Here is a 114,844-nt window from a genome sequence, read left to right on the forward strand (position 1 = left end):
CCGAAACGTTCAGTCACTTCTTTTTAGACGAGGTGACCGTAAAGGGCAAGTCGCAGGCAGTGAAGGTTTATAAAATCGAAAATCCTCCGGAATAGAATCTGCAACAAAATACCACGAGGAAACCTGAAAATCCGTTTCATCATTAAAAATGAAAGAATTCGATTTCGGATAAAAGAACCGTTCGTTTTTAGGTTTTCGAAAACGAAGGAAATATAATAGAATCGGAATATTCTATTTTCATCATTCCCACTCGATCGTTCCCGGCGGTTTGTTTGTAAGATCGAAAAATACGTATCGGATTCCCGGAATTTCGGAAACCTTCGTTTTGATTTCTTGCAAAAGGGAACGTTCCATCGGAAAAAAATTCGCGGTCATCGCTTCTTGGGATTCCACGGGGCGAAGAACGACGCTCTTTTCATTCTCCTTTTCACCGATCGGCAAAAGAACAACGGGCATCTGCCAGATCTTGTCGTAAAGACCCGCTTTACGAATCACTGATTCGACCGCGTGATCCGCTTCGCGAAGAAGATCCGAACAATTCTTATCCAATTGCATTCCCGTAAATCGGAAGTTCAATTTTTTAACGTTCGACTCGAAAGGCAAAAGAACCACACGATTGATAAAGGAGAATTGATTGGAAAGATGAGTCGCGACCCGATCCAAAGTTTTCCAATCCGTATCGATGTCGTTTAACACCGCGCAGTTGGCGTAAGACCTTCTGTCCCCTTTGACGCCGACACTCGCAACGGGAAGAATTTTTCCTTCCAATCCGTTCTGAGTAGAAAGATAGGAATCGATCGCCTTTTGATCCTCTTCCGTTCCTTTTTTTTCAACGGCGAGCATACGAACCACAAGACCGGGACCGGGAAACGGATGACGTCCCACCCACTCCGGTTCCAAACCGAGAAGAACTCCGAGATCCCTCACCTCGTCCTTATACAAGTCTCGGATCGGTTCGATCACCTTTCCCTCTTCGATGAGTTTTTGAATCGCCTCGACTCGGTTGTGATGCGTTTTGATCGTGTGAGAATGTTTGGTTCCGCCGGATTCGATCGTATCCGGATAAATCGTTCCTTGACCGAGAAGCCAATCCCCGTGTTCGAGATCCAAATCTTTTACGGCGCGGTCCCGCGCTTCCAGAAATAAATTTCCGACGATCTTTCTTTTTTCTTCGGGATCGGATTTTCCCTTTAGACTTTCGTAAAATAAAGCGGACTCGTCTCTCACCGTTAGGTGAATGTTTTGTGACGTTAGTTTCTCTTGAAGGGGAAGAACTTCTCCCTTTCTCATAAAACCGGTGTCGATCAAAAATCCGAGAACCCGTTCCGCGCCCAGAGCCTTACACAAAAGAAGATACGAAACCGTGGAATCCACGCCGCCGGAAACGAGCATAAAAATTTTCTGACCCGGCTTGACCGTTTCCTGAATCTCTTTGATTTTCTCTTTCAGAAACTGATCGATTCCCCAGGTTCTCGAAGCGCCGCAGATCCCGATGAAATTATCCAAAAGGACGGAACCCTTTTCGCTGTGAGAAACTTCCGCGTGAAACTGAATCCCGAAAATCTTTTTGAAAGAATTCTCCACAACCGCATAACCGCAGTCTTTCGAGGAAGCGATTCTCGTAAAACCATCGGGAAGTTTTACGACCTCGTCGGCGTGATTCATCCAAACCTGTTCGCCGCCTACGAAATTTTTCAAAAGAGAATTTCCATTGGAAACGTGAAGTTCCAAGGACGCAGGTCCGTATTCTCCGGTGCCGGAACGTTCGACCACTCCGCCGAGCAATTTCATAATAAGCTGGTGCCCGTAGCAGATTCCAAGAACGGGAATTCCGAGTTCGAAGATTTGGCTCGTGATCGTGGGAGAATCCGGTTCGTAAACGCTTTCGGGTCCGCCGGATAGGATGATGCCTGAATATTTTTTATAATTGGAAAGAGGTTCTTCGTTGGAGAGAATTTCCGTATAAGCTCCGAGTCTTCGGATTCTGGACGCAATCAAATGAGCGTATTGCCCACCGAAATCTACTACGGCAATTTTCTTCTGGATTTCCATTCCACCCCTCTTTGGGTCTTTGATAAGGATTCGGAACGGGAAAAAGAATTTTCGCTGTGGAGAGATCGAAAAGTCTGGTCATCAAGGAACCATCCATGGAAACGAATCATCCAGAGACTTACGACGGAAGACAGGATCATATCCCTTCTTTGAAAACTCCCGAAATCGAATCTTTCACCAATGTTTACGAGGGAAAGGATTATACAATCGATTTTACGGTTCCAGAGTTTACGGCGGTTTGTCCGAAGACCGGGCTTCCCGATTTCGGGGTTATTTACGTTTCCTACATTCCTACCAAACGTTGTATCGAACTCAAGTCTTTCAAAGAATACATTCTCAGTTATCGTAACGTGGGAATCTTTCACGAATTTCTGGTCAATAAGATCCTGGACGATTTGATTGCTTCGGTCGATCCGAAATATCTCAAAGTCATCGGCGATTACAACGCAAGAGGCGGAATCAAAACCGTCGTCACTCGGGAATACAAAAAGGCGTAAACGGATTTTAAACCGACATGGACTCCATTACGTTTTTAGGTTATATCGCTTCGCTTCTGACTACGGTTTCTTTTTTACCTCAGCTCATCCGAATCGTTATGGGAGGAAGCACGAAGGATATTTCAAGAAACATGTACGTAGTGTTCGTGACCGGCGTGATTCTTTGGTTTATCTACGGATGTCTGAAACAGGATTTTCCGATTATTCTTGCGAACGTATTCACGTTTATATTCACTTCGATCATTCTTTATTTTAAATTGAGAAACGACGCGAAGGGAGAATGAGACGAGGAGCGACTCATTTGAGTTTTCAAACGGTAGGAGTTCCTACAAGTTTGCGGCTATATTTAGAATTTTTGAAAATAGATTTTTAAAGAACGAGAAATCCAGTATGAATTTCACATTCACACTGGATTCAAAGATAAGATTATTTTACGATAGAAGCCCACTCGGACTCAGCAAAGACCTCTTTTGCTTTTGCTAAGAAGTTTTGTTTTCCTGCGTCATTCAACTCAGCCTTATCCAGCCAAGAAGCATATAATAACGCTCTTGAAAAATCACCACCGTTACTGGAGATCAATTTCTGATCACGATTCGCCTTATCCACTTTTCCCCAAGCTACATCTTCTTGGCTTGAATTTAAAACGAACTTTCCGCCATAAACCAATTCATTCTTATTCACGGTGATCTTGATCTTTTCAATCGTCTCGGTGTTTAAATAATGGACGACAGGCGTATCGTTTTGATTCTGTTTTTCAGCACCGGCCAAAATCACAGTGTAAGTTCCCGGTTCTGCGTTGATCAAATAAACGTAACCGTTCGCCGCGAAGTTGCTCGGAATTACTTTTGCGACGGATTTTTTATCCTTTGGATTTGCGAGCTTTACAAACAGAACATCGGATGCGTCTTTTGTAAAGAATGCGATAGGTGCTTGTAGAGAGATAGAAACCGCGAGAATAGAAAGATCGGACGATGCCTTCTTTTTAAGCGATTCAGGCAAAGATACACAGCCGAGCGTACCGATTAAAGCTAAAATGGAAATGATTTGTTTCATAGTTTCCTTTAGAATATTTTAAAATTTAAATACAGATTTAGAGCAGTATTCTTTTTTTCAAATAGAATTCACGGTTTGATGCACAAAACGAGTAGGATTTTAGACAATTTGAGAATATATTCATTCCTCTTAGGAAGAAAGCAGATAACGTAGATTTTCAAAGCAGCCACCCGTCGAAACTCCTACAAATTCTTCCGTAAAACTTTCTCCGCCCCTCCCTGTTTTGGGTGGGGGGTGAGGTGGTGGGAATTTCCGAACGAATTTCCTATATCAGAAATTCATACTATTCGCAAGCAACTTTTTCGTTGCGCGTGTTGTCGGAACTCCGACAAAGTCTGAACCCTTCTTTCCTAAAACAAAAAAGCCCCGACTTCGTTTAACAAAACGAAACCGGGGCTTTCGAAAGAAAATTTAACTTCAGTACGATTACTGAGGTTTCACCTGATCTTTGAGAGATTTTCTGGAATTTTCAAGAGCTTCCTTATCCTTATCGATACCGGCCTTGATGTTTTTCTTTTCTTCGTCCGCAGCGTTTTTGATGGCTTCTTTTTCGGCCTTGCCGGATTCTTTCACCTCGTCGATCATTTTACGATTTTCTTCCTTCGTAGAATTGATCAATTCTTGGTTTCTTTGTTTTTGTTCTTCCAGACCTTGAAGAATTCTTTCCTTGTTCTCTTTGAAGTCCTTCAGAATTTCTTCGATTCTTTGTCTTTGTTCTTCCGTTACGGATTGAACGGTAGCAGCGTCTTCTTGAAGTTCTTTCAGCTCCTCTTCGGAGAGTTTTTCCTCTTTCTGATTTTTACCGTCGGAAACGACTTTTTCACCCGCGTCGGCGGTGTTGGTTTGATCCGGATTGTCGTTGTCGGTAACTTCTACGCTTCCGTCGGAAACCAAGGTTTCGGTTTTGTTACCTTCCACTTCCACCTGGAAATCCGTTCCGCGAACCGCCGCCGTGGAAGTAGGAGTACTGACTCTAAACCCGGAAGACTTGTTCAGCTTCGTTCCGACCTTGGAAAAAATCTTTCCTTTGTTTAAGCTGATATCCGAATAGATCTCCGCGTTTTTAGAATCCACATAAATCTTGTTCAGAGTCAGGCTCGTATTTTCCTTAACACGGATTACGACACCGTCCATCAATTGGATGTCCGCATAAGAATCCTTAGCCGTTTCGATCTTATCCTCGGGAAGAATAAACTCCGAAAGACCTACTTTCTTTTCTTTTCCGGTTTTATCCGAAAGTTTAACGGTTCCTTTGATAAAGGTAAAAACCCCTCCCTGGAGGTCTTCTTTTTTGGATTTTCCACAGTCGATTGCGAATAAGACGATCAATGCAAGGCACAAACCTTTTTGAATCATTCTGGTTCTCCCGTTCATAAATTCTTTCCGGGCAAGGTAGCATGAAATTTATTTCAAGTCCACAGTTTTCCCTAATTCGAATTCGGTAAGTTGTAGCGATTCTTCGCAAAACCGGAAAGAAAAGAAATCGCGACCTTCCCCAGGCGAGGCGGAACCTAAGAAAAGGACTTGCCGTCTAAGAAGTGATTAGAAAATTGATCTTGGAACCTGTTTTTTAAGCGACCGGGAGAACCAACCCAGGAGAATCGAGGCCTATGGCGACTAAAATTGCGTATGTAGATAAGGATAACTGCACTTCCTGCAATCAGTGTGCGGACAATCTTCCGAAATACTTTCAAATGGATGACAATGATACTTCGGAAACTCATATCGGAGGAGAATTGGTAAACCAAGCTCCGATTCCGGAAGAAGACTGGAAAATCGTTCAGAAAGAAATGGACGAATGCCCGGGCGAATGTATCCAGTGGAAAAAATAATTTCCTTCAGATAAACGATCTTCGGCGTTTCCGTCGAAGACGACGTTTTTACGAAGCGGCCTAGAGCCGCTTTTTTTATATCTAAATTCTTCCTAAAACCGCGATCACGATCCTTGCGGTCATCACGAGCGCTTTCCCTCAGGGAAGAATTTTTACTTCGATCAATATTCCTGTTCGGAACGTGTGGAACCCAAGAGTTCGTCCGGAATGTCTTCGACTCGATCCCCGATTTGAATCGCGAGTCTGCTTCCCACTCTTCCCGGTAGACATTTGAACTTCTTTCTTTCTCCGACCTTCACGATCATCTCGGATCTTGTGGAAGTGTTTTCGAGTTTTACGACGTCTCCCACGGAAAGATTCATAAAGTCGTTGATGGACACATCCACCGAACCGACTTCCGCGATCAAAGGAATCGCAACCTGATCGAGTCGTTCTTGAATCACGGCGCGGTTTTCGTCGAGTTCCCCTTTTCGAATGGAAGAATACCAATACTGAGCGGATAACTTGTTGATGATCGGTTCGATCGTGATGTAAGGAATACAAAGGTTCGTCATCCCTTCCACTTCCCCGATCTTGGTTTCGAGTGTGATCAAAACCACCATGTCGTTGGGAGGAACGACCTGAGCGAACTGAGGATTCGTTTCGATGTTCCCAAGTCTCGGTCTTAAGTCGATCACCGTGGACCAGGATTCGCGCATGTTCCCGAGAATTCTTACGATGATCCCTTCCATAACGCTCATCTCGATCTCCGAAAGTTCTCTGGAGATCTTTGCCTGTTCTCCTTTACCACCAAACAGACGATCGATGATCGTAAACGATATCGAAGGATCGATTTCTAAAATTGCGGAACCGCGCAATGGGTCCATGTTGATGACCGCAAGCGTCGTCGGGTTCGGAATCGAACGGATAAATTCTTCGTAAGTCAACTGATCCACGGAAGCCACGTGAACCGAAACGAGCGCTCGAAGCTGAGCGGATAAACCCGTCGTCGCCAAACGCGCGAAGGTTTCGTGCATCATCTGCAAGGTACGAATCTGGTCTTTGGAAAATTTATCCGGACGTTTAAAGTCGTAGATCTTTACTTTCTTCTGTTCGGAAACGGAAGCGTAATCCGATTCGTTTACTTCTCCCGAACTGATGGCGCTGAGTAGCGCGTCAATTTCATCCTGCGATAAAATCTCTGTCATTTCTTCACCTTCGCTACTAAGTTAGACACTTTCCAAAAGCCTCCCTGTTCGTCGGGAACCCTTCGAAGAGTATAAGTATATTCGTATTTAGAACGCAAACGATTCAATCTTCTTTCGACAAGAACGGTTACTTTTGCAAGTCCGGCGGAAACGTTTTCCGTATTCAGGATTCTATAAGAATGAAGGAGCCCCGCTCTGGACTCGGTAAGATATCGTTTGAAATTCTCGATTAAAAAATCCCGTTCCGATTCTTCGGCGCGGTTGTATTCTTCCGAATACTGATCGTAGGCTTGTACATATTCCGGAAAATAAATCCATTTAAAATGATTGGTCCAATTCTTTTTCTTTTCGGAACCCAAGAAGAGATGAATCACTTCCTCGGGTTCGAGTCCGTCCACGGTCGGGTCCTTTTCGGGAATGGAGGAAAGAACCGGTTCGCTGTGTTTTTCTTCGTAAAAGAAATATGGCTGATTGCGGGAGCGAATGAACAAGGCCGGCATTTCGTGAACGTTCGGGTGAAAATACGCGGTTACGAAATATTTCCTTCCGGGATTCAGATCGAAACGGGAATTCAAATCGATCTCTTTGGAAAAAACCTCGTCCTTGTGAAGAATGATTTCCTTCACTTCTTTTCCTTCCAGGGATTCGATGGTGTTTCTTCGTTTTAATACGGAATCGATTCTTCTTTCTTCATCCCGCTCCGGAATCTGATTTCCGTCCTCGTCCCGAACCACGATTCGATACGATTCGAGATCCCGGCCCGAAGGAAAGATACGAACGACTTCGTTTCCGGTGTTCGTGATCGACATCTTTACCGGAATCCGATCGTTTTCACGGAAATGAATCTTTTTCAGATCGAGCGTAATGATTCCTTGTTGTTTGAGATAATTCTCGGAAACGGAACCGCGAGCGTCCCGTTTCGGAAACGCAAGAAGAAGCGTAGGCGTCAGTAAGATTGCGAAGAGAACCCGGATCATTCTGGTTTATTTTCGGCAAATTCTCCTAAAACCCGCGAAAAAATACGGATTTTTAGATCAGCCCGGAGCCTTTGCGTCCTCGATGATCATCTCGGAAATTCGGATCAATCGTTTGAGAATGGGTTCCACCTTTTCATAATCTCCGTAACAGGAGATCAGTTTTTCCATCGGAGGTTGAATCAAAGAAATCGCCTTTGAGGAAAGAATCAGAGCGGCTAAATTGTCTTCGTTTAACAAATTCAAGGATTCAAGTTCGGTTAAGAATCGGTTGATTTCCTTGATGAGCGCCTCGTCTCCGATGTCGTTTTTTTCGAAAAAGGATTCAATTTTTAGAATATAGTCCGTAAGAACCTGTTTGATTCTCGCCTCGTCGTCGGTCGGTCTTCTTTTTGCGGTCAAAGAATTGATCGTTCCGTATCTCGACATCGCTACTTCGTAGAACGAATGTACTTCCTGACGTTTGGAATGAATGATCCGAAAGAGTTTGATGATTCCTACGAGGCGATCGGGAAGATTCTTCCCTTCGCTCGTTTCCAAAATCGCGGTTCTGGATTCCTGATCGTGCGCGGGAAGTACGGACAAGCGGTCGAGAATACGGCTCGTGCTGGAACCGGAAGAATAACTTGCCAGTTCCTTTACGACCGCGAGATAAATTCCCGCCTGAGCCTTGTCCGGTAAGGCGGTCATTGTGCCGTTGTAGCCGCCGCTCTTTTGTCCACGATGAGGACTTTTTTGATGATCGTTTTGGAATTGCCGGACTTTACGATCCGATCCACGACGTCGGCGCCCGATACGAGTTGTCCGAATACGGTGTGAAGTCCGTCCAAATGCGGAGTGTCCACTTGGTTGATGAAGAATTGAGAACCGTTCGTGTTCGGTCCCGCGTTCGCCATCGCGAGGGACCCTTTGATCGCTCTGTGAGAATTTAGAGTTTCGTTATATTTGTATCCGGTTCTAAAAAGAATTTCCAGAACGGATAATTTCTTCGCGTCCTCGAACGCTTTTTCGATCAGTTCGCGTTTGGATTCCGCTTCTTCTCTGTTTTTGATTTGAAGTTCGTTGGCGACCGCTCTTTGTAGTTGATACTGATAATACGGAGCTTGTCCGGCTTGGATCTTATCCAATCCGAGAGCCTTGCCGTTGATCTCGTCGTCGAAACGATAACCCGGTCCGCCGGTTCCGTCTCCGTTCGGACAACCGCCTTGGATCATAAAGTTTTCGATGACCCTATGAAACGTAAGTCCGTCGTAAAAAGGTTTTTTTACCTTTTGTCCGTTTCGAGTTAAGAATTCTTTTTCACCTTGCGCGAGATCGACAAAGTTCTGAACGGTTTTCGGAGCGTCCTTATCGAAAAGTTCGACTGCCATGTTTCCTTGTGTGGTTAAAAAGATCGCATAAACCGCAGGTTTGTCCGGCAAGGGAATGACGGCGGTATCCGGGCGAGGAACTACGACCGAAGAAGGCGTATAAACTTCCGGTTGGTATTTGCTCTGTGCAAACGGATTTCGATTGCAGGCGAAAAAAGAAATAACGATGAAAAGTCCAGAAATGATTCTCATAAAAACAATGTTTCAGCTTCCTTCAAAGATTCCAGCGCAATTTTTAACTGCTCTTCCTGTCTTTGTTTGGAAGTTCCTCCGTAAGAAATTTTTTTATCCGCGGAAAGAGAAAGAGAAACCGCGTTCTCGTATTCCTTTCCGGCAAAGTGTTCCGAAATCGAAATTCGATCCGATTCCGCCAAATCAAACAAGGTCTTTTTTTGTTCCACACAAACCCCGACAAGAGTTCCGACGAGTTCGTGCGCGGTTCGAAACGGAATTTTCTTTTCGTTTACGAGAAAGTCCGCGAGATCCGTGGCCGTTGCAAATCCGTTTTTCAGGGAAGATTCCGCTCTTTCCGGAACCCAAACCCAACCTTCAATCATTTCCCGAATTCCTTCCAAACTGATCTGAACGGTTTCGATCGAATCAAAGAGAGCTAACTTATCCTCTTGCAGATCCCGGTTGTATGTCGAAGGCAAACCCTTGAGCATCACGAGAAGATGATTCAAATTTCCGATCACCCTTCCCGCCTTGCCTCGAATGAGTTCCGCGATGTCCGGATTTTTTTTCTGAGGCATAATGGAAGAACCCGTGGTCAACGAATCCGGCAAACGAAGAATTCCGAATTCCTGGGAAGAATAAAGAATGATATCCTCGCAGATCCGAGACGCGTGGATCATCAACTGAGAAGAAGCGAATAAGAATTGTAGAATATGATCGCGGCTTGAAACTCCGTCCATCGAGTTCGGAGATACTTTAGAAAGTCCTAATTCTTTTTTGAGGAACTCACGATCGGTCGGATAGTTCACCCCGGCCATAGCACCCGAACCGAGGGCCAATTCTTCCGAAGCCTTGAGCGCAAACCGAAAGAATTCCTGATCTCTTTCCAAGGCCCAAAACCAGGAAAGAAGATATTGAGAAGCGCGGATCGGTTGTGCGACCTGCAAGTGCGTATAACCCGGAATGATCACGTCCATGCTTTGTTTGCTTTTTTCATACAAGGAACGTCTGAGTGAAACGATCGATCTTAGAATTTCCTTTCCTTGATTGAGAATATAAAGACGCACATCTTGAGTGACCTGATCGTTTCTGGATCTTGCGGTATGTAATTTTTTTCCGGTTTCTCCGATGAGCTCGGTCAATCTGGATTCGATATGCATGTGAATGTCTTCGAGTTCAGATTTGAATTCGAGTTTTCCCTCTTCGAGTTCGGTTTTGATTTGAGAGAGAGAGGTTTCGATCTTGGACAATTCTTCCGCGTTTAAGATGCCGATTTGTTTCAACATTCTCGCGTGAGCGACGCTTCCCTGAATGTCTTCCTTGTAGAGTTTATGATCGAAGGAAACGGATTCTCCGATCCGTTCCATAATGGAAGAAGCCTTTTCCTGAAATCTTCCGCCCCAGAGTTTTTTTTCTTTGCCTGTCATGACGATCTTTGCCAGATTATTTTCGATTATTCTTTCTGATACTCTTCTTCCAAATCGTGAATCCAGTTTTTTAAAACTTCCAATTCATCCTTGGTGATCTTTGCGGAAGGATGTAAAAGAACGTAATCGCTCGGAGGCATTTCTCCTTCTTCCAGAGTTTCTAAAATCGAATCGCCCTTGTGGGATTTTTCCTTTTTGGTCAATTCTCCCCAGTCGGAAAAATTGAGTTCCGCCTTTCCCTCGTCGACGTGATGAAATAGATACGCGTTCACCGGAAAAATTTTGGAATACCAGGGCCAGACGGTGAGATCGGAATGACAATCGTAACAGGATTTTCTCAATATTTTTTTGACTTCTTCGGAGGTTTGGATTTCGTTTTGATTTTTTCCTTCGGGAGGTTTGAGAGGAAGGAATTGAAGAAGCAATAGCGCCGCGGCGAACGAGATGAGAATTTTCTTTTTCATGTCTTACTTGGATAGTTCAAACGGTTTCCCTTTTTTTTAAAATAGAAAAAACGGATTGAACTCTGAAAAAAATTTACGAATCTGTTCCACTCGGGAGAATGCGTCTTTCATGCCTGATTTTCTTTCCAATCTACCGGTGACGATCTGGATCGGCGGCGGTGTCTTTCTCATTCTCGCGGAATTTTTTATCCCGGGAACCTTCGTCGCTTTCTTGGGAACCTCCGGAATTATCACCGGGATTGTCGTTTATTTTTTCGACATTTCTCTCGGCTGGCAACTCGGTCTTTGGGCCTCTCTTTCCACGGTTTTGATCTATGTGGGAAGCGCAACGATTCGAAAAATCTTTCCCGCTCAGACGGAACACGCGGTTCCCGAAAACGATCAGATCGGAAGATTGGTTCCGGTGGTCAAAGACGTTCTTGTGGAACGAAAAGGCGGAAGGGTTCTCTTTCAAGGCGTGGAATGGGACGCGGTTTCCAAAAAAACCAGAATTCCCAAAGGAAACAAAGCGAGAATCTTAAGCCGCGACAATCTTACCTTTCTCGTCGAACCTCTGGAACTTCCGGAAGAATGATTCTGATTTTAAAATAAAAAGGAGATACTATGTCTGCAGGTTTTTTATTCACGTTATTCTTCATAGCGTTGATCTATCTGATTCGCAAGACGTTCATCATCGTTCCGCAACAGTATTGTTACGTCGTGGAACGCGTGGGAGTTTTTAAAGGCGCTTTGGAAGCCGGGTTTCATTTTCTCTGGCCCGTCATCGAAGTCGTAAAATACAGACAAACCCTCAAAGAAATCGCCATAGACATTCCTCCTCAGATGTGTATCACGAAGGACAACGTCTCGATCGCGGTCGACGGAATTCTTTACTTGAGAGTGGTCGACGCGTATAAGGCGTCGTATGCGATTCAGAATTATATGCTCGCGACGCAACAGCTCGCACAAACCACTCTTCGTTCCGAAATCGGTAAGTTGATTCTGGATCAGACCTTCGCGGAAAGGGACGATATCAATTCCCACGTTGTGCGCGCTTTGGACGAAGCGACCGATCCCTGGGGAATCAAGGTAACCCGATACGAAATCAAAAACATTTCTCCTCCGAAAGAAATTCTTCACGAGATGGAAGAACAGGTAAAAGCCGAACGGGTTAAAAGAGCGGAGATCACAATCTCCGAAGGGGAAAAACTTTCGAGAATCAATCGTTCCGTCGGCGAGAAGGAAGAAGCGATCAACGTTTCCGAAGGGGAAAAGATGAAAAAGATCAACGAAGCCGAAGGTAAGGCTTTGGAGATCGAGCTGATCGCCGCCGCGAAAGCGAAAGGGATTCAGATGATCGCCGAATCGATTTCTCGGGAAGGCGGCGGAGAAGCGGTCAATCTGCAGATCACGGAAGATTATCTCACGGGTCTCGGAGAAATTTTAAGCGTGTCCAAAACCACCATTCTCCCCGCGGAGCTCGCCAATATCGCCGGTGTGTTCGAAGGTCTTTCCAAAGTAACCGGAAAGTTACCCGAAATCAAATCTCCGAAAGAGAAGGAAGGTCAATAAGATGGAAACGTTTCAAAGCACATTCGTAATGATATTCTGGACCTTGTTCGGAATTTATTTCGCGTATAAACTCTATCGTTCCATTCGTATCGTTTCCGCTCAGGATTGTATCGTCGTGGAAAAATTCGGCAAATACAGCAGAACCTTACACGCGGGTCTTCATCTTCTTTGGCCCTTTATCGAAAAAGACGCCTACTATCATACGCTCAAGGAACAAGCGACGGACGTTCCTCCTCAGACTTGTATTACTAAGGACAACGTAAAGGTGGAGATGGACGGAATTCTTTACTTGAAAGTGCTCGATCCGCATAAGGCGAGTTACGGAATCAACGACTATCAATTCGCCTCCTCTCAGCTCGCGCAAACTACGATGAGAGCGATCATCGGTACGATGGACTTGGATGTTACGTTCGAAACCAGAGACGCGATCAATAGTAAAATTCTCGAAGTATTGGATCAGGCGACCGAACCTTGGGGAATTAAAGTGAATCGTTACGAGATCGTAAACATCACTCCTCCCAAATCCATTTTGGAAGCGATGGAAAAAGAAAAGAAGGCACAAATCTCGAAGAAGGCTCAGATCTCTCTTTCCGAAGGAGATCGCGACGCGAGAATCAACCGTTCTCTCGGTTTCAAAGAAGAAGCGATCAACAAATCCCAAGGGGAAAAACAAAAAAGAATCAACGAAGCCGAAGGGGTCGCGAAAGAAGTGGAAGCGATCGCAATCGCCACCGCCAAAGGAATCGAACTTCTCGCGCAATCCATCAATTCCAAGGGTGGAAAGGACGCGGTAAAATTGAGAATCGGCCAGAAGTTCATCAAAGAATTCGAGAAGATCTCCGGTAAAAAAACGGAAATCGTTCTTCCTTTGAATCTTGCGAACTTCCGTTCGATTTTGAAATCCGTTTTAGGAACTACGGATTCGAAAAGTTAAAATTCGTTTTAGGGAGAAGTGCGGAGGTTTTGTTTCAAGACAAACCTCCGTGTGGGAACTCATACGCGGTCCAGATCTGCAGAAGTCGCCTAGGTTTTCAGGAATTTGTGGGAACTCTTACAAGGAACGTGAACTCGAAAATTTTCCCGACAAAGATTGTGGGAACTCATACAAAATCAAAGACGACGACTCAAAGTCTTCTGCTTTGTTCCACGATCTCCGTGATCTGAATTCCGTAAAAATCGTCCATAGCCACGAGTTTACCTCTTCCGACCAAACGACCGTTGGCAAGAATATCTAAATCTTCACCGACATTCTTATCCAATTCTACGACGACGCCCTCGTTCAGACCGTTTACGTCCTTGATATACATGTTCGTTCTTCCCAACTCCACCGTAAGAGCCAGGTTTACGTCCATCAGCAAATTTAAGTTTGTGGATTGTGTCGGAGAAGATTGTCTAGAAGACGGTCTTGGTGCGGACGGAGCGGGAGTAGAAGATGGTCCAAGCGCCGCGGAAATATCCGCAAACGAAGGAGCGTCGCCACCGGCTCCTCCGCCACCACCGGCCGGAGCATCGCCCCCGCCGCCCAGCAAAGAATCCAATTCTCCACTGAGATTAAAATCGGATCCGCTTCCGGCTCCCGGTGCGGCGTCACCTCCGCCTCCCGTCAACAGAGCGTCTATGTCTTCTTGTGAGAGCGAACCTTCACCCATTTTTCATTCTCCTTCGCAAATCCGATAGTAAAGAAATCGACAGAATCTCAGATTCCTACAAGAGTATTTTCAGATTCAAACGAGGTATTGTACGCATTGAATTCCCCCTCCCAACCCGAATCCGTTTCCGGAGAATCCGTTCCTTCCGAAGTGGATTTTACAAAAACCAAGAGTTTTCTTCATGGAGAATTGAGCGCGCTCGGATTTCCGACCACTGATCTTCCCGCAGTGACCTCGGAAAAAAAAGACCTCAAGATAGAATTTCAAGTCGCCTCCGTTTCCAAAACCGCCCTTTTCGATTGTCTCCAGATTCTCAAAAACCATATCGAGAATTTGAGAATTCACACGTTTGAACCCGGTTATTATTGTATCCAAGCCCTAAACGAAAACCTCTTCGAAACCAAAAATCTTTTGGAGACAATCCGCTTTCGATTCTATTCCGGAAGAACCAAAAATCGAGTCGAAATCACCAAAAAGGGAGATTTCACAAGAGAAGAATTGTTCGCGACCCTCGCCCTTTTTAAATTCTTAAAATCCGAAAAAGGCGCCGAAACCGCAAGACCCGAGGAACTTTTGGCTTCTCTGGGAGTGGAAGTGTTCAATCCCTTGGACGAGGAGAAGAATGGAAAGTCGGTCACCTTTGACCAAGTCGCCGGATACGAAGGTGTCAAACAACAGATTCTTGAATCCATCATTCTTCCGTTAAAAAACCCGGATATGCTCTCCGAACTTTCCAAACTCACCCGAAAGTTTCCGAGCGATACGAGACCCAGAGCCGTTTTGTTTGAAGGAGATCCAGGCGTCGGAAAAACGACCATGGCCCGCGTGGTTTCCTGTATGACGGGTCTTCCCTTAATTTATGTCCCCGTAGAATCCATCATGAGTAAGTATTACGGAGAAAGCGCACAAAACATGGCCTACGTGTTCGACGCGGCCGCGCTTTTCCCCGCTTGTTTGATCTTTTTGGATGAAATCGATTCTCTTGCGGGAAGCAGAGAAGAAGGAATGTTCGAGGCGACTCGGAAAATCCTGTCGGTTCTTTTACGCAAAATAGACGGGTTCAGTAGCCAGAGAAACTCGGTCACGATCGGAGCCACAAACCGAAAACAGGATCTGGATCACGCCCTTCTCTCCCGATTTGATCGGACCATCTACTTTCCGTTACCCGATCTCGCCGAAAGAGCGAAGGTCCTCGAGGCATATGCGATTCATCTTTCGGAATCCGAAAGAATCAACATATCCCAAGGATTAAACGGACATTCCGGAAGAACGATCCGCGATTTCTGCGATCTGGTGGAACGAAAATGGGCCTCCTATCTCATTGAAAAAGGATTGAAACCGGTCCCGCCACCGTATGAACTGTATCTGGAAAATAGCTCCGTTCGCTCGAAATAATCTCGGTTTTTTTGATAAAAAGTGGTGCATTCATTCAATCCGGAGTCTATTATTCCGATAATACAACATAGGGATCTATAGCCAGACTAAGGTCTTGTTATCGGATTCAAATATCCGCTTCACTAAGGACAAGGGGAAATGAAACTTCAAAAGCTATTTTTAGTGGTTCTAGTCGCAATTTCTACTGCGGTATTTTCTCAGCAAAATTCCAACGCAGACCAGAAATCACAATCAGACGCTCAGTTAGGCCAGTCCATCCTGGAAACAGAGAGAAAACTCGACGAAAAAGTATTCGAATTGAACCAAAGACTCACACGTCATACGGTTCTTATGAAAATGAAAGTTCGAGTTCTTCCTTTCAGAACGGTTCTGTTTAAAGGAAAGGCGAATAACGACGAATGTGTTCCCGCGATCAATCAAGAAGATCCTGCGAACAACTGCATCCGCGTCGAAGTTTACGACTTTATCCGCGATGAAGAAAGAGGATTGAACAAAAACGTTCAAGGTTCCCTCGCAAAGTATATGGAGATATACTACGAAGGTCAGAACAGCAACGATCCTGAACCGAGAACGGAAGCTCCGAGAAACATCAACAAACTGAAATCTAAAATCTATAGAAACAACATGATTTTGGAAGACAAAATCATCTCCGAAGTAATGGACAGAGGACCGAACACTCAACCGTCTCACAACGATAAGGTGGAAGTTTTCTTTCAAAAAGACAATTACCCAGAGTATGGCCGTCCGGAAACCCCCGCTGAAAAAGGTGTTGGAAAATACATCCTCGCAGGCGTTGAAAACACCAAAACTCACCCGATCCGCAACTCTTTCAAAAAAGAATTCTATATCAAACACCTGGATCAGTTTGATAGACTCTTTACCAAAATTTTCGATTACAACGATCAGTTAGGAAACGAAAATTACAAAGAGAACGTTGACGCTCTGAAGGAATCTCTCCGCTACTAATAAGTGCGTTACATTCTCCCTTGTCCCCGATGCCAGACGGAACTCAGAATTCCCATTGATTTGGGAAAACTGACCGTCCGGTGTCCGCGGTGCTACGAATCCTTTTTATTCGACCCTGAGAACGCCGGTAAACACGGTGTGGGTTATTTCGAAAAAGGTTCTCAAGAAGAGAATCCCTATCGCAAAAGTTTTTTAGACGCCCTTTGGGAAAGTCTCAGACGCAACTTCTACGACTTTAGATCCCGATTTCAAAACATACGACCGTTTGCACAAACCCCGGGTAAAAGACTCGCTCGGAATTTTCTTTTGATACTTTTGACGATCGGAATCGTTCGTACCTGTTTCTTTTCTCCGTTTCAGGATCTACGCAATCCGGATCCGTTTTCCAATTCCAATTCTCCGCAGGAAGTTCAACCTCAGGAAATCGTTCCGGAAGAACCGAATATTCCCTCCACTCCTCCTTCCGAAGAAGAACAACAAGTCAAACCCGAGTTTCAAATCTAAGGGTTTTGTTTCCGCGTTTTGAATCTGCTCGTTTGCAAAGAAGAATGGAGAATTTCGAACTCGAATCGATTCTACATCGACGATCGGCAAAGAATCGAACATATATGCAAAATTTTGAATAAATCGGAAGGCTCCCGTTTGAAAGCCGGTTTGATCGATCATTCCTTGGGAAGATGGATCATCGATACGATTTCGCCGGATCGAATCGAAGGAACTTATAAACCGATCTTAAAACCGAAACCCCGTTTTCCGGAAGTTCATATTTTACTGGCGATCAATCGTCCTCCTACGGTTCGAAAAATTCTTCAGTTGGCCGGAACCTGGGGCGTCGCATCGATTCAATTTTTTATCAGCAAAAACTCCCGCAAAGAATATCTCACCTCCCCGGTTTGGAAGAAAGATGAAATCGAATCCGAGCTGATCGAAGGGATGGAACAAGGAAAGAATATATTTCTTCCGAAGATCAGTTTCGATTTTGTAAACCGTCCGGAAACGATCCTTTCCGAAAAATTGAAACAAACGGAGTTTCAGTTTCGACTGATCTTGGACCGAAAAGGTCAAACCCTCCCCCGCATCGTCGAGGACCGAAAAACACATTCAAATTTTGGAATATTCTCGATTGAAAATCCGATTCGAATCTTAGTCGCCATCGGACCGGAAAGCGGTTTTGTCCGAACCGAAATCGACTTTTGGAAACGAAACGGTTTTACCGACTTGAATCTTTCCACGAACGTATTACGCACCGAAACCGCGGTCGCGTTTTTACTCGCAAGACTCGAAGAAAGAAGTCTTTTTTTAAAAAGTTAGATTGCTCGAAAACAATACTTTCTGTTCGTCTTGAGCCTGGTATTGGCCCGATGCGGTATCATATACCCATTTACGAACGTTTTGAAGACGAACCGCGGCAAATCCCAAGTTGATCGCCAATTCCAAGGCGCCTTGAGAACGATCGTCGAGTTTAAACGCTTCCTTGTTTTCGTCGAATCCCTTCTTCATATAATATCCGTTTAACAGAACCAAGGTGCCCAGCGGAACGTAAACCCCCACGAATATCCTGGAATTGTTCGGTCCCGAATAATTCTCATAGTTGGATTCGATCGCGATTCTATAAAAGTTGAAGAGGACGGTTGTAAAATATCCTTTGATCTTTGCGGCGTCCGGATCGGCCAACTTTGCGGCTTCGAGTTTTGTCTGCGGAATATTACTCTGAAGATTGCTTTGATATCGTTCCAATTCGTAGAAACTGTCGAAATACATTGGTATATACGTCGCGCTCATATTTCTGTATTCCGGTTTGACTTGAAGATAAATATCCTTTCCGCCTAAACGAAGAATCGCTCCGTAGTGAGTTCCTTTCGCGTTGTCGATCTGTTTGATCTTGTTCACGTCGTAATAAGGGGTCAGTTCTATGTATTTCGAACTGAGAAGTTTATATTCGAAATCGAAACCGGTGATCGTCAATTTTTCCGTGGAACGCACAAGAGGATTGTTGTTATCGTCCACCTTCAATCTTCCCGTCGTATCGAACTTGAGTTCAAGAGGAGCCTTGTTGTCAAAGGCGGTCGTATAACCGATCGCGAAACGATTGCTGAAGTTATCCTGATTGAAAAGTTCTTTGAGGTTCTGCGGCTTTTCGGGTTTTTTCTCCGCGGGAATCATCTCTTCCTTCTTTTCTTTCGTTTTTTGATCCTCGATCAAAGCGCGATAGGATTCTTTTTCTTCCGCGCCGACTTCTTCGTAGACCTTTCTTCTTCCCGCCTCGTCCGCTACGTTTCCTTGACCTACGGTAAGCATGGAAAGAAGTCGGGAACGTCCCGAAATGATATCAAACAATTTGAATCCGATCGCGATCGGTCGTATATAAACGCGGGCCGAACTCACTTCTCTCGAATAGATCGAGTTGGTAAAAACCTGAACTCCTCCGAAATCGGAATTCATATCCGCCTGAAGACCCACGTTATACACATCCAAACGTTGGTTGTTCACGTATCGGTTTACGATCGTTCCGTGACCGATATAACCGTCGAACATCTTTCCCAAATACGCGGAATACGTAATTTCTCCGGGTGTGTATTTCCCGAACTGACCGAACCAGATATTGTTGATCACACGAAGATAATCGCTTTTTTCGTTGTAATCGAAGGATCTTAGTTTTCCGATCTTAGAATTTTCCTGCTTCGGATCCACGTCATACATCAGAAAGTTCAACGGAACCGTAAGAGAGGCTCCGAAATCTCCGCCGAAATTTAAATTCACGGTTGGAGCGACATAGAGATAGTAGTCGTTTTGGTATTTATTGATCCCGAGATCGTATGTAAACGGATCGGCCGGGTGCATATACTGTCTTCCAGGAGGCATCCAAAGCTGTGCTTGAATTCCTGTCTGAATCGCGAAGAAGAGAAATAGAAATGTAATTAGATATTTCGAACGTTTGGTCATGTCGGATCTGGTTATTACACCGAAAGGTCTTTTGAAACTCCCCTAAATCTCTTCCTATAAAGTTATACTCAATTATCGGAATCGAAATGCCAAATACTCTCTGAATCCAACAGTTTTCGAACCGAAAATATGCGATTTACGGGCATTAGGGGGAGAATAGAATCAGAAAACTCAGAAATTGCAATGGAAATTTTTTTACAGCCCATTCGCGTAAACAGATTTTTATTTCAATATAGCAGAATTTTGTTTGACTTTTCAAACTTAATTCTCAAGATACGAAAAAAGGAGAACTAGACCGAATGCCTAGAAACTATAAACCCGAGACAATCGCACTTCACGGAGGCCAATCTCCGGACCCGACGACCACTTCCAGAGCGGTCCCGATTTATCAAACTACGTCCTACGTTTTTAAGGATACCGACCACGCCGCTAGACTTTTCGGTCTTCAAGAGTTCGGAAATATCTATACAAGACTGATGAACCCGACCACCGACGTTCTCGAACAAAGAGTCGCTGCGTTGGAAGGCGGGGTTGCGGCCCTTGCAACCGCTTCCGGTCAAGCGGCGGAAACACTCGCTCTTTTGAACATCGTGGAATCCGGTCAAGAAATCGTCGCCTCTGCTTCTTTATACGGCGGGACCTATAACCTACTTCACTATACGTTTCCGAAATTGGGAATCAAGGTTCACTTCGTAGACCCTTCCGATCCGGAGAATTTCCGCAAAGCGGTGAACGATAAAACCAGAGCCTTCTACGCGGAAACATTAGGAAATCCTAAATTAGATACTTTGGATCTCGAAGCCATCGCCAAAGTCGCTCACGAATCGGGAGTTCCTTTTATCGTGGACAACACACTTCCTTCTCCGTATCTGATCAACCCGATCGAACACGGAGCGGATATCGTGGTCCATTCTTTGACGAAATTCTTAGGAGGACACGGAACTTCCATCGGGGGAATCATCATCGATTCCGGTAAGTTCAACTGGGGCAACGGAAAGTTTAAGAATTTCACCGAGCCGGATCCGAGTTATCACGGTTTGAAATTCTGGGACGTATTCGGCAAGTTCGAGCCTTTCGGCGGAGTCAACATCGCTTATATCATCAAAGCGAGAGTGCAAGGTCTGAGAGATACGGGCGCCGCGCTTTCTCCTTTCAACGCTTGGCAAATCCTGCAAGGGGTGGAAACTCTTCCTCTCCGAATCCGCAAACATTCGGAAAACGCCCTTGCGGTCGCGGAATATCTGAGCAAACATCCGAAAGTATCCTGGGTAAACTACCCCGGCTTAAAAACGGATAAGAATTATGCCCTCGCGAAGAAATACCATAAGAGAGATCTCTACGGTGCGATCTTAGGTTTCGGAATCAAAGGCGGAGTCGCGGAAGCAAAGAAGTTCATCGACGGACTCGAGTTATTCTCCCTTTTGGCAAACGTAGGAGACGCAAAATCCTTGGCGATTCATCCCGCGTCGACAACACACCAACAGCTGACGCCCGAAGAACAAGCTTCCGCAGGTGTGACTCCGGACTTCGTTCGTCTTTCTGTGGGTCTGGAAAATATCGAAGATATTCTCTTCGATCTGGAAGAAGCGCTGAAGAAAGTTTGATCCGTCAGTCGATCTGACTTTTTTGGTAATTTAAAGAGCCACTTTTCTTTTCATTTCCCGTCCAAGAAAGTAACTGAAAAGTTACGCGGTGAAAAGGAAAGTGGCAACCAAAACTTATGAATGAATCTGGATCGATCGGAATCATCGAAACCAAATTTGCCGAGTTCAAAGAACTTCCTTTGGACAACGGATCCGTCTTATCTCCGGTCGTAATCGCCTACGAAACCTACGGAACTCTTTCGCCTTCTAAGAACAACGCCATTCTGATCTGCCACGCACTTTCAGGTGACGCGCACGCCGCAGGTTATAACTCGGAGTCGGATAAAAAACCGGGTTGGTGGGACGACTACATCGGTCCCGGAAAATCCTTCGACACGAATCAATACTTTATCATCTGTTCCAACGTAATCGGCGGTTGCAAAGGTTCTTCGGGACCTCTTTCCATTCACCCGGAAACGGGAACTCCGTACGGTTCCCGCTTTCCTTTCGTTTCCATCCAAGATATGGTACGAGCTCAAAAACTTTTGGTCGAATCCTTAGGGATCGAAAAACTTCTCTGCGTTGCGGGCGGTTCCATGGGCGGAATGCAAGCCTTGGAATGGAGCATCGCGTATCCCGATTCTCTTTCGAATTGTATCATCATGGCTTCCACCGCGGAACATTCCGCGATGCAGATTGCGTTCAACGAAGTCGGCAGACAGGCGATTCTTTCCGATCCGAATTGGAACAACGGTCTTTACGACGAAAATTCTCCGCGAAAAGGTTTGGCCTTGGCGAGAATGGTCGGTCATATCACGTATCTTTCCGACGATAAGATGAGAGAAAAGTTCGGCAGGAACCCTCCTCGCGGAAACATTCTAACCACCGACTTCGCCGTCGGAAGTTATCTGATCTATCAAGGTGAAAGTTTTGTGGATCGGTTTGACGCGAATTCTTATATCTACGTAACCAAGGCCCTCGATCACTACAGCCTCGGCAAGGGCAAAGAATTGACCGCGGCTCTTTCTCCTGCGACTTGCAGATTTTTAGTCGTGTCGTACAGCTCCGATTGGTTGTACCCGCCCGCACAATCGAGGGAAATCGTAAAGTCTCTCGAAGCCGCGGACAAACGAGTGTTTTATTTGGAACTTCAATCCGGTGAAGGACACGATTCCTTTTTGCTGAAGAATCCGAAGCAGATCGAAATCCTCAAAGGGTTTTTGGAAAACCCGAACTAAAGATAAAAAGAACCGAGAATTCAACGAACGATATGACCCCCCTTGAAAAAAAGACATCCATCGATCTCGCTCTAAAAGAAAGACCGGACTTCGCTTATATTCTCAATTTGATTCCTTCCGGTTCGAGGGTTTTGGATTTGGGATGTGGAAACGGAACGTTGCTCTATCTTTTAAAAGAAAAAGGAATCCGCGGCCAAGGAATTGAAAAAGACGAGGATTGTATCGTGGAATGTATCCAACGAGGAGTTTACGTTCATCACGGTGACATCGACGAAGGTTTGGAACACCATCAAGACAAACGTTTTGATTACGTCATTCTCAACCAAACGATTCAGGAAACTAGAAATCCCGGCGAAATCTTAAAAGAATCCTTACGAATCGGTAAGAAGGTCATCGTTGCGTTTCCGAACTTCGGCCACTGGAACGTTCGTTGGACGATCTTAACGACCGGAAAAACACCCGTTACGGATCTGCTTCCGTATCGCTGGTTCAACACTCCGAATCTTCACTTTCTTTCGGTGCTGGACTTTGTCGAATTCTGCGAGATTCAAAAGTTTAAGATCGAAGACAAGGCGTACTTCAGAGATAAATCGCGGGTAAGAATTTTTCCAAACTTCTTCTCCAAACTTGCGCTTTTCGTAATATCTTAAACATATATTATTTTTTGAATATAATGTTATTTTGTTATTATAATATTCGAATATTATAATAACAAAATATTAAAACAAAAAATTCCGCGAAAGTCCGTTCACAAGGCGCGCTTCAATCAAGAGAACTTTTCAACCCGATCTCGATCAGATCCGCAAAAACCTCTTCCATCGAAATCCCGGCCGCCTTCGCCTGTTGCGGAATCAAACTGGTTTCCGTCATTCCGGGCAGGGTATTCGTTTCTAAGATATGAGGTTCGCCGTTTACGAGGATAAAATCGGTCCTGGAATAACCTCTGCAACCGAGAGATTCGTGCGCGGAAATCGCAAGCTCTTGAACCTTTTTCATTTCTATCTCGGAAATTCTCGCGGGCGTGATTTCGTTTGAGCCACCTTGTTTGTATTTGGATTCGAAGTCGAAAAATTCTCCACCGGGAACGATCTCGGTTGCGGGTAACGCGATTCTCGAGAATTTTCCGTTTCGATACCGCTCCAAAACTCCGCAAGAAACCTCGGTTCCCGCCAGAAAGGATTGGCTCATGATCTTGGAATCGGTTTCAAACATAAGAGAGAGTTGTTCCGCAAGTTGTTCCCGATTTGTAATCTTATGCGTAGAAACGCTGGAACCGCCTTCGACCGGTTTTAAAAACTGAGGAAATCCCAAGCCGATCAACTTGTTGACCGCAGCTTCGGGAGAGTTCGTATACTCCAACTTGCCGATCTCGAAGAACGGAGCTACCTTTTGTCCGGATTGTAAAAAAATCTGATTGGCCCTGGTTTTGTCCATGGCAATCGCCGAGGCGGTAACACCCGAACCCGTATATGGAATTCCGAGAACTCCTAAAAAACCTTGGACCGTTCCGTCTTCTCCCTTGCCTCCATGAAGACCGAGAAAAACGATGTCCGCGTCCAGATATGTGACGGAATCCGTTTTGGAAACACCGTTCATTTTTTGAAATTCTTCCTGAAACAATTCCGGAGAATTCACTGACTCAAACGGAACGAGCATCCGATATTCTAAAGGAACCACCCAGCCTCCCTCCTTGGTCAAGAGAATGGGTTTGACCGAATGCCCCATCGCATGCAAAGTCTTACAAATAAAACAACCGGTTCGAATCGAGATACTGTGTTCCGTAGAACTGCCACCAAAAAAGACTGCGATCTTAGCCAAAAGAAATTCTCCAAAAAGAATGGGTTCGGTTTAAACTTCGGTTCGAAGTTTAGAATCTTTTGCATCGTAATTCTTCTCTTCTCCTCTGAAAACATCTTTTCGGAATACCCTTCCAAACCCGTGGGAGAATTCAAATCGGAGTATGATCAATTCTGGTTTCTTTATCAAAAGGAAATCCGAGCGGGCGAATCCGAGGTCATCTTCCGTCCCTTCTACTCGAGTTATAGGGAAGAAAAATCCGCGTATCGATTTCAGACCGTTTTGTATCCGATCTACTACAGCGAAGAAACGAAATACTGGAAGGTTTGGACCTTTTTATTCTTCTTTACCGGAACCTCCACGCTTCACGAAGACGTGGGAGAAGATACGGACGTATTGACTCCTTTGTTGTTCTGGGGTTGGGGTGACACGGCCCGTGAAAAATACTTCGGATTTTTTCCGTTTGCGGGAAAACTCAGAAACAAGATCGGTTATTCGGAACTGAGCTTTGCCCTTTTTCCTCTTTATACGAACTGGAAATACAAGGACTACGAAGCGACCGCGGTCTTATGGCCGATCTTCCTGACCGCTTCCTCCGAAACCAGGGAAGAATTCAGGTTGTTTCCCTTGTATTCGAAAAAAGTTCATCGAGGGAAATACGAACGTTATTCGCTCTTGTGGCCCTTCTTTCAGTGGGGCACCGTCTTTCAGGATAAACGAGAACCGGTTCGTTACAAAATATTCTTCCCGTTTTTCGGATTCAAGGATTCCGAAGCGGGCAACATGAAGGCCAGAGGATTTTTCATCATTCCGCTTTTGGGTTCCTTTATCGGCTACGGCTATGACAAACGGACGGGCGAGAAGGACTTCAACGCGTTGTTCTTTTTGTTTCAGTACGGGGTCAATCAGGACGAGGATTACGGAAAGTTGATCTTCTTTCCTTTTTACGGCCATTACAGATTCGCTTCCAAACAAACCACGTTCGTAACTCCGTTCTACTTTCATTTGCAGACGGATACGTTTCATATCAAGTCGGACGATACGTTTCTGATTCCGTTCTACTTTAACTCGAAACGAAAATACGTTCAGTGGGATCGAGAAGAAAGTTATCTGAAACTCTGGCCCCTCTTCAAATATCAAAAGGACCGGGAAGGAAATCTGGTCTGGAACGTTTTGTCCTTGTTTCCGATCAAGTCCGAGGTCGTGGATCGGATCTGGGATCCTCTTTGGTCCATCGTGGAATATCAAAAACTTTCCAACGGAGAAAGAAGGGTTTCCGTTTTGATGCGAGCTTACACGCAGAGATGGACGGAAACCGAATTTCACGCGAGCATTCCGTTCGTATTGGAACTTTCCCTGACTCCCGAAAAAACTTCCTGGAAATTCCTTTACGGTCTCATCGGCTATGAAAGAATCGAATCGAACCGGAATCTCCAACTTCTCTGGTTTATCAAAATATGACCGAACCTATCAAAGAAAGACTCACCGAATTTTTTTACGCAAGCGGTTTTACGATCCTTTTGGTATATGAGAGTATTCTAAACCTTCCTTATAGTTTTTTTAAAAGAAAGGAAATTCTGGACCAGATGTACATCACCGGAGTCGGAAGTATCTCCGTGGTTTCCATCGTCGCGGTTTTTACCGGAATGATCATGTCCCTGAACACCGGACTCGGTTTAAAGGATTTCGGCGCGGAAGGACAAATCGGTCTTTTGATGACGATCACTCTCACGAGAGAAATGTCTCCGTTTATGACCGCGCTCATTCTCGCGGCGTCGATCGGTTCGGCGATGGCGGCGGAAATAGGAACGATGAAGGTTTCGGAAGAAGTCGACGCGCTCGAAGTGATGTCCATCGATCCGGTGCGTTATTTGATCTTTCCGCGTATCTTGGGTTTTTCGATCATGGTTCCCGTGTTATGCGTTTATTCCACGATTCTCGGAATCTTGGGAGGAGCGATCGTGGGTTATTTCCAACTCGGGATCGATTACTTCACATACTTTCGGGACGTGTTCGATCGAATCGCTTCGATTCCGGGTCTGAAGGATTTATACGTTGGAATTCTAAAAGGATTTATTTTCGGTGTGATCGTATCCGCGATCTCCTGTTCTCACGGTCTTAGAACCTCGGGCGGAGCGATCGGAGTCGGACGCGCCACAAGAGAATCCGTAGTCACCTCGTTTTTGATGGTGATCTTTACGGGTTATATGATCACCGCCCTACTTTATAGAGATTGAATATGGAACCGTTTGCAATCGAACTCAAAAACGTTCACAAGTCTTTCGGCAAAAGAAAGATTCTCGCGGGAATGGATCTGCACGTAAAAAAGGGAGAAACCCTCGTGATACTCGGACCTTCCGGAACCGGAAAATCCGTAACGCTCAAGCATATCACCGGACTTTTGGAACCCGACGCGGGAGATTGTTATATCTTCGGAGAAAGTATTTCCCGAGTCAGTCCCAAAGTAAAAACGAAACTCAGGGCGAGAATGGGGGTCCTCTTTCAATCCGGAGCCTTAATCAACTGGCTGACGGTATTCGACAACGTTGCCTTGCCGCTCCGAGAACACAAACTCGCATCCCAAGAAAAGATCAAAGAAATCGTGATGGAAAAATTGAAACTCGTGGATATGGTGATCGCAAAGGATAACTTTCCGAACGATATATCCGGAGGTATGAAAAAACGCGCGGGAATCGCAAGAGCGATTACGACAAACCCGGAGATCATTCTGTATGACGAACCCACGTCGGGTTTGGATCCCGTGATGTCGAACGTAATCAACGAACTCGTGTTAAAGATCCAAAAGGAAACCGGAGCCGCGCAGGTCGTGGTGACGCACGATATGTCGAGCGCGTATATGATCGCGGATCGGATCAGCTTCGTCTACAAGGGAAAGATCGTGTTTACCGGAACTCCCCAAGAGATTCAGAATTCGGACAACGAACTCATCCAACAGTTCATTCACGGAAAAACGACCGGACCTATGATCCTGGAAACCAAATAAAGGCCCCCAACCCATATAAGGAGAATTGAATATGAGTTCCTTGCGTTATCTTCTCGTCGGAGTCATTTTTACCGCAGCTATCGCAGTCGTCGGATATTTTACGATCATCACCGAAGGCGGTCCCGTAAAAAAACGAGGAGAATTTATGAAGGTCACCTTCCGAAACGCGGAAGGAATCAAAGTGGGAAACAAGGTCACCGTTCAAGGGGTTCCCTTCGGTTATGTTTCCGCGATTCGACTGATTCAAATCGACGAAAACGGAGTCGAGATTCAGGAAGGTGAAACCGGAATCGGAACCAGAGTGGAAATCACGATGCTTCTCCGTGAAAAAATAAGACTCTACGACAACTACGATATCATCATCAAAAACGAAAGTCTTTTGACCGGACGGGTGATCTCCATCGATCCGGGAACGACCGACCCGGAATCCGAAAGAACAAGAGCGAGAGCCACTCCCGTAACGATGATCGACTACAAAGCCGCGGGCGCCCTCAAAGGAAGGGTTCTTCAAGATCCTTTGGTAAGTTTATCCGAACTCATTTCGGAAAACCGGGGCGATATCCGTAAAACGTTTTCGAACATCGCCGATATCACCACAAAGATCAACACCGGAGACGGAAGTTTGGGACGTCTCATCAACAACGACGACGTTCATAAAAACGTAAACACGGTTTTGACGGACGCGCAGATCGTCCTCCGAGAACTCAGAGAAGGTCTCGAAGACACGAGAGAACAAACACCGGTCACCAGCTTTATCCGGGCCGCATTGAGCGCGTTTTAATATCATAAGTTTTTTTCAAAATTTTGGGCTTTATTTTTTCGACAGGTTCAATAAAATCTTAAAGACCGCCGTAATTTAATTTATTTTTATATTATAATGAAAGAATATACAATCTCCATCATCGGAACCGGAATCATGGGCCGCGGCATCGCGGAAAATCTCGGCAAGGCCGGACATAAACTCAGACTCTACGCGCGCGATCTTTCCAAAATCGCGGATCTAAAAAACGAAAAAACTTCGCTCTTCCGTTCTCCCGCGGAAGCGGCCAAAGAAAGCGATCTGGTCGTTCTTTGTCTTACAGAAGACGCAGTGGTCGAAACGGAAACGATTTCTTCCGGACTTTTAGATGCAAAACCTCCGATCATTTTGGATTGCGGGACGACTTCCCTGCCTCTTACCTTACGACTCGCAAAGGAATGTGCGGATCGAAAGATTCGTTTTTACGATTCTCCGATGACGGGTTCCAAAAACGCGGCAAGAGACGGACAAATTCTTTTTATGGTGGGAGCGAACGAAGAAGAAGTTTCGGACATTCGATTTTTCTTCGAGATTTGCGGAAAGAACACGGAATACTGCGGTTCTCTCGGCGGCGGACAAAAAGCAAAACTCGCCCTCAACATGATCCAAGCGGGAATCTTTCAGGTTTATATGGAAGGTTTTGAACTCGCAAAAAATTCCGGAATCGAACCGGAAATCTTAAAGAACATTCTTCTTCAATCGGCCGCAAAATCCGGAATCGCCGAGTTCAAGTTTCCGTTCGTGTTCAACGGAAACTACGAAACTCATTTTTCCTTAAAGAATATGAGAAAGGACGTCTACCACGCGATGGAACTCGCAAAGGAAAACAAGACGGACCTTTCTCTTTGTAAAAATCTTCCTGCGATCTACGACTCCGGTATGAAAGCCGGTTTCGGCGAAAAAGATTTTTGCAGTCTAAACGAAGTCACAGCGAAGATCCGTCCGCCCAAATCAAAGAATCCGTAAGGGCCTTTCCGTCTTCGTCCACTTTCAATCGGATATGAACGCTTTCGTCTCGAAGTCGTTTTTCATAATCCAATGCCTTGGTTTCGTTTACGTAAAAACGTTCGTTCCCGATTTTGAATCGTCCGTATTGACAGGTTCCGCGCAGATACAACTTGCAAACTTTACGATCTTGTAATGTTTCTGCGTTGCAGTTTTCGACGAAGGTTCCATCCCCTTCTTCGATTTTACCCGGATGAGAATAACATACGCAGTGCGCTGCATTCTTATCAAATTTATAAGATTCGTCCTGATTGTCGGTCGATGAGGTGCAAACCGAATACGTCTGATATTCGATATTGTATCGAAGATAATGACCGGACAACAAATCGCGCGGATCGTATCCGCTTACGGGAAGAATCAATTCTTTCCCGGACTTCTTTATAAATTCCAAATATACGATTTCGGACGCAAAAAACGCGACCGGGATCAAAAGCGCGATCGGTAAAAGAATCTTAAGGATTTTCATTCTTGTTCTCCCAAAAAGGTTCTCACCCTTCCTTTAAATTTCAGATAACCGACCGTCAACGCGATGATTAGAATTCCGGATAGGATCAAACCGAAGCCCGTATACGAAAGGGAACCGAATAAATCGAAGTAGAAATACAAAAAGCGAATTCCGATGACCGCGATGGAAAGATCGAAAATTCTTTTGTGGGAACGAAACGCGGAGGCGATTCCCAACCAAAACACGACGAACAACAAAGCGGGAATCATCGAAACGATTCGATTCCATACGCTTGCCAAGAACGTTTCCTGCATCGTATGAAGAAAGAAGATCGGAAAGTATAAAAGAAACAACGCAACCAAACTGATCGTAAAGGATTTCTTTTGCATCTTCGAAAACGAATCCGTTTTGAACAAAAGAAAAACTCCCGGAACGAGTCCGATCAAACGAATCCAAACGTTGCTCCAAGGATAATCCTTCAACGCTTGCAGCCAGGATTCCTTGCTTCCATCCAAGGAAGAATACCAAAGATCATACGAAGGTCTAAATCCCCAAAAGGCGCTTCCCGCGACTAAGAACAATAGGGTCCATAAAAAGAGAGAACCTTTGCGGGATTCCCAGGAAAACTTTTCGGACGCGAGCCAGATCGTATAAAATCCGATCGTACAAAAGAAGAAATAATTCTCCCAATACGTTTTGTCGAAACCGGAATTCTGATCCAAAATCCAACCGGTCAAAAAGATCTGAAATCCGATCAACCAAAGATGGAGTAACGTCTTGGAATCCGTCGCAAGAAGAAATAAAAAATTGAGAATACACCAAAGAGCGGCCGCTTCGTAGTATTCTCCCCCTCTGTGATAGACTTGGGAAACGAGTCCGATCATTCCGAGGATCAACATGGAATTGAACACGGTAAATACGGTGAGTAAATTCGGATTCTCCCGTTTCCAAAAGGCGAGACCCGATACGATCACAAGCAAAGAAAGACCGGCGCCTAACTTTAAGAAATCGTGAAGTTCTTCCCAGTTGGCGGCGATGATCGCGATCACTCCGATCCCGATCACAAAGACGCCCAATACGATAAAAGAATAATATAGATAGGGAGTTTTACGGGTTTCTTCGAATTTTAAAATCGCGTCCGATTGTTCGGATCGAATTAAACCTTCTTCCACCCATTTTTTGAGTTTTTGTTCCAAACGCATAGATGCAGGATTTTAGGAACGACCGACTTTAAGACAAGGAAATTTTTTTCGTTACCGGGTCCCTCCGTTACTCGTTTCACGGAGGAAAAAACCCGGTCTTTGCGGGGACTTCGTTTTAATATACGCTTTGTTAGCGGTCACTCTGATTCGCCGAAGGCTCTTCTCATCGCGGCTTGATACCGTTCCGTATACAGATTTTCGGGAGTGGCTTTCGGATTTCCGATCGTCTGAAGTCTTTTTTTATTTTCGGAGATTCTGTCCTCGTTCAAAGGGTGTGTGGATAAGAATTTAATCACACGTTTATCGGGGCTCGATCCGCCTTCTTCCTTTTCCTTTTTTTCGATCAAAACGAAAAACGATTCGAGTGCGCCGGGATAGTATTTCGTGGATTTTAAATATTCAAAACTCATTGAATCCGCTTCGGCTTCCGCGGAACGGCTGTTTGCCAACGTAAGAATTTCTCCCCCGACCCGCGAACCGAGATTGATCAGATTGGCCGCGTCCGATCCTAAAAAGATCGTAAGCCCGATATAAATCGTAAAATAAATTCCCAAAGAACTGATGATCTGTTTTACGGAATGTCTTTTTTCCGCGTGCGCGATTTCGTGCGCGAGAATGGCGGCTAACGTGGCCTCGTCTTGGATGAGTTTCAAAAGTCCCGTATAAACGAAGATATAACCTCCCGGAGTACAAACCGCGTTGATCGTATCGTCGTCGTCCAAGATGGAAATCTTATACGGAAAATCCTTTTTGTATTTGATCTGATCCGATTTGAGAATTCGATCCGCAACGGACTTAACGTATTTTTCCAAAGCCGGATCTTTGAGGATATGCATCCCTTCCTTTCCTTCTTTTGCGTTTTCCAAAAAGGATTTACCGATCTGAAGATCCAATTCGATGGGAACGACAGAATCGATGATCGCGCCGCAACCCCAAAGATACAAAACGGTAAAAAGAAGAAACAACTTCGGAAGAATCTTTTTCATAGAAAACATTCTTCTCAAATCTTGGATAAGAATCAACGCGGAATTTTTTAAACGAAGGGAAGAATTCCCCGCCAAAAAACGATTCGAAGGAGAGCGAACCGATCGCGTCAAATTTATTCCGCGCTGAGAACGGTTTCGTAACCGCCATACGCACGGATATTGATGACACCCGATGAAAAAAGAAGATATTGTCCTTTGATTCCCGTGAGAACGTCTTCGATCACCGGATTTTTTTCGGGAGCTAAGGATTGAATTTTTTGCGGATAACTCTGCACGGGATAACGAAGAATGGTGGGAGTTTCCTGATCCGAAACCTTGTAGTCGAGATCCAAATCCAATTCTTCGATTCGTTTTATGAATTCTTTTTTTCGTTCGGAAAGATCGATCGGTTCCGGATCACCCGCGACCATCTTTTGCCAAGTGGTTCGATCCGATAACACTTTCGAAAGTTCTTTTTCGATGATTCCAGCGTCCCTTCTCGATGTGACTTCGACGAGAGGAATTCCCTGAACCGCACCCTGATCCACCCAACGATTGGAAACCGGATTCTCCTTCGTGATTCCGACTTTGATCGCGGAACTGTTTGCGAGATACACTGTGTGAGGAATAAAACAATGAGATTCTCCCCAGTCGGGTTCGCGGCAGGTTCCCAGATGAAAATGGCAAGTATCGGGTCTTAAAATACAAAGATCGTTTTCAGCGAGAGTTTGAAAACATGTAAAACAATTTCCTTGGTTGAAACTTTTTTTCGTGATTCTTCCGCAGGAAACACAACGGATCTTTCCGGTGAACTCGAGTTTCACCTTCTTACCCAAGTAGTTTAGAATAGTAGAATTTTCTTGAATACGAGCCTCTTGTTTTTCGGAGGAATCGGAATCGTAGGTCGCGGTCACCCAGATATAGGATACCGGATCGATTCCTTGATGATCCATCATTCTTAAAAAACCCGAGGCGATCGGTTTCATGGAAATAAAATTTCCCTTCCCGATAAGGGTCTCAGTATAGGATCGACTTTTACTTCCAAGATTGCGTTGAGTTTCGAACCGGACCAATCAAAGATCAGAATTCGATCCTGAAATTCGTAATGACTGAGTTGTCCGTTGTTTAAGTAAAACGCGCGTAAAGATTCTCCCGGATTTTCCTCGGAACCGATCTGAGCGACATTTTTTCCGGAAATCGTAGTACCTGAGTATAGTTGAATATTCTTATATTCTTTGAGAGGGCCCGGATTCGGATTCAAACCTCGGTTCGGCGACGGAGAATTTGCGGACGCGGTCGTCGCGTTCGCTGGAGACAAACTCGAAGTCGTCGAAGCGGCGTCCGAGGAAGAGACGGAAGCATGCGTAGACGGACTCTGTTGTTTCAACAATCCGCAGAAAAAAGGACCGGGAAGTTCGGGAATGGAAATCGAACAGGGAGAATTTTCCCAAACCTGTTCCTGACTCGCGGGATATTCCCTTCTCAAACTCTGGGCGACTTTCGCGTAGGTATAATACTTGAGTCTACCTATGAGTTCTCGGAGAGAATATTCCTTCCAAGACGGTTCTTCCGCGGAAACGGAAACATTCAAAAAAAGGAATAGAATCAAAAACGAAAACGTTCTGAACAACGTAAAAATTCCTTTTTCCATCTTAGTAGAGATAATATTTCTTAATCTTCTCATTGTATTCTTTCTCGGCAGAATTTAAAAATTCGGAATACTGATCGTAACTTTTTCCGCTGTCGATCGCTTTTCGAAAGGATTCCGTTCCCCACAGAAAATCAATGTTATGCGTTCCGTCCGGATACGATCTCCATTTGAACTCTTTGTATTGATTTTTCAAACCCGCGATCAACTTAAAAGCCATTTTCAACGGATCGTATTTTCGATTTACGACCGTTAGGCGAAGTCCTCTGCAGATTTCGTTTTTATACGGACCGAAGACCGGTTTAAAAAACACGGTTTGATAGTAATAATCTCCGCCGGAGTTCTGATTCAATTCTTCCGCCAACTTCTCGGGTTCGTTCATCCAAGGTGCTCCGAAGTAAACAAAAGGAGCGGTAGTTCCTCGTCCGACGGAAACATTCACGCCTTCCAGTAAAACAAGACCCAAGTAATTGATCGCGGAATCCACGGTCGGCAAGTTCGGAGACGGCGTGGTCCAAGGAATTCCTTCCTTATCCCAATCGAAGGAACGTTTTGCGTTCTTCGGAGATATGATTTCCAACTGAACTTTTTTATCCAAGTATTCCGAGTTGTAGAACACGGCGGATTCTCCCAAGGTCAAACCTCCGAAAAAGAGGGATGGAAATTCTCCCGCAAAGTTTAAGAATCGTTTGTCGATCATTTCCCCTCTTCCCTTTAAATACAGAGCCGGGTTTACGTGATCGAGTACGATGAGTTTCGTGCTCGCCGGATCGGGGATTCCGTCCATGATTCTTTTTAAAACCGTGAGGTAAGTATAACATCTCATCCCCATATCCTGCACGTCGAAAAGGATCGCATCCGCTCCTTTTAAGATCGCCGGAAGTTCCGCGTTCTTTACGCGATAGATATGATAGATGGGAAGATTGAAAAATTCGTCCACGGTTACGGGAGATTTGCTGAAGTCTTCCTCCAAACCGAGAAAGCCGTGTTCGAGTCCGATCAGATGTTTGATTTTAACGTCGTGTTTTTTAAATTCTCGAACGATTCTTTCGGGGCTTCTGCCGATTCCGGATGGATTCGTAATGAGAATTACATTCTTACCCGCAAGTCCGGGAAGAATGTTCGAATAAAATTCGATTTCAGAAGGGATTAGTTTAGAATCCGCAATATGTTTGCGAAAGCTTCTTTCCGCGCAGGCAACGGAAGGAAAGAAGAGAAAAAAAATGACTAAAAGGAAGAATTTTTTCTTTATTTTTGTGTAGAGCATCCGAGAATTCCTATTTTGTTTAAGAAAATCCCTCAAACCTATTCTTCAAGGAGAAAAACGACAAAATGAATCGTTTCCCTACCACCAGGCTCATCGCGGCCCTAGCAGTTATTTCCTTCGCAATCAGTTGCGGTTCTTCCGGTTCCACTCGTGGTAAGAAGAAAGAAATGTATGAGAAAGAAGGTAACAAGGTTACCGTGATCGGCGAAGCGCCAATTTATAACGGCGACAAACAGATCGCAAAACAAAGAGCTTTGAAGGACGCTAAGATCAACGCGGTTCGTAAAGTGATCGGCGAAGAAATCAGCAACAAAAGCAAGGCTTCCGACGGAGAAAGTTTAGGTTCCAGTCTTCTTTCCAAAACAGACGCGTTCGTAAAGAGCTACGATATCATCGACGAAGCCGAGGGAAAAATCGACACTCAGCCTATGTTGAAACTTACCGTTCGTTGCGAAGTGGAAGAATCCAAAATCTCCACCGCGGTCGACAACCTTCTCGCGGACGTGGGCAATCCTAGAGTTGCCGTTTTAGTTCTCGGTAAAGTGGCCGGCGCTCCCGTTCCTCCAGCAAGCCCGAACAATTTCGGAGAAGCGGAAATCATCAAAGCTCTGAAAAAGAACGGAAACAAGATCATCGATCCCGCTCTTACCGCTAAAAAAGTAACGAAGAATCAAGTGAATCCGGATCAAGTGGAAGGTTCTCCTTTGATTAAGATTCTTGCGGAAGCTCTGCAAGCCGAAGTTCTGGTTTTGGGAACCGTGGAAACCGAAGACCAACAACCTCTTGACTCCGTAAACGGAAAGGCTTTGGAAAGAACGATCTATAACACTGCCGCAACCGGAACTTACAAAGTGGTTCTTCTTTGGGGAGATGGAAAGATCGTAGATAGCGGAACTGCGGACGGACGCGGCGCCGACATCACTCAAAAAGTTTCCAGAGAAAAAGCGATCAGCGAATGGGCGGCTTCCGTTTCTAAAAAAGTAAACGCGCAACTCAAAGACGAATGGTTTAACCTCACTGAAAACAATCCGATCGTTCTGAAGTTTACCGGACTCAACGCGGACGAAGCGACTAAGTTCAAAGACGATCTTACCGAGTTTACCGCGGCGAAAGAAGTCAACGTAAGAACTTCCGATACGAACGGTTCCGAGTGGGAAGTGATTTATCCGGGCAAGGACGCGCTTTTCCAAGAAGAATTGGTTTATAAAAAAGACAGAGGATTCTCTTTCTTGGCGACTAAGTCTTTGGAAGTAAAGTCCGCGACTCGCGGTGTGGTTACTCTGGAATTCAAACCTTTGAAATAATCTTTCTTTCGTTTAGAATTTTAGAATGTAGTAAAATACCCGTGGTTGCAAAAACCTCGGGTATTTTTTTGTCTTCAGAGCGCAGTGCGTAAAATGAGAACGTCGCGAAAAAACGGAAAACTGTAGGAGTTCCCACATTTTGCAGTAAAACAAGGGGTCGCCCCACCCGGCATTGGGTGGAGGTGGTGGGCTCGTGGGAAAATTTCCGGACAAATCCCCTTTATCAGAAAATTAGAATTCTTGCAAGTAGAATAGGAACGCTTTTCCTTTGTGGGAACTCTTACAAAAACCGGACGAAATCGACCGTTCCCGCGGATAAATCTTCATTTCCCGGAATTGTTTTGATAAACGACTTATAAATCGAAGCAAAAAATCCGATCCGCGATCAATAACAAAGAACATTCAATAACTAGAATATTCAATTTTTAGATCGCTTCTTCATTTTCAACTAAAGCTCTGCCTACGATCCAGATTCTCGAATTCGAATCACGTAACGAGGTTCGAGCGCCTGGATCGATTCAGATTTCATTTCGGAGATTGTTATGAAAAAAATTCTTTCGACGGTTTTCTCTGTCGGTGCAATTCTCGCCTTGTCGGCAAATTGTTCCAAGAGCGACCATTCCACCTCGGCCCGCATCGAACGCGGAAAAAAAATCGTCCTTGCGAGCGGACGCGGCGATTGCCACACACCAAAAAACATGACGGCACAAGACCCGGTTCCCGATAATTCAAAATTCTTAGAAGGATATTTGGAAACAAATCGATTACCCGATTACAAAAGTTTTCAAAATTCTCCCTGGGTTTTGTTTACCGGAGATCTTACGGCGGTGGTCGGTCCTTGGGGGATCAGCTTTGCAAAGAATCTAACGCCCGATCCTGAAACCGGGATCGGCAGTTGGACGGAAGATATGTTCGTTCAAACGATTCGCACTCAAAAAAAAATGGGAGTAAGAAGACCATCCTTCCTCCAATGGGACCGATCTTTGCGGGCAACTTAAGCACGTGAAACGACGAAGAATGAAAGGATATCTTCGCGTATCTGAAATCTTTAAAGCCGATTCGAAATAAGGTTCCCGAACCGATTCTCGAATAGTGATCGATCGAACGGATTGTAACCGTAGTTTTACGGTCCGTTCGTCTTCTCCTCTTTTTATTCTCTCTGAAAAGGACCGCGATCTTTTAAACGTACGGAAAGTGTTCGACGTAAGTCGCCGTTTCCATCCACCGTTCTTAAAAAACATAAAAATAGAACTTAGAACTTAGAGACATACAATGAAACGAATTCTCAAAAAAATGAAGGCGGAGGCAATCTCACCGCCCCGCCCCGCGTATAGACAAATTCTGTGGTCTTGGATGGGAGGAATTCTCGGGATTTCCCTCATCGCCCTTTTATCCGAAACGTTCGATTCTCCTTTGATCATGGCCCCTTTCGGTGCGTCCTGTGTGCTTTTGTTCGGAGTTCCCGAAAGCCCGCTTTCTCAACCGAGAAACTTAGTCGGAGGTCATTTGATCGCGTCGACGATCGGACTTCTTTTTCTGAATCTTCTTGGAAACGAGTGGTATGTCTTAGGACTTGCCGTAGCGACTTCGATTGCGATCATGCAGGTTACGAAAACGACTCATCCGCCCGCGGGTGCGGATCCGATCGTGATTCTGATGGGAAACGAAAGTTGGAGTTTTCTTTTGACTCCGGCGCTCAGCGGATCTTTGATCCTTTTGATTCTTGCGCTCGTGTTCAACAACCTGAATAAGAATCGTCAGTATCCGAAATTTTGGAGATGAATAATCGATGCTTCGATTTTAAGGATTCTTTGAGAATTGACAATTGAATCGCTTCAGCCGATTTCTAAGTTGAATTCGGTCGGAGTTACGACAAGATTTTTGATGCAATATTCTACTTGCAAAAAGTAGAATATTCTGATATTGAAAACTTTCGCAATTCTTCCCACGAACCCGCCTCCTCCACCCGAATCGGGGTGGGGCCGCCGTTCTACAAAACATCGTCGGAATTACGACATGCTCGAAATAACTACATCTGAATCGATTCTAAAATAAAAAAATCCGCCGGAAGAGATGCCTTCCGACGGAACCTTTTTTTCTACCTTCCCTCCTGGAAGGCTTCCTCAGATCTGCTGCAGAAGCTTGAGAACTGAATTCGGTTTCATGTTTGCCTGCGCCAACATTGCCGTACCACTCTGCACAAGTATTTGTTTTGTGGTCAGCGAGACAACTTCCTCCGCCATATCGGCGTCTCGAATTCTGGACTCCGACGCTTGCATATTTTCATACGCACCCATCAGACCCTTTGCGGTATATTCAAGCCTATTGTAATAAGCTCCCATATCCGCTCTCTGCTTCATGATCTTCGTAAGAGCCGCATCCGCCAGACCGATGACATCGTTGGCTTCTCCCGGAGAAGAAATCGCGATCGGTCTCCCGTCCGCTTTTACAAGCTTCAGGGCTTTCGAAGTCATCGTGCCGATAAAGAATCTTTCCCGCTGGTTTTGGTTCGGACCCATGTGAAACCACATGGAAGCGACCCTCGAGCCTCTTGCGAATTGCCCCTCGAACAGTTTGAATTTATTAAATTCAGCCTGAGAAGCGATTCGATCGACTTCGTCCACCAGCGCAGATACTTCCACCTGCACAAGCTGCCTATCTTCGTTGCTGTAGATCCCATTCGAGGTCTGGATGGCGAGCACCCGGATTCTCTGAATGATGTTCGACGTCTGTTCGAGGAAACCCTCGGCAGTTTGAATGAAGCTCATCCCGTCTTCGGTGTTTCTTTCGGCCTGACGCAAACCGTTGATCTGCGTTCTCAGCTTTTCGGAAACAGCGAGTCCGGAAGCGTCGTCCGCCGCGGAGTTGATCCGCATACCGGAAGACAAAGCCTTCATCGTCTTGTCCACAGCAGCCTCGTTGAACTTAAGAGAACGGTGAGAATTCACCGCGCTCAGGTTGTGATTGATAATCATTCTACACTCCTTTGTAGAGATGAACCGGCAAATCTCCCTATCTGCCGGCCGGACATGATCTGTCCGGTGCTCCGGGATGGACAGTGTTCAGACCACCTGACAGACCAGGCGTCCTTCTATCACGGAGTAATAATGGATTATCAATCGTTACTGTTAGTTCAACGAACCTCTTTGATCCCAAAAGGACCACGGAAAGCGAATATTCTAATATTTTAAATTTAGAATGTTCTTTAGCCGAACTTTCCGTCGTACTTCGGGGATTCTCAAACACGAACAGCCGCGATAAGCGGCTTTCTTAAAAAAGGTCGGATCAAAACGGACCGGATGGAATTTAGGAATCAATTCCGGAAGGAAACGCATCTTAGAAAGATGCGCTCCTCTTCCGGTCAGTTATTCACCGCTCTTTTCAGCCGCCGAAACTCGGCGACTGCAAGACCTTAACCGTTCAGGTTAAAATCTTATCTAAGAAGCTGGAGAACCGACTGAGGTCTTACGTTAGCCTGAGCAAGCATTGCAGTTCCGGATTGAACCAGGATCTGGTTCTTCGTAAATGCAACGGTTTCCTCCGCCATATCTGTGTCCCTGATTCTCGACTCTGAAGCCTGGATATTCTCGTAAGCAACCATCAGACCTTTGGAAGCGTGTTCCAGTCTGTTGAAGTATGCTCCGAGGTTCGCTCTTTGTTTGTTGATTTTCATCAGAGCGTCGTCCAGAACCCCGATAGAGTCATTGGCAAATTCAGCCGTAGACAACGTCAGGAGTGAACCGTCAGCCTTAATGAGGTTGAGGGATTTCGCGGTCATAGTCGCGATATACACTCTTTCTCTTTGGTGCTGGTTCGGCCCAATGTGGAACCACATGGAAGAAGTTCTAGAACCTCTTGCAAAGTCCCCCTGAAGGAGAGCCATCTTGTTGAATTCTGCCTGAGAAGCAATGCGATCGATCTCGTCAACGAGCTGAGAAACCTCAACCTGAATCATCTGGCGGTCTTCCGCGCTGTAAATTCCGTTGGAAGATTGGATAGCCAGAACCCGAACTCTTTGAATGATATCGTTCGTTTCCTGCAGATATCCTTCAGTGGTCTGGATTAGAGACATACCGTCTTCGGTGTTTCTCTCAGCTTGTCTGAGACCTTTTACCTGCGTTCTCATTTTTTCAGAAACGGCGAGTCCGGAAGCGTCGTCACCGGCGCGGTTGATACGCATACCGGAAGACAAAGATTCCATATTCTTCGCTACTTCGTTATTCTGAAACTTCAGAACGCGATGGGAGTTGATCGCGGCTAAGTTGTGATTAATGATCATGGGTTTCCTCCTTGAAACTGATCATGACTCCGGCATCCGTGCCCGAGCCCCTTGTGAGTTTGGTTTTGGCCTAATTGATTTATATATAAGGAAGAATCAAACCGACGGATTTTGGTCCAAAGAGTCTTTTTCTTCCTACTCTATCTTCGGTGAATGGGGGTTGCGGATTAAATTTGGAAAGAATGGACGATTTCTTTTAAAATGATCGATTTACGTCATTTTTTAAAAGAATTCAAGGTTTTTCGAGAATCAGGATTTTCAACTTTTTTTAGAAAAAATTCCCTATGGAAAGTTTCGAACCAAAGCCGAAAAACCCTAATACACTTTTTTTGGTTTCGGAACCTTCTCCTCCCCTTTTTTTATTCGAATCCAGTTTTGAATTGCCACAAGAATTTCTTTTCGAATCATTCTTCATTTCGTAACGGCTTTTAGACTTCTTACGTTCGTCTAAATCTCTGCTTCGACTTTGATTGGAGGTTCTCTTTGATCCATTCTCCCAAAACCAAAAAAGATACTCAGGATCTTTTCGAACTCTATAAACAGATGCTTCTCATCCGAAGATTCGAGGAAGGCGCGGCCAAATCGTACAGCACCGGAAAGATCGGAGGATTCTGTCATCTTTATATCGGTCAAGAAGCGGTCGGCGTCGGATCGATCGCGGCTCTTAAGGAACAAGACTACATCGTTTCGACTTACAGAGATCACGGTCACGCGCTCGCCCGCGGATTGGAACCGAAGGCTTTGATGGCGGAACTCTTCGGTAAAAAAACGGGAATCTCCAAAGGTTACGGAGGTTCGATGCACTTCTTTGATAAGAACAAACGTTTTATGGGCGGTCACGGAATCGTGGGAGGTCATATTTCTCTCGCGGCCGGAATCGCATACGCTTCCAAATTCAAAAACGAAAACTCGGTCACGATTTGTTTTTTCGGAGAAGGCGCGGCCAACATCGGCTCCTTTCACGAAGGAATGAATCTCGCCGCGATTTGGAAACTTCCTCTCGTGATGATCTGCGAGAACAATCACTACGCGATGGGAACTCCGGAATACCGCGCGTTGTCCGTAAAGGACGTTTCGGTTCGCGCGGGAGCGTATGATATCGCAAGAGATCATATCGAAGGAGACGAGGTTCGAAAGGTTCGGGATCACGTAAGCGTCGCCGTAGAACGGGCGCGCAGAGGAGAAGGCCCTACTCTTATGGAAATTTCCACGTATCGTTTCCGAGGACATTCCATGTCCGATCCCGCGAAATACAGAACCAAGGAAGAATTGGATCGATACAAACAAAGCGATCCTCTGATTAAGGCGAAGATGGATCTTCTTCATTCCGAATGGTCCGAACAAGAATTAGAAAAACTAGATATAGATTTGCTCGCTCAGGTGGAAGAAGCGATCGCGTTCGCCGACGCGAGCGAAGAACCCCCGTTGGGTTGGTTGTATAAGAACGTTTATGCGGAGGATGTCTGATGGCGATTCTCACGTATAGAGAGGCTTTGAACCGCGCCATGTGCGAGGAAATGGACAAGGATCCGAACATCTTTCTTATGGGAGAAGAAGTCGGTCACTACGACGGAGCTTATAAGGTTTCCCAAGGAATGCTCGCGAAATACGGAGAAAGAAGGGTCATCGATACTCCGATCTCCGAAAACGGTTTTGCGGGCGTGGGAATCGGAGCCGCAATGGTGGGACTCCGACCGATCATCGAATTTATGACCTGGAACTTTTCCCTCGTCGCAATCGATCAGATCATCAACTCTGCGGCTAAAATGAATTATATGAGCGCCGGTCAGTTTCCGATACCGATCGTATTCCGAGGCGCGGGCGGCGCGGGCGGAAGATTGGCGGCTCAACATTCTCAGTCGTTTGAAAGTTGGTACGCGCATATTCCGGGTTTGAAAGTGATCGCTCCTTATACCCCGGCCGACGCTTGCGGTCTTTTGAAAACGGCGATCCGAGACAACAACCCCACGATCTTTATCGAAAGCGAGGTTTTGTACGGGAGCAGAGGAGAAGTTCCCGATCAGGAATATTCGATTCCGTTCGGAAAGGCGGATCTCAAACGGGAAGGTTCGGATATAACGATTGTTAGTTGGTCCAGAGCCTTGATGTATGTATTGCCCGCCGCGGAAAGATTGGCAAAGGAAGGAATTTCGGTGGAGGTTTTGGATCTTCGTTCGATCCGCCCCTTGGACGAGGAGGCGATCTACGCTTCGATTCGAAAAACCAACCGAGCTTTGATCGTAGAAGAAGGTTGGGAAGTCGCGGGTTTCGGTTCTCAAATCGCGTATTTGATTCAAAAAAATTCCTTCGACGATTTAGACGCGCCCGTGGAAAGAATCACGCAAGAAGACGTTCCGATGCCTTATGCGGCGAACTTGGAAAAAGCTTCTCTTCCGAGCGAAGAAAAGATCATCGCCAAGGTTCGAGAGATGCTCGAATAACACGAACGAGGAATATTCAAAATGGCTAAAATAGCAGAAATGACTCAGCTCAGTCCCACGATGTCGGAAGGAAAGATCGTTCGTTGGCTCAAACAAAAGGGAGATTCCGTTTCTCCCGGAGAAATCATCGCTGAAGTCGAAACCGATAAGGCCGTAATGGAAATGGAAGCCTTTGAAACCGGCGTTCTTTTGGAAGTGTTGGCTCCCGAAGGAACTCTTCTTCCCGTGGGCGCGCCCGTCGCGATCATCGGAAAATCGGGAGAAGACGTTTCCGCGTTAGTCGAAACCGCAAAGAAATCCATTCCCGCTAAAAAAGAAGGTTCCGGCTCCACACAAGCCGCGACTTCGTCACAAACCGGCGCTTCGAACGTTTCTCCCAACTCTGCGACAAGCGCTTCTTCTTCCTCCAAGTCGGAACCGGCTTCGACACCGTCACAAACGTCCGCTTCCTCGACCTCATCCGCGTCGAATACCGCCCAAGAATCGAACAACGCTTCTTTACGAAATCCTTCGGAATTCAAAAACGGAACGCGTGAAAAAGGAGAATTCTCCAGAGAACGCGCAAACGCAGGCGCTCCGATTAAAGCTTCTCCTTTGGCAAAAAATCTTGCTCTTCAAAAAGGAATGGACTTAGGCGAAGTGATCGGCACCGGTCCCGGTGGAAGAATCGTCAAACGCGATATTCTTTCGTATCAGGAATCGGGCGGAGGCAAAAAATGTTCTTTTGTTAAGCGACAAGATCGCAAACTCGAACTGACCGGAATGAGAAAGACGATCGCTTCCAGACTCGCACATTCCACTTCTACCATTCCTCATTTTTATCTTACGATGGAATTGGACGCGGCTCCGATCAACGATCTGAGAAATTCCATCAACAAGGATCTCGGCTTGGAAGGTCACGAAAAAATCAGCGTGAACGATCTCATTCTCAAGGCTTGTGCGAACTCTTTGTTCCTCGTGCCCGAAGTGAATTCTTCCTGGAGAGAGGATCATATTCTCGAACACGGAAGAATCGACGTTGGAGTCGCCGTTTCCATCGAAGGCGGGCTCATCACTCCGTATGTTCGAAACGCGGATCAGAAATCCGTTCTCGAGATCAGCCGTGAAATAAAAGAACTTGCTTCCCGGGCAAGAGACAGAAAACTCAAACCGGGGGAATACACGGACGGAACCTTTACCGTCTCCAACCTCGGGATGTATGGAATCTCTTCCTTTACGGCCGTAATCAACGAACCGGAAGCCGCGATTCTTGCAGTGGGCGCTCTTGTGGAAAAACCCGTTCTGAAGGACGGAAACATCGTCGCCGGAAAAATTTTGAACGTCACTCTTTCTTGCGATCACAGAGTCGTGGACGGAGCGACCGGAGCAAGATTTCTTTCCGTATTCCGAGACTTTATGGAACATCCCCTTCGCCTACTTACAGGTTAAGGATTTTATTTTTGTGGAAAAAGAATCAGCGTCCGCCGCTCGAAAAGAAAAAATCAGAAAGTCCGCCCTTCTTCTTCTCTCCCTAAACAAGGAAGACGCCGCCAAGGTTTTATCCAAACTCGACGATTCTATGATCGAGGAGATCATTTTGGAAATGGCGCAGATCAAAACGATTTCCAAAAAGGAAAAAGAGGACGTTCTTCTCGAGTTTAAGAATTCGGTTCTTCCCGGAGAAGGAGAAATCAAAGGCGGAATCGACGCGGCCCGCGAAATTCTTCAGCATTCTTTGGGAAGGGAAAAAGCGGACAACATTCTCGGCAAACTTTCCCGTAAAGACATAGAAGACGATTTTTCTTTTTTGAGCGAAGCGGAACCCGGAGTTCTTGCGAGTTTACTCCAACACGAATCTCCGCAAACCGTCGCCGTCACTCTCGCGTTTATGACTCCGAAAAAGGCCGCGGACATTTTGAAATTCTTTCCCGGAGAATTGCAGGCCAGTGTCGCCTATCGTTTGGCGAATACCACCAAAACGCATCCGGACGCGATCAAAGAAATCGCAAGGGTTTTGAAAAAGAAATACGAACAAAGAGATCGTTCCGAATACAGCGAAGCGGGCGGCGCGGAAGCGCTTGCGAATATTCTCAACCATATGGACAAATCGCAGGAAGAGAATATTCTGAAAGAATTGGAAGCGAATTCTCCGGAACTCGCGAAACAAGTCAAAGAGAAGTTATACACCTTTGAAGACGTTTTAGGTTTGGATCAGAAGGAGATGAGAATTCTCATCAATCGCTTGAGCGACGACGAATGTTTGAGCATGGCTCTTCGCGGCGCCGGAGACGAACTCAGAAATCATTTCTTAAACGCCATGTCCAGAAACCGCGCGGCCGAAATTTTGGATATGATGGAAATCCGAGGAAAACTTACATTACGCGAAATCAACGACGCGAGAAACGTGATTCTCAATTTGATCCGAGAATTGGAAGAGGAAGGAACCGTCTTTGTGAAAAAGGACGGGGAAGAATATATTTAAAAAAAGAATTTGGATCCTTCCGTTTCGATATCACGTTTGGAATCTTTCGAAAAAGAATCCCCCTTTCGTTTTCGGTTTTATTTATTTCTTCTGACGCTCTTACAATTTTTCTACGTTTTTTTGGCCTCTGCGATCCTCTTTTCCCTATTCTTGTTGGGAATTAGTTTTCACGAATGGTGTTGTCAAGGTTCCACCTTTCTCAATGAACTGGCGAGCGAATTGTTCTTTTATGTTTTCAACCTACCGGCCGTTTTTGCGATCTGCTCCGTCCTCTACGCTCTTTGGATTTTTTTAAGTTCGCTTTGGATTCGACCGGACATTAAAGGTTCTCAGGTTTTGAAACGAATTGGAACGAAAGAATTGGATTCACTCAAGTTGGAAAGATTTCATTCTCTCTTGCAAAGAATCAGAATTGAAATCGGCGGACCTAAAGTCCACACGATCCAATGGAACGACGATCACGACGTTTCGCTAGTTCGTTCTTTTCGATTCGGAATCTTCGGACCTTCGAGAATTCATCTTTCGTTGGGAGCTCCTCTTCTACATTTTCTTACGCCGGAAGAATTCGAAACGATTCTCCTGTTCGAATCCGCGCGCGGAATCGAAACCTATAAAAGTAGATTCGTGATTTGGTTGCAAAGATGCCGTGCAATTTTTGAAAAGGACGATCTGGATCCGCCGGAAAGTCCATTTCGAACGTATCATACGGCTTTGAAAAACGGCCAGGCACGAAGAGCGAAACAAGTTGCGGCAAAACGGATCGGTTCCGAAAAAATCGAAAAGACGTTAGCCGCTCTCGCACTTTTGAAAGAAAAAATTTCTATATCCGGTGAGGAATCGAACTTGGATCCCCATTTTGCGGAGAATGCTTTGGATTGGTATTTCTATCCGGTGAGCGATTCTGTGTTAGTCGGAGATGGTTTAAAAAGAGGATGAATTCCGGAGCTGACGGGACTCGAACCCGCGACATCCTGCGTGACAGGCAGGCACTCTAACCAGCTGAGCTACAGCTCCTTATTCCTTAGATACTTTTTCAAAGGAACTTCTCCGGTCAATCGATTTTGATTCAATTGAACCGAAAAATTCTATTCCGAAAATCAATTCTTTCATTTACTGGAATACAGAATTCTCCGCATAAAAATATTGGAACACGTATCAGGATGATCGTTCAGGAAAAAAAACCTCAGGAACTTTTAGAAGACAGGATCTTTACCGTTTCTAATTTTCTCTCCGTCAGTAGAGTCTTTCTCCTGCCTTTTTTCATCGCTTTCACAAAAACGTATATATCCTCTCCCGAAAAGACGGAGTTCCTACTTTACGCGATGCTCACTTGTCTTTTAGCCGTGCTCACCGATTATCTCGACGGTTTTTTGGCGAGGCTTCTCCATCAGGAATCCGTTCTCGGAAGATATTTGGATCCGGTCTGCGATAAGATCGTGACCGTCGGTGGACTTTCCGTCATCGTTCATTACTTTCGTTTTCCACTTTGGATTCTGATCGCTTATATCGTCCGCGAAATTTTAGGAGTTTGGCTGGGAAGTTTTCTCTATCTCAAACGGGGAATTCAAGGAAAACCGAATTGGTGGGGAAAGTTCGGCGTCGGTCTTGTGGCGATCGCAGTTCTTTGGTATATGTGTATTCCTTTGATCGAATTTAGAATTCCGGGCGAGAGCATTCTCAAACATCCGGAAATTTCCGGGTATGTTTTGGTTTTGATTCTTTTGGCGGGAATTTTCGCTTACTCGAAACGCTATTGGAATATTGTATTTCATCCGGAAAGCATTCAGATCGATCCGGAAGATAAAAAGACTCGGAAGAAATACGAATTGGTTTGAACTAAGTTCCTTGACTCCCAAGGCGACTCTCACATCCTGTCCATTGCAACCCGCTCGGGTGGTGGAATTGGTAGACACGCAAGCTTGAGGTGCTTGTGCCGTTTAGGTGTAGGGGTTCGAGTCCCCTCTCGAGCAAAAATCTTTCCTCTTCAATAATCAATTATCTATACAAAAAAATCGGACTCGAAGCGAGCTTTGGTAAGCGTGTTGAGCGATCGATCGATCGAGCGACCCATAGGGAGCAATATCTGAGTTCAGAGAGCGAGAAACGCGTCCGAGCCACAGGATGTGGCGAGGCCAAAGCGAGACGCCGTGATAGATTCTGACCCGTAGGGAAGAATCTGCTGAGTTTCTGTTGCAGGAAGCGAGACTGCGTAACGGCGAGTCCCCTCTCGAGCAAAAATCTTTCCTCTTTAACAATCATACAATCAACGATGATGAAACGTGGACTCGAAGCTCTGTCGTAGCTCCGACACCGACGTCTTAAATTCTCCTTGAAGAAAAGGCATTTCCCTGATAAGGACAATTCTCCGGACTCAGGCTCCACCACCCACCCCTCCACCCAAACCCGGGTGGGGCGCAAAAATTTCACAACGAAGTTGTCGGAACAATGGCATCTCTTCCCATCCCCATCACTACTCCGACCTTTCCGAAAAATTCTATCTTCGCAAAAGGCCCCTAAAAAAAATGAGAAAAGCAATCTCCCAAAGGCAAAACACAATTCGATGCTCTACGAAATCACAATCCTTCAGTTTACAAAAATGCTTCAAAATCTCAAACTTCTTTTGGACAAAGGGGCGTCCTACGCCGAGTCGAAAAAGTTCGACTTGGAAGTTCTCCTCAATTCCAGATTGGCGCCCGACCAGTTTCACTTCATCAAACAGGTTCAAGTCGCTTGCGATACGGCCAAGTTGTGCGCGTCTCGACTCACAACCAAGGAAGCGCCTAAAAACGAAGACCACGAAAAAACCCTGGCCGAGTTGCGGACCAGAATCGATTCCACGTTAACCTATCTTTCTTCGTTTAACAAAAAGGATTTCGAAGGCGCGAACGAAAGAAAAATCTTCCATCCTCGTTGGGAAGGAAAATATCTCACGGGAGAAGAATTCGCCATACAACACGCGATTCCCAACTTCTACTTCCATATTACGACCGCGTATTCGATTCTCCGTCACAACGGAGTAGAAATCGGAAAGAAAAACTACTTAGGAGATATGCCGCTCAAAAGCGAATCTTGATCCGCATGAAAACGTTTCTAAACTTAAAACCAAAACGTCCTTCTCGAACTTTGATCCTCTTCGCGATCGCCGTTGTATTCTTTCTTATTTTAGAAAACTGTAATTCTTCCTCGGGAGAAAAACAAACCTCCGTCAATACAAAACCGAATCCGAACGGAATCCCCGTTTTGATCTATCACGAGATCGTAACCGATTCGGAAAAAGAATACGGAGAAACCGTCATTTCTCTGGAACGATTCGAAGAACAGATGAAATATCTTTTTTCCAAAGGATATCATCCGATTACGATGAAAGAACTTCTTCTTTATATCCGAAAGGGAAAGGTTTTACCGGATAAGGCGGTCGTATTAAATTTCGACGACGGTTGGAAAAACGTTTTGAACGCGGTTCCGATTCTCAATCGATATTCTTTCCCGGCCTCTTTTTGGATCATCGCCGGTCCGAAAGGAATCGGAAACGGAGAATATATGGAATGGTCCGATATTCGGGAACTTTCCAAAAATCCGAACTTCGAAATCGGTTCCCATACCTTCAGTCATCCTTGGAATCCCAAGGACAATCTGGTGACTTGGGTGGACAATAAGAACCAAGGAAAGGGCCGAAAAGACGCGCTTTTCGAGTTAAAAGAATCCAAACGAATTCTGGAATCCAAGTTAGGCATTCCGATCGACTATTTGGCTTGGCCTTGCGGTTGGTACAACGAGAAACTCGTACAGTTGGCAAAAGAATCCGGTTATAAAGCGTTATTGACCACCGAAGACGGGCCCAATCTCCCCGGAGAAGATCCGTATAGAATCAAAAGGGTCTTTATAGACGGCAAATGCGACCTTGCATCCTTTATTGAACAATTGGAGAATCCAAGATACATCGTATGTCAGAAGTCTCAAAAACCTACGTTGGGCAACTCCCCCTATAACCATTAAGGTTCTCTAAATTTAGGACCCAAAATAAATTTTTCCTCCCCGGAGAATTATTATGATTCCACCGGGAATGCCTACTTTTCTTATAGTAAGTTTAAGTAAATTTGAACGAGGGCCAATCAGTGTCCGCAACGGAATCTAAGCATTTGAAGAGTGACCGGTACTGCCGGGAAGAGATCTGGGTCACAAGAATCTTTCTTCTCTTAACAAGCGTCGCCTTTCTTTTCGGAAGCCTCGAAATGCTTGCCACTTTTTGGGAACAAATCCTCGATCACAGACCGTTCGCGGCCATAGGCCAGATCGCGTTCTTCGTTATCATCGCCTTATTGACTTACGGCAACTTCGTTTATCAATTCACGCGCCTCGGTTATTTCAAAAGACTTCTCAAACATTCTCCCCCGAGCCGGGAAGAACTGGAGTCGATCTATACGAGAGAATCCGCGCCTCTCGCCATTCTTGTTCCTTCCTACAAGGAAGAATTGGACATCGTCCGGGAAACTCTTCTTTCCGCGGCTCTGCAAGACTATCCGAATCGAAGAGTGGTTTTGCTCATCGACGACCCTCCTCAACCGAAAAGTTATATCGACTTCGAAGCCCTTCAAAAGATGAGAGAACTTCCGAATTCTCTTCAGAAACAATTCAACGAAGCGGCGGAGCCTTTGCTCCAAGCCAAAAAAGAATATCTGGAACGGAAGAATTCTCACAAATCCAAAACCGCAAAAGAAACCGAAAAGCTGATCCAACTCTATAAGAAAGTTTCCGAGTGGTTCTCGAATCGCGTGAACAGTTACGACGATACTTCGATTCGAAGAGAACTTCCCGATCATACCCGAGTGTTTATGAGGGATTCTTTTTTCCGAGAATGGAACGAACTTCATCTGCAAAGAATTTACGAACTCGAGGATTTATTATCCGAAGGCGGAGCAAGTCCCGAAAGAATCGAAAAAGAATACGAACGTCTCGCTTGTCTTTTTTCGGTTCAGTTTTCTACCTTTGAAAGAAAGAAATATCTAAACCTTTCTCATCTTCCCAACAAAGCGATGAACCTAAACAGTTACATCTATCTTTTGGGAAAAAGATGGGAGGAAAAGGAAGAATCTCACGGAATTCTTTTGCAAGAAGCGAAAGGAATCCGTTCTTCCTTTGAAATTCCGGCCGCGGATTTTTTGATCACGTTGGATGCGGACAGCGTTCTTCTTCCCGATTACATTCTAAAGTTAGCGCACGTCATGTCTTCTCCGGATCACGAAAAAGTCGCGGTCGCACAAACACCTTACAGTTCGTTTCCGGGAGCGCCTAACGTGCTGGAAAGAATGGCGGGCGCGACCACGGACATTCAATATCAGATCCACCAAGGATTTACGCACTTCGGAGCAACGTTTTGGGTCGGTGCGAACGCGATGCTTCGTCACAAAGCCCTTTTGGATATCTGCACCGTGTATCAGGAACGCGGTTATAAAATTCATAAATACATCCAAGACAATACGGTGATCGAAGACACGGAATCGAGCATCGATCTTTTGGACGTACATTGGAATCTTTACAATTATCCGGAAAGACTGGCCTACAGCGCGACCCCTCCCGACTTCGGATCGCTTTTGATTCAAAGAAGAAGATGGGCCAACGGAGGTCTGATCATTCTTCCGAAACTTTTGCGTCACGTATTCCAATGGCCTTGGAGAATCTCAAAGTTCGCCGAAGCTTTCTTTCGAGTTCATTATCTCGGATCGATCGCGGCCGTAAACATCGGTCTTGTGATTCTCATGGGAAGTCCTCTCGGAGAAGGAATGGAAACGTATTGGATCGCAGTTTCTTCTCTTCCGTATTTCATCTTATACGGAATGGATTTGATGAGGATGGGATACAAATGGTTCGATCTGCTCCAAGTGTATTCCCTCAACCTACTTTTGATCCCGGTCAACTTAGCCGGAGTTTTCATGTCGATCAACCAAGCGATCACCGGAAAACAAATTCCTTTTAGCAGAACGCCGAAGGTGATCGGAAGAACCGCGATGCCCGCCCTTTATGTGATCGCTGAATATTCCCTTTTGGCGCAGTTGGTCTTCGGATTTATCACGAATTATCTGCATAGAAACTGGGTGTATTCGATCTACAATTTAGGAAACGCGATCCTTCTCGGCTACGCGATCTTTAAGTTCATCGGACTCAAATCTTGTTGGGAAGATATTCTGTTGTCCTTGAACAAACCTCCGGTTGAAATCGTGGAAACAGTCGCACATCTGGTCGAACCGAGAGTTACGATCGATTTGGAAGGAGCAATGATTTACACAAGCGAAACTGCGGAAGAAGATCAGATCGCTTCCTAATTTCCTCTTGTAATTTGGTTCCTGGGAAAAACTCTCGTTCTATATGTCTGCAAATCCAGGACCGGTATCCGTACAGGAAGTTTTGTACAAAGCGCGGTTATTCTTTTCCGGATTTTTTCTCAGCCTTATCTTAATCTTAGGACTGATCTTTTTAAGCCCTCTTTTTTTGATCCAGGATCGCCCGTTTCCCAAAAGCGACGCTCTGGTCCTGGAAGCGAAGGAAACGATTCCCAAGGACATTCTTAAAAACGCGGCTGACGGTTTTAAAAAAGGTTATGCGGGAATTTTGATCGTCCTTTATTCTCCCGCAACTGCAAACTCGAACTTAGGAATTCCTTTGGATCAAACCGCGGAGATACAAAGTTCGCTCGTTGCCTTGGGCGTGGAAGAATCCAAAATTCTAATCTATAAACTAGAACCGTATCCGACGGGCGCTAAGAATTTTTCAAAGTCTCTTTTAAAGATCTGCTTGGACAGACAACTGAAGAATGTTCTTGTTCTTTCCAAAAGATTCGAATCCGCTCTCAATCAAAAACTCTACGAATCCGTATTGGGTCCGGCGGGTTTAAAAGTGCACGTGGTTCCTTTGTCGGATAAGATCGGAATCGGAAACTGGTTCTTAACCGAAGAAGGTTTCGAAATCGTATTCTTAAATTTGGCCAAAACGTTTTATCAAATACTCCCAGGAAAATAAAATCGGAATGTTAGACGCAAAAGAATCAAACGAGCTGATCCAGCAAAGAATTCAAAAAATCGAAGAATTAAAAAAACAGGGAATCAATCCCTACCCGGTTCGTTTTTTCCCGGATTCCAAAGCGAAGGACATCGTCGAAAAGTTCGAAAAAAATCCGACGGGACCGGAAACCAAATTCAAGTTAGGCGGAAGGCTCCATTCCAAAAGAGTCATGGGAAAGGCGAGTTTTGCGCATCTCAAGGACAGCACCGGAATCATTCAGTTGTATGCGACCCGAGACGATTTGGGAGAATCCTCGTATTCCATCTTTAAATCCTTGGACTTGGGCGATATCATCGGCTTGGAAGGTTATCTTTTTACGACTCAAAAGGGAGAAATCACGTTGCACGTCACCTCGGTGGAACTTCTTGCAAAGTGTATTCGTCCTCTTCCCGTCGTTAAGGAAAAGGACGGAGTCGTCTACGACGCGTTCGCCGACGTGGAACAAAGATATAGAATGCGTTACGTGGATTTAGTCGTAAACGATCACGTGCGCGAAACGTTCATCACAAGAAGTAGAATCGTTTCCGAAATCAGAAGTTTTCTCACGAACGAAGGTTTTCTCGAAGTGGAAACTCCGATGATGCAACCGATCGCAGGCGGCGCCGCGGCCCGACCTTTCGTCACGCATCACAACACATTGGACATGCAGTTATTCTTAAGAATCGCTCCCGAACTGTATCTCAAACGATTGATCGTGGGCGGTATGGATCGTGTGTTCGAATTGAACCGCAACTTCAGAAACGAAGGGATTTCGACAAAACACAATCCCGAGTTTACGATGATGGAGGCCTATATGGCCTTCGGAGATATGAGCACGATGTTAGATCTCACCGAAAGACTCATCACTCATTTGGCTCAAAAGATTTGCGGAACCTTAAAGATCCAATACGGAAAGGATCTGATCGATCTTTCTCCTCCATGGAGAAGGGTTACCTACGTGGACATCATCAAAGAATACAGCGGAATCGACTTTAGTCAGATCACCACTTTGGAAGAAGCGAAGAAGAAGGCTTCCGAACTGAAAGTGGACGTTTCTAAATGCCAGACGATCTGGAAAGTCGCGGACGAGGTTTTTTCGGACAAGGCCGAACCGAATCTGATTCAACCCGTTTTCATCACGGATTATCCGAAGGAACTTTCTCCTCTTGCAAAATCGAATCCGAATCGACCGGGTTATGTGGAACGATTCGAACCCTACGTTGCGGGAAGAGAAATCGGAAACGCGTTTACGGAGTTAAACGATCCTTTCGATCAAAAGGAAAGGTTCGAAGATCAGGTTAAACAAAGAGAAGCCGGCGACGACGAAGCGTTTATGATGGATGAGGATTATATCCGTGCGCTCGAGTATGGAATGCCTCCGACGGGCGGACTTGGAATCGGAATCGATCGTCTTGTGATGCTTTTGACCAATTCTCACTCGATCCGGGATACGATTCTCTTTCCATTGATGAGACCGGAATAAATTCCGGTCGTGACTTTTCTCTAAACGTTTCGATTCAGTTTTGTTTCGTTCGCAGTCTGATGAACTTCAAAGCGAACCTAAACCGACCAACGGTCGTGACGATCAATGTCAGAGAAGACAAGTCCGTAGCGCAGAGAAAAACGCGTTCAAAAAAACGAACTCAATTCTTTTTTAGAGTCATAAAAGAAATTTTAATTTACGATTCTAACGACAAAGAATCTCGAAAGAGAATTTTCCCGGCTCATAGAAATCGTTCCATCTGCACAACGATAAGAAAGTTGCGAGAACGTCCCCAAAAAAAACTGGATGAAAACTCCGGAGAAATCCGAACGATTTTTACTTCGGTTTCTTTTGAAAAAGAGATTTAAAGAATACGACCGTAAAGAATTGGAACATTCTAAAAAAGCGGAAGATTCTCCAAGGTTTACTCAAAATTCTCCACAACCAAATGAGCCCTCTGAGTTTGAAAAAATTCGGAGCCTTTCTCACCTTACCGGAAAGAATGTCCAAGGAACCGCTGACGCCGATGATTACGGAATGACCGAAGAACGCCGTGTTGTTTTCGATCCAGATTTCCTGTTCCGGAAAATCCATTGCAAGAAATATAATATTCGGACTGGTCTTACGAATCGATTCTTTTACCATCAATTCGCGTTGAGGATTCATATAACCCGCGTGACGGCCTACGATTCTTACTCCCGGAAAATGTCTGGAAAGGGTAAAATAGACTTTCTCGATGACGTCTTCTTTTCCGCCGAGCATAAAGATGGAATAATTTCTAAGTTCGCAGAGACGGACCAAGTCCATCATCAAGGCGATGGGAGAAATTCTCTCTTTGAGAACTTTTCCGAGGCGGGCCGCAGCCCATTGTAGCCCCGCTCCTTCCGCGAGAATCATAGTAGCTTTTTCGGTGATTCTATGGAGCTTTTTCCCTTTGCGGACCGACATGATTTTGATCGGATCCAAAAAGAGAATGTGATGAAACTTTTCCTTCTCCTCTAAGAGCCTGTAGATCTTAGCGACGGATTCGTCCTGAGTAACATTGTCGAACGGAACCCCGAGAATATCGGTTTTTCCTAATGTTTCCGTTTGAATGACCTGATAGTCTAAGAGATAATCTCGGTCGTCTTTTGCGGAAAGATGTATGATTTCACCGGGCTTTTTCATCCTAAAGACATCCTATACGACATAAGTTCAGAGTCAATTGAAACTTACCGATTTTGTTCCCGTATTTTTGAGGCTGAAGCTCTAAATTCTTTTTCCAAACAAGCCATGGAAATACCGGAAAGCAGAAACGGTCCTTCTTTCAAAATCAGATCCAAATTCGAAACCTGAATTCCGCCGATCAAAGTAACGGGCAAAGGAGATTCCTCTTTGAGCCGCCTCAAGGTTTCGGTTCCGATCTCGGACTTCGCGTCGTCCTTATTCTCCGTCGGAAAAATCGGTCCCAACCCCGTGTAATTCCAAAGGGAAGAATCCAAATTCTTCACCTCATCCAACGAATGAGACGAGGTTCCGAGAAAGAGTTCCGAGTCGGATAAAAGTTTTTTTTCCTCTTCGGTCAAAGTTTCAAAATCCTCTTTCCCGACATGAGCCCCGTAACAATTCCAAGTCTTTGCCTGTTTCCAAAAATCATTGAGAATCCAAAGAACGTTAGGATAACGATCTTGGAGAGATTTTACGAGAAATTCCAGTTCGGAAAGGGAAATGTTTTTGGCTCGGATCTGAACAAACGGAACCAAATCCGGATATTCCAACCAAAGTTTCGGAAGTTCGAATAGATCCAGATTCCTCTTTTTACAAAAATCGAAATCTAAAATCGGATAAATTCCCGGCTCGGGCCAGGCGGTCGACTCAACCCCCACCGACAAACCTAAGAATTTCCACCCGATCCTCTTCTTCCAATTCGATTTGGTTCCAGACTTCCCGTTTCAAAATGTTTCCGTTCCGCTGAATGGCAACCATTTCCGGTCTAAGTTTCAAATATTCTAATAAGGATTGAATTTTCGTAGATTCCAGTTCGGAAAGACGAAGCGGTTTTCCGTTAACTTTCATAGAGTGGTCCTAGAAAGTTTGGACTTGGAATCTTATAGTGTCCAATCTTTTTTGATTTACGCGAAATTCCGAGATGAGGGATCATACATTTATGAGGAAATTATCTTCAATCATTCTATTCTTTCTTTTGCTTTCCACCGTAGTTTTAGGTTGTCACGCAAGACACGACGAAACCAGCGATCGGGCTTTTTTCAATTACATTCTTGCCTGCGGTCCCGGTGGAACGATCGATTCCTGCAACGCGAATTGCGCCGCTACTTACGGTTCGACCGTAACCGCCGCGAACATGCAATATCTCAACACTTGCACAAGCGCCTGTTCTACGAACTGCAATATCTTGACTCTTTACTTACAATACAGCGCTCTCAACAAGTAAAGTAACGAAACATCGAGGCCGCGAAAATTCCTGCGGTCTCGATTTTTAAGATAGAATCCCCTGCCTTCACACCGAGAACTTTTTTTTCCTTCAATAGATTCGTCTCTTTTTCCCGAAAGCCTCCTTCGGGCCCTATGATCCAAATCGCGTTTCGAAAAAATTCTGGTTGGAGATTCGATTCTCCTTTGGGATCGAATTGATATACGGAAGGGCTCATTTCTTTTGATTGCCGCTCCGAGTTTTCTTTTTCCCGAGAATGGAAGAATTCCTTCAGCGCAACCGGCGCGTAAACTTCGGGCAGAAAAATTCTTTTGGACTGAATCGCCGCTTCTTCCATGATCTTTTGAACTCTTGCGATGTTGAAATCCTTTCGATCGGATTGTTCGAAGTTCAAAAAATAAAAATGCGTAAGCCCGAGTTCGGTCCCCTTTTGTAAAAGCCACTCGAGTCGATTTCCCTTCGGAATCGCGGTCGCGATCCCCGAAACGACGTTCGGTTGCGGATGACGTTTCGTTTCCTTTAACGTTCCCTGTAAGGCTCCGGCTTTTACTTCGTAAACCCATTCCGATCCGATTCCGTCGAAAACGCGCAGAATCTTGTCTTCGGAAAAAATCCGAAGCGCTTTGAGATGCGACGTTTCTTCTTGATTGAGGGAGAATGGGGATTCGGAATTCCATTCTCGTCTGAAAAGAATCGATTCTTCCAAAACGTAGATCCTTTTTATCGGTTGAGATTCGCGAGATCGAACAGGGAAGGATCGGGTTTAACTTCCTTGTCTATTTCAGTATATTCTAATACACTAATAGAGCCCGTGTTCAGATCGAGCATTTCGAGACGGTTTGCGTGTTCTTCTTTTGTGATCTTCTGATTTTGTTTCACCTTTACGGGTCCGTATTTGATGTTCATAGTTTTGAACAAAACCCCGTCCCGGTCGTGAAAATCCAATCGGGTCGGTTTTAAGGAATCCAGATCCAAAAGAAGAATCAATTTGGAATAAAAATACGGGATGATGGGTTTCAGAGAAACCCGTTTGAAGGAATGATCCGCGGTTTTCAGATCGCTCTGTACGATCGGGTTGTAGTTCGCCTGATACGAAACCCCGGATAAATCGATAAAGCTGAAACCGGTCGCAAGATGGGATTCGTATTTTTCCTCGTCCACTTTTCGAAAAATCTTTTTGGAAAGGACGTTGAACGCATAAATCTGTTCTCCCTCGTCCTTGATCAAAATCTTATATTCGAGTCCGCGGCCCCTGCTTTCGAAAAGATAGAGCGTGTCTTCTTCCTTTCGAAAAATGCTCACGTCCCAACTCCAGGTTTCCCCGGTTCTTCGGATGAGAATCAGATTTCCTTTGATCAATCCTTGGTTGGATTTTACGAGTGCCTGGTCGAGTCTCGCGACCAATTCTTGGGCGACCCGAATCGCGGATCCTTGCGGGTTTGTTTCTCGGCTCAAAATGATGAGAGCCAAAAAACCAACCGTAATCGCAAGAACCCGAATCAAATTTACTCTGCCCTCATCGTTGGAGCGCTGAAAGAATAAAGTCCGTGAACGGAACCCTGTGCCTGTGCCGATTCGGATCTTCTTTCAAAACGGAGACTTCCGTCTCTAAGCGCTTTATGAATTTCAGGTATCGATTTATAACCCATATCTTGGAAAGACAATCTGAGACCCTGCGATAAGTAAGGAATGAAGTTCAGGATCGACCCTCTGTCAACAACCGATCCGCTCACTCCTTGAGCCACTTTTACTTTTTGGCCCTCGTTGAAGTATCGTTTGTCCCCGCCCGCTTTCATCGCTTCGATCGACGCCATTCCCCTGTATTTCTTGAGACGAATTCCATTCTCATAAAAATACTCGCCCGGAGCTTCGGTTGTTCCCGCGAACATAAATCCCATCATACAAGTGGAGGCGCCGATCGCCAGGGCGTTTGCGATATCTCCGATATTGGAAATACCCCCGTCGGCGATCACAGGAACGTCGTATTTCGCGGCGTGTTTCGCGGTTTGGAAGATCGCAGTCGCCTGGGCTCTTCCCACCGCCATCGTATCCTGAGTGATACAGATAGAACCGGGGCCCATTCCGATCCGAAGTCCGTCGGCTCCGGCGCGGATGAGATTCTCGGCTTGTGCGCGAGTCACTACGTTTCCGCCGACTACTTCCAAGTTCTTAAATTCTTTTTTGATGAATTGAATCATCTCGATTTGATAATTCGAGTTTCCTTGCGCGGAATCGATAATGATTACGTCGACACCGGCTTCGTAAAGAGCCGCAACTCTGTCTCTCGATTCCAGAAGAGTGGAAACCGCCGCTCCACAACGAAGTCTTTTACTTTCGTCCTTTGAGGCATCCGGAAATTCTTTATTCTTCTTTAAGTCGGAACGACTTACAAGTGACACCAACTTTCCATTGGAATCCACAATCGGCAACTTTCCGATCTTTGATTTTTTGATGATGTCGTTCGCTTCTTGCAAAGTGATTCCGGACTTGCCCGTGATCACGTTCGTTGTCATCACTTTGTCCAAGGTGATCTCGCGATTCTTCTCAAAGTCGATGTCTCGGTTCGTTACGATCCCAACAAGTTTAGAATTTCTGGTTCCGTCTTCGGTTACGGGAATTCCGGTAAATCCTTTGTGGTCCTTGATCCAATCCAAATCGCGGATTACGTTCTTCGGCCCGAGAATCACGGGATCGGTGATGAATCCGTTTTCAAAACGTTTCACCTTTTCGACGAGAGCCACCTGCTCTTCGATCGTATTGTTATAATGAATGATTCCGATTCCTCCCATGAGCGCTTGCGCGATCGCCATCTGCGATTCCGTCACGGTATCCATCGGTGAACTTATAAAAGGTCTCTTTAGTTTTATATTTCGAGTCAGTCTGGTTTCAAGCTCAACTTCGGAGGGATGGAAGTCGATAAATCCAGGGAGGACGAGAAAATCTCTGTAGGTTAGACCAATCTGAAGACTGAAAAGATCATCTCCGGATAGTCCGTCTAAATATTCGGAGTCGCGGTAAGTTTGGTTTGACATTCTTATTCCTTACCTAGTACATAAAAGGTAAACAGAGAGCTGAGATCAAGAGAATTTCCCCTCCTTCGCTTTGAAAAACTATGGAAACGATTCAGAGAAAAAAAAGAGATAAGGAAACCATTTCGGATCCCGCAAAAAAGTTTCATATAATTTCGAAATTTCTCGTGAAAACCGATATCGTCGCGCAAGCGCAGGGCTCCGTAAAACAAATCGTTAAGATTTTACAGGTGTCCAAAGACGCGACTAAGATTCTCATCCAAACGCAAACTCCGAACGCATTCCCGTTAAACGCGCAAGTAACTCTCACCAAAATTCTCGCCAAGTATGTGGAACTGGATTGCGAGGTTCTGGACGAAAAACCGAACAATCAACTGATCCTTTCCGTTTCGGATATTTCCATCGCGAGCAAGGAAAGAAGTCTCAACCGGATCGCCCCACCCGAAGGAGCCGTTTGGATCACGAATATCCGTACGAGTAAGACAACGATCGATGCGAATCTTTTTAATATTCCGACTTCCGTGAAGGTAAATTTTGCGGATTACGAAACGAAATTAAAGTCTAAGTACGATATACTCAAAATCGACGTGTTCCGAACGATCGGAGACAAGTTCGATCTCGTTAGAAAAACGCGTAAGATTCTTTTTATCGCGAACACACAAAAGGAAGAAAGTTATACAGCCTTTGATCAGGAAGGTTTTATCGACTACGCTTCCGAACTCGGAGATTCCGAAGACGTTCGCAAACGGATCATAGAATACGCGAATCAAAAAATCAAATCCGAACTGATCGTTCCCGTGATTTATCTGAACCACGAAGAACAGGCGATTCCGATCGGTTACGTCCACGCTCAAAACCGCGCGCGCGAAATCGACATTCTGGAAGTGATGGAGATAAAAACCCTCACCTTCGAGATGGTGGATCGTATCCGAGAATCCAATACGGTTCTCGTTAAGGAAAGATTTCCGATCGTGAATATTTCAACGGGCGGTTTGAAGGTTAAAATCAATCACCCCGATCTCAATCACGATCTTACGAAACGAGCCGGTTTTACATTCGATATATTCTTTAAGATGCAAGCCCCGCTCACCGCGTTCGGCGTGATCCGTTCCGTGACGAAGGATTCCGACGGTAACTTATACGTGGGTCTTTCGATTGAGGGAAATTCTTCCCGACCGGGAGAAAGAAAAAAGTATATAGACAACGTCAATCGACTTCTCGCCGAAGCCAATCAAGCCCAGGTTTAATTCTAAATTTCTAATATTCAGGAACTTGCACGTCTATGAACAGGACGTTTCCGTCGGGCAGACGTTTGCTGTAAGTCACCAAAAGGATTTCGTAACTGATATCGTAGTACGGATTGCTGATGATCCATTCGGAACGGACGTCCTTCATGGATTTGTAGAATTGTTCGAGGAAATACGGTCTCCAACTCCAGTTCCTTCCTATAAATGAAGAATCCACGTCCATAGAAACCTCTCCGATTCTCATGTAGTTCGGAGAAAGTTGACTTCCCGTGAGATTCGTCACGTAGATTCGAAACACGAAATCGCTGAGAACGCTCGGATTCTGGATTTGAATCGAACAAAGATCTTCTTCCGTATTCACAAGAATTCCGGAAAGATCGAGCTTCTCCTCCAATTCTTTTTCGCGTTTGATCTGACGCATTAGTTGAAAACGTTTGTGATGAAAAAAGAGTTCGTGTAATTCGGAGAATCTGAGTTTCAATTCTTCTTGACCGATCATATCGGGAAGCGCTTCGGAGAAATAAAATCCCTGTAAAAAACGCGCGCTGTATGTGAGAGATTGAAAGAGTTCGGTTTCGTTTTCGATTCCTTCGAACAAAAGAGAACAACCCAAGGATTCGGAAAGTCTCGAAATCGTAAAAAGAATCTCCTGAAAATTTCTGGAAGTGACCGAATGCCGGAGCATCTGCAAATCCACTTTTAAAATATCGGGATGAAAGATTCCGATCCGATCCAAGTTCGAGGAACGAGAACCGAGATCGTCGATCGCGACAAGAAATCCTTCCTGTTTGTAACGGGAAATCAGAGGTCTTAGACTTTCAATACTTCCGTCGAAATGTTCTTCCACGATTTCGATCACGATCTTGGAAGGATTCAAACCCAATTCTTTGACGAGCCGAATCGTATACGGATCAGTTTCCTCCTCTTCGATATGATCTCTCATATAAGCGGGAGAAATGTTTAAGAATAATTTCGCGTCCGGAAAACGATCCTGATTTTTTAAAAGATGGAGAATCGCTTTTTTGCGCAAATCGCGATCCACTTCTCTTTTGAGATTGTAGATTTCTTTTCTTTCGTGCGGATCGATCACTCCCGCTTCCGCGTCCAAAAAGAAAGGACCGAGAGAATGAATATTTCCGGATTGATCCCTGAACCTTCCCAGAGTTTCATAACCGAAAATAGAATCTCTTTCCACGGAAAGGATCGGTTGAAAAAAAGGAATGATCTCTCCAGCCTGGAACCATACATCCCATTCTAATTTCGTTCTCGGAAACGTGCCGGAAGGCTTAATCATTCAGTTACACGTTTTTGGACAGTCTCAATCCTACAAGGAAATTCCGCTTACCGTAAAAAAACAATGCGTCTCGGTCACATTACTTACGAGAAAGGGAATGCAAATTTGAAACGCATTTTGTATTTCACTTTTAGCATTCTGCTGATTTTATTCGGCGTTATTTCCGCTTATCAAATGCGTTGGATTTCGGATGACGCGTTCGTTAGTCTGCGTTATGCGAAGAATTTCGCGGACGGAAAAGGTTTGGTTTTTAACGAAGGAGAATTCGTGGAAGGTTATACGAATTTTCTTTGGACCGTTCTTATGATTCCGTTTCACAGTTGGAACGCGATCGATCCGGTGAACGCGACTTACTTTTTCGGAATTCTTTCCTTTGCGGGAATCTGCGTTTATCTTTTTCTATTTTCGAAAAAAATTCTTGGGGAAGAAGTTTCGTTTCCGTTCGCACTTTCCTGTTTCGTATTGCTTCATCACAACCGAGTTTTTGCAACGGGAGGTCTGGAAACTTCCTTACACGGTCTTTTATTCTTAGCCGCTTCTTATCATTTATTACAAACAAAGGAAATAACTTATTATAAATTATTACCCGGCGTGTTTCTTTCGGGCTTGAGTTGTTTGAACCGTCCTGACGGCGCCCTATTTCACGCATTGGTCGGGGTTTATATTGCGGCTTCGATACTTCCGGCGATTCGAGTTCGGTCGTTTCGTTCCGTTTTTTCAAAACCTTCTTTGGGAATTCTTCTCGGAGTATATTTTTTACCGGCGCTTTTCTATATTTGGAAATTAGAATATTATGGAAATCTACTACCGAATACGTTCTACGCGAAGTCAGGAGGAAGTTCTTATCTTTCCCAAGGCTTACTGTATTTGACCTCTTTCTTAAAAATGTATTATGCGTTGATTCCTTTGGGGGGATTCGTTCTCTGGACTTTTTACAAAACGATCCGAAAACAGTTTTTTCAAACTAAAAATGCAACCAAAAATGTGGATTGGATTCTACTGGTTCTTTTCCCCGTTTTATACGCGGGTTATTATACTTGGATCGGCGGAGACTTTATGTTTTCCCGTTTTTATCTTCCCATTCTTCCTTTGGTATTCGTATGGAGCGAACGAGAGATTTACGCTCTTCAAAAGACACAACCTCGATGGAAAAAAATCGGGAACTTCTTTCTGTATGGAATCCCGCTTTTAATCCTATTGCGTTGGGATATTTATAAGGGCTCTCCCTTGCCGGTCGTTCACGAGATCGCGGATGAAAACCAAATTTATAAAAGAGAAAGTACGGAAAGAGTCAAGAATCGGATTCTCCCTTGGAAAAAACATTTTGAATCTTCGAAGGTGCGAGTCGCCTTTGCAGGCTCGGAATGTATTTTGATCTATTATCTAAATCCGATTTTGGCGATCGAAACCGAAGCGGGTCTTACCGACCCGGTGATTGCAAGAACACAAACCAAAGAACGGGGAAGAGTCGGTCACGGCAAAACGACTCCTTTGCAATATCTAAAGGATCGAAACGTTCACTTACTTCTGTACTCGGACGGGCTTCCGCCTAAGAAAGAATACGATGAGTTTTTAACCGGAGATTTTTCGGCGCCCTGGAGAATCTTAACCTATTCTCCTGCGGTGATGAAAGAGTTACTCAAAATTTCTGCGTTTCAAGCGGTCGATTTCGAATCCTATTTGGACTCTTATAAATACGAGTATGAAAATCTAAACCCGCCAACTCGGAAAGAAAAATTTTCCGAATTTGAGTCTTATTATTTCCGAACGGGAGAAGATAAAATTCGGGAGAATTGGTTTCGAAAAAAACTATGATTTTTTCTGAAGTCGGAACCTTTTTCCCGTCGGGAGAATCTTGATTGCTAAATTCGGGGAGCGAAGATAATCTGCAAATATTCTCATTCAGAGAGATCAAACCAAAACTTAGATGAGTCAGTTTTTCAACTTTAAAAGCGTTCCGCTTCTAATTGTCGTTTTCGCCCTTGCTCTACTATTCTTTTTTGATCCTTCCAATCCGGCCTTATCGAGAGACTCGGTCGTGTTCGGATTTTTTGTCTGGTCCGTCTGTATCGGAATCTCGTATAAACGAAAGAAGTCGGAAATTCATCCTCTTTTCTTTTTAGCATGTCTCTTGTTAATCGGACTTTCCACGATCAACGGAATCAACCGCGCCCCTCTCGTATATTTTCCTCAAAAGTTGAACTTAAAACTTCTCTATGTGGCCGCGCTTTGTATTACGATCTATTTGTTTTTTAAAAACGTTCATCCGATTTTTTTATTCGTTCATACGATCGCGTTCTCTTGTTCGCCTCCGCTTTTTTCCAGCGTAAAATCGGTTCCTCTTTTGCTATTTGTAATCGCTTCGTTTCCGTATCTTTCTTCAAGGAGAATCCGCTTCCAAAGATTGCACGCGATCGTTTCCGTTTTCTTTTTTCTGGTTTTGATTTCCTCCTTACTTTCTTATAAATCTCAGGCTTCTCTCTTACAACTCTGTCTTCTTCTTTCCGGAATTTTGATTTTCTTTTTGTTATCGTCGTATCCGAGTCGATTTCTCAAAAAAGGATTATTGCTCATTCTTTCCGTAAATCTTTTGTTAAATGCGATCAATCTGATTTCAGCGCTTCACACGATTTGGCCTTTTGATCTTTTAAAACCGCCTCTCTTTTTGACTTACGCGGGTTTTCCCGTCTCGGCGATCGCTGTGATCTCTTCCTTTTCCGCGTTCGTTGCTTTTTACACCGCGTTTCAATATAGAAAGTCTTCTTGGTTTTTGATTCCGGGTGGAATCATAGCGCTCTATCTCGCCTTTTTCAACCAATCGCGCGCGAGTTTACTGGCGTTTGTACTTGCCTCGTTTTGTTTGATCGCATTTCGTTGGAGCAAAAATCGAAGTTTCTTCCGGATTTTGATTCCCGTTTCCGTTGCGCTATTTTTGATTTTGATCGGCGGGCTCTTTCTTTTACCGCAGGACGTTTCTTCGCGCTACTTCAGTCCGGAGACATTGTGGATTCGTTTTTCTCTTTGGAACTTTCACTTTCAATCCGTTTTACAAGACTCTCCGATTTTCGGAATCGGATTGGACGCGGATTCTCTTTTGGCTCACTTTCCGGGAACCGATTCGGCCAGAACTGGATACGAGGATTTTTATCGCTTTCTTCATTCTTTCCGATCCTACCCGCAGGCACACAACCTCTATGTGGAAACCTTTACGAGTCTCGGGATTTTGGGTTCTCTTGCGTTTCTTGGGATTGCGGGTTATCTATCCCTTCTCGCCTATCGCATGTTAGGTTCCAAAAGTTCGGAAGTGTTTCATCTCGGAATTTTTATAACCGGGGTTTTAGTATTCGTCTCCGTTCATGAATTCTTTGATTTCAATTTGGGAGAACAACACTTTTTTATTCCCGCCGTTCTTTGTATTTCCCTGATCCGAGTTCGTTTGAGTCCTAAGATCGGAACGTTAAGACCGACCGGATCCATATTCAAAATCGATTATGTGATCGCGTTTCTTTTTATCGGATTTCTTTGTTTTCAACTCACTTGGGAACAAAGATTGAGAAACCTGATCTTGGTCTCCATTCAAAACGAAATCGAATCGGATAATTTCTTGATTTACAAAGAAAAGTCCGCGTCGGGTAAAAAGAATCGATTCTCCTATCCGACTCAGGAAATCGTAAAGAATCAGATTTGGATTCGCTCGGAAGAAGGTCTGGTGCTTGCGTCCTTGATTCTTCGCAAAGACCCGAATCAAAGAGCCTTGGGAGAATCTTTGCTGGAACGTTGCGTCCAAAAAAACCCGTATTCGTCCGTTTGCTGGAAAGAAAGAGCGGAAGTTCTTGGAAAAAAAGATCCGAATTCGGATCTCAGTCCCTATCTAAACGAAGGTAAAAAAACCGATCCGTTTCATATTATATTTACGGAATAAACGAAATGTTAAACCGATTGTCCTCCCCGTATGTGCGTTATGCGCTCTACGCGCTCGTAGTTTTATTTTTGGGCTTCAACCGTTCCAAGCTGGATCGTAAGATCGCGTTCGTATCGAGCGATTCCGAAATCAAATATTATCAAACCTTAATGGTTGCGGAAAAGGGATTCTCGGCCGTTGCGAATTCCGAATGCGCTTATCCCGGAAAAGTTTACGATCCGGAATTCAAATATTTTCCCTTCGATTATCCTTGGGCGTTTTTAAAGGAAAATGGAAATCGGAAATGTATCTTTCAATATCCTCCGATTTTCGCGCTCTTAAACGGATTGCCGGCCTATCTGTTCGGAATCAGAGTCGTCACTTTGTTGCCGCTTCTTTGTTTGCTCGGATGTTTTATTTTTTTCGATCGAATTCTTTCTCTTTTTATCGATAAACCTTGGGCGGTTTTGATCGGAAGTTTGATTCCATTCGCCGTAAGTTTTCCCGTTTTGTCCTCGGTCGAGTTTTCCGAGGTTCCTTTGAACAATCTTCTTTTAGTTTCGTTCGCCTTTTTGGTTCTACGATCGCTTTTTACGGGCAAGATCGGCGTCGCTCCACAAGAATCGAATTCAAACTTTAGAATATTCTCATTCGTTTCGGGGATTCTCGCCGTCGCCGCATTCTTTTTAAGAACGGAATCCGCGTTTCCGATTTTTCTATTCGGTCTTTTGGCGTTTTTTTCCAAAGAATCCAGAAAACGGATTCCTCAATATCTGCTTTTTTCCGTTCCGGGTGCGATTCTTTCCTTTGTTTTCATCGGTATTTTGAATTCGGTATATTCCGGTCATCCGATGGGAATTCGTTTTTTGCAAAGTTCGGAAGACGCGATGAGCCAATTCTCCCTTGGAAAACAAATTTCAATCTTTCAAGGATATCTTTTAGGAGACGCCACAAAAACCGGCTTTTTAAAAGCGGCCCCGTATACGATTTTGATTCTTGGCATCGTATCCAACATTCTTCGTAAAAAAGAAATTTCCGGAGAATCCATTCTCGGCTTAGTCGGAATCGGAACCGTCTTTGCGATTTCCTTTTTAAGTCCTTACACGGCGGGGGTGCATCACTTCGGTCTCCGTTACTTGGAATCCGGTTTTATCTTTTTATCCGCGGGAATTTTTATATTCTTATACCAACGAACCGTAGACTTTCCGAATGCCGGACGCGTTTTGGTTCTACTCGCCTTGTTCAGTTTATACTACAATTACAAGTTTACGAGAGAAGGTTTTAAGATTTTGTTCGGCGCGATCGCACCTTATACCGAAATTCAAAGCGAATTTCAGTCCAGAAAGATCGTCGTTCACAAAGGACAGTTTACGAATTATCTCATCGGAGCCTCTTATTTCGATTCCATTCACTTTGCGGTTATCAACGAAAAGGACGCTTTATCTCTGGAAGAAATTCTCAAAAAGCACAACGTTCCGTCCTACTCGATCTTAGAATACGACTTGGAACCTCTAAGAGATCCGAACCTTCCCGAAAAACAACACAAGGAAAAAATTGCAGTTCGTTTTAACGATCCAAAACGTTATTACGACATGCAGGATTCCAAAAAGATTCTGGATTTTACGTTGAGAACGTATCGCCTAAAAACGAATTAAGAGAACCGAATATTCAAGAAATAGAATCGATTCTCCGAAAATTTCGGAAGTGTTCCGACAGGATGCCGGATTTTTTGTTGTGAAAACGGGGATTCTGTGGTAGTGAGGGACTTGTCGGAAATTCCCACCACCTCGCCCCCCAACCCAAAACAAGGGTGGGGCCGCGAAAATTACGACGTAGCTTGTAGGGACAGTAGCAAGCCTGCCCCTTCCTTCCCGATTAAGTCCGCTTTAACAAATGCGCCGTGATCGTTTGCCCGATCAGATTCAAAATCTGAACGCTTAAAAAACTGATCATCAAAATTTCTTTTTCCAGATCGAGAACTTGAAAGGAATTTCTCCACCAACGGAAAACGATAAACGCGAAAAGCAAAATTACGAACAGAATCATTCTCGCGGAATACCAAAATAGAAGATCTTCGGACAACAGATTCAACTTAGAATAAAGACCGAGTTCCGGAATCTTACGAGCGGCAAGAAAAAGCCCGATCGCCCAAACGGTCTGTCCCAAGGTTGCAACGAGCAAGGAAACTGTCAAAGAATGAATTCCGAAAATATGAAACGGACCGATCGCAACGATGCCGGTAAAGTAACCGAGGATCGTAACCGCCCAACCCAAAAAGAAAAGCGCAAACCCTGTATAATAAAAGAGCTGCTGAGAATGGATCAGAATCTGCAAAAGATGTCTCATCCCGTCTCTCCAAGTTCTCAAGTGAGGAACTCGACCGGCAACGTCCGGATGCAGACTGATCGGAACATGCGAAAGTTTTACACCGCTTCGAAGCGCTTTCACAAGCATCTCGGATGCGAACTCCATTCCCGTACTTTCAATTTCCCATTCCAGATATTTCTTTTTTAGAAAACAACGAAAGCCGGAATTTGCGTCCTTGACACGGTTTCCTTTTTTTGAATATAATACATTAATAATCCAGTTGATGACCGGGGTTCCGAGATAACGATGCAAAAACGGCATCGCACCCTTATGGATCTTTCCGTCCAAACGGGAACCGATTACGAACTCCGCACCCTTCTCGATTTCGGCAAGGAGCGCCGGAGATTCGAGAAAGTCGTATGTATCGTCGGCGTCCGCAAAAAGAACGACTTCCCCGCTTGCGTTCGTAATTCCGAAATTCAGAGCCGCGCCGTATCCTCTTTCCTTGCAGTGAACGACCTTCGCTCCGTATTTTTTCGCGATCGACACGGACTTGTCCTCGCTTCCGTTGTCGGAAACCAGAATTTCGACGTTGTACTGTTTTAATTCTTTTTTGAGTTTAACGAGTTTTTCCAAAACGAGAGGAAGCGTTTTTTCCTCGTTCAAACACGGGATTACATAGGTGATATTTCTTTTTTTCATAATAAATAATTCCGGGATTATTTTTTACGGAGAACGATGACTTTCATTCCGTAGAACAGCTGATCGGTTCGATCGAATTTGTCTCGAGGAAACAAGGTTCCGATCTCGTCCATGTCCAAATATTTCCAAGACGTTTCCAAAATCACTAAGTCTTTTCGGGACGCATCCTTGATAAAAAGTTCGGCTTCTTCCTTGGAATAGATCTTAGGAGTCACACCTTCGATCTTTGCCGTCTTCAAAAAATATTCCATGTTGTACGTATGCGAGGAACAAAGAAGCGTAAACTCTTTCGGACGTTCTTCGAGCATGGAAAGAATGTATTTCGAACTTTCTCTCCACTGTTCCTTATACGGCTTATAATAATAACGCGTAAAATAATAAAGCGACACGAGTGAAATCAGAATCAAAACCGATTCCAACCTTCTTCCTTTGTAGATGGGAAAAAGGGAGAATGCGGTCGTAACCAAAAAATACAAAGCGGGCGCCGTAACCAAAAGATTTCTCGCGGTGATCAAAGGTTGAACCTGAGAAAGAATTCCGAGAACGATCGAAAACACGATCAGAATCACGATCAATACGATCGAGGATTTTTTATGCGCGGGTTCCAAGTCCGTGGATTCTACATCGGTTTCCTTTTTTTGGAAATACAAGGACGCAAAACCCACGAGCAAAGCCAAAGACGCGACGATTCCGGGAATGAATTTTTTGAGAATTCCGGAATGAAAGACCAAATCAAAAAAGACGATAAATGCGGTGAATCCCGCTTCCGGAATCCAAGAAGCGATTCCGATCTTATTGGAATTGAACAACAGATACAACGCGGGTAAGAACAAAACGCCGAATAGAATTCCGAAACCAAAAGAAACTTTTGGAAACCTTCTTTGAATGATCCATTCCGTGATAAAAATTCCGAGAAAGACCGAAGCCGACCAGATGAATCCGAAAAAATGAGTATAAGAAGCTAATAAAGAAATTCCTAATATACTCAAGTAAACTCTAAGAATCCGCTTCGTTTCCGTTTCGGCGTTTTTCTCGCTTCCCGATTCTTCCGTTTTACCTTTTTCCGGATACGAAAGTCTTAAAACGAACGCGAGCTGAATCGTACAAAACAAAATCAAAAGACTATAAGAACGCAATTCTTGAGAATAATAGATCAAACCGGTGGACAATGCGAGCAACGCGGACACGGAAACCCTGATTCTTCCGCTTAAACCGGATGGAGCCAACGCATAAAACGCAAGAGGAACGACAAGACCCGCGATCGCGCTGAGCATTCTTCCGACAAAGATCGTAGGACCGAAAGCCTGAAACCAGAAATACAAAAGAGTCTGATACAAAGGCGGATGAGGATCGTTCTTCATCCAGCCCCAAAGATCGTTTAAGGAAGATTCCGAAGAAGCGCGGATGGAAAACAGTTCGTCTTCCCAGGGACTTTGAAGATCCAAACGAAAAAGACGAAAGAACGCGCCTAACGCAAAAAGAACGATGAAGACTTTTAAATCCTTATTCTTTTTGATTTCCGATAAAAACGCGTTCACACGACTCATAGATCACCAAATACCCATGATTCTTCTATAAAGATCGGTTTCCAAAATCCCTTTCGGATCGAGTTTCTTTTTTAAAGAATGAAATGTTTCCAGATTCTTTTTCGGAAACGCACGTTGAACGATCTCCGGCCTGAGAGTGCTGTCCTTTGCGAAGTAGAATTTTCCTCCGAATTTAAGAACGGTTTCGTCCAATTCTCCCGCGAGTTCCCAAAGTCTTTTACGGTTTCTCGACGTCACCGGAAAATCCATCGCCATGGAATAACCGTCTAACGCGTGTGTCAAAAGAAACGGATCCGGTTTATGTTTTTTGAATACTGCGAGCCAAGTGATGATTCCTCGTTTCTGACAGATTCTCAAAATTTCGGAAAACGCATCCACAGCATTCTCCTTCGGAATAAAACTCTGGTATTGAATCATGGAGCCGGGTTTATACATGAACTTCCAATTCGGAACATAATCCAAAAGAAACGCGTATTCCGCGTGGCCTTGCAGATACGGTTTGTTGTTCGTGAGATAACCGGAAATGAATTTCGCGAAGTTGACCAATCTCATTCCGAGGTTATTGGAGAAAGGCAACATAAAAAGCCACATCCAAGCCTTGGGAACGATTCCGAGAAAGGTGCTGGGTAAATTCTGTTTTTCTAATTTACAGTTTTCCGGAAAATCGGGGTCCTCTCCTTTTTTGAGATGAACCGCCTTGTGAATCTGCCCTCTTCCCAATGCGCTTCCGGCTGCGAACGCGTCGACCCAGCCCACGAGATAATCCGAATTCTTATATTCGCGTTCGAAGTAGTCGAACATATCCTGAAGATTTTTGCTGACCACGGGCCATACTTTCATCTTACCCGCGTAGATATGTTTGAGTTGAATCGTTACGGTTAAAAAAGCTCCGAGCATTCCGAAACCGGAAATCGCCGCAAAGAACAGATCCTGATTCTTCTTTCTCGTGCAGGTGTGAACCTTTCCGTCCGGAGTCATAAACGTAAACTCGAGAACGTGATCCCCGATCGGGCCTACGGCGAAGTTATTCTTACCGTGAATGTTCATCGACAAAGCGCCGCCTAACGTGGGAAACATGGTTCCGCTGACTACGGGAGGCCAATATCCTTTTTCGATTCCGAATTCCCAGAGTTGTTTGATGGTTACTCCGGATTCGGCTTTGATGATTCCCGTTTTGGAATTGAATTCTAAAATCCGATTGAACTTGGAGATATCGATTACGACGCCTTTTGTGTTCGTGGCCGCGTCTCCGTAACTACAACCGCCTCCTCGAAACGTAAGCTTCAAACCTTTTTGATCCGCGTAAGAGAAGATGTTTTTAAAATCCTCTTCCTTTTCCGGAAAAACGACCGGAGAAAGAGAAAAATGATTCATTCCCCACGCTTCCACCTTGGAAGGTTCGGGAAGCGTAAGTTCTACCTTCGATTTTTTTACCGAAGGCGCTTTCGAAGTTTTTGCGGAAGCCTTCTTTTTGGGAGAAGTCTTAGATGCCGTTGCCATAATATTCCCCTTTTGAATCAGGTTCAGATAGAAAGACGTTTAAAGATAAAGGAAGGAATCGAACGGATGATCAGACCCACAAGTCCCCAACGAGCCGGAACATAAATATTTTCCTTACCCGAATCCGCGGCCTTGAGAATGATGCTCGCGGCTTCCTTCGCGGAGATCAGCCAGAAAAGACCTTTCATACCTTGCGTCATCGCGGTATCGATAAAGCCGGGTTTCACCGTGAGAACCTGAACTCCTAAAACGGAAAGACGGTTTCTCAGAGCTTCGAGATAGGTGTTCATTCCCGCTTTGGAAGTATTGTAAACCGGATTTCCTCTTCTACCGCGATCGCCAGCGATCGAAGAGATTCCGATGATCTTACCGCTTTTTTGTTTTTGAAAAAGACTCGCCGCGGGATTGAGCCAAGCCACACAACCCAGAAGATTCGTGTTCAACATAGCGATATCCTTTTCGGTGTCGAACTCTTCCGGTTTGATGTCGTACATAATTCCCGAAGCGAAATAAATCTCGTCGAGACCTTTCATGGACTTCACCGCTTTTTGAAACGCCGAGTCCGCTTGGTCGAAGTTGGTGACGTCGTGTTTGATGATGAATGCGTTTGATTTAAAAGGAGCCGCGATCGTTTTCAATTCCTTGTCACGGCGGGCTACCAGAGTGACCGTATGTCCTTGTTCCAAAAGAAGAACCGATAATTCTTTTCCGATACCGCTCGATGCACCTACGACGATGATTTTTTTTGCCATATTCATCCGTTCTACGGGAATAAACGGAACTGACAAGTATGATTTAGGGGAGAATTCTCACCAGGAAAACTCCCGGTGACTTTTTTGAAATTCCTCGAACGAGGTCCAACGATTTCCTTCGGGTTCTCGAATCTCAGCCGGAGTCCAATATTTCTTATAATCCATATCGGGATGTCCGGGAAGAAAGTAGCCGAGATGATAGTATTTCATTCCCAATTCTTTTGCGTAAAGAATGGAACGTAAAATCGCAAAACTTCCCAGACTTCGATCGGGAAACTCGGGATCATACACGGAATAAACCGCCGAAAGAGAATCGGAAGCGAAATCCAAAATCATAAAGCCGAGAATCTTACCGTCCAACGACAAGGTCATCTCCAGAGAATTTTCGGGAGTTCCGAAAAGATTCCAACGCATTCCTTCCAAGAGTTCGGAATCCGATTCTCCGCTTACAAAACTTTCGTAACGCGCCCTTTGATAACGGATGTAAAGAATTTCTTTCTCGGTCGATAACTCGGGCGGACTCCAACGAATGACGAGATCCTCGTTCTTTTTTAAAAGTCGTTTTCGATTTCGACTCGGTTCAAATCGATCCAAAGGAATCCGATAACTCAGACAATCCCGGCAACCGTTGCAGGAAGTTCGATAAAGAATGTTTCCGGTTCTACGAAAACCGGAATCGAAAAAAAACTGTAGGGCTTCTTTGGCGATCTCTCCTTGAAACGGAAGATATTGAATCTGACTCATACGATCCGAATAATAAGAACAACTTCTTTCCGGACTGATCGGAAGAGAATCCACGAGGTCTTGAAGTTTTTGGCGGATCATCTAGGAAAGAATGACAGATCGTATCCGACTCGTAAAGTTTTTTAGGGAAAACTCGACGAAAGAGACGGTTGTTTTCAGTATGGCTTTAAACTCAAATCACGTGCCAGGATCAAAGAACTTTCAGATGCACAGTCTTTTTATGAACTTCGAAGTCAAAAAACGCGGACTCCGCTTATCCCTATTCTTTACCGTTGTCAGTCTTCTTTCTTTTTTAATCGGAAATGCGATCCTGCAGTTTACTCTGCTCGGACTCGGACTCGTTTCCTTCGTGTTTACCCTCGTTCAACCGGAAGCGTTTTATTCCTTCACGAACTGGACCTTGGAATTCGTTCTCACCTTTTTAAGCGGAATCGTAAAAGGCGGTTTGCTTTTGTTCTACGTGCTCGTATGGAAACCGATCCAATTCGCAATCGATCTGTTTCGGAAGGAAAAAAATTCTTGATCACGATTTTCTGCGACGGAGCTTCCAAGGGAAATCCCGGACCGTCCTCGATCGGCGTAGTTGCATACGACGGGGACAAGGAAGAATTTAAAATCTCCGAAAGGATCGGAGAAACCACGAACAACGTCGCGGAATGGACGGCCCTCAAAAAGGGTTTGGAAGAATGTATTCGCAGAAACTTTTTGTCCGTACACGCTCACATGGATTCCGAACTCGTGGTCCGACAGGTTACGGGAAGATACAAGGTCAAACATCCCAATCTTTTGGAATACAAAAAGGAAGTGGACAAACTCGTTTCTTCCTTACAGAGTTTCCAGATTACCCATGTTCCCCGTGAAAAAAATTCCGTCGCAGACAAACTCGCCAACGAAGCCTTTCAAAAATAAGAATCCCCGGATTCAAAACGAATCCTTCGTTTCGAAAGAGATCGTTTCTTTTCGTTTTATGACCTTCTTTTTTAAAAGAAGAATTCTTCCCTCTTTATTTGTAAGTTTCGCAGTACTGTTCGTTTCGTTGTCCTGCGGACGATCGCTCAAGGACAAATTGATCGCTCTTCAAAAAGAGGAAAAGTTCGAGGAGATGTTGCTTCTTTGTCTTTCCGAATCTTCTCAAAAGGAAGCGGCCGATTCCAAGGATCTCTGCGATTTCGCGACCGAAAAAACTTCCGCGGGAATCGATCGCATTCTTTCCGAAAAAACGGAACTTCCTTTTAGCCAGATCACCGTGGACCCCGAATGGAAAAAGAAAATCGATACCATTTTGGAAAACGACAAGACCCTCAAAAATCGATACGGAAATCTCTGGAAAAAAATGATCCAAAATGATTGAAGTCGATCCTTCTTCCCTGATCGAAAAAATCCCCGAAGGATTTCGGGAAGACATGATCGGGATCACGAAAACGATCCGAGACGAAGGCGGAGAATGTTATCTGATCGGAGGATCCGTACGAGATCTCGTGCTTTCCAAGGTTCCCGATGAATTCGATCTCACGACTTCCTTGTTGCCCGAAAAAATTCTTACCCTTTTTAAAAGAACCGTTCCCACCGGAATCAAACACGGAACCGTTACGGTTTTGATCCAAGACCGGGCCTACGAAATCACAACGTTTCGAAAGGACGCGGATTATATCGACGGAAGAAGACCGGAAACCGTGGAATTCGGAGTTTCCTTAAGCGAGGATCTGAAACGAAGAGACTTTACGATGAACGCGCTCGCTCTCGATCTGGAAAAGAAAGTTCTCATCGACGAACATTCCGGATTGGAAGATATTCAAAACAAAATCATTCGAACGATCGGAAATCCGATCGAAAGATTCACGGAAGACGGACTCAGGCCGATCCGAGCGATTCGTTTCGTAAGCAGTTTGGGATTTACGTTGGAAAGTAACACTGCAAAAGCGATTCTCCAATGCAGAAACATAACGGCGAAGGTTTCCAGAGAAAGGGTTCACGACGAACTGAACAAAACCTTAAAAAGCCAAGACCCCGCCCCTTCCTTACGTTTGTTTCGTGAATTTTCCATCTTAGAATTGTTCACAAGCGTACCATTGTATCCGAATGAAAACGCAAACGTCTTAGAAAGAATCCGAGAACTTCCGGTATTTCCACAGAGTTTGAGGCTCAGCTTCTTACACGCTTGGCTGTTCGGAAGTTTTGAGGACGGAAATTCCGCGAAACAGTTTATGAAAGATCTGCGTTATTCCAACCAGAACACAAAGGATTCTTTGTTTTTTTCGTCCACGCTCGCGTCCTTACTTTCTTGGAAGAATAAAAACGTTCTTCAGGATTCCGATCTCAGAAAATTTCTACTGCATCCGGCTTGTTTGCACGCGGGCCGCGATCATCTAAAAGTTGTAGTCGAACACATTCTAAATCTTGCATATACATACGATCCCAATCTGCGGACGTTTTTCGATTTTGAAAGAATCATCGATCTACTCGGAAAACCGCAGGCCCTTTTGGTCACAGAATTGGCGCTTCGGGGAGAGGATATTCTCCGGGCTTGTCCGAATCTGCCGCCTAAGGAAATCGGAACGGTGCTCGGAAAACTTCTGTCTCATGTGCTGGAAAATCCGGAAGAAAACCGAAAAGAGTCCCTTCTCTCCATTCTCCCTTGATCCTTTGCGGGCAATTTGTGCCCATTTTTTAGACGTTTGTCCCAATAAAAAGCACCGTTATTTACCTTCGTCCTATTCTGTAGGCACCCTAACCCCTAATATCTAACCCGAGAATGCTGTTTTTTTAGCTAATTTCCAAAATTTAAGCGATGGCACGCATTTTGCATAAGATGGGCATAGGAGATTTAGGAGAATGATGAGAACAAAAACATTGAGCCTCGTTGCTTCCGTTCTCTGCCTCGTAGGTTCTTCACAGGTCTTTGCCCAGACCAAGAAGCCAGCGGCAGAAGCGGCGGTTGCACCCGCGCCGGCTCCCAAAGCCGAGCCAGAAGACAAGAAATGGTATGATCAGGTGGAATTTTCCGGATTCGCAGACGTGTACTATATGTACAACCTCAATCCGAAACAAGGAAACGACATTGATGCTACCCGTGCTTTCGAAACCAGCAACAAAAACTTTGCGGTAAACGCGGTCGCACTTACGATCCAAAAAGCCGCTGAGAAAAGTTCGCCTTGGGGTTTCAGAATCGACTTCCAAAACGGTCAAAACAACGCGTTTCAGGAAGCTCCATATTCTCAGAGCAACAGCATCTACAACTACAACATGCTGAAACAAGCATATGTAAGTATGTATTTCCCCGTGTTAAAAGGAATGACGTTAGACGTCGGTAAGATGGCAACCCATATCGGGTACGAGGTTCTCGAATCCATGAGTAACCCGAACTACTCGATAGGCGCGATCTTCCAAAATACGATCCCCTTTATTCACACCGGTGCTCGCTTAACCACTCAGTTCACAGACAAATGGGCTGGAACTTTCTACATCTACAACAGTGGTGGTGGTACCGGTTATAACTCTCCTGCGAACTTTACTACGGCTCCGACTCAGATCATTACCGATCCGACTTACAGCGGTAACGCGGCCGGTAAGAGTTACTTCGTAGAAGGTCAGTCCGAAAGAAAGGCGGTCGGAACTCAGTTGAAAGGTCAATTGATCGAAGACAAACTTTCCATCACTTGGAACACACTCTACTCCAGCGACGGAGCGGCGTCTCGTGTCGATCCTGCTAAGGCGGCTCTTGCAACCGAATTAGCAAACGCATTGGGCGATCCGAACATCGCGAAGTATAACGTTGCGAATCCGAACAGAGCGCAATACAACAAAGACTACTGGTTCATGAACCACGCGATCCTTTCGATCACTCCTACCGATAAGATTACGATCGACTTGGATTACACTTGGAGTGAAAAATCCGGAGCTCTTGCAAACAACAGCTTGGATCAAAAACGCTACAACGTAGACGCAACCGGAGCGGAGCAGTTCAACAAGGACACTCTCTTCTGGGGATTGAACAACAAACGCGACGTAAAGACCACTTACAAAGCTTACGGTATCTTCGCGAAGTTTAAGATCAACGAAGCTTGGGGCGTGAACGTTCGTGCGGAATACATCGACGACAAACACAACAACGGCGCGTTGACTACGTTCAACCCTTTTATGGGAACCAACGCTTACGTCAGCGAATACAAGAAAGCTACCGATTTAGCGGTTGCCGACGCGGTTGCTACGGCTCTGGCTGCAAGCCCGACTTTCGGTCAATACGCGATCACCAAAGAACAAGTTCTCGAAGCAATGAGCGACGATTACAAAAACTACAGTGGAACCAGAAACGCGGGACAGTACAAAACATTTACTGTGACTCCTGTTTGGAACTTCACCGAAAACCTGTTAATCAAACTCGATCTTCGTAGAGACTGGGCGACCGGTAAACAGTTCGTAGACCAGAAAGGTGAAAAACAAGATCACCAATACGGTATGACTTTAGGGGTTGTCGCTAAGTTCTAAGACGAAAGCGGGAACACTTTGTATCAAAAGGCGCTCTTCTCCAAGGGCGCCTTTTTTTTAAAAGAGAAATCAGCATGAGATTGAGAGAATTCTTACAAAAAACAAAAAGTTCGGCGACCGTCTCAACGGCGTTCCCGATCGTATGGAAGGGTTCGAATGATTCCGAGGAAACCGTAAAGGGAAGTTCGAAGGTTGCGGACAACCGCCTTACGGAACAACAACTTCTTTTTATCTCGGAGTATTATCTCGTCGCCCGTTGATCGTTTCAAAAACCTTAAAATAAGAAAGGAGTCGTTCGCGTTTGCGGCCAACTCCTTTCTTTGTACTTTCCATTTTTTTAATTTAGAAATTCTTAAAATCCCCAATTCTAAAAATGAATCGGATTGAATTCGATCCAAAACGAAACGGAACAAAGGACAACGGCCCGATTCTTACCCAATCTCTTCGATCCATTGAAAATCGAAACCGGACGTTCGCTCGCGGCCGTTATCTTATCCCCTATTCTACAAGATCACTTCTTCTTGGGTTTCTTACCCGAACTTCCGCCCGCGGATTTTCCTTTCTTCGCTTTTACCGAAGAAGACTTTTTACTTTCCGACTTAGGTTCGAAGTTCTGAGAAGTTTCGGACTCGTCCTCGTATTCTTCCAAAGACAACTAATCCAGATAAGAAAACGGTTCCAAGGGTTGCTCCTTCATTTTTTTGAGTTTGCTGTATTCCCTTTCTCCCACAAGAATCAAGTAAAGAGAAGGAAGCACTGTCAACACGAGAAACAACGCGGAAAACAATCCGCCCACGATCACGGTCGCAAGAGGTCTTTGAACGTCGGAACCTACTCCGGATGCCAAGGTCGCGGGAATCAAACCGAGCAAAGCGAGAAGCATCGTCATCAGCATAGGACGAAGCTGAATGACCGCCGCTTTTTTTACCGCTTCCTTCACGCTGATCTCGTCGTCGTCATGCAGCAGGTGATTCGTTCTCGAAACGAAAAGAACTCCCGCCATCGTAGCGATACCGAAAAGAGAAATAAAACCGACCCCGCCCGAAACGTTGAAGTAATAACCGCGCATCAAAAGCGCATAAATTCCGCCCACAAGGGACAACGGAATACAAGCGAGAGCGACGTAGACATACTTTAGATTTTTATAAAGTAGATACAAAACTCCGAATATGATCGCGATCGTAAGAGGAATCACCATCGCCAAACGGGTCCCTACTCGGGACAAGTTTTCGTATTGTCCTCCGTAACGAACTTCGTAACCTTCCGGAAGTTTTACTTTTTTCTGAACGATTTTGCGAAGTTCCGCGACGAAACCTCCCTGATCCCGTCCTCGGATATTGGTCCGGACCGTCACCGTTCTTCGTCCTTCCTGACGGAAGATCATCGTCGGTCCGTCCTCCAGAGTAACCTTTGCCACTTCGGATAAAGGAATTCTTTCTCCCTTGGGAGAAATGATCGGCATATTCTCGATCGCCCTTTGGGAAGTACGATAGTCTTTGGAAAAACGCACCACAATTCCGAATCGAGCCGGTGTTTTCGGAGGAATGTCCGAAGGCCCTTCATACAGAGTATCGATCCTCTGCATCCCGATCGCGGCTTCCACCATCTGTTGAATATCGCTAACGTTGATTCCGTAACGAGCGGCCGCTTCCCGATCGATACGAACCGTAAGCTGAGGACTGTCCGCTTCCTGTTCGATCCCGTACTCGCTCGCGCCTTTCATTTCTTTTACGATGTCCAGAATTTCGGTCGCGATCTTTCGCATCACCTTGAGATCGTTTCCGGAAACGAAAACCGCCAAATCCGCGATCGTTCCCATAATCGCTTCCGAAAGGTTATCCATGATCGGCTGTGAAAAACTCACCCTTGCTCCGGGAAGCCCCGCTTCCAAGTCGTTTCTCATTCGGAGAAGAAGTTCCGTCTTGGTGATTTTTTCCTTCCAGTCGTTGTAATCCTTTAAACCGACAAGAACTTCCAAACGGTTCGGTGGAAGAGGATCGGTTCCGTCGTCGTTTCTTCCCAACTGGGAAAGAACCACGTTGACTTGTTCGTTCTTATAGATGAGTTGTCTGATTCGAGGAATGAATTTTCTCGATTCGGGAAGAGAGATTCCGACCGGAAAGAAAATTCTCAGGTTGAATCCGCCTTCGTCCATTTCGGGAAGAAACTCGGTTCCCAGGGAAAGACCGCCTAACACCAGTAAGGTCCCCACCACCGAAAAACAGACCGTCACGACGCGTTTGGATCGTTCGACGAGCCACTCGATCATTCTTTCGTATTTCCGTTCCAGCCATTCGTAAAACGGATTGTGCCATTCGATCGGACCGGGATTGGGCGACTCGAAATAATTCCGATAGATATAAGACATCATCACTGGAATCGCGGTCATCGAAAAGATAAGCGCCCCTAAGATCGCAAAGGAAATCGTAAACGCCATCGGCTTAAACAATCTCCCTTCGATTCTTTCGAAAGAAAAAATCGGAAGATACGCAAGAACGATGATCAAAATGGAAAAGATGATTTCCGTTCCCACTTCGGACGCGGAATCGACCGTAAAACGGATAATTCCTTTTTTCTTATCGATGGGAGACGCGTCCCGATAACGCCGCATGATATTTTCCACCATCACCACGGCTCCGTCCACGATGATTCCGAAATCGATAGCGCCTAACGACAATAAGCTGGCCGGAATTCCGGTGATATCCATCAGTAAAAATGCGAACAACATCGCGAACGGAATCGTCGCGACCACTACCATCGACGCCTTTACGCTTCCGATAAAAAAGATCAACACCAAACTGACCACGACCACGCCTTCCACGAGAGTCTTGCCGATGGTGCGTAACGTGTAATTTACGAGATCGGTTCTGTCGTAAGTGGTTCTCATCTGAACCCCGTCTGGCAGATAATTCTCGTTGATCTCCTTTACTTTGGCGCGAATCCGATCTCCCATGATGTTCGGATCGCCCCAACGACGGATCGCGACCAAACCCTGAACGGAAGAATCTACGTCGATCAACCCTTCCTGATCGTTCTGAATCGTATAACCGAGAACCCCGCTCGGAATCGGATGCGAAACTTCCACGCTTCCCAAATCCCGAATGAAAACCGGAACTCCGTTTTCGGTTTTGACGACGATGTTTTCGATATGTCTCGGTTCACGGATCGCTCCCAAGGATCGTATCGGAAATCCCTGTTCTCCTTGTAAGAGAAGATTTCCACCCGTGTTGAGGTTGTTGCGTTGAATCGCGGCGATCACATCACCGACGGTCAGCCGATATCGCACAAGTTTATCCGGAGTCGTCACTACGTGATATTGTTTCGGAAGTCCTCCGAAGGTGACAACGTCCGCGATTCCGGGAATCCCGAGCATCTTGGGCATAATGACCCAATCCTGAATGGTCCGGAGTTCCATCGATGTGTGATTGGCTTTGGTTTCGACGACGTATCTGAAAATTTCTCCGACGGGAGAACTCATCGGCCCGAGTGAAGGTTGAATTTCAGCGGGAATATCCGCGTCGCGAACCCTTTCCAGAAGACGGGTTCTCGCAAAATAATCGTCCGTTCCGTCCTCGAATACGAACTGAAACACGACGAGACCGTTGATCGTTCTTGATCTTCTCACCGCGACTTTCGGAATCGCGTTCAAAACCCGTTCGATCGGAATCGTAACCCGTTCCTCCACTTCCACGGCGGCCTTTCCGGGAAACTTGGCGATCAATCGAACCTGCGTATCGGCGATGTCCGAATACGCTTCCTTTCTAATATCGATCCAAGCCCAGAGCCCGAAAGCCACCGTCGCGGCGGACGCGATCAATGTGGCAAGTCGAAAGCGCAGAACGCCTTCGAGTAAACTGCGTATCATAATGACATTCCTTATTTCCGACAAAGCGGATTAAAAACTTTTTGAAGTCAAAAACTCGGGTGTTTTTGGGGGGAAGAGGTTCGAAAACGATTCAATGAAAGTTGAAAATCCGAAACGATCGAAATGTATATAAGAACGTACGAAATGAATTCGAGAGAAATCCTACCGATTCCAAAAACAAAATACCCGACAAAATCCGTCATTCGATCCTAAAAAAGCTCAATTTGCCGAACCAACGAACAAATTCACCTTTGGAAAGAAGATCCACGATATCGAGATTCTTCTTTGTCCGATCGAATCTAACGAATTCAAACGAATTGACGGTTCAAAACGTTCGCGGATCCCACGAAGACCGCAAGCACTTTTTATTCCAAATCAAATTCGCTTCGGGAGAATGGGCCGAAAAAGGAAAGAAAGGAGGGAAACCGTCAAACTGGGATTTTACGGAAAATCGAAACGAAAAACCGCGTTTGGTGAGAATGGAATGGGGCAAAAAAACACCGCGCGATCCGAACTGCAAACTGCAACGAACCGGCGGTGAATTTTAAAAGGAAGAAAACCTATGCTTTTCGTTTCTTCCCTTTTTTTAATTTCACGGAATTTTGTTTTTTTCCGTTCTTACCGTTATCCGCCGTAACTACGGACTCGTCGTCGTAGTCGATCGTGGAGTAAATTTCCGGTTCGGGATAAATGGAAGCGTAATCTCCGCTCATATTTTTTTTGGAAGCGGAAGTTCCTTTCAGATCGTCTTTACCCTCCATCACGAGAATGTACAGACTCGGCATTACGGTTAAGACTAGGAACAACGCCGAAGCCAAACCGCCGACCATCACGGTCGCAAGCGGTCTTTGTACGTCCGAACCGACACCGGAAGCCATGGTTGCAGGAATCAAACCGAGAAGCGCCAGAAGCATCGTCATCAAACGAGGTCTGAGCTGCGTGACCGCGGAAAGAATCGCGGATTCTCGGACCGACATCATAATATCGTCGTGACGCAGGTGATTTGCCTTCGAGACGAAAAGAATTCCCGCCATCGTAGCGATTCCGAAAAGAGAAATAAATCCCACACCCGCCGAAACGTTGAAGTAATATCCTCGAGCGAGAAGCGCGTAAATTCCCCCCAAGAGAGAAAGAGGAATACAAGAAAGCGCGACGATCACCGAACGCAAATCCCGATACAACATAAAGAGAAGTCCGAAGATGATTCCGATCGTAACGGGAATTACGATCGCGAGCTGTTTCCCTACCCGCGCAAGGTTTTCATACTGACCTCCGTAACGGATTTCAAATCCTTCGGGAATATTCACTTCCTTCTTCACTCTTTGTTGAAGCTCGGAAACGAAACCGCCTTGGTCTCTTCCGCGCACGTTCAAACGAACCGTAATCGTTCTTTTTCCGTCCTGACGAAAGATCATCGTGGGAGAATCTTCCTGATTGATCTCCGCTAACTGAGAAAGAGGAATCCTTTCTCCCTTCGGAGAAATGATCGGAATGTTCGCGATCTCCCGTGCGGATTGACGATAGTCTTTCGCAAAACGAACCGCGATTCCGAACAACGCTCTTTCTTTCGGAGGAGTGTCCATCGGACCCTCGTATAAATAACTGATCGGTTCCATACCGACCGCCGCTTCGATCACGTTTTGAATATCGCTGATATTGATTCCGTAACGCGCGGCAACGGCCCGTTTCAATCGGATCACAAGCTGAGGAGCCGGGCCTTCCTGTTCGATCCCGTATTCGCTCGCGCCTTTCATCTTGGAAACGATGTCGAGAATCTGCTGTGAGATATGCCGCATCTCTTTTAAATCCTGACCCGAAACGAAAACCGCGAGATCGGCGATCGTTCCCATGATCGCTTCGGAAAGGTTATCCATGATCGGCTGAGAAAAACTCACCTTCACACCGGGCAATCCCTCTTCTAGATCATTCCTCATTCGGATGAGAAGTTGTTCTTTGGTGATCTTCTCGTGCCAATTCTTATAATCTTTTAAACCGACATAGATTTCCAAACGGTTCGGAGGAAGCGGATCGGTTCCGTCGTCGTTTCTTCCGTATTGGGAAAGAATCATATTGACTTGTTCGTTTTTGTAGATCATCCCGCGGATCTTAGGAATGAACTTCTTCGCTTCGGGAAGGGAAATCCCAACGGGAAAATACAAACGAAGAGTGAATCCGCCTTCGTCAAGGGAAGGAAGAAACTCCGTTCCGAGAGACATCATACCGACGATCAAAAGTCCCGTAACTCCCGTGAATGCGATCGTCACGACCCGTTTGGAACGTTCCACGAGATAATGAACGATCTTTTCGTATTTTCGTTCCACCCATTCGTAAACGGGGTTATGCCATTCGATCGGACCCGGATCCTTCGATTCGAAATATCTTCTGTAAAAGAAGGACATCAAAACGGGAACGACGGTCATCGTGAACAACAACGCTCCGAAGATCGCGAACGACAACGTAAACGCCATCGGCTTAAACAATCTTCCTTCGATTCTTTCAAAAGAGAAGATCGGGAGATAGGCAAGAATGATGATAAGAATCGCGAAAAGAACTTCGGTTCCCACCTCGGTCGCACAATCGTAAGTGAAACGGATGATTCCTTTTTGTTTTTCCGCCATCGTCGCGTTCTTATAACGACGCATGATGTTTTCCACCATCACGACCGCGCTGTCCACGACGATCCCAAAGTCGACCGCGCCTAACGACAGAAGACTCGCGGAGATTCCGGAAGAATTCATCATCGTAAACGAAAACAAAAGTGCAAACGGAATCGTAGCGACCACCACGATGGATGCGCGTAAACTCCCTATAAAGAAGATCACGACCAAACTCACGACCGCGATCCCTTCGAGCAAGGTGGTTCCCACCGTTCTCAAAGTGTATTTCACGAGATCGCCCCGGTCGTATGTATTTCTAAGTCTCGTGCCGTCCGGCATATAACGATCGTTGATCTCTTGGACCTTCGCACGGACGCGATCACCGAACGCATTCGGCTCCACCCATCTTCTCATCGCGACCAAACCTTGCACCGCGGAGTCGACGTCGATCAAACCTTCCTGTTCGTTTTGAACCGTATAACCCAACACACCGCTCGGAATCGGATGCGAAATTTCCACCGAACCGATGTCCCGAACGAACACGGGAACACCGTTCACGGTTTTTACGACGATGTCTTCGATGTCTTCGGGAGAACGAATCGCTCCCAAGGAACGGATCGGCAACGATTGTTCCCCTTGTAAGAGAAAGTTACCGCCCGTGTTTAAGTTGTTGCTTTGAATCGCTTCGATCACGTCGCCAACGGTCACGCTGTATCGGATCAGTTTTTCGGGAGAAGTCACGACGTGAAATTGTTTCGGCAAACCTCCGAACGTTACGACGTCGGCGATCCCGGAAACCTGAAGCAGTTTGGGAATTACGATCCAGTCTTGAATCGTTCTGAGTTCCATCGGAGTATGATTGCCCGTAGTCGACTCGACCACGTAACGATAAACCTCTCCCACGGGAGAACTCATCGGTGCAAGAGTCGGAGTCACTTCCTCGGGAATGACCGCGTCGCGGACCTTCTCCATCAAACGCATACGCGCGAAGTAGTCGTCCGTTCCTTCCTCAAAAACGAACTGAAACACGACCAAACCGTTGATGGTTCTGGATCTCCGTACGATAAGATTCGGAGTCGAGTGAAGAACGCGCTCGATCGGCATAGTCACCCGTTCTTCCACTTCCAACGTGGCCTTACCCGGAAACTTTGCGACCAAACGAACCTGAGTGTCGGCGATGTCCGAATATGCTTCTTTTCTAATATCCAGCCAGGACCAAACCCCGACCATTAAGAGTACGACCGCGGCGGCTAACGTGAAAAAGCGATACCGCAACGCGGATTCAATGATTAAGTTTAGAATTTTCATAGATCTTATCTCGTATCAAACAAATAGCCGAGCTGAATGAGCAATTGAGGATTTTTGTAATCCCCTTTGCCGATTCCGCCGCCGATTTGAAGAAAAAAGTTGCCGAGCAAAAAGTCGTAGGTCAAGCCCACGTATTGTTGATTCAAATGCACTTTTTGCCGATCACGGCTCTCGTGTTCCAAATACAAGGCGAGAGTCGGATTCTGATCTGTAACGTAAGAACGGATGATCAAATCCTCGTAAGTCGGATTACGATGCGTATAACCCGGAAACGAAGAACCGGTCGGATACGAAGTTTGTCCGCCTCGACCGACCTCGGGTTGAAACGGATCTACTTCAAACTTTCCGAATACAAGAGAAATGCTATGTGCGATCACCGGAGTTTTCCAAAAACTGTAACCGATGTCGACCTGACCTCCCCACCAATGAGGATTCCATTTTCCGCCGGAAGCGCGAAAGACGACGTCCTTATAGTAGTAACCTACGTTTAGGTTGATACTTCCCGGAGATCCGATGCTCGCTCCGTAAACCAGAAAGTTGGTCGATTTCGGAAGAGGCTTCGCTTTAAAAATGTCTCCGCCCTCTTCTTCTTTTCCGAATTTGGTTTTGCGGTCCGGATCGTCAGTCCACTCGGGAGAAGGATCGTCCTTGGAATTTGAATCGTATTTCGAATTCTGGCTCTGCGCCAAAATACCAACATTCAAAAACCCTAATAGTATAAATAGGACAATGAATTTGAATTGTTTCATGTTAAAAACCGAAGCTGAGTCCTTTCAAAAGAATCGAACCTTGAACGACCACACGATCGCCTTTGCTCAAACCTTCGATCACGTTCACGCGGTCCGTCGTGGAAATACCCAAGGTCACTTCCCTTCTGCTAAACTCGTGGGGGGATTCTTCCACAAAAACGTAGTTCTGACCTTCGACGGTGACGATCGAGTTAAACGGAACGACGACCGTATCACCCGCGGTGTCTTCCGGAAATTTTACGTTCGCAAACATACCCGGTTTGAGTTTATAACCCGAGTTGGAAATTACGATCCGCACTTTCACGGTTCTTGTCATCGGGTCCACGTTGTCCCCGAGGGCTTCGGCGGTTCCGGCCCATTCTTCGCTTGGAAATGAGGAGAATCGAACCTTAACGCGTTTTCCTTTTTTCAGTTTGGAAAGTTGCGATTCGGGAACGTCGCTGATGATCCACGCGCTTTGCGCTCCGGATTTTCCGAGAAGAGCGGGATTCAAACCGACCGCGCGGAGTTTTCCCTCGAATTCCGCGAGTTCCGCCTCATCGTTGTTTTGTTGTGTTTCGGCTTCGATCAGATCTTTTTCGGTCGCGACGCGGTGTTTGAACATGTCCTTGATCCGCTCGTGATTTTTAATGGAACGAGCGTAACTGTTTCGGGAATGAACGTAACCTACGTAAAGATCGTTGAGTTCCGCGGATTCGAAAAGAATGATTCTTTCTCCGCCGCTGACCGAGGGAGAAGTCGAAGCGATCAGACGCGCGGGCGCGTCCACGTTGATGAATTCTCCGTCCTTGCCGATTTCCTTGGTCTGTATGATTTCCAAACCGGGACTGTTTTCCTTAAATTCTATCTTTTCGCCGTTTTCCGAAATGATCGGTTTGCTCGGAGGAAGTTTTGTTTTTTTATCTCCGCGACCGGATAAGGCGAAAATTGCGATGGAAACGATTGCGACGATTGCGGCCGTTCCGGCGATTAAAAGTGTTCTTCTGGTAAAATGTATCTTCATGTCTGTTTCCTCACTTTTCTTCCGTTGCGGGAGCGGTCAGTTTCGGTATGAGAACTCCCTGTCCCACGGAGAAATTTACTCCTTCGATCGCATCCATTCGATCGGTCTGTAGTTTCAGCATTTCCACGACGCTGGAACGATAGGTTTCAAAAAAATCCGTAAATTCCAAAATCGTAATATAACGTTTTTCGTAACTGAGAATCATGTCCTTGGAAAGATCCGTATATTCTCTCGTATACGTGTTTCTGAACTTCTTATACAGTTCGTCTTTGACCCGCGCGGTTTCGATGGAAACGGCCACGTCGTTTTCCACTTCCAACAATGTGTTTTTGAGTTCTTGTTTTCTGGAAAGAATGGCCTTTTCCGAAGCTTTGATGTTTCCCTGATTTCTGTCGAAGATCGGAATGTTCAACTGAGCGGTGATCCCCCAATAGTTCTGGAAGGCCGTTCCCCCTCTGTTGTACATAGGGCCGAAAGCGAGATCGGGAATCGCGTTCGCCTGTTGCAATTCCAAGTTCGCCTCTTCGAAACGAAGCGCTTGGATCGCTTTTTTCAAATCCGGTCTTTTGTTGCGGGCCAATTCCAAAAGTTCGTCTCTCTTCAGCCTACCCGGTTCGAGACCGTCGAGTTGGGTTTCCGCGATCATAGGAACGATTTTGATGTCCGCGCTACGGAAGGAATCGTCGTTTAACAAAACCCGCAGATCCGCTTCCTTTTCCAAAATTCGAATATTCAATTCTTCTCTTTCTTTTTTGAGAAAGAAGTAAAGCGCTTTCAAACGAAGCACTTCCGCTTGGAGAATCGCTCTTCGTTTATAACCCATTTCCGCGGAAGTTACGGTTCTTCCCAACGCTTCCAAACTCTGATCGTAAAATGAGATCGCCTGTCTGTAGTAGTAGATCGCGTAGAATTGTTTTCTCAGTTTGCTGACGAGTTCCCGCGCGAGATCGTAGAATTCCTGTTCTCCCATTCTTGCGTTGAGTTCCGCCACACGAACTCGTTTGCCGATTTTACCGCCGAGCAAAAACAACTGCTGAATCTGAACTACGGTTTGTCCGGACCGGCTGAAATCGAAATAACGCTGAGTCGGTTCCGCGTAGATACTCTGATCGATAAAGATGTTCGGATTCGCATAAAGTCCGGCTTGTTCGATTCCCGCTCTGCGCGCGTCTATGTTAAAACGCGAAGCGAGTAAGAGTAAGTTGTTTTTCCAGAGTTTTTCCTCGGCCGTTTTTAGATCCAAGGTTCTTTCTTTGCCCTGTGAAACCTCGGAAATTTCGCGTTGGATCGGATTCGAAGACTGGCCTTCCGTTTCGGGAACGCCCAATCCGGATTCGGAATCCGTCGGCGAAGGTTTTGCACCTTCGGACAGAATCGGAATCATCCATAAAAGAAGTAAGAACGTGAAAATCTTTCTCATAGGGTTTCCAGGTTTATTTGTTTGCGTATCAATGTACGGTTCTCCGTGATCGTTTCTTTATCTTTCGCATAGGGATTGGTGCTAAGCACCAAAACGAAAAAGGACAGACCTAGTTTAAAAACAAAACCGGTCTACGTTAGGATGTATTAAATGACGGGAGGGGGTAAGTTTAGTAGTAAAGAAGATAATAAATAACTAAAGTGATTCTTAGAAGCGTGGAACTTTCGAGAAACGTAATATGCTTCGAACTTGGAAAGTTCGAAAGAACCGGAAAAAACGAGATCCAAAAAATCGTATCTGCCTCTGAGACAGATCCCGAAATCTCTGGCTTCGATTCCGGATTGTAATTCCGTTTCCGCTTTGTGCTGGGTTTGTTTATGGATTTTTTTCGCAAGGGAAGAATGGATTTCTCCGCCCTGCACATCTAAAAAGGCGAGGTCAAACGTTCCGTCTTCTTCGCACGGCAATACTATGACCGCGGTCAGAACCAGAATCAGAAACCGATTGATCCAATGGACCTTCATCAGGTCCACAATTCTTAGGTACTACCAGGGTTACAAACGTTTTTCGGCAGTTTATGCTTAAAAATACGGCACCGATTGAAAATAATCGGGTCTAAATAAACTTACGGTGCAACGTGCTCAACGCGTACGACCGTCCCATTGCGGAGCAAAACCCGAATCTCCTGATCCGGTCTTGCGCCGGGTTTAAAACGGCTGATCGGTCTCGTATAAATAAAGGCTTCGATGCTGTTGGTGCGGAACTGAACCACATCCGGGTTTCCTAAAAATTCTTTTACGAAAATCCGATTTTGACCCTGCAACGTATCCTTGATTTCGGATCTAAGTCGGAGATTCTTTTCGATCTCCGGATCCAAGGTGGGTTCGTTGTTTTGTACATTCTCCGTTCCCGTGTTTTGGGAAGAATCTCCGCTTTGAGCGGTTCCGGAACCTAAGAGTTGTTTGAGAACGAGCTTCTCGCACTTTTCCTTATCCCCGAACGTTTCCATACAATCCGCGTAGATCTGTTTCGCGGAACCTCTCGGCGGAGGAGTCGTAACGCAGGAACTTACGAAACCGACGACCCACAAAAGCAAAAGCGTTCCGATCGCAAACGGAGAACCGTAAAAACGAAACTTCACCGTTTTCTTCTCCGGCTCGTTTTTCTTTCGGTTCCGCCGCCGGAACTGGTCGTTACGGTTACGCCCGCTCCATTGGAACGTCCTCCGTTCGTAGCGCCGCCCGAAAGTTCCTCAAAACCTCCGGTGACTTCCTTACCGACTTTCTTATATTCTCTTTTTTCTTCGGGAAGTTTAGAATTTTCGGAAACTTCCACACGGAATAGAAAGTTCACGACTTCGTTTTTCAGATTTTCGATCGCGACGTCGAACATTCTAAAACCTTGCAGTTTGTATTCCACGAGAGGATTTCGTTCGCTGTAACCGACCGTCCAAATCCCTTCTCGCAGATGATCCATGGAATAAAGATGTTCCTTCCAACGATGATCGAGAATATCCAGGAAAATATTTCTTTCCAGAAGTTTCCAGATGTCCTTTCCGATCGATTCCGCTCTTCCCTCGTAACGAGCTTTTGCCGCGGCGTTCACTTTTTCAAAAAGAGCGAGTTGAGGATTTTTGGTTTTCTTAAAGTCGTCTTCGTTGACGGCCACTTCCAGATCCAAACCGTCGAGCCATTCTTTTAAGGAATCCAAGTTCCAAGCGGATGGATTATTTCCGTCGCAATGTGTGACGATCTGATTCTCCACCGCCTCTTCGATAAAACCTTTGATGAGAGTCGAGATATCCTCGTTTTCCAAAACCTCGTTTCTCATTTTGTAGATCACGATCCGTTGACGGTTCATCACGTCGTCGTATTCGAGAAGATGTTTCCGAATGTCGAAGTTATGACCTTCCACTCTCTTCTGCGCTCTTGCGATCGCGTTACTCACCATCTTACTTTCGATCTCTTGACCTTCGGGCATGTTGGCCCATTTCATCAAACCGGAGATACGATCAGAACCGAAGATTCTCATCAAGTCGTCTTGAAGCGAAAGATAGAATCTGCTGGAACCCGGATCTCCTTGTCGACCCGAACGTCCGCGAAGCTGATTGTCGATCCTTCTCGCTTCGTGTCTTTCCGTTCCGAGAATATGAAGACCGCCCGCGGCCAAAACTTCTTCGTGATTTTTTTTCCAGATCTTTACGGACGCGAGAATTTCAGCCGCGCGTTTTTGTTTCGCGGAAGAATCCATTTTCTGAGACAATACTTCCGCGCTGTCCAAGTTCTGTTTGAGAATCGATTCCTTAAACTGACGTACGAGATCGTCGTCGTCTTTCCAAGATTCGAGATTCTCCTTATAAAGTTGCGCTCCACCGAGAACGATATCGGTTCCCCTTCCCGCCATGTTCGTCGCGATCGTTACCGCTCCGGGTTTACCCGCGTTCGCTACGATCTCCGCTTCGCGTTCGTGGAACTTTGCGTTCAATACGTTGTGTTGAATTCCCGCGGCGGCGAGCATTCTCGAAAGAACCTCGGACTTCTCGATCGAAATCGTTCCCACAAGAACCGGTTGTTTTTTGGATTGAAGATCCCGGATCTCGGCGAGGATCGCGTCGAACTTTTCCTTTTCGGTTCTGTAAACGCGGTCCGGAGAATCCTTCCTCTGAACGCCCACGTTAGGCGGAATCACGATCACGTCGAGGTTGTAGATCTTTCTGAATTCCTCCGCTTCCGTGTCCGCGGTTCCGGTCATACCGGCGAGTTTGTCGTACATTCTAAAATAATTTTGGAACGTGATCGAAGCGAGCGTTTGCGATTCTTTTGCGATCGTTACGTTTTCCTTCGCTTCCAGAGCTTGGTGAAGACCATCGGAATAACGACGACCCGCCATCAAACGGCCCGTGAACTCGTCCACGATGATGACTTCTCCGCCTTGAACGACGTAGTCCACGTCCTTTTGAAAGATCTTATGCGCTTTCAAAGCCTGATGAACGTGATGAACCAGATCCACGTTTTCGGGAGCGTATAAGTTTTCGATTCCGAGAATCTCCTCCACGTGGGAAACTCCCTTTTCGGAAAGAAGCACGTTACGCGCCTTTTCATCCGTTTCGAAGTCCTCGCCTTCGATCAACTTAGGAATGATTTTGTTAATACGAACGTATTTGTCCGTGGTTTCGTCCGAAGAACCGGAAATAATCAAAGGAGTTCTCGCCTCGTCGATCAGGATCGAGTCGACCTCGTCCACGATCGCGAAGAAGTGGGAACGCTGAACCTTATGATCCTTGTGAGAAACCATATTGTCTCTCAGATAATCGAAACCGTATTCGTTGTTGGTTCCGTATGTGATGTCCGCAGAATAAGCGATCTGTCTTTGTTCGTGATCCATGTCGTGTTGAATCACGCCTACGCTGATTCCTAAAAAGTCGTAGATCGGTTTCATCCAGTTCGCGTCCCGCTTTGCGAGATAATCGTTCACAGTAACGACGTGAACACCCTTACCGGCGAGAGCGTTGAGATAAACCGCAAGAGTGGAAGTAAGGGTTTTACCCTCGCCCGTTTTCATCTCCGCGATGTTACCGCCGTGAAGCGCGATCCCGCCCATCATCTGAACGTCGAAGTGACGCATTCCCATCGTACGAAGAGAAGCTTCTCGAACCGTGGCGAACGCTTCGGGGAGAATGGAATCCAGAGATTCTCCCTTTGCGATTCTCTCGCGAAACCGAATCGTTTGAGAAGAAAGTTCTCCATCACTCATCGCTTTCATTCTTTCTTCCAAAGAATTGATCTGCGAGACGATCGGGATGAGTTTTTTTAAATCTCTTTCGAATTTGCTTCCGAGGATTATCCGGAGAATGCTTTGAATCATATCAGTTTTCCGTTTGAGTCGTATTTAAGAATGGCGTATTAAAAAAATGCGGGTTCATAGATCGAGAATCGCGTCGAATATTTTCCGCCCGGACGTTTCCATCTGAGACCTTTGATTTTCCGTTTCCGGTCCGGGAACCCAACCCGCGGAACGAATAAAATCCGCGTGAACCCCCTTCCAGACGTGAAGCATCGGCGCGGTCACCTCGAGATGACATTGTATGCCGAAAATCCGATCCTGAAAGGAAAACATCTGATTGGAATACATCTCGCTTTTCAAAAGATGTTTGGCTCCTTTCGGAATCGAGAAGACGTCCTCGTGAAGATGAAACGCGGGAAAGGAAGTCGTTCCGTTTAAAACGGAATGCGGTTCCTGAATCTGAACGTCGTAGAAACCGACCTCGGGTCCCTTCTCTCCTCGTTTGACTTCTCCGCCGAGGGCTTTGGAAATAATTTGCGAACCGAGACAGATTCCGATCACCTTTCGGTTCGGCATCGATGCCGCATAACGCACCAAGTTGAACCAGGGTTCGAAAAAATGCGAGAGCGCCGGATCGGCCACCGATTGAGGACCGCCCAAAAGAACGATCAAATCGAAAACGAGATGCGCGTCCGGCAGGGGTTGAATCCTCGGGTCGTATGCGTTGTGATAGGTGATTCTATAATTTCTTTCTTTTAAAGAATCGAGTAGAATTCCCGGACCTTCGCAGTCCTTGAATCGAACGATTAAACTTCTCATGAAGATCCGGCCATCCTTTTGAAAAAAAGCACCTTCTGGTCCACGCTCAGTCTTTGAAGATTCGCCTCTTCGCTGATAGGTCCGATAAAATTATAATAAAGAACGAACGGTTTCGTTTTGAAAAGAAGCGTTTCCGGAGTTCCGGTTACGATCGAATTGTTCCGACTAACGCGAAACGGTTTTTTCATGAGAATCGTCGGAACCTGAATCCCGTATTTATGAATCTCTTCCTTTACAAGAGGAATGGCCTTGGTCAAAAGCTCCTCTTCCGACATCGTTTCCGGTTCGTCGAAAAAAAGCGCCGGGTCGACCGCCATATAGAATTGGATCTTTGGATCTTTCTGAATCTCTTGGTAGATATAATTCAGAGCCGGAATTTCTTTGATGCAAGGAACACAATTCGGTCCGTACACATTCAGAACCAAACGAGGCGCCGAAACTTCCGAAAGTTTAATCTGCTTACCGTCGAGGGTAATCCCCTGAAAGTCTTGAACACCCAGGTTCGGTTGTTCCGAAGGAGCGCAAAAAAGCCCAAAAATACTAAGAATAAAAAAAAGGAAAATTCGATTCATCAATGATACATAACTTCCGATTAAAAGGGGGAAAAACGGACGGAAAACGGGTTCCGAATTCATGGATAATACCAGAGGAAAGGTTTACCGTGGTAAATTCAAGGAATAAAAAGGAAAGGGAAAACACAGGAGATACTGAGGAATGGGCCGTTTTGGTTTCAAAAAATTTCTCCGAAGATTGCAGACGCAAAGTTTTGGAGGAACTCGTACAAATCGGAATTCTTTTCCAAGGTGGAATTCTCCCTTCTCTTATGAGACATAATTTACCGATTTTCAAAGATTTTTTTTAGAACCTCGAAAAAGAAGTTTCCTCAAAAGGAAGGCGATTAATGGTTGACATCCCTCTTTCCTCCGATTTCATGGTATTTTGAAGCTTCTCTTCCAATCTATCCAGGGAATCCGAATGAACCAAAATTCAGAATTTGACATCGTCACTCTTATCGAATTAGCGAAACGCAATAAATATGAAAGAGCAGTAGCCGGATTCCATACATTGGACCGTATCGAAAGACTCGAACTGCCCAAAAAAATCAAAGCCAGAAAATTAGCCGTCCAGGCGATGTTCGCACTCGCGAGCGAAGAAGTTCAATACCAATACTTCACAAGAGAAGAAAGAATTCAACTCGATCAAGAAGCAAATCTCAGCAACGCGTCTTATTCAAAATTCAACGGACTTTTCGAAGCGCCTCAAGCTCCGATCGCGGAAGAAGATACCGAAGAGGATTTCATTCCGGAAGAAGCTCCCCGACCGATCCTGGACGGAGATGAAGACGAAGATTCCCTCGACGGAGATGAAGACGAGGATGAGGACGAAGAAGACGATGAGGATGAGGACGACGAGGATGAAGATGACGAAGACCTCGAAGACGATGAGGACGAAGAAGAGGAAGAAGAAACCGAAAAGGAAGAGGACTGAGAGGTTCCTTAGACTATCTACCGCCTCGTTTCCAATCCAAACGGTACGTTAAACTTAGAGGAAACCCAATCGGGTTTCCTTTTTCATTCCCGCTTCAACCCGGCTTCCGAAGGAGATAGAATCTCCGAACAAATCCCGATCCAACAAACCGACGCGGAAACGATCTTGATCTTCGGTTTCGGTTTGGGTTATCACGTAGAATCCTATCTCAAAAAATCCCCTCGCCCCGTAAATCTTCTCATACTCGAACCCATCGTCGCATTCAAACAAATCGCTGAAAAATTCTCCGATGGAATTTTAAAATCATACTCGGAACAAGGTCATAAGATCAAAATGATCTTCGGTTTGGAAGAATTCTTATCCAAACCCTTAACCCATTGGCTTTTCGAAGGAACAAACAAAGTCTTACCGTTTATCCATCCGGTTTATTCCAGAAAGTTCGGGGATCTGGCGCTCGCATTTTTGGATTCCTTAAAACAAGGTTCGGGAAGAGGAAACGCGCAAAACCAAGCGGCTCAAAATTACTTTCAGAAAATCTGGGTTCGCAACGAGGTTCGTAACCTTTCTCGAATATTCGAAAATTCGAATGCTTCTTTGATTCTTTCGGGCGCAAGGGAGAATTTTTTTCGGGACCAAACCCTTCTGTTTACGGGCGCGAGCCCTTCCCTCGAAGCGGAAACCGATTGGATTTTAAAAAACCGGAATCGTTTTCATGTTCTCGCTTCGGACACTTCTTTGGGTTGGATCTTAAACGCGGGAATCGTTCCCGACGTCGTATTGAGCATCGATTCTTCGAGAGGAACTCTATTCCATTTTCGGAATATTCTTCCCCGAGAGATCCCAATCCTGACCTGGCTCGGAGGTTCGTCCTTTTTGTTCGATCTTCCCAATCCGAAATGGATTTACTTTTCCACACATCCGATGGATCAGATTCTCCGTTCCCTTTTTTTCCCGAACGCTCCGATCCTCGAAAATCCGTCCTTGAATATGGCCGGAATCGGAGTATCTTTCGCCAAACAGCTCCAATACGGAAGAATGATCCTAAAAGGCGTGGACTTTCAAAGACCCGGGGGCAAAACCCATTGCCGGGGAAGCGGTTACGAAACCTACGATCGATTCTTTCTTTCCCGAACGGAAAGTCTTTCCAAACTCCGATTTCAAAAATCCAAATCCTGGGAACGAAGATTCTCCGTTTTAGAGGTTTTAAAAAAAGAATCCCCGGAACTTTTTGGAGCCCCTACGTTGTCTGACTCTCAGGTCGCGAAAACCAAAAGGATCGAGGAAGGTTTGATCGCGGAAGATCCGAAAAAGATTGAGATCGAAAAATGGATTCGATTTTGCGTCGCACATCCGGAACTATATCTAAAGAACTATCTTTCTCCTCGGATTCTCCGCATTCCTTTGGTTGAATGAGGTCAGGCGTTAGGAGTAATTCTCCCGAAATCGATATAACCTCTTGACATTTCCACGGAAACCGAAGCAATTCTCCTTCTAAAGATACTTTCCGAGTTGGGAACAGGGATTATGAATAAAGGTTATATCATTTGTGTCGATGATGAAGTATCGGTGCTGGAAACGATCCAGCAGCAGCTTCGGAACGAATTCGGAGAAAGCCACGAAATCGAAACCGCGAGTAGCGCGGAAGACGGTCTGGCCCTCATGGAAGAAATCCAAAGTTCCGGATACGTAATCGAAGTGGTGATCGCTGATCAGGTGATGCCCGGCATGAAAGGTTCTCAGTTTTTGGAAGAAGTCCACAAAAGACTTCCCGACTCGATCAAGATCATGCTCACCGGTCAAGCTGGTCTCGATTCCGCGATCCACGCGATCAACTACGGAGGTTTAAGCCGTTATGTGGAAAAACCCTGGAACATCGAGGAACTCACGGGGGACATTCGATTTCTGATCGAGAAATTCCGCCAAAATTTAGAAAACCAACATTTAATCAATGAACTCAATAGAAAAATCCAAGAACTGGAAGAAGAAAATCAAAAACTCCAGAAAGAATCCTGAAAAAACGAACCGTACTTTTGTGAAATACATTCTCTTTTTTGCATATACCATTCTCCTTTTTTTTGCGGGGATGTCCGTCTTCTCCGCTCCGCATCCGACGAAACCGGTCAAACTTTCCGAAGAACAACTTCTTAAGAAAAAGGAAATCCTTCTTCAGGTTCTTAAGTTCGGAACCACGAAGGAAAGAGCGATGGCTCTTCGGGAACTCGAGGACTTCCCTCCCGAACATTCCGGAGCGCTCATTGATCAGCTGGGCAAAATTTTGGACAAGGACCCGGATTGGATGATGCGGGTTTACGCGATCCGAACCGTGGCCGAGTTGAAACTGACCCAGTTCGAAGAATCCATTCTCAAACTTTTAAAAAGCGAACAACTCGACATCCAAAGAGAATCGATCTACGCGACTAAAAAACTCAAAATCGAAAAAGCCGCTCCGATTCTTTTCGAAATTTTAAAAACCCAGGACTTTACGAAGAATTCGAATCTTACCGTCGGACTTTTGGACGCTTTGGGAGAATTTCCTCCGCGAGAAGAAGCTTCCGCTTTTTTACTCGCACGTCTCGGTGAAAACTTCAACGATCCTGAGATCCGCGCGCAGATCGCCCTTTTCTTCGGCAAAAGCAAGGACAAAAAAGCCGAAGGTTCTTTACTCGAAATCTATAAGGATTCCAAGGAACCGATCACACTCCGAAGTTTTTCCGTGAGTTCATTAGGAAAAATGAAATCGATTTCATCCATGCCCACGATCAAGGAAGAATTGGAAAAGATCCGAAACCTCAAAAGCAAAAACGAGGTTAAGGATTATCAGCCTTTGAAGATTCATTCCGTGACCGCCCTCGTTTCCATGGGGGACAAGGATATATTAGAAGAATTGTATGCGTATGCGAGAGACGACGATCCGGTCGTCAGACTCCGCGCGATCAAACATCTCACGGACACGGGCGATCTTTCCGTTCTGGAAATTTTGGAATACAAGGCTCAGAGAGATCCGAGTGAAAAAGTAAAAAAAGCCGCCAAGGCCGCGATCGAAAAATTGAAAAAGGGAGAATCGGGCGGCGATATCGATTCTAAGGAACCCGAAGGTTCCAAGTTCAGACCCGGCAACAAGGAAAGACCGATTCGGTCCGTGGATTCTCCGTTACCCGGAACCTCGAACTCCGCGCCCGATGGCGGAACCTCCCCTCCTTCTTCCGGCGGCAGTGGAAAGTCCGAGTCCGAAGACTTGGAGGACTAAGTTTTTGTGCAACTTTTTGAATATTCCAAAAACGTTGTGGATGCTCGTTCTTTTTTTGGGAATGATCGTCGACTTTCCGATCCTCGGAAAAACGCTTTTTGCTCAGGAAGTTCACAGAGCCGCGGCGACGTATCGGAGTTCGATTTCCTATTCGGAACCGAGAGTCGCCGACCTTAAAGAATCCTTATCCTCTTCTTCTCCGAATTTTCCGGATTCGATCAAACTTTTCTTTCAGGAACTCAAGGGAAACTACGCCGTTTTTTACGATTGGAACGGCGAAACCGTATATTACAAATATAGAATCAACAAGTTCGACAAATCCAGAGCGAGACAGGTTCGCAAACTCGCCGAAGGCGCGGCCTACGAGGTGCGCGGTAAGTGGGAAGGTTTGATCGTGTTCCAGGTTTCCACGATTCCTCTTTTTAAAAAAGCCTCCGAAATCACCCTTGAAGAAAAGAAGGCACGGTTTTCCATTCCCGTTTTTGATCTCGTAGAATTTCGGGAACTCGCTTTGGATGAAATCATTTACTGATTCTTTTTTATTTCCGGATCGGTTTCGTCGGAAGCCGATCCGATCCTACTTTTTCAACTTCGTTTATCAATCCGCGTTATTCGCTTTTGTGTTCTTTTTTCTTTCCATAAACGCGAACGGAGAACTGCGAGCGCTCGATCCGTTGGATCCGAGTCTTTCGTTCCATTCTCCCGAAACTCCTTTCGTAAGCGATCTCGTGAAGATTCGTTTTCCGGAAAAGGCGGAGGTTCGTAGAATCGGAAACGGTGGTCATTGGAAATCGATTCCGACGCAAGGAAGAGCGTGGATGTTGATCGTAAGAGAATGGGAAGGACATCCTTCCGCGGAAGAACCTTTGGAAAATCTTCTGAAAGAACTTTTTCCGAATTCTAAAAATTTGGTTCTTCCCGTCTTCAAAGGATTGAAGGTTATCGGAGGAGAAAGAAAAGAAATTATTTCCGGCAATCCGCTGACCGTCCGTTATTTTCTTTTGCAAAGGCGGGGAAAAATCGTATCGATTTATCTCGGATTCGATTCCGAAAACAAAACGATCGCGGACTTTTTTCAAGATCCGAAAAACTTCATTCAATCTCTTTCATCCGATTCTTTTTGACTTCTCTGCGGAAATTCACTTGAAGAATGAGACTTCTTAGAAAAACTGGAAACACTCCGGGCCTATAGCTCAGTTGGTTAGAGCGGCAGACTCATAATCTGCGGGTCGAAGGTTCAAGTCCTTCTGGGCCCATTGGAGTAAAACTTCCCTTCAACAAATACAATCTTTCTCTACAAGTCTTATACAGAAGGACTTGCCACTCCGCAAATTATCAAACGCCGGGATTCGAAGATCAAATCCATTATACTAATCTCATGGAAACGCAACACATCGATTCTCGTCTGTGGAAGGAAATTGGTAAATACAAAGCCGATCTTAAAAAAATCGAAGGTTACTTACAACAAGGCGCGGACGTCAATTGCAAGTCCGGAGAATTCGGAGGCAGAGAGGACTGGGATAATTCTCCACTTCATATCGCTGTGAACGCCGAACGACTCGACATCGTCGATTTACTTTTGGAACACGGAGCGAATATCAACGCAAAGAACAGAGAAGGTTATACGCCCATCTATAAAATTCCTTGGAAGCGAAAGGAAGGATTCGAACTCTTCCGATCTTTGCGGCAACGAGGAGCGGATCTTCACGCAAAAACCGACACAAACATTTCCTTAGTTCATTGTGCCGCGCTTGGGGAGAATCTTCCAATTCTTGAATATCTTTTAGAAAACGAACTTGAACTGAATCAACAAAACGATCACGGTGAAACTCCTTTGCATTGGACGGTCCATTATCATTGTTTTAAAAGCGCTCAATTCTTATTGAATCACGGAGCCGCGATCGACATACAAAATCGGGACGGGAGAACCGTTCTTCACGAAGCCTCCCAAAGAGAATATCAGAAACTCATAAAGTTATTTTTGGAATTCAAAGCGGACCGGGAACTTGCAGATGCAGAAGGTAAAAAAGCTCGCGATCTGGCGCAAAAGGAAAGAACGATTCTCTTGCTGGATAAGGGTCTTGTTCGGAACCATGATCCCGAGTTAAATTCGCTCGTTCAAAGTTTTTCAATCGATCAAAAAGAATCCTTGGATGCAATTCGAGTTGAGATCCGCGAACAATTGCAAAACGAATTCTCTCGAATCGATCGAAAGAATCTGATCGAATGCGTGGCCAAACCTCTCCTCGATCTAAAATCGGAATGGGAAGGCTCGTATCCGGACGCGTTAGTCGTCGTTTTCGAATGGGCGGGAAGCGCGCAGACGCCCTTCAGCGGTTACGCATTTCCAAGAGGATACACTCGCTTCGAAGTAACACAAAATTCCATCGTTTTCAGAGAAGAAACCGAAGACAAAACTTCGGATCAATCGTCCGAATTTTCAGAGGACGAGAATGACGACGACGAAGAAGAAAATCCGTTCGGCGATCCCGTCTTTGAGGACTACGAAAACGGAATCGAGTTTTCGGATGCGTTCGAAGGAATCGAAGAAATTTTAGATCGAACGGATCGAGACGAATACTGGATCGTAAAGAATCTTTATAATTCTTTCTTAGCGTTTCTATTGCAGGAAACATTTTCCCGGATTTTTGAACGCGATTCCTTTTGGTTTCTATTCGGTGTGGAACACGATCAAAAACCGTTTTTATTGTTTAAGTCGAATTGACGGAGAATTTTTGATGCAGATGAATCGATACGAGCTCGGCGAAGTCATCGCCGAAAGACAACTTCGAATTCAATTCGGAAAAGAAAAATACGAGATCACGATCCAAATCGGAAAACCGAAACCGCATCCGGAGCCCGATTTGAATTGGTACTGTCCCTTTCAAGTTCTTGGAGTTCCCTCGGAACAGATTGCTTCGAAAATTTTTACGGCCATAGGTTTCGATGCGTTAGACGCCATTCATCAAGCCTTTGTATGCGTCGGATTGTTTTTAAGTTCGTATCTTCAAAGGAAACATCCGGAACTCAAACGTTTGAGTCCCGGAGATCTGGACTTTCCTCAAGTAACAACGTCCAGACGAATTCGATGGGAAGAATTCCTTAAAAGGTTTCGAAAGAAAAAATTCACCGTAGAATGGAAAGTATCGTCCGTAGAATCCGAATCTTGGATCGGAAATTCGCCGTTTTAAAATCGAATTCTCATCGTTCAAACATCGCATTTCGTTTAACAATCCGAGCCGAACGATCTTTCGGAAACGGAGAACGCATCGAATTTAAAACGACTTCAAAATCTCATTGAAACTAAGACGCAACTTTCAACTGACTCAAAAATAATTGAATCATTTTCCGAAAATATTCCGCTTAAAAAAGGTCGAAAACGGCTCAAATCCAGGTTGGCAGAGGAGATTTTACCGGCGATTCTGGCATCAATGGCTGAACTCCTGGAAAAAAAACCTGCGACTCGTAAAAGAAGAGGCAAAAGCGGACTTAACGTATCGGCTGACGACATTTTTATTTTTCCGATTCCCGATTATACGTATAAGTTTTTGGAGAAGGTATGGTCTTCGTTCGTAAACAAGATCGTCGCCTTAACTTTTACCAACAACCAACCCATGTTCAACTATGCGGTTTTCGAAGCGATCCAAGATAAGAATCTCAAAATCGTAACCTCCTCCACTCATTTTAAAATGAAAGAGGTCGCGACTCGGATCGGACTGAAAGACATTCAAGAATTTATCAACCGCACTCTTCCCGTTTCCATTCAGGATGCGGACAATCTCTCCGCAAACTTTATTCGCGAAGCGATCATCGCCGTGGAAACCAAAAAACGTCCCGAGGTTGTTTTCAGCAGTCTCAAGGACGAAAAGATTCACCCGAACCTAAGACATCTTCTTTCGGGAACGATGAACTACGCCGCAGGAATTCCTCTTTTCGTAAAAGGAAATCCGATCGGAATGATCTGGGGAATCCGAAGAGACAGAATGACCGATGAACAAAGGGACGAGGTCCGGGAACAGTTGAGTTCTCTTTACGACGTCGTGGACTTCGTAGTCGCGCGCGAGATGGACAACAAAGCCGATCCATATATCGCAAAGAAGAATATAGAAAAAGCGGATCTTCATTCTTACGCAAAACATCTTTATTATACGAGAACGGGCGGCCAACAACATCCGGTGACCTCGATCATCTTCGATTGTCATACGTACAATTGTTCTTATCGACTCGATGCGAGTTATATCATTCCGTCTAGCAACGGTTTTTCGGTGAGTTTAAAACGATTCGAACCGGAAAAGACGAACGATACGGGAAAGATTCTTCTTTTGATCCCCGGGTTTTTCTGTCGCCGTTCGGTGATGGACAAGGTCGCTCGGGAGATGGCTCTCAAATACGGTTATAGAGTATTCTCCATGGATATGAGGGGTCGTTCGAGACAAACGCTTCCTTATAACGGAATCAAGGAAGGCTGGACGATCGACGATTTCATCCAAGAGGACTTCCCTGCGGTTTTGAACTGGATTCGGGAAAGTTTTCCCAAAGAAAAAATCGTAGTGATGGGTCACAGTATGGGCGGAATGATTCCTCGTTATTACGCCGCCGCGTACGAAACCTTTATCGCAAAGTATCCGCAAAGCAAGGTTCCGCTTCCCGATCCGAAAGAAGCGATCTCCGGAATCATTTCCGTAACTTCTCCGAACTTCGTATCAGTGGGAACGAACATTCCGGGAATGAACGCCATCAAAACCGGACTGAGTTTGTTGCCCGCAAAATCGATTTCGGATTTTATCTTCGACCTGACTACGTTCTCTCTTCAATCCACCCTTCCCACCGTGGATCTCAATAAATTCTTTAAGTTCTTGCTGGGTTTACATTCTTCCCTGAGAACCGTTTCTTTCGAACTGAGTACAAAAGTGGTGAACCTCAGAGACTTCGTGGGTTACAGACAAATTTCTCCGCCGGAATGGTATTTTCTAATCGAGGATATTTTCTGCGAAGAATCCACAAAAGTAATTCTGCAATTCATCCGTTCTCAGTTGAGCAAGGACCACGCGTTTTTCTCCTTCGACGGTTCGATCAATTACACCGAGTTGCAAAGAAATTTCCAACTGCCGATTTATTCCGTTTTAGGCACCTTGGATAAAATCGTTCCCGTGGATTCCGTTGAGGAAGAATTGAGAGCGCTTCCTTCCCCAAACAATCAAATTGTAAAGTTCGATCAGGGACATTTGGGAATTTTATTTCACATGCCTACGGTTCGGGAAATGTGCGCCGGTTTTCACGACTGGATTCAGAAACTGGATTGATTTCCTCGGTAAAGCATTTGACACCAAAGGTTTGCAAAGATAGCCTCCAAAGGGAATGGATCTTGTAGAAGCAAAAATTTCAGACATTTCCCTGACCAACGTTGGGTTCGCCGTTTTTCTAAAAACCAAGGATGATTCCGATTCCAGAGTGGTTCCGATTTTTATCGGTCCCTTGGAAACCCATTCCATTACTTCGGTTCTGGACGGAACCAAACCGCCGAGACCGATGACTCACGATTTGATGACGGTCCTTCTCACCACCTTAAACGTAAGCATCATTAAAATTTCGATCGAAGAAATCATAGACAACACCTTTTACGCGAAAATCACTCTTCGCAAGGACGAGGATGTAATCATTCTCGACGCGAGACCGAGCGATTCGATCGCCTTGGCGCTTCGTGCGAACGCTCCGATTTATCTCGCAAAAAAAGTGATCGAAGAAGCCGGAATCGAAATGAAGGACGAGGAGATTCCGGGAGAATCGATCGCGCGGGAAAAAATTTCCCAACTTCCGAAAACACAATTGGAAATTCTGCAGGAATCCTTGAACAACGCGCTCAAAACAGAGGATTACGAAACCGCCGCCAGAATCCGGGATCAGATCAAAAAGTTGATCGAGAATTCCTAATTTTCCTGATACAGTTCAAAAAAGAGACGACTTAGAACCGGCCCCGGTTCTACAATCATCGATCTAAATCATTTCGAAGATCGAAAGGAGAATCAGATTGGAAAAGTTATTGATGGATATTCTAAACGCGGGAATCGCCCTATTTCAAAACGGTGAAGGGAAGATCAAACAATCGCTCGGCGAATTAGATAAGATCTACCAAGAGCTGAGGGAAAAGGGAGAATCGAACCAAACCGACAAAGCCAATCAAGTTCGGGAACTTCTCAACAAAACCGTCCAAGACGCGTCGGATATTCTTTCCAAAGGCGGAGAAGGAAGACAACAAGCCCTTGCCAAACTTCAGGAGAATTTCATTCGTTTGTCCGCGGAGATCGAATCTTCCATCCCGGATCAGTTCAAGGCCGCGGCGAAGAATACACTCGACGAATTGAAACACCTCTTGAGTAAAAAACAATAACTCTCTTTTTCGAAAATGTTGAGACAAGGCAGGTGGCTTGAAAGACTATTGTCTTCAGGTCATTCTACCTCGCATGAATAAAATATCCTTCGTTCTTTTCTTTACCGTTTTTATAGACATGATGGGATTCTCCGTAATCTTTCCCATCTTCCCCGAAACGCTTAAAATCTTTCTCGCAAAATCGGGCGATCCAGTTCTCGACAAGTTTACGGACTTCACGAGAATTCTTATGGAAGCTTCTTCCGGAGATTGGTCCTTGTTCGTCGCTCTTTTCGGAGGAATCGTAGCGAGTCTTTATTCCCTGCTTCAATTTGCGTTCGCTCCCATTTGGGGAAGAATTTCGGATCGTGTCGGTAGAAAACCGGTTCTCGTTTTTACGAGCTTGGGAAGTTTTTTCGGCTATGCGGTTTGGCTTTTTTCGGGAAGTTTTTCTCTCTTCGTTTTTTCGAGAGTGATCACCGGAATGATGGGCGGAAATATTTCCGTTGCCTCGGCGGCGATGGCGGACATCACCAGCGAAAAGGATCGAGCCAAAGGAATGGGATTGATCGGAGCCGGCGTGGGTCTCGGTTTTATCGCAGGTCCTCCCACGGGCGGATTGTTTGCAAAGGCGGACTTGAGCTTTTTGGAACTTGCGTTTCCCGATCTTACGTTTACCGTATTTCCCGCTTCGGCGTTTGCGGCGGCCACGATCGCGCTTATAAATCTTCTCATGATCGTTTTCTGGTTTAAGGAAACGCTTCACGTAAACGATCGCACTTCTTCCGAAACGAAAAAAATCCATCCGATCATCGGAGTATTCACTTCCAAAAACAAGGAAGTCGTTTTGTATTCCCTTCTCTATTTCGTTTTCGTTTTCGCGTTTTCCGGTTTCGAGTTCTCGATCAATTTTTATCTGAGTCAATTCTTAAGTTACAGCCCAGCGGAAATCGGTTTCACTTTCGTTTATATAGGAATGATCATCGTTCTGATTCAGGGCGGCGTTTTTCGAAGACTTTCCGGAAAGGTTAAGGAAACGAGACTCGTTCGAGCGGGTTCGCTTTTTTTGATCGTGGGATTCTCTCTTCTTTATTTCGTATCGAATTCGTATCAGCTTTTTATCGCGTTGACCTTTTTGGCGTCCGGTAGCGCTCTGTTGCATCCTTCCCTTTCCACGTTAGTCTCTCTTGTATCCGGTAAGGAAGAACAGGGAACAAATCTGGGAATGTTCCGCAGCCTCGCGTCTTTGGGAAGAGGACTTGCGCCCTTCGCGTTCTGTTTGATTTATTTCAGCAAAGGTCCCGCGATTTCGTTCTTAACTTCGGGACTGATCTGTCTTTTGTTTTTACTGTTTATCTGGAAACTGAAACAACCCGGTCACGGACATTCCTGACAAAACCGAATTCGAAATCGACGATTCAACGTTAACAAGAACGTAAACGTAGAATCGTTTTCGTTGAAAGACAACTTGGACGACTTCGAATCGTTAAAGAATCGTCTTAAGCGCAGTGGACAATCTTTCGAAGTGAAGGGATTCTTCCAGTTTGCTTCCGTTTTCCAAACGAAGTAAGAACGTATCCCGAACCGAACCGGAATCGGTAACCGCCTTAAACGAAAGAATGTCGATCCCGTATAAAAACAAAAGTTGAGAAACCTCGAAGATGATCCCCGGTCTGTCCTTCATTCTTAGATCCATCACGGTACAATCGCTTCCGTGAGAATTGAATAGGAACAATTCGATCGGAGATCGATCCTTATTCTTCAGATATTCCGCCTTATCGGGAAAACGTTCCAGATAACTCAAAACGGAAACACCTTGGAAAAACATTTCCTTCAGATCCGAATGAATGATCTGAAGCATCTCGTCCGTCATCGGAAGATTTTCCACGTTTTTGACGATGAATATGTCGCTGATATAACCGTCCTGAGACGTTTCCGCGACGGCTTCCTCGATCGTCCAACCTCTTACAAAAAGCGCGGCCGTGACTCGGTAGATGATTCCGATCTCGTTGTTGGAGATATTGACCTTCAACGCATAGGAACCGTCTCTGGGAATACAAGAGATATGAACGGAAGATTCTGTAGATGTTTGGATCATTGCGGTTCCCTCGAATACATTCTGTTTATTTCTAAAGCATTCTCCCGTACATTTCAACCCGTACGGGAGCGCATACAATAAGAATGCAAGAAGTGTGCCGCCGATTAGAGCGCGAACTTTACGCCGACGTTGGCCGAATAAATCTTTTCGGAAACCATTCCTTCCACCAAAACTTTAAAGGTAAGAAGGTTCAACTCCACTCCTCCGATGAGATAGTTCATACTATCCTTCGCTCTTGCGTCCCCGTGCGTGCGGATCGAAAGAGTTCCGGTGGAAGTTGTGGAATATCCTTTTAAGAAATCATAGGGCAATCCGGCCGCAGCCGCGTCCAAGGTAAGTGCGAAGGGTCCGCTCACTGCAAGGCTCAAGTTTGAGGTTCCGGAATTCTGACTCATCCCCGCGCCGACAAACACCGTGAGAAAATAAAACAAACGAACCCCGGTGCGAATGTCGATCGGCAAGGATTCGGATTTGGATCTGTAACCCAAAGTGAAGTCTGCGTCCCAACGGCCGCTTGCAGGACCGAAGGCGATCTTAGGAATCGAAGTAGGAGAATAACCCATGTTCATCTCTTCGGTCTTACGATGAAAACCGATTCCCAAACTCAGTCCGGTAAAACCGAAAAAGTCCAAACGTGTATAACGTTCTTTGATGAGTTGAAAACGAACCGTAGCTCCGAAAGAATTATAAACGCCCGAGAATTTATACTGATCGGATTGATTGTTGAGACTTCTCAAATCTCCCTGATCGAGTTTGCCTTGAAACCCGTGGACATAGATGTTGATTCTATGCAGGAAACTTCTTCCCTGAGAATCCTTGTCGTCTTCCTTCTCTTTTTGATCCGCAGGTCCCTGCATCAAAAGCCAACCGAGATTGACTCCGGCCATCAGAGTCGGAGTGATCGAAGCGCCTCCGTTCGGAAGATTCGGAAGAGTTACGCCGGCGTATTGGATTTGAACGTCTTGGTTCTTAACACCGGCCGCGGAAGCTCCGGCTCCGATCTGGAAACGATTGATCGTTCCCGGACCCATCATGGAAGAATTGATCGTAGTCAACAAAGCCGCGTCGGACATGGACTTGACTACTTCGTTTAAGTATTTGGTTCGAATTTCGTTTTCCAGTCCGTTGAACTGGGAAGAAATATTGCTCGGAATGATCGCACAAGCCTTGCCCGTACAGGTGACTTGTGCCGTTAAAGAACCCGCCGGAACCGTCAGTCCGGCAATGGAAAGAATTAAAATAGGAAGAATTCTTCCTACAATTAAGTTGCGGCAGGTGTTCATCATTATCCCGTTTCATTCGACGGGAACTTTTGGAAATTTCTTTCAGAGTCCGAGGCTTCTGCCTATGATCTCTTTCATGATTTCCGTCGTTCCCGCGTAAATTGTCTGAATTCTCGCGTCCAGATACGCTCTGGCAATCGGATACTCCATCATATAACCATAACCGCCGAAGAACTGCAAACATTCATCCGTATGACGTTTTTGCATCTCCGTAGAATACCACTTCACCATCGATGCTTCCGCGGTATCCGATTTTCCGGCTAAGGTATTCAAAGTCACCTTATCTGCGAAAGTACGGCACATTTCAAGTTCGGTCGCCATCTCAGCCATCTTAAACTTGATATGCTGAAAGGATCCGATTTTTTTACCGAATGCCTGTCTTTCTTTGATGTATTGAAGGGTTATCTTCTGAACGAGAGCGGTAGCTTCCACGGCCGCAAGTCCGAGGACCAAACGTTCCGTAGCCAACTTCTGCATCAAATATCGAAAACCTTGTCCTTGTTTGCCGATCAGGTTTTCCTTCGGAACGATCACGTCGTTGTAATAAAGTTCCGAAGTGTCCTGCGCTTTCAGACCGAGCTTTTCGAGTCTTCTTCCTCTTTCAAAACCCTTCATTCCCTCTTCCACCATGAGGAGGGACATCGTGCCATTATCATGTTTAACAGCCGTGATCACTAAATTTGCCAACTGTCCGTTGGAAATGAACGTTTTTTGGCCGTTTACCACGTAGTGATCGCTCTTTTCCACGGCGGTCGTCCGGATTCCTTTGAGGTCCGAACCGGCGCCGGGTTCGGTCATCGCGATCGCGAGAATGCTATCCCCGCTCGCACAACCGGGCAACCAACGTTTTTTCTGAGCATCGTCCGCGTAAGACGAAATATACGGAGCGATCACGTCGTTGTGTAAGGAGATAAAGAATCCGCTGTTTCCCACTTTCGCGGATTCTTCTATTATGATTACATTATATAGAAAATCGGCATCGGATCCGCCGTATTCGGAAGGAATGTTCGGACAAAGTAAACCGCTTGCGCCCGCTTTTTTCCAAACTTCTTTCGGAACGATTCCTACTTTCTCCCAGGATTCGTGATGCGGCGCGACTTCCGTCTCGAAAAATTTTCTAGCCATTTCACGAAACGCTTCATGCTCTTCCGTGAATTGAAGAATTCTATCCATTCTAATCTCTCCCTGCGTCTACGAATAGACTGTGTTCATTCTCATGTAAACGCCGGGATTCTTCTTCACGTAATCGATCAGATCATTTTGCTGAATGGAATATAACTCCGTATCAACTTCAGCTCTAAACGTATAATTCGACACAAAGTTTTTGGAGATATTGTAAATCTCTCCAACGAAGTCCCCGTCTGTTAGTTCGGCTAATAAATTACCGTTCTGATAGACGTTTACTTTTCCATTGCGAATGATATAGGCGTCACCGTAAAATTCTTTTTCTTTCACAAGGATTGAACCTGCGTTCACTTTATGAAGAATCATGATCAATTCCAACTGAGTAATCTGATGACTTGTCAGTCCACGGAAATGTCTGGATTCCGCCAAAGCCTTCCATGAATTGGAATCTCGAATTTCGTTAAGCCTTGTTAGGTTATTTTTTAGATCCGAATTACGAATGAATTGTAAAAACTTATTTTTTTCGATCGTTAACGCAAGCACGTCCGTCTCCGCGTATACGTCCGCCGCGCGTGGAAGATCCAATACGAGAGAAGCCTCGCCGAAATATTCGTAGGTTCCGTATCGTTTGATCGGACCTTCTCCGTCTTGTTTGAGTCCTTCGAACTTTACGTTTCCGGATGCGATGATATAAAACTTATCTCCCGGAGTTCCTTTGCGGATGATCTGATCTCCGCGTTTGTATCGTTCTTCGTTTACGATGAGTAAGAATTCTTTTGCCTTTTCGATCGGAAATCCGTGGAAGATATCGATCTGGGTCATCACGTCGAGAAGGTTGTATGCCTCGATGTGTTTCGGCGGAGTGATCTCGGGATACAAAGTGTTTTCGATTCCGAAACGAGCGAGTTTGAGTTTGGTTCCCGCAGGCATATCCTTTCTTGCGATATGATAGACGGTGATTTTTTCCTGAATGTCTTCGGGCAAAGAAGCGAGATAACTCACGCGCGTATGCAAGGGAGGAATCCCCGCTTCGTGATAGATGATTCTTCTTTCCCAAGGAAACTCTTTGAAGAACTTCCAACGAGATTCGGGAAGAATCCCCGCGGAATACATCTTATCGTGGATTTCCGGTTCGTTCAAATGATCCGACGTATAGATAAAAGACTGGTCTTGGAAAAAGAATTCGAATCCGACGGATGGAATCGAATGAAGCGCATAATGAAAGTTGAATTCTCCGCCGTTGATCATCGTCGCTTTTCCGATGATGATCGGCTGGAAGTGGAAGAGTTCCTGCAATTCTTTCTTATGAATTTTCGTAAGCGCGGAATACTTTCGTAAGAAGCTGTCCATCACGGTTTCGGTCGCGTGAATCGTGATCTTATTTTCCTCGAGAATTTTCTGAAAGGTTCCCGCGTCGTGATCCGCGTGACAGTGTGTTAAGATGACGTGGTTGATGAGTTTCGGGTTTACGTTCGATTGACGGAGCCACTCGGTCGAGTTAACCGGAGGATCGACCATGATCCCCTGGTGGTTCAACCAGATGATAAAGCCGGACGTGTTGTCTTCCGGATCGAATCCATGAGAAGGTCCGAGGCAGGTAATTCCTATGATCGGAGCTTGAAACGGTTCGGTCGGTCTTTCCCCGATATCGTATTTGATGTTGAATCCGACTTCTCCGGGAACTTCGATCTTTCTTTCTCCGTCTTGGATGAGAAAGTCCCCGCTTTCCAATTTATGAATGATTACATTTCCGTAATATACTTTATTTTCGGCGTCGAACACCTTAAAGTCCACTACGTCTTCGAGTCCTTTGTATCCTCGAAAGTAAGCCATCTCCGCTTTCATATCGGGAAAGCCGAAGGATTCTTCCCCGTTTAAATACTCGCTCTTGAGATTGATGTTGTCCGGTCCCATGAGGGACTCTCTGAGTACGGTGATGAGCTGAACCCTTTGTTCTTCCGTACAAACGATGAACGTTTTTTTCTGTCTTAAAAAGAAGTTATAATAGATCGGGAATTCCAACTCAGCGGTGCTGATTCCCTTTTCGACATGAAAGAATTTGTTGGGAAGAATAAAGACCAACGGGGTTTTTTTTTCGAACCCCATTGTGTCTTTGATCGTTTCCGGTGGAGAGCCGATTTGAAGGTATCCCTCGGTGGTATCGATGAGATACCCTCCTCTAGGCAATTCCGTATAACCTTTGTATGTTTCTTTCAGCATAGTACGTAAATGGAGAAAAAAGAATTATTTATGTCTTTCGATAAAATTCTTAATTTGCGCTTTCGGAAGAGCTCCGATCACTTTATCCACAAGTTGTCCGTCTTTGTATAGTAGCAGTGTCGGGATGGAAGAAATTCCTAAGCTCTGAGCGGTATCTTGATTATCATCCACGTTCAGTTTTTTGATTTTTACGGTCCCGTCCAATTCTCCGGATAACTCTTCGAGAACGGGAGCTACCATTCTACAAGGGCCGCACCACTCCGCCCAGCAATCGATGAGAACCAATCCTCCGGATGTCTCGCTCTTAAAATTTGAATCGTTGACTTCTGCCAATGCCATCTTTGATTCAGTCTCCTTTTTTCCTATAATATATATCAGACTCGTTCGGTCTATTTTTTCTTTTTCTTTTTCTCTTTATCCGCTTCTAATGATTCGACTTTCTCTTTGAGAGATTCGATCAATGTTTTTGTCTTCTCCAAGTCGTCGGTTTCACCCGTCGTCTGGAGAATTTTGCGGTTTACCTCGAGCATGGATATGGATTTTTTCAAATCCCCGGCGTCCTGAGTGGAAAGATCGAACTTGGCGCGGTATTCTTGAGCGGCATAGTTACACAATTCGAGAATCAAATTAAAGTGTTCCTGTCGGATATAATAGTGCGGATTCTCTAAATCCCTTTCTTTTTCAAACGCTCGGAAATCAAAAACATTCTTACAAAGCACCGCGATCTTAAAATGAATCTCGGGGAAACTCCATTTCCATTTGCTGTTTGTTCCGAACGCGTCTATCGTTTTGTTAGTTACTTGACGAATCGCTTTTACAAAATTCAGCCTTTGAACCGGGGTAAATTCGGGAATTTTCGCGAGAAGGTCCTTATTTTCCGCCAGACTTCCCTCGAAATCGGCGCCCACGATTTTCTCCATCACGGAGATCGCGTTGTAAATTTCTTTCCTCCCCGTGTTTAAGTAGGTGTCACTTTTGATGTCCAAGATGGCGACACTCAAGTCGTTGACCAAAAGACAGGTATTGATCGTCTTGATCGCGTTTATGGACAACGCGATTTGATAGTAAGGTTCCAACTTGGGAACCTTCTTCAACTGGGACTTAAATAGGTTACTTTCCTTTTTGAGATCGTCCAAGTAGACCTTGAAGTCCGTCAGTTTTTCCGTGAATTCCTGTTTTTGCTCTTTGGTTAATGCCATACTAAAACCAGTCTTTTTCCCAACCTGTTATACTTATCAGTATCGGTAATTTCCAAAGTAGTTCCAAGGATAATAACCGTTCGGAAGGATCCCATTTTCAGGGAAATTTCTTCCTTTCTTTAGGCGGAACAAGATTCCATTTTTCCCAAACTTAGGCTTGGGTATTGATGATTCCTCCCGAAGAGGAAATCGGGTCCGCTACGGGGATTCCCTCGGGTTTCTCCGTATTTCCCGGGGTTGTGTTCGTTCCGGCCGTCGGAGAATCCGGCACCGACGCGATTTCGGGATGCATCGCTCCCGAAGAGGAGCTGAGCGAAGAAATTTCCATAAAGAGTAGCTTTTCCATTCTTTCCCAAAAAAAGAAACCGTTTTCCGTTTCAGAACGATCGTTTCGTTCCTGGACCCGAAACGAAAGTCCCTACTTACTATTTGACAGATAAATGCAAAGGGAAAGTCTAACAATCAGGCTTTGCTTAAAAGCGGTTTTTGAGGTAATACTATGTTTGCACCACTGGCAGTCTTCGGATCCTTAGGCTGGACTGAAATTCTTCTCATTCTTTTTATCGCCCTTTTACTTTTCGGAGGAAAAAGATTACCTTCCCTCGCAAAAGATCTGGGAGACGGAATCCGTTCCTTCCGCAAATCCTTAACGGGAGAATCCGACGAGCCTTCCCAACAAATCAGCCAAGACCAATCCGTACCGAAGGAAGAATCTCAGGCAAAGGCTTCCAAATCCAAAAAATCCAAATCCGCCTGATCACACCGCTGAATGGCCGGTAAAAAAAAGCCGCATACAACTTCCCTACCCAACCCGGAACCCTCGAGAGAATCTCTCTCTCGGGAGAGAGAAAAGTATATGACCTTGGGGGATCATCTCGAAGAACTTCGGATGGTTCTCATTCGGTCCCTTCTCGTTGTCGCGGTGATCATGGGAATTTCCTTGTTCTTCGGAGAAGAGATTCATAAGATTCTCGCGCAACCGTATAAGAACGTTCTCGGTCCGCAAGCGACCTTCTATCAGATCAAACTGATGGCTCCGTTTATGATCTATCTGAAGAGTTCGTTTATGATCTCGATTCTGTTGGGTCTTCCTTTCGTTCTTTTTTTTCTTTGGGGTTTTATTTCCCCGGCGCTTGACCCGAAGACGGATCGTTACGGTAAATTCTTAATTCTTTTCAGCACGCTTTTGTTTTGGTTCGGAGTTTGGCTTTGTTGGACGGAAGCGTTCGAGAATCTTTTGAGAATCTTTCTGGTCAACTTTCGTCCGCCCGATATCGAATCCAGACTTCCGATCGACGAGTACTACGAAATTTTTTTCAACATCCATTTGATTTTCGGTTTATCTTTTCAGCTTCCTATTGTACTCATTCTTCTTGGCAGTTTAGGAATCGTCCGTTCTTCTTTCCTGCTTTCCAAATGGAGGGAGGCGATCATCGTCCTTGCGATCGCGGCCGCGGTTCTTTCTCCGGGACCGGATTTGATTTCGATGCTGTTCTTATTCGTTCCATTGACGATCCTGTTTGCGGTTTCGATCGTTCTTATGAAGGTGATAGAGAGAGAATAAATTGTTAAACAAAATTCCTTCCAAACTGAAATTACCGATCGCCGTTTTCGTTCTCAGCTTTTTGTTCTTTTTGGTTTATACGGTAGCGGACGACATCATTCTCAAATCGCCTTTAGGTCAGGAGAAAGCGGTTTCTCTTTCCATTCGTCTCGCGCTTTCGATTTCGTTTTCCACGCTTTTGGCGTCTCTCGTCTTCTATTCGGTAAAACTAATATACGCTTCGATGCGTTCTCTCGTCACCTTGGTCCAAGACTGGGGAAGCGACGTCTACGAGGAACATCCGGTCGCGGAAAGAGACGATGAGATCGGAGAACTCGTCCGTGCGTTCCGTTTGAAATTCTTTCAACAAAAGGAAATGGACGACGAACCCGCACAAGAAGCGTTAGGCGAAAGAGCGAGAGAAATCGCGGACTCCGTGCAAAGAGCTTTTTATAGAATCCAACTTCCCAAAATCCGCAACTTGGACGTTTCCCTTTTCCCGAGAATGAGCGGAGATTCTATATGCGATTTCGTGAATGTAATTCCGAGCGCGGACGGTTGTGTGGGAATTCTCGCGGGTTTTCCGACTCCGGGCGTTTTGGAATCCGCGTTTAAGGCGAGGCTCGAAGGAATTTTTTCCTTAGCGAACGAAACGAGCGGGCTCCGCGGGGAAGAATTGGTCTTTAAGATCGGTAAAATTCTTTCCAAGATGCCGATTCCGTTTTTAAACCTTTCCCTCTTTTATCTCGAAACCAAAACCGGAGAACTCGGTTACGTTCACTTTCAGGAGCTCCCGGCCTTCGTTTATAAAAACGAAACGTTAAACGCATTGGAAAAAACGAAGGTTCGTTATTTCGATTATAAGGCGGTCGAGTTGGATCTGAAAAAGACGGTTTTGAAAACGGGAGAATACTGGATCTTGGCTTCGGATCGGATTTACTCCGCGATCGGAATTCCTTCTTCGGAATTCACGAAACAATTTCAAACCGCTCTTGCCGGTAAGAATTTTCAAAATTCCAGAGATTTGGTTTTGGACTGCGGAAGAATCATCGAAAAACGATACGGAAAGAACGTCCTCGAATCCTCTGCGCTTCTTGCGGTTACGCGTAAATAAAGAAACAATCCCTAGCCGCCGCGGGGATCTCTGCGGTTTCGTGAAAGCAAACAAACAATCAAATCCGCAATCGCAAAATGTGCGTTTTGTGTTCCTTTGAAAATCTTAAACTGCAACGATCGTTTTGAAATAAAAAACCCGAACGAGATATTGCGTTCGGGTCTTCATTGTTCAACGAACTTTAGAA

106 protein-coding genes, 3 tRNA genes and 3 pseudogenes (1 of these 112 cut by a window edge) are annotated in these 114,844 nt (G+C 45.3%); 62 read left to right on the forward strand and 50 right to left on the reverse strand.

The window, feature by feature from the left end; translation table 11 throughout:
• A protein-coding gene (locus tag LEP1GSC052_RS06175) for an adenylate/guanylate cyclase domain-containing protein (RefSeq protein WP_010574932.1) crosses the window boundary here: on the forward strand, positions 1-95 show its final stretch. It extends 1,180 nt beyond the left edge of the window; 95 of the gene's 1,275 nt are visible here — the last part of the coding sequence; its start codon lies beyond the left edge, outside the window; it ends in the stop codon at positions 93-95.
• Positions 96-240: 145 nt separating this feature from the next.
• Here LEP1GSC052_RS06175 and guaA read toward each other — a convergent pair whose 3' ends face one another.
• Positions 241-2,052: a glutamine-hydrolyzing GMP synthase gene (guaA, locus tag LEP1GSC052_RS06180; protein ID WP_040912880.1), complete on the reverse strand. Its 1,812-nt coding sequence runs from the start codon at positions 2,050-2,052 to the stop codon at positions 241-243.
• Between the two features lie 95 nt (positions 2,053-2,147).
• Between guaA and queF the strand changes: the two genes are divergently transcribed.
• Positions 2,148-2,549: a preQ(1) synthase gene (gene queF / locus LEP1GSC052_RS06185; RefSeq protein WP_010574933.1), complete on the forward strand. Its 402-nt coding sequence runs from the start codon at positions 2,148-2,150 to the stop codon at positions 2,547-2,549.
• 17 nt (positions 2,550-2,566) lie between these two features.
• Positions 2,567-2,833 (forward strand): SemiSWEET transporter, encoded by a 267-nt coding sequence (locus LEP1GSC052_RS06190; protein WP_010574934.1) that lies wholly within the window; start codon positions 2,567-2,569, stop codon positions 2,831-2,833.
• A 142-nt stretch (positions 2,834-2,975) separates the two neighbouring features.
• On the opposite strand, the gene LEP1GSC052_RS06195 is transcribed toward LEP1GSC052_RS06190, so the two are convergent.
• Both LEP1GSC052_RS06195 and lsa33 read right to left on the reverse strand, forming a co-directional pair.
• Positions 2,976-3,602, reverse strand: coding sequence for a hypothetical protein (locus LEP1GSC052_RS06195; protein ID WP_010574935.1), 627 nt, complete (start codon positions 3,600-3,602; stop codon positions 2,976-2,978).
• 426 nt (positions 3,603-4,028) lie between these two features.
• Positions 4,029-4,958 (reverse strand): surface adhesin Lsa33, encoded by a 930-nt coding sequence (gene lsa33 / locus LEP1GSC052_RS06200; RefSeq protein WP_040913319.1) that lies wholly within the window; start codon positions 4,956-4,958, stop codon positions 4,029-4,031.
• A 254-nt stretch (positions 4,959-5,212) separates the two neighbouring features.
• Between lsa33 and LEP1GSC052_RS06205 the strand changes: the two genes are divergently transcribed.
• The gene (locus LEP1GSC052_RS06205) at positions 5,213-5,434 is read left to right on the forward strand and encodes a ferredoxin (RefSeq protein WP_010574937.1); all 222 of its coding nucleotides are present in this window, start codon (positions 5,213-5,215) and stop codon (positions 5,432-5,434) included.
• A 161-nt stretch (positions 5,435-5,595) separates the two neighbouring features.
• Here the strand turns inward: LEP1GSC052_RS06205 and fliM are convergent, their stop codons facing one another.
• Genes fliM through LEP1GSC052_RS06235 form a run of 6 tightly spaced genes read right to left on the reverse strand, consistent with a single transcriptional unit; the run spans position 5,596 to position 11,030 of the window.
• A complete protein-coding gene (gene fliM / locus LEP1GSC052_RS06210) occupies positions 5,596-6,621 on the reverse strand; it encodes a flagellar motor switch protein FliM (protein ID WP_010574938.1) in 1,026 nt (341 codons plus the stop codon).
• Entirely contained in the window at positions 6,618-7,598 is a 981-nt protein-coding gene (locus tag LEP1GSC052_RS06215; RefSeq protein ID WP_010574939.1) for a hypothetical protein, read from the reverse strand. Before LEP1GSC052_RS06215 ends, fliM begins: the two co-directional genes overlap by 4 nt.
• A gap of 57 nt (positions 7,599-7,655) precedes the next feature.
• The gene (locus tag LEP1GSC052_RS06220; RefSeq protein WP_010574940.1) at positions 7,656-8,285 is read right to left on the reverse strand and encodes a hypothetical protein; all 630 of its coding nucleotides are present in this window, start codon (positions 8,283-8,285) and stop codon (positions 7,656-7,658) included.
• Positions 8,282-9,157 (reverse strand): peptidylprolyl isomerase, encoded by an 876-nt coding sequence (locus tag LEP1GSC052_RS06225; RefSeq protein WP_010574941.1) that lies wholly within the window; start codon positions 9,155-9,157, stop codon positions 8,282-8,284. The genes LEP1GSC052_RS06220 and LEP1GSC052_RS06225 overlap by 4 nt, the downstream gene beginning before the upstream one ends.
• On the reverse strand, positions 9,154-10,566 hold the full coding sequence (gene argH, locus LEP1GSC052_RS06230) for an argininosuccinate lyase (protein WP_010574942.1): 1,413 nt from the start codon (positions 10,564-10,566) through the stop codon (positions 9,154-9,156). The genes LEP1GSC052_RS06225 and argH overlap by 4 nt, the downstream gene beginning before the upstream one ends.
• A gap of 26 nt (positions 10,567-10,592) precedes the next feature.
• Positions 10,593-11,030: a heme-binding domain-containing protein gene (locus LEP1GSC052_RS06235; RefSeq protein ID WP_010574943.1), complete on the reverse strand. Its 438-nt coding sequence runs from the start codon at positions 11,028-11,030 to the stop codon at positions 10,593-10,595.
• 109 nt (positions 11,031-11,139) lie between these two features.
• On the opposite strand from LEP1GSC052_RS06235, the gene LEP1GSC052_RS06240 reads away from it, so the two are divergent.
• Genes LEP1GSC052_RS06240 through LEP1GSC052_RS06250 form a run of 3 tightly spaced genes read left to right on the forward strand, consistent with a single transcriptional unit; the run spans position 11,140 to position 13,515 of the window.
• A complete protein-coding gene (locus LEP1GSC052_RS06240) occupies positions 11,140-11,604 on the forward strand; it encodes an NfeD family protein (RefSeq protein ID WP_020985647.1) in 465 nt (154 codons plus the stop codon).
• Between the two features lie 29 nt (positions 11,605-11,633).
• The gene (locus LEP1GSC052_RS06245) at positions 11,634-12,581 is read left to right on the forward strand and encodes an SPFH domain-containing protein (protein ID WP_010574945.1); all 948 of its coding nucleotides are present in this window, start codon (positions 11,634-11,636) and stop codon (positions 12,579-12,581) included.
• Between the two features lies 1 nt (position 12,582).
• On the forward strand, positions 12,583-13,515 hold the full coding sequence (locus LEP1GSC052_RS06250) for an SPFH domain-containing protein (protein ID WP_010574946.1): 933 nt from the start codon (positions 12,583-12,585) through the stop codon (positions 13,513-13,515).
• A gap of 190 nt (positions 13,516-13,705) precedes the next feature.
• Here LEP1GSC052_RS06250 and fliN read toward each other — a convergent pair whose 3' ends face one another.
• Positions 13,706-14,230 carry a flagellar motor switch protein FliN gene (fliN, locus tag LEP1GSC052_RS06255; RefSeq protein WP_010574947.1) on the reverse strand — a complete coding sequence of 175 codons (525 nt, stop codon included), beginning with the start codon at positions 14,228-14,230 and terminating at the stop codon, positions 13,706-13,708.
• A 96-nt stretch (positions 14,231-14,326) separates the two neighbouring features.
• Here fliN and LEP1GSC052_RS06260 point away from each other — a divergent pair, with 96 nt between their 5' ends.
• The 4 genes from LEP1GSC052_RS06260 (at position 14,327) to LEP1GSC052_RS06275 (ending at position 17,902) form a co-directional block, all read left to right on the forward strand.
• A complete protein-coding gene (locus tag LEP1GSC052_RS06260) occupies positions 14,327-15,625 on the forward strand; it encodes an AAA family ATPase (RefSeq protein ID WP_010574948.1) in 1,299 nt (432 codons plus the stop codon).
• Between the two features lie 138 nt (positions 15,626-15,763).
• Entirely contained in the window at positions 15,764-16,591 is an 828-nt protein-coding gene (gene fcpB, locus LEP1GSC052_RS06265; RefSeq protein WP_010574949.1) for a flagellar-coiling protein FcpB, read from the forward strand.
• A 60-nt stretch (positions 16,592-16,651) separates the two neighbouring features.
• On the forward strand, positions 16,652-17,095 hold the full coding sequence (locus LEP1GSC052_RS06270; protein WP_010574950.1) for a hypothetical protein: 444 nt from the start codon (positions 16,652-16,654) through the stop codon (positions 17,093-17,095).
• Between the two features lie 18 nt (positions 17,096-17,113).
• A complete protein-coding gene (locus tag LEP1GSC052_RS06275; RefSeq protein ID WP_010574951.1) occupies positions 17,114-17,902 on the forward strand; it encodes a 16S rRNA (uracil(1498)-N(3))-methyltransferase in 789 nt (262 codons plus the stop codon).
• Here LEP1GSC052_RS06275 and impL63 read toward each other — a convergent pair.
• Positions 17,891-19,534, reverse strand: coding sequence for a cytoplasmic membrane protein ImpL63 (gene impL63 / locus LEP1GSC052_RS06280; RefSeq protein ID WP_040912882.1), 1,644 nt, complete (start codon positions 19,532-19,534; stop codon positions 17,891-17,893). The two genes, LEP1GSC052_RS06275 and impL63, sit on opposite strands and share 12 nt — an antisense overlap.
• Positions 19,535-19,833: 299 nt before the next feature.
• On the opposite strand from impL63, the gene LEP1GSC052_RS06285 reads away from it, so the two are divergent.
• From LEP1GSC052_RS06285 to metW, 3 genes are all read left to right on the forward strand, one after another.
• Positions 19,834-21,138, forward strand: coding sequence for an O-acetylhomoserine aminocarboxypropyltransferase/cysteine synthase family protein (locus tag LEP1GSC052_RS06285; protein WP_010574953.1), 1,305 nt, complete (start codon positions 19,834-19,836; stop codon positions 21,136-21,138).
• 116 nt (positions 21,139-21,254) lie between these two features.
• Positions 21,255-22,355, forward strand: a complete 1,101-nt coding sequence (metX, locus tag LEP1GSC052_RS06290) for a homoserine O-acetyltransferase MetX (protein WP_010574954.1) — start codon at positions 21,255-21,257, stop codon at positions 22,353-22,355.
• 32 nt (positions 22,356-22,387) lie between these two features.
• Positions 22,388-23,005 (forward strand): methionine biosynthesis protein MetW, encoded by a 618-nt coding sequence (gene metW, locus LEP1GSC052_RS06295; protein WP_010574955.1) that lies wholly within the window; start codon positions 22,388-22,390, stop codon positions 23,003-23,005.
• A 112-nt stretch (positions 23,006-23,117) separates the two neighbouring features.
• On the opposite strand, the gene LEP1GSC052_RS06300 is transcribed toward metW, so the two are convergent.
• Complete coding sequence (locus LEP1GSC052_RS06300) at positions 23,118-24,173, reverse strand: D-alanine--D-alanine ligase (RefSeq protein WP_040912883.1); 1,056 nt, start codon at positions 24,171-24,173, stop codon at positions 23,118-23,120.
• Between LEP1GSC052_RS06300 and LEP1GSC052_RS06305 the strand changes: the two genes are divergently transcribed.
• From LEP1GSC052_RS06305 to LEP1GSC052_RS06325, 5 genes are all read left to right on the forward strand, one after another.
• Positions 24,129-25,613, forward strand: coding sequence for a hypothetical protein (locus tag LEP1GSC052_RS06305; protein WP_020985613.1), 1,485 nt, complete (start codon positions 24,129-24,131; stop codon positions 25,611-25,613). The genes LEP1GSC052_RS06300 and LEP1GSC052_RS06305 overlap by 45 nt on opposite strands.
• Entirely contained in the window at positions 25,610-26,389 is a 780-nt protein-coding gene (locus LEP1GSC052_RS06310; RefSeq protein WP_010574957.1) for an MlaE family ABC transporter permease, read from the forward strand. Before LEP1GSC052_RS06305 ends, LEP1GSC052_RS06310 begins: the two co-directional genes overlap by 4 nt.
• Before the next feature lie 2 nt (positions 26,390-26,391).
• Positions 26,392-27,156, forward strand: a complete 765-nt coding sequence (locus LEP1GSC052_RS06315) for an ABC transporter ATP-binding protein (protein WP_010574958.1) — start codon at positions 26,392-26,394, stop codon at positions 27,154-27,156.
• A gap of 31 nt (positions 27,157-27,187) precedes the next feature.
• On the forward strand, positions 27,188-27,937 hold the full coding sequence (gene mce, locus LEP1GSC052_RS06320) for a mammalian cell entry protein Mce (protein WP_020986718.1): 750 nt from the start codon (positions 27,188-27,190) through the stop codon (positions 27,935-27,937).
• 96 nt (positions 27,938-28,033) lie between these two features.
• On the forward strand, positions 28,034-28,921 hold the full coding sequence (locus LEP1GSC052_RS06325; RefSeq protein ID WP_010574960.1) for an NAD(P)-dependent oxidoreductase: 888 nt from the start codon (positions 28,034-28,036) through the stop codon (positions 28,919-28,921).
• Here the strand turns inward: LEP1GSC052_RS06325 and LEP1GSC052_RS06330 are convergent.
• The 6 genes from LEP1GSC052_RS06330 to LEP1GSC052_RS06355 all read right to left on the reverse strand — a co-directional run bounded on the left by LEP1GSC052_RS06330 (position 28,881) and on the right by LEP1GSC052_RS06355 (position 34,487).
• On the reverse strand, positions 28,881-29,426 hold the full coding sequence (locus LEP1GSC052_RS06330; protein WP_010574961.1) for a GDYXXLXY domain-containing protein: 546 nt from the start codon (positions 29,424-29,426) through the stop codon (positions 28,881-28,883). The two genes, LEP1GSC052_RS06325 and LEP1GSC052_RS06330, sit on opposite strands and share 41 nt — an antisense overlap.
• Positions 29,423-30,607 (reverse strand): DUF2157 domain-containing protein, encoded by a 1,185-nt coding sequence (locus LEP1GSC052_RS06335; RefSeq protein ID WP_010574962.1) that lies wholly within the window; start codon positions 30,605-30,607, stop codon positions 29,423-29,425. The genes LEP1GSC052_RS06330 and LEP1GSC052_RS06335 overlap by 4 nt, the downstream gene beginning before the upstream one ends.
• A gap of 137 nt (positions 30,608-30,744) precedes the next feature.
• Positions 30,745-31,602 (reverse strand): M48 family metalloprotease, encoded by an 858-nt coding sequence (locus LEP1GSC052_RS06340; RefSeq protein ID WP_040913324.1) that lies wholly within the window; start codon positions 31,600-31,602, stop codon positions 30,745-30,747.
• A 104-nt stretch (positions 31,603-31,706) separates the two neighbouring features.
• On the reverse strand, positions 31,707-32,558 hold the full coding sequence (locus LEP1GSC052_RS06345; protein WP_010574964.1) for a DUF2797 domain-containing protein: 852 nt from the start codon (positions 32,556-32,558) through the stop codon (positions 31,707-31,709).
• On the reverse strand, positions 32,555-33,256 hold the full coding sequence (locus LEP1GSC052_RS06350) for an LIC_11883 family protein (RefSeq protein ID WP_020986823.1): 702 nt from the start codon (positions 33,254-33,256) through the stop codon (positions 32,555-32,557). The genes LEP1GSC052_RS06345 and LEP1GSC052_RS06350 overlap by 4 nt, the downstream gene beginning before the upstream one ends.
• The gene (locus tag LEP1GSC052_RS06355) at positions 33,225-34,487 is read right to left on the reverse strand and encodes an exo-beta-N-acetylmuramidase NamZ family protein (RefSeq protein ID WP_010574967.1); all 1,263 of its coding nucleotides are present in this window, start codon (positions 34,485-34,487) and stop codon (positions 33,225-33,227) included. The genes LEP1GSC052_RS06350 and LEP1GSC052_RS06355 overlap by 32 nt, the downstream gene beginning before the upstream one ends.
• Positions 34,488-34,552: 65 nt before the next feature.
• On the opposite strand from LEP1GSC052_RS06355, the gene LEP1GSC052_RS06360 reads away from it, so the two are divergent.
• From LEP1GSC052_RS06360 to LEP1GSC052_RS06370, 3 genes and pseudogenes are all read left to right on the forward strand, one after another.
• Positions 34,553-35,791, forward strand: a complete 1,239-nt coding sequence (locus LEP1GSC052_RS06360; protein ID WP_010574968.1) for a lipoprotein LipL46 — start codon at positions 34,553-34,555, stop codon at positions 35,789-35,791.
• Positions 35,792-36,333: 542 nt separating this feature from the next.
• Positions 36,334-36,884, forward strand: a pseudogene (locus LEP1GSC052_RS06365) (c-type cytochrome).
• Between the two features lie 179 nt (positions 36,885-37,063).
• On the forward strand, positions 37,064-37,573 hold the full coding sequence (locus tag LEP1GSC052_RS06370) for an HPP family protein (protein ID WP_010574970.1): 510 nt from the start codon (positions 37,064-37,066) through the stop codon (positions 37,571-37,573).
• Positions 37,574-37,914: 341 nt separating this feature from the next.
• Here the strand turns inward: LEP1GSC052_RS06370 and LEP1GSC052_RS06375 are convergent, their stop codons facing one another.
• Entirely contained in the window at positions 37,915-38,766 is an 852-nt protein-coding gene (locus LEP1GSC052_RS06375) for a flagellin N-terminal helical domain-containing protein (protein WP_010574971.1), read from the reverse strand.
• Between the two features lie 458 nt (positions 38,767-39,224).
• Positions 39,225-40,070, reverse strand: a complete 846-nt coding sequence (locus LEP1GSC052_RS06385) for a flagellin N-terminal helical domain-containing protein (RefSeq protein ID WP_002154628.1) — start codon at positions 40,068-40,070, stop codon at positions 39,225-39,227.
• Between LEP1GSC052_RS06385 and LEP1GSC052_RS21625 the strand changes: the two genes are divergently transcribed.
• From LEP1GSC052_RS21625 to LEP1GSC052_RS06415, 6 genes are all read left to right on the forward strand, one after another.
• Complete coding sequence (locus tag LEP1GSC052_RS21625; RefSeq protein WP_040913325.1) at positions 40,069-40,275, forward strand: hypothetical protein; 207 nt, start codon at positions 40,069-40,071, stop codon at positions 40,273-40,275. The genes LEP1GSC052_RS06385 and LEP1GSC052_RS21625 overlap by 2 nt on opposite strands.
• A 278-nt stretch (positions 40,276-40,553) precedes the next feature.
• A complete protein-coding gene (gene pdhA, locus LEP1GSC052_RS06395) occupies positions 40,554-41,537 on the forward strand; it encodes a pyruvate dehydrogenase (acetyl-transferring) E1 component subunit alpha (protein WP_010574974.1) in 984 nt (327 codons plus the stop codon).
• Entirely contained in the window at positions 41,537-42,511 is a 975-nt protein-coding gene (locus tag LEP1GSC052_RS06400; RefSeq protein ID WP_010574975.1) for a pyruvate dehydrogenase complex E1 component subunit beta, read from the forward strand. The genes pdhA and LEP1GSC052_RS06400 overlap by 1 nt, the downstream gene beginning before the upstream one ends.
• Before the next feature lie 21 nt (positions 42,512-42,532).
• Positions 42,533-43,939 (forward strand): dihydrolipoamide acetyltransferase family protein, encoded by a 1,407-nt coding sequence (locus LEP1GSC052_RS06405; protein ID WP_020986638.1) that lies wholly within the window; start codon positions 42,533-42,535, stop codon positions 43,937-43,939.
• 13 nt (positions 43,940-43,952) lie between these two features.
• Positions 43,953-44,972, forward strand: coding sequence for a flagellar motor switch protein FliG (gene fliG / locus LEP1GSC052_RS06410; RefSeq protein ID WP_010574977.1), 1,020 nt, complete (start codon positions 43,953-43,955; stop codon positions 44,970-44,972).
• A 120-nt stretch (positions 44,973-45,092) separates the two neighbouring features.
• Positions 45,093-45,908 (forward strand): hypothetical protein, encoded by an 816-nt coding sequence (locus LEP1GSC052_RS06415; RefSeq protein WP_156892109.1) that lies wholly within the window; start codon positions 45,093-45,095, stop codon positions 45,906-45,908.
• Positions 45,909-45,912: 4 nt separating this feature from the next.
• Here the strand turns inward: LEP1GSC052_RS06415 and LEP1GSC052_RS06420 are convergent.
• Positions 45,913-45,986, reverse strand: a tRNA-Asp gene (locus LEP1GSC052_RS06420).
• Between the two features lie 146 nt (positions 45,987-46,132).
• Here LEP1GSC052_RS06420 and LEP1GSC052_RS06425 point away from each other — a divergent pair.
• From LEP1GSC052_RS06425 to lysS, 7 genes are all read left to right on the forward strand, one after another.
• A complete protein-coding gene (locus LEP1GSC052_RS06425) occupies positions 46,133-46,807 on the forward strand; it encodes a CDP-alcohol phosphatidyltransferase family protein (RefSeq protein ID WP_010574979.1) in 675 nt (224 codons plus the stop codon).
• A gap of 52 nt (positions 46,808-46,859) precedes the next feature.
• Positions 46,860-46,942, forward strand: a tRNA-Leu gene (locus LEP1GSC052_RS06430).
• Between the two features lie 590 nt (positions 46,943-47,532).
• On the forward strand, positions 47,533-48,045 hold the full coding sequence (locus LEP1GSC052_RS06435) for a DUF1993 domain-containing protein (protein WP_010574980.1): 513 nt from the start codon (positions 47,533-47,535) through the stop codon (positions 48,043-48,045).
• A complete protein-coding gene (locus LEP1GSC052_RS06440) occupies positions 48,042-48,968 on the forward strand; it encodes a polysaccharide deacetylase family protein (protein ID WP_010574981.1) in 927 nt (308 codons plus the stop codon). Before LEP1GSC052_RS06435 ends, LEP1GSC052_RS06440 begins: the two co-directional genes overlap by 4 nt.
• Before the next feature lie 143 nt (positions 48,969-49,111).
• On the forward strand, positions 49,112-51,292 hold the full coding sequence (locus LEP1GSC052_RS06445) for a glycosyltransferase family 2 protein (RefSeq protein ID WP_010574982.1): 2,181 nt from the start codon (positions 49,112-49,114) through the stop codon (positions 51,290-51,292).
• Between the two features lie 43 nt (positions 51,293-51,335).
• Positions 51,336-51,986, forward strand: coding sequence for a hypothetical protein (locus LEP1GSC052_RS06450; RefSeq protein ID WP_010574983.1), 651 nt, complete (start codon positions 51,336-51,338; stop codon positions 51,984-51,986).
• 7 nt (positions 51,987-51,993) lie between these two features.
• The gene (gene lysS / locus LEP1GSC052_RS06455) at positions 51,994-53,490 is read left to right on the forward strand and encodes a lysine--tRNA ligase (RefSeq protein WP_020985999.1); all 1,497 of its coding nucleotides are present in this window, start codon (positions 51,994-51,996) and stop codon (positions 53,488-53,490) included.
• Between the two features lie 336 nt (positions 53,491-53,826).
• On the opposite strand, the gene LEP1GSC052_RS06465 is transcribed toward lysS, so the two are convergent.
• From LEP1GSC052_RS06465 to thiS, 3 genes are read right to left on the reverse strand one after another with little or no spacing between them, the layout of a single operon-like run.
• Positions 53,827-54,657 carry a WecB/TagA/CpsF family glycosyltransferase gene (locus tag LEP1GSC052_RS06465; RefSeq protein WP_010574985.1) on the reverse strand — a complete coding sequence of 277 codons (831 nt, stop codon included), beginning with the start codon at positions 54,655-54,657 and terminating at the stop codon, positions 53,827-53,829.
• Between the two features lie 44 nt (positions 54,658-54,701).
• A complete protein-coding gene (locus LEP1GSC052_RS06470; protein WP_040913327.1) occupies positions 54,702-55,355 on the reverse strand; it encodes a thiamine phosphate synthase in 654 nt (217 codons plus the stop codon).
• Positions 55,345-55,545 carry a sulfur carrier protein ThiS gene (gene thiS / locus LEP1GSC052_RS06475; protein WP_010574986.1) on the reverse strand — a complete coding sequence of 67 codons (201 nt, stop codon included), beginning with the start codon at positions 55,543-55,545 and terminating at the stop codon, positions 55,345-55,347. The genes LEP1GSC052_RS06470 and thiS overlap by 11 nt, the downstream gene beginning before the upstream one ends.
• A gap of 91 nt (positions 55,546-55,636) precedes the next feature.
• On the opposite strand from thiS, the gene LEP1GSC052_RS06480 reads away from it, so the two are divergent.
• Positions 55,637-55,921, forward strand: a complete 285-nt coding sequence (locus LEP1GSC052_RS06480) for a hypothetical protein (protein WP_010574987.1) — start codon at positions 55,637-55,639, stop codon at positions 55,919-55,921.
• On the opposite strand, the gene LEP1GSC052_RS06485 is transcribed toward LEP1GSC052_RS06480, so the two are convergent.
• Genes LEP1GSC052_RS06485 through guaB form a run of 3 tightly spaced genes read right to left on the reverse strand, consistent with a single transcriptional unit; the run spans position 55,911 to position 58,953 of the window.
• A complete protein-coding gene (locus LEP1GSC052_RS06485) occupies positions 55,911-56,627 on the reverse strand; it encodes a 16S rRNA (uracil(1498)-N(3))-methyltransferase (protein ID WP_020985673.1) in 717 nt (238 codons plus the stop codon). The two genes, LEP1GSC052_RS06480 and LEP1GSC052_RS06485, sit on opposite strands and share 11 nt — an antisense overlap.
• A gap of 14 nt (positions 56,628-56,641) precedes the next feature.
• Complete coding sequence (locus LEP1GSC052_RS06490) at positions 56,642-57,424, reverse strand: outer membrane lipoprotein-sorting protein (RefSeq protein ID WP_010574989.1); 783 nt, start codon at positions 57,422-57,424, stop codon at positions 56,642-56,644.
• Positions 57,425-57,426: 2 nt separating this feature from the next.
• A complete protein-coding gene (guaB, locus tag LEP1GSC052_RS06495; protein ID WP_010574990.1) occupies positions 57,427-58,953 on the reverse strand; it encodes an IMP dehydrogenase in 1,527 nt (508 codons plus the stop codon).
• An 80-nt stretch (positions 58,954-59,033) separates the two neighbouring features.
• On the opposite strand from guaB, the gene LEP1GSC052_RS06500 reads away from it, so the two are divergent.
• Complete coding sequence (locus LEP1GSC052_RS06500; protein WP_020986408.1) at positions 59,034-60,197, forward strand: DUF1577 domain-containing protein; 1,164 nt, start codon at positions 59,034-59,036, stop codon at positions 60,195-60,197.
• A gap of 10 nt (positions 60,198-60,207) precedes the next feature.
• Here LEP1GSC052_RS06500 and LEP1GSC052_RS06505 read toward each other — a convergent pair whose 3' ends face one another.
• Positions 60,208-61,491, reverse strand: a complete 1,284-nt coding sequence (locus LEP1GSC052_RS06505) for an EAL domain-containing protein (RefSeq protein WP_010574992.1) — start codon at positions 61,489-61,491, stop codon at positions 60,208-60,210.
• Positions 61,492-61,596: 105 nt separating this feature from the next.
• Here LEP1GSC052_RS06505 and LEP1GSC052_RS06510 point away from each other — a divergent pair, with 105 nt between their 5' ends.
• From LEP1GSC052_RS06510 to LEP1GSC052_RS06520, 3 genes are all read left to right on the forward strand, one after another.
• Positions 61,597-63,306 (forward strand): hypothetical protein, encoded by a 1,710-nt coding sequence (locus tag LEP1GSC052_RS06510; RefSeq protein ID WP_020985598.1) that lies wholly within the window; start codon positions 61,597-61,599, stop codon positions 63,304-63,306.
• Positions 63,307-63,418: 112 nt separating this feature from the next.
• On the forward strand, positions 63,419-65,413 hold the full coding sequence (locus LEP1GSC052_RS06515) for an O-antigen ligase family protein (RefSeq protein ID WP_020986596.1): 1,995 nt from the start codon (positions 63,419-63,421) through the stop codon (positions 65,411-65,413).
• A gap of 5 nt (positions 65,414-65,418) precedes the next feature.
• Positions 65,419-67,047: an LA_3751/LA_3752 family putative glycosyltransferase gene (locus LEP1GSC052_RS06520; protein ID WP_020986403.1), complete on the forward strand. Its 1,629-nt coding sequence runs from the start codon at positions 65,419-65,421 to the stop codon at positions 67,045-67,047.
• A gap of 220 nt (positions 67,048-67,267) precedes the next feature.
• Here the strand turns inward: LEP1GSC052_RS06520 and LEP1GSC052_RS06525 are convergent, their stop codons facing one another.
• From LEP1GSC052_RS06525 to LEP1GSC052_RS06545, 5 genes are read right to left on the reverse strand one after another with little or no spacing between them, the layout of a single operon-like run.
• On the reverse strand, positions 67,268-68,401 hold the full coding sequence (locus tag LEP1GSC052_RS06525) for a glycosyltransferase family 2 protein (protein ID WP_010574994.1): 1,134 nt from the start codon (positions 68,399-68,401) through the stop codon (positions 67,268-67,270).
• A gap of 17 nt (positions 68,402-68,418) precedes the next feature.
• Complete coding sequence (locus LEP1GSC052_RS06530; protein ID WP_020985778.1) at positions 68,419-69,948, reverse strand: glycosyltransferase family 39 protein; 1,530 nt, start codon at positions 69,946-69,948, stop codon at positions 68,419-68,421.
• Positions 69,949-69,951: 3 nt separating this feature from the next.
• A complete protein-coding gene (locus tag LEP1GSC052_RS06535; RefSeq protein ID WP_010574996.1) occupies positions 69,952-71,448 on the reverse strand; it encodes an FAD-binding oxidoreductase in 1,497 nt (498 codons plus the stop codon).
• A 23-nt stretch (positions 71,449-71,471) separates the two neighbouring features.
• The gene (locus LEP1GSC052_RS06540) at positions 71,472-72,200 is read right to left on the reverse strand and encodes an SDR family NAD(P)-dependent oxidoreductase (RefSeq protein WP_010574997.1); all 729 of its coding nucleotides are present in this window, start codon (positions 72,198-72,200) and stop codon (positions 71,472-71,474) included.
• Positions 72,201-72,257: 57 nt separating this feature from the next.
• A complete protein-coding gene (locus LEP1GSC052_RS06545; RefSeq protein WP_010574998.1) occupies positions 72,258-73,025 on the reverse strand; it encodes an arginyltransferase in 768 nt (255 codons plus the stop codon).
• Between the two features lie 124 nt (positions 73,026-73,149).
• Here LEP1GSC052_RS06545 and LEP1GSC052_RS06550 point away from each other — a divergent pair, with 124 nt between their 5' ends.
• From LEP1GSC052_RS06550 to LEP1GSC052_RS21210, 6 genes are all read left to right on the forward strand, one after another.
• Positions 73,150-73,467, forward strand: coding sequence for a hypothetical protein (locus LEP1GSC052_RS06550; RefSeq protein ID WP_010574999.1), 318 nt, complete (start codon positions 73,150-73,152; stop codon positions 73,465-73,467).
• On the forward strand, positions 73,464-73,853 hold the full coding sequence (locus LEP1GSC052_RS06555; protein ID WP_010575000.1) for a ribonuclease HI family protein: 390 nt from the start codon (positions 73,464-73,466) through the stop codon (positions 73,851-73,853). Before LEP1GSC052_RS06550 ends, LEP1GSC052_RS06555 begins: the two co-directional genes overlap by 4 nt.
• 40 nt (positions 73,854-73,893) lie before the next feature.
• Entirely contained in the window at positions 73,894-74,295 is a 402-nt protein-coding gene (locus tag LEP1GSC052_RS06560; RefSeq protein ID WP_420812822.1) for a hypothetical protein, read from the forward strand.
• A complete protein-coding gene (locus LEP1GSC052_RS06565; protein WP_010575002.1) occupies positions 74,288-75,583 on the forward strand; it encodes a CCA tRNA nucleotidyltransferase in 1,296 nt (431 codons plus the stop codon). Before LEP1GSC052_RS06560 ends, LEP1GSC052_RS06565 begins: the two co-directional genes overlap by 8 nt.
• A 196-nt stretch (positions 75,584-75,779) precedes the next feature.
• On the forward strand, positions 75,780-77,429 hold the full coding sequence (locus LEP1GSC052_RS06570; protein ID WP_020986599.1) for an outer membrane beta-barrel protein: 1,650 nt from the start codon (positions 75,780-75,782) through the stop codon (positions 77,427-77,429).
• A 74-nt stretch (positions 77,430-77,503) separates the two neighbouring features.
• Positions 77,504-77,689, forward strand: a complete 186-nt coding sequence (locus LEP1GSC052_RS21210; RefSeq protein WP_010575004.1) for a hypothetical protein — start codon at positions 77,504-77,506, stop codon at positions 77,687-77,689.
• A gap of 251 nt (positions 77,690-77,940) precedes the next feature.
• Here LEP1GSC052_RS21210 and LEP1GSC052_RS06580 read toward each other — a convergent pair.
• The 10 genes and pseudogenes from LEP1GSC052_RS06580 to LEP1GSC052_RS06630 form a co-directional block, all read right to left on the reverse strand.
• Positions 77,941-81,294 (reverse strand): annotated as a pseudogene (locus tag LEP1GSC052_RS06580) (efflux RND transporter permease subunit).
• 560 nt (positions 81,295-81,854) lie between these two features.
• On the reverse strand, positions 81,855-85,199 hold the full coding sequence (locus tag LEP1GSC052_RS06590; protein ID WP_020986334.1) for an efflux RND transporter permease subunit: 3,345 nt from the start codon (positions 85,197-85,199) through the stop codon (positions 81,855-81,857).
• 5 nt (positions 85,200-85,204) lie between these two features.
• Positions 85,205-85,948: a hypothetical protein gene (locus LEP1GSC052_RS06595; protein WP_040912887.1), complete on the reverse strand. Its 744-nt coding sequence runs from the start codon at positions 85,946-85,948 to the stop codon at positions 85,205-85,207.
• A 1-nt stretch (position 85,949) separates the two neighbouring features.
• The gene (locus tag LEP1GSC052_RS06600) at positions 85,950-86,951 is read right to left on the reverse strand and encodes an efflux RND transporter periplasmic adaptor subunit (protein ID WP_020986471.1); all 1,002 of its coding nucleotides are present in this window, start codon (positions 86,949-86,951) and stop codon (positions 85,950-85,952) included.
• 10 nt (positions 86,952-86,961) lie between these two features.
• The gene (locus LEP1GSC052_RS06605) at positions 86,962-88,371 is read right to left on the reverse strand and encodes a TolC family protein (protein ID WP_020986829.1); all 1,410 of its coding nucleotides are present in this window, start codon (positions 88,369-88,371) and stop codon (positions 86,962-86,964) included.
• Between the two features lie 146 nt (positions 88,372-88,517).
• The gene (locus tag LEP1GSC052_RS06610; RefSeq protein WP_010575014.1) at positions 88,518-88,895 is read right to left on the reverse strand and encodes a hypothetical protein; all 378 of its coding nucleotides are present in this window, start codon (positions 88,893-88,895) and stop codon (positions 88,518-88,520) included.
• Positions 88,896-88,996: 101 nt separating this feature from the next.
• Entirely contained in the window at positions 88,997-89,380 is a 384-nt protein-coding gene (locus LEP1GSC052_RS06615) for a hypothetical protein (protein WP_040913329.1), read from the reverse strand.
• Between the two features lie 128 nt (positions 89,381-89,508).
• The gene (gene secA / locus LEP1GSC052_RS06620; protein WP_020985859.1) at positions 89,509-92,235 is read right to left on the reverse strand and encodes a preprotein translocase subunit SecA; all 2,727 of its coding nucleotides are present in this window, start codon (positions 92,233-92,235) and stop codon (positions 89,509-89,511) included.
• 54 nt (positions 92,236-92,289) lie between these two features.
• Complete coding sequence (locus LEP1GSC052_RS06625; RefSeq protein WP_010575017.1) at positions 92,290-92,973, reverse strand: type 1 glutamine amidotransferase; 684 nt, start codon at positions 92,971-92,973, stop codon at positions 92,290-92,292.
• Positions 92,970-93,545, reverse strand: a complete 576-nt coding sequence (locus tag LEP1GSC052_RS06630) for a TlpA family protein disulfide reductase (RefSeq protein ID WP_423789980.1) — start codon at positions 93,543-93,545, stop codon at positions 92,970-92,972. The genes LEP1GSC052_RS06625 and LEP1GSC052_RS06630 overlap by 4 nt, the downstream gene beginning before the upstream one ends.
• 333 nt (positions 93,546-93,878) lie before the next feature.
• Here LEP1GSC052_RS06630 and LEP1GSC052_RS21530 point away from each other — a divergent pair.
• From LEP1GSC052_RS21530 to LEP1GSC052_RS06700, 13 genes and pseudogenes are all read left to right on the forward strand, one after another.
• Positions 93,879-94,461, forward strand: a pseudogene (locus tag LEP1GSC052_RS21530) (DNA primase).
• A gap of 165 nt (positions 94,462-94,626) precedes the next feature.
• Complete coding sequence (locus LEP1GSC052_RS06645) at positions 94,627-95,874, forward strand: 6-hydroxymethylpterin diphosphokinase MptE-like protein (RefSeq protein WP_010575020.1); 1,248 nt, start codon at positions 94,627-94,629, stop codon at positions 95,872-95,874.
• A 111-nt stretch (positions 95,875-95,985) separates the two neighbouring features.
• The gene (locus LEP1GSC052_RS06650; RefSeq protein ID WP_010575021.1) at positions 95,986-96,474 is read left to right on the forward strand and encodes a response regulator; all 489 of its coding nucleotides are present in this window, start codon (positions 95,986-95,988) and stop codon (positions 96,472-96,474) included.
• Complete coding sequence (locus LEP1GSC052_RS06655) at positions 96,410-97,708, forward strand: HEAT repeat domain-containing protein (RefSeq protein WP_010575022.1); 1,299 nt, start codon at positions 96,410-96,412, stop codon at positions 97,706-97,708. Before LEP1GSC052_RS06650 ends, LEP1GSC052_RS06655 begins: the two co-directional genes overlap by 65 nt.
• Positions 97,709-97,712: 4 nt before the next feature.
• Positions 97,713-98,240 (forward strand): LIC_11959 family protein, encoded by a 528-nt coding sequence (locus tag LEP1GSC052_RS06660; RefSeq protein ID WP_020986245.1) that lies wholly within the window; start codon positions 97,713-97,715, stop codon positions 98,238-98,240.
• A complete protein-coding gene (locus tag LEP1GSC052_RS06665; protein ID WP_010575024.1) occupies positions 98,224-98,832 on the forward strand; it encodes a hypothetical protein in 609 nt (202 codons plus the stop codon). The genes LEP1GSC052_RS06660 and LEP1GSC052_RS06665 overlap by 17 nt, the downstream gene beginning before the upstream one ends.
• Positions 98,833-98,890: 58 nt before the next feature.
• Positions 98,891-98,964 (forward strand) — tRNA-Ile (locus LEP1GSC052_RS06670).
• A gap of 122 nt (positions 98,965-99,086) precedes the next feature.
• A complete protein-coding gene (locus tag LEP1GSC052_RS06675; RefSeq protein ID WP_010575025.1) occupies positions 99,087-100,433 on the forward strand; it encodes an ankyrin repeat domain-containing protein in 1,347 nt (448 codons plus the stop codon).
• Positions 100,434-100,452: 19 nt separating this feature from the next.
• Positions 100,453-100,899, forward strand: coding sequence for a DUF6968 family protein (locus tag LEP1GSC052_RS06680; protein WP_040913332.1), 447 nt, complete (start codon positions 100,453-100,455; stop codon positions 100,897-100,899).
• 240 nt (positions 100,900-101,139) lie between these two features.
• Positions 101,140-103,011, forward strand: a complete 1,872-nt coding sequence (locus tag LEP1GSC052_RS06685) for an alpha/beta hydrolase (protein ID WP_020986108.1) — start codon at positions 101,140-101,142, stop codon at positions 103,009-103,011.
• Between the two features lie 55 nt (positions 103,012-103,066).
• On the forward strand, positions 103,067-103,639 hold the full coding sequence (locus tag LEP1GSC052_RS06690; protein WP_010575028.1) for a bifunctional nuclease family protein: 573 nt from the start codon (positions 103,067-103,069) through the stop codon (positions 103,637-103,639).
• Positions 103,640-103,736: 97 nt separating this feature from the next.
• On the forward strand, positions 103,737-104,096 hold the full coding sequence (locus LEP1GSC052_RS06695; RefSeq protein WP_010575029.1) for a phasin-related domain-containing protein: 360 nt from the start codon (positions 103,737-103,739) through the stop codon (positions 104,094-104,096).
• Positions 104,097-104,169: 73 nt separating this feature from the next.
• Positions 104,170-105,468, forward strand: a complete 1,299-nt coding sequence (locus tag LEP1GSC052_RS06700; protein WP_020985730.1) for an MFS transporter — start codon at positions 104,170-104,172, stop codon at positions 105,466-105,468.
• Positions 105,469-105,561: 93 nt separating this feature from the next.
• Here LEP1GSC052_RS06700 and LEP1GSC052_RS06705 read toward each other — a convergent pair whose 3' ends face one another.
• The 7 genes from LEP1GSC052_RS06705 to LEP1GSC052_RS21215 form a co-directional block, all read right to left on the reverse strand.
• Complete coding sequence (locus tag LEP1GSC052_RS06705; protein ID WP_010575031.1) at positions 105,562-106,173, reverse strand: hypothetical protein; 612 nt, start codon at positions 106,171-106,173, stop codon at positions 105,562-105,564.
• Positions 106,174-106,277: 104 nt separating this feature from the next.
• Positions 106,278-107,459: an Lsa36 family surface (lipo)protein gene (locus tag LEP1GSC052_RS06710; RefSeq protein WP_010575032.1), complete on the reverse strand. Its 1,182-nt coding sequence runs from the start codon at positions 107,457-107,459 to the stop codon at positions 106,278-106,280.
• A 39-nt stretch (positions 107,460-107,498) separates the two neighbouring features.
• Positions 107,499-108,629: an acyl-CoA dehydrogenase family protein gene (locus tag LEP1GSC052_RS06715; protein WP_010575033.1), complete on the reverse strand. Its 1,131-nt coding sequence runs from the start codon at positions 108,627-108,629 to the stop codon at positions 107,499-107,501.
• Positions 108,630-108,647: 18 nt separating this feature from the next.
• Entirely contained in the window at positions 108,648-110,801 is a 2,154-nt protein-coding gene (locus LEP1GSC052_RS06720; protein WP_020985887.1) for a cAMP/cGMP-dependent 3',5'-cyclic-AMP/GMP phosphodiesterase, read from the reverse strand.
• 24 nt (positions 110,802-110,825) lie between these two features.
• A complete protein-coding gene (trxA, locus tag LEP1GSC052_RS06725; RefSeq protein ID WP_010575035.1) occupies positions 110,826-111,140 on the reverse strand; it encodes a thioredoxin in 315 nt (104 codons plus the stop codon).
• Positions 111,141-111,190: 50 nt separating this feature from the next.
• Positions 111,191-112,000 carry a hypothetical protein gene (locus LEP1GSC052_RS06730; RefSeq protein WP_010575036.1) on the reverse strand — a complete coding sequence of 270 codons (810 nt, stop codon included), beginning with the start codon at positions 111,998-112,000 and terminating at the stop codon, positions 111,191-111,193.
• Positions 112,001-112,151: 151 nt separating this feature from the next.
• Positions 112,152-112,346 (reverse strand): hypothetical protein, encoded by a 195-nt coding sequence (locus tag LEP1GSC052_RS21215; RefSeq protein ID WP_125184772.1) that lies wholly within the window; start codon positions 112,344-112,346, stop codon positions 112,152-112,154.
• Positions 112,347-112,499: 153 nt separating this feature from the next.
• On the opposite strand from LEP1GSC052_RS21215, the gene LEP1GSC052_RS06740 reads away from it, so the two are divergent.
• The 3 genes from LEP1GSC052_RS06740 to rktP are packed head-to-tail and all read left to right on the forward strand — an operon-like array spanning position 112,500 to position 114,657.
• The gene (locus LEP1GSC052_RS06740; RefSeq protein WP_010575038.1) at positions 112,500-112,757 is read left to right on the forward strand and encodes a Sec-independent protein translocase subunit TatA/TatB; all 258 of its coding nucleotides are present in this window, start codon (positions 112,500-112,502) and stop codon (positions 112,755-112,757) included.
• A 12-nt stretch (positions 112,758-112,769) separates the two neighbouring features.
• Positions 112,770-113,564 (forward strand): twin-arginine translocase subunit TatC, encoded by a 795-nt coding sequence (gene tatC, locus LEP1GSC052_RS06745; protein ID WP_020986080.1) that lies wholly within the window; start codon positions 112,770-112,772, stop codon positions 113,562-113,564.
• Between the two features lies 1 nt (position 113,565).
• A complete protein-coding gene (gene rktP, locus LEP1GSC052_RS06750) occupies positions 113,566-114,657 on the forward strand; it encodes an Arg-Lys translocation region protein phosphatase RktP (protein ID WP_010575039.1) in 1,092 nt (363 codons plus the stop codon).
• Positions 114,658-114,844 lie beyond the last annotated feature (187 nt).

Source organism: Leptospira kmetyi serovar Malaysia str. Bejo-Iso9, assembly GCF_000243735.2.
Lineage (GTDB): Bacteria > Spirochaetota > Leptospiria > Leptospirales > Leptospiraceae > Leptospira > Leptospira kmetyi.

What these genes read in the sequence shown, in the direction of transcription:
- guaA (WP_040912880.1), bottom strand. Translation starts at nt 2,052, where the DNA reads ATGGAAATCCAGAAGAAAATTGCCGTAGTAGATTTCGGTGGGCAATAC.
- queF (WP_010574933.1), top strand. Translation starts at nt 2,148, where the DNA reads ATGGAAACGAATCATCCAGAGACTTACGACGGAAGACAGGATCATATC.
- LEP1GSC052_RS06190 (WP_010574934.1), top strand. Translation starts at nt 2,567, where the DNA reads ATGGACTCCATTACGTTTTTAGGTTATATCGCTTCGCTTCTGACTACG.
- LEP1GSC052_RS06195 (WP_010574935.1), bottom strand. Translation starts at nt 3,602, where the DNA reads ATGAAACAAATCATTTCCATTTTAGCTTTAATCGGTACGCTCGGCTGT.
- lsa33 (WP_040913319.1), bottom strand. Translation starts at nt 4,958, where the DNA reads ATGATTCAAAAAGGTTTGTGCCTTGCATTGATCGTCTTATTCGCAATC.
- LEP1GSC052_RS06205 (WP_010574937.1), top strand. Translation starts at nt 5,213, where the DNA reads ATGGCGACTAAAATTGCGTATGTAGATAAGGATAACTGCACTTCCTGC.
- fliM (WP_010574938.1), bottom strand. Translation starts at nt 6,621, where the DNA reads ATGACAGAGATTTTATCGCAGGATGAAATTGACGCGCTACTCAGCGCC.
- LEP1GSC052_RS06215 (WP_010574939.1), bottom strand. Translation starts at nt 7,598, where the DNA reads ATGATCCGGGTTCTCTTCGCAATCTTACTGACGCCTACGCTTCTTCTT.
- LEP1GSC052_RS06220 (WP_010574940.1), bottom strand. Translation starts at nt 8,285, where the DNA reads ATGACCGCCTTACCGGACAAGGCTCAGGCGGGAATTTATCTCGCGGTC.
- LEP1GSC052_RS06225 (WP_010574941.1), bottom strand. Translation starts at nt 9,157, where the DNA reads ATGAGAATCATTTCTGGACTTTTCATCGTTATTTCTTTTTTCGCCTGC.
- argH (WP_010574942.1), bottom strand. Translation starts at nt 10,566, where the DNA reads ATGACAGGCAAAGAAAAAAAACTCTGGGGCGGAAGATTTCAGGAAAAG.
- LEP1GSC052_RS06235 (WP_010574943.1), bottom strand. Translation starts at nt 11,030, where the DNA reads ATGAAAAAGAAAATTCTCATCTCGTTCGCCGCGGCGCTATTGCTTCTT.
- LEP1GSC052_RS06240 (WP_020985647.1), top strand. Translation starts at nt 11,140, where the DNA reads ATGCCTGATTTTCTTTCCAATCTACCGGTGACGATCTGGATCGGCGGC.
- LEP1GSC052_RS06245 (WP_010574945.1), top strand. Translation starts at nt 11,634, where the DNA reads ATGTCTGCAGGTTTTTTATTCACGTTATTCTTCATAGCGTTGATCTAT.
- LEP1GSC052_RS06250 (WP_010574946.1), top strand. Translation starts at nt 12,583, where the DNA reads ATGGAAACGTTTCAAAGCACATTCGTAATGATATTCTGGACCTTGTTC.
- fliN (WP_010574947.1), bottom strand. Translation starts at nt 14,230, where the DNA reads ATGGGTGAAGGTTCGCTCTCACAAGAAGACATAGACGCTCTGTTGACG.
- fcpB (WP_010574949.1), top strand. Translation starts at nt 15,764, where the DNA reads ATGAAACTTCAAAAGCTATTTTTAGTGGTTCTAGTCGCAATTTCTACT.
- impL63 (WP_040912882.1), bottom strand. Translation starts at nt 19,534, where the DNA reads ATGACCAAACGTTCGAAATATCTAATTACATTTCTATTTCTCTTCTTC.
- LEP1GSC052_RS06285 (WP_010574953.1), top strand. Translation starts at nt 19,834, where the DNA reads ATGCCTAGAAACTATAAACCCGAGACAATCGCACTTCACGGAGGCCAA.
- metX (WP_010574954.1), top strand. Translation starts at nt 21,255, where the DNA reads ATGAATGAATCTGGATCGATCGGAATCATCGAAACCAAATTTGCCGAG.
- metW (WP_010574955.1), top strand. Translation starts at nt 22,388, where the DNA reads ATGACCCCCCTTGAAAAAAAGACATCCATCGATCTCGCTCTAAAAGAA.
- LEP1GSC052_RS06310 (WP_010574957.1), top strand. Translation starts at nt 25,610, where the DNA reads ATGACCGAACCTATCAAAGAAAGACTCACCGAATTTTTTTACGCAAGC.
- LEP1GSC052_RS06315 (WP_010574958.1), top strand. Translation starts at nt 26,392, where the DNA reads ATGGAACCGTTTGCAATCGAACTCAAAAACGTTCACAAGTCTTTCGGC.
- mce (WP_020986718.1), top strand. Translation starts at nt 27,188, where the DNA reads ATGAGTTCCTTGCGTTATCTTCTCGTCGGAGTCATTTTTACCGCAGCT.
- LEP1GSC052_RS06325 (WP_010574960.1), top strand. Translation starts at nt 28,034, where the DNA reads ATGAAAGAATATACAATCTCCATCATCGGAACCGGAATCATGGGCCGC.
- LEP1GSC052_RS06330 (WP_010574961.1), bottom strand. Translation starts at nt 29,426, where the DNA reads ATGAAAATCCTTAAGATTCTTTTACCGATCGCGCTTTTGATCCCGGTC.
- LEP1GSC052_RS06335 (WP_010574962.1), bottom strand. Translation starts at nt 30,607, where the DNA reads ATGCGTTTGGAACAAAAACTCAAAAAATGGGTGGAAGAAGGTTTAATT.
- LEP1GSC052_RS06340 (WP_040913324.1), bottom strand. Translation starts at nt 31,602, where the DNA reads ATGTTTTCTATGAAAAAGATTCTTCCGAAGTTGTTTCTTCTTTTTACC.
- LEP1GSC052_RS06345 (WP_010574964.1), bottom strand. Translation starts at nt 32,558, where the DNA reads ATGAAACCGATCGCCTCGGGTTTTTTAAGAATGATGGATCATCAAGGA.
- LEP1GSC052_RS06350 (WP_020986823.1), bottom strand. Translation starts at nt 33,256, where the DNA reads ATGAGAAGATTAAGAAATATTATCTCTACTAAGATGGAAAAAGGAATT.
- LEP1GSC052_RS06355 (WP_010574967.1), bottom strand. Translation starts at nt 34,487, where the DNA reads ATGCTCTACACAAAAATAAAGAAAAAATTCTTCCTTTTAGTCATTTTT.
- LEP1GSC052_RS06360 (WP_010574968.1), top strand. Translation starts at nt 34,553, where the DNA reads ATGAATCGTTTCCCTACCACCAGGCTCATCGCGGCCCTAGCAGTTATT.
- LEP1GSC052_RS06370 (WP_010574970.1), top strand. Translation starts at nt 37,064, where the DNA reads ATGAAACGAATTCTCAAAAAAATGAAGGCGGAGGCAATCTCACCGCCC.
- LEP1GSC052_RS06375 (WP_010574971.1), bottom strand. Translation starts at nt 38,766, where the DNA reads ATGATTATCAATCACAACCTGAGCGCGGTGAATTCTCACCGTTCTCTT.
- LEP1GSC052_RS21625 (WP_040913325.1), top strand. Translation starts at nt 40,069, where the DNA reads ATGGGTTTCCTCCTTGAAACTGATCATGACTCCGGCATCCGTGCCCGA.
- LEP1GSC052_RS06385 (WP_002154628.1), bottom strand. Translation starts at nt 40,070, where the DNA reads ATGATCATTAATCACAACTTAGCCGCGATCAACTCCCATCGCGTTCTG.
- LEP1GSC052_RS06400 (WP_010574975.1), top strand. Translation starts at nt 41,537, where the DNA reads ATGGCGATTCTCACGTATAGAGAGGCTTTGAACCGCGCCATGTGCGAG.
- LEP1GSC052_RS06405 (WP_020986638.1), top strand. Translation starts at nt 42,533, where the DNA reads ATGGCTAAAATAGCAGAAATGACTCAGCTCAGTCCCACGATGTCGGAA.
- LEP1GSC052_RS06425 (WP_010574979.1), top strand. Translation starts at nt 46,133, where the DNA reads ATGATCGTTCAGGAAAAAAAACCTCAGGAACTTTTAGAAGACAGGATC.
- LEP1GSC052_RS06435 (WP_010574980.1), top strand. Translation starts at nt 47,533, where the DNA reads ATGCTCTACGAAATCACAATCCTTCAGTTTACAAAAATGCTTCAAAAT.
- LEP1GSC052_RS06450 (WP_010574983.1), top strand. Translation starts at nt 51,336, where the DNA reads ATGTCTGCAAATCCAGGACCGGTATCCGTACAGGAAGTTTTGTACAAA.
- lysS (WP_020985999.1), top strand. Translation starts at nt 51,994, where the DNA reads ATGTTAGACGCAAAAGAATCAAACGAGCTGATCCAGCAAAGAATTCAA.
- LEP1GSC052_RS06465 (WP_010574985.1), bottom strand. Translation starts at nt 54,657, where the DNA reads ATGAAAAAGCCCGGTGAAATCATACATCTTTCCGCAAAAGACGACCGA.
- thiS (WP_010574986.1), bottom strand. Translation starts at nt 55,545, where the DNA reads ATGAAAGTTAACGGAAAACCGCTTCGTCTTTCCGAACTGGAATCTACG.
- LEP1GSC052_RS06480 (WP_010574987.1), top strand. Translation starts at nt 55,637, where the DNA reads ATGAGGAAATTATCTTCAATCATTCTATTCTTTCTTTTGCTTTCCACC.
- guaB (WP_010574990.1), bottom strand. Translation starts at nt 58,953, where the DNA reads ATGTCAAACCAAACTTACCGCGACTCCGAATATTTAGACGGACTATCC.
- LEP1GSC052_RS06500 (WP_020986408.1), top strand. Translation starts at nt 59,034, where the DNA reads ATGGAAACGATTCAGAGAAAAAAAAGAGATAAGGAAACCATTTCGGAT.
- LEP1GSC052_RS06505 (WP_010574992.1), bottom strand. Translation starts at nt 61,491, where the DNA reads ATGATTAAGCCTTCCGGCACGTTTCCGAGAACGAAATTAGAATGGGAT.
- LEP1GSC052_RS06515 (WP_020986596.1), top strand. Translation starts at nt 63,419, where the DNA reads ATGAGTCAGTTTTTCAACTTTAAAAGCGTTCCGCTTCTAATTGTCGTT.
- LEP1GSC052_RS06520 (WP_020986403.1), top strand. Translation starts at nt 65,419, where the DNA reads ATGTTAAACCGATTGTCCTCCCCGTATGTGCGTTATGCGCTCTACGCG.
- LEP1GSC052_RS06525 (WP_010574994.1), bottom strand. Translation starts at nt 68,401, where the DNA reads ATGAAAAAAAGAAATATCACCTATGTAATCCCGTGTTTGAACGAGGAA.
- LEP1GSC052_RS06530 (WP_020985778.1), bottom strand. Translation starts at nt 69,948, where the DNA reads ATGAGTCGTGTGAACGCGTTTTTATCGGAAATCAAAAAGAATAAGGAT.
- LEP1GSC052_RS06535 (WP_010574996.1), bottom strand. Translation starts at nt 71,448, where the DNA reads ATGGCAACGGCATCTAAGACTTCTCCCAAAAAGAAGGCTTCCGCAAAA.
- LEP1GSC052_RS06540 (WP_010574997.1), bottom strand. Translation starts at nt 72,200, where the DNA reads ATGGCAAAAAAAATCATCGTCGTAGGTGCATCGAGCGGTATCGGAAAA.
- LEP1GSC052_RS06545 (WP_010574998.1), bottom strand. Translation starts at nt 73,025, where the DNA reads ATGATCCGCCAAAAACTTCAAGACCTCGTGGATTCTCTTCCGATCAGT.
- LEP1GSC052_RS06550 (WP_010574999.1), top strand. Translation starts at nt 73,150, where the DNA reads ATGCACAGTCTTTTTATGAACTTCGAAGTCAAAAAACGCGGACTCCGC.
- LEP1GSC052_RS06565 (WP_010575002.1), top strand. Translation starts at nt 74,288, where the DNA reads ATGATTGAAGTCGATCCTTCTTCCCTGATCGAAAAAATCCCCGAAGGA.
- LEP1GSC052_RS06570 (WP_020986599.1), top strand. Translation starts at nt 75,780, where the DNA reads ATGAGAACAAAAACATTGAGCCTCGTTGCTTCCGTTCTCTGCCTCGTA.
- LEP1GSC052_RS21210 (WP_010575004.1), top strand. Translation starts at nt 77,504, where the DNA reads ATGAGATTGAGAGAATTCTTACAAAAAACAAAAAGTTCGGCGACCGTC.
- LEP1GSC052_RS06590 (WP_020986334.1), bottom strand. Translation starts at nt 85,199, where the DNA reads ATGAAAATTCTAAACTTAATCATTGAATCCGCGTTGCGGTATCGCTTT.
- LEP1GSC052_RS06595 (WP_040912887.1), bottom strand. Translation starts at nt 85,948, where the DNA reads ATGAAACAATTCAAATTCATTGTCCTATTTATACTATTAGGGTTTTTG.
- LEP1GSC052_RS06600 (WP_020986471.1), bottom strand. Translation starts at nt 86,951, where the DNA reads ATGAAGATACATTTTACCAGAAGAACACTTTTAATCGCCGGAACGGCC.
- LEP1GSC052_RS06605 (WP_020986829.1), bottom strand. Translation starts at nt 88,371, where the DNA reads ATGAGAAAGATTTTCACGTTCTTACTTCTTTTATGGATGATTCCGATT.
- LEP1GSC052_RS06610 (WP_010575014.1), bottom strand. Translation starts at nt 88,895, where the DNA reads ATGAAGGTCCATTGGATCAATCGGTTTCTGATTCTGGTTCTGACCGCG.
- LEP1GSC052_RS06615 (WP_040913329.1), bottom strand. Translation starts at nt 89,380, where the DNA reads ATGGAAACGTTCGGGGATAAGGAAAAGTGCGAGAAGCTCGTTCTCAAA.
- secA (WP_020985859.1), bottom strand. Translation starts at nt 92,235, where the DNA reads ATGATTCAAAGCATTCTCCGGATAATCCTCGGAAGCAAATTCGAAAGA.
- LEP1GSC052_RS06625 (WP_010575017.1), bottom strand. Translation starts at nt 92,973, where the DNA reads ATGAGAAGTTTAATCGTTCGATTCAAGGACTGCGAAGGTCCGGGAATT.
- LEP1GSC052_RS06630 (WP_423789980.1), bottom strand. Translation starts at nt 93,545, where the DNA reads ATGAATCGAATTTTCCTTTTTTTTATTCTTAGTATTTTTGGGCTTTTT.
- LEP1GSC052_RS06650 (WP_010575021.1), top strand. Translation starts at nt 95,986, where the DNA reads ATGAATAAAGGTTATATCATTTGTGTCGATGATGAAGTATCGGTGCTG.
- LEP1GSC052_RS06655 (WP_010575022.1), top strand. Translation starts at nt 96,410, where the DNA reads ATGAACTCAATAGAAAAATCCAAGAACTGGAAGAAGAAAATCAAAAAC.
- LEP1GSC052_RS06665 (WP_010575024.1), top strand. Translation starts at nt 98,224, where the DNA reads ATGAAATCATTTACTGATTCTTTTTTATTTCCGGATCGGTTTCGTCGG.
- LEP1GSC052_RS06675 (WP_010575025.1), top strand. Translation starts at nt 99,087, where the DNA reads ATGGAAACGCAACACATCGATTCTCGTCTGTGGAAGGAAATTGGTAAA.
- LEP1GSC052_RS06680 (WP_040913332.1), top strand. Translation starts at nt 100,453, where the DNA reads ATGAATCGATACGAGCTCGGCGAAGTCATCGCCGAAAGACAACTTCGA.
- LEP1GSC052_RS06685 (WP_020986108.1), top strand. Translation starts at nt 101,140, where the DNA reads ATGGCTGAACTCCTGGAAAAAAAACCTGCGACTCGTAAAAGAAGAGGC.
- LEP1GSC052_RS06690 (WP_010575028.1), top strand. Translation starts at nt 103,067, where the DNA reads ATGGATCTTGTAGAAGCAAAAATTTCAGACATTTCCCTGACCAACGTT.
- LEP1GSC052_RS06700 (WP_020985730.1), top strand. Translation starts at nt 104,170, where the DNA reads ATGAATAAAATATCCTTCGTTCTTTTCTTTACCGTTTTTATAGACATG.
- LEP1GSC052_RS06705 (WP_010575031.1), bottom strand. Translation starts at nt 106,173, where the DNA reads ATGATCCAAACATCTACAGAATCTTCCGTTCATATCTCTTGTATTCCC.
- LEP1GSC052_RS06710 (WP_010575032.1), bottom strand. Translation starts at nt 107,459, where the DNA reads ATGATGAACACCTGCCGCAACTTAATTGTAGGAAGAATTCTTCCTATT.
- LEP1GSC052_RS06715 (WP_010575033.1), bottom strand. Translation starts at nt 108,629, where the DNA reads ATGGATAGAATTCTTCAATTCACGGAAGAGCATGAAGCGTTTCGTGAA.
- LEP1GSC052_RS06720 (WP_020985887.1), bottom strand. Translation starts at nt 110,801, where the DNA reads ATGCTGAAAGAAACATACAAAGGTTATACGGAATTGCCTAGAGGAGGG.
- trxA (WP_010575035.1), bottom strand. Translation starts at nt 111,140, where the DNA reads ATGGCATTGGCAGAAGTCAACGATTCAAATTTTAAGAGCGAGACATCC.
- LEP1GSC052_RS06730 (WP_010575036.1), bottom strand. Translation starts at nt 112,000, where the DNA reads ATGGCATTAACCAAAGAGCAAAAACAGGAATTCACGGAAAAACTGACG.
- LEP1GSC052_RS21215 (WP_125184772.1), bottom strand. Translation starts at nt 112,346, where the DNA reads ATGGAAAAGCTACTCTTTATGGAAATTTCTTCGCTCAGCTCCTCTTCG.
- LEP1GSC052_RS06740 (WP_010575038.1), top strand. Translation starts at nt 112,500, where the DNA reads ATGTTTGCACCACTGGCAGTCTTCGGATCCTTAGGCTGGACTGAAATT.
- tatC (WP_020986080.1), top strand. Translation starts at nt 112,770, where the DNA reads ATGGCCGGTAAAAAAAAGCCGCATACAACTTCCCTACCCAACCCGGAA.